The sequence below is a fragment of the Mesobacillus harenae genome, from assembly GCF_013343715.1.
In the GTDB taxonomy this organism is placed as follows: domain Bacteria; phylum Bacillota; class Bacilli; order Bacillales; family Cytobacillaceae; genus Mesobacillus_A; species Mesobacillus_A harenae.
On record NZ_JABUNR010000005.1, the window covers coordinates 115,344 to 230,686 of the forward strand.

At 40.5% G+C, this 115,343-nt stretch carries 115 protein-coding genes, 1 tRNA gene and 2 pseudogenes (1 of these 118 only partly in view); 44 read left to right on the forward strand and 74 right to left on the reverse strand.

Going from position 1 to position 115,343, the window contains the following annotated elements; genetic code table 11:
- Nucleotides 1-154 precede the first annotated feature (154 nt).
- The 4 genes from spoIIP (at nt 155) to HRJ06_RS07965 (ending at nt 2,592) form a co-directional block, all read left to right on the forward strand.
- Nucleotides 155-1,321, forward strand: a complete 1,167-nt coding sequence (spoIIP, locus tag HRJ06_RS07950) for a stage II sporulation protein P (protein WP_174731519.1) — start codon at nt 155-157, stop codon at nt 1,319-1,321.
- A gap of 261 nt (nt 1,322-1,582) precedes the next feature.
- Nucleotides 1,583-1,771: an alpha/beta-type small acid-soluble spore protein gene (locus tag HRJ06_RS07955; protein ID WP_174731522.1), complete on the forward strand. Its 189-nt coding sequence runs from the start codon at nt 1,583-1,585 to the stop codon at nt 1,769-1,771.
- Nucleotides 1,772-2,095: 324 nt separating this feature from the next.
- On the forward strand, nt 2,096-2,350 hold the full coding sequence (locus HRJ06_RS07960; protein WP_174731525.1) for a hypothetical protein: 255 nt from the start codon (nt 2,096-2,098) through the stop codon (nt 2,348-2,350).
- 65 nt (nt 2,351-2,415) lie between these two features.
- Nucleotides 2,416-2,592, forward strand: coding sequence for a hypothetical protein (locus HRJ06_RS07965; protein ID WP_174731528.1), 177 nt, complete (start codon nt 2,416-2,418; stop codon nt 2,590-2,592).
- A 41-nt stretch (nt 2,593-2,633) separates the two neighbouring features.
- Here the strand turns inward: HRJ06_RS07965 and HRJ06_RS07970 are convergent, their stop codons facing one another.
- From HRJ06_RS07970 to HRJ06_RS08025, 12 genes are all read right to left on the reverse strand, one after another.
- The gene (locus tag HRJ06_RS07970; RefSeq protein ID WP_174731531.1) at nt 2,634-4,388 is read right to left on the reverse strand and encodes a sensor histidine kinase; all 1,755 of its coding nucleotides are present in this window, start codon (nt 4,386-4,388) and stop codon (nt 2,634-2,636) included.
- Nucleotides 4,375-4,845, reverse strand: a complete 471-nt coding sequence (locus HRJ06_RS07975) for a GAF domain-containing protein (protein WP_174731535.1) — start codon at nt 4,843-4,845, stop codon at nt 4,375-4,377. Before HRJ06_RS07975 ends, HRJ06_RS07970 begins: the two co-directional genes overlap by 14 nt.
- Before the next feature lie 15 nt (nt 4,846-4,860).
- Entirely contained in the window at nt 4,861-5,514 is a 654-nt protein-coding gene (locus HRJ06_RS07980; protein ID WP_174731537.1) for a response regulator, read from the reverse strand.
- A gap of 239 nt (nt 5,515-5,753) precedes the next feature.
- A complete protein-coding gene (locus HRJ06_RS07985) occupies nt 5,754-6,401 on the reverse strand; it encodes a sensor histidine kinase (protein ID WP_174731539.1) in 648 nt (215 codons plus the stop codon).
- 507 nt (nt 6,402-6,908) lie between these two features.
- Nucleotides 6,909-8,216: an MFS transporter gene (locus HRJ06_RS07990; protein ID WP_174731541.1), complete on the reverse strand. Its 1,308-nt coding sequence runs from the start codon at nt 8,214-8,216 to the stop codon at nt 6,909-6,911.
- On the reverse strand, nt 8,209-8,496 hold the full coding sequence (locus HRJ06_RS07995) for a hypothetical protein (RefSeq protein ID WP_338421065.1): 288 nt from the start codon (nt 8,494-8,496) through the stop codon (nt 8,209-8,211). Before HRJ06_RS07995 ends, HRJ06_RS07990 begins: the two co-directional genes overlap by 8 nt.
- Complete coding sequence (locus HRJ06_RS08000) at nt 8,477-8,794, reverse strand: hypothetical protein (protein ID WP_174731543.1); 318 nt, start codon at nt 8,792-8,794, stop codon at nt 8,477-8,479. The genes HRJ06_RS07995 and HRJ06_RS08000 overlap by 20 nt, the downstream gene beginning before the upstream one ends.
- Nucleotides 8,787-8,978: a hypothetical protein gene (locus HRJ06_RS08005; protein ID WP_174731545.1), complete on the reverse strand. Its 192-nt coding sequence runs from the start codon at nt 8,976-8,978 to the stop codon at nt 8,787-8,789. The genes HRJ06_RS08000 and HRJ06_RS08005 overlap by 8 nt, the downstream gene beginning before the upstream one ends.
- Complete coding sequence (locus HRJ06_RS08010) at nt 8,968-9,492, reverse strand: Rieske (2Fe-2S) protein (protein WP_174731548.1); 525 nt, start codon at nt 9,490-9,492, stop codon at nt 8,968-8,970. The genes HRJ06_RS08005 and HRJ06_RS08010 overlap by 11 nt, the downstream gene beginning before the upstream one ends.
- Before the next feature lie 11 nt (nt 9,493-9,503).
- Complete coding sequence (locus HRJ06_RS08015) at nt 9,504-10,067, reverse strand: 4Fe-4S dicluster domain-containing protein (protein ID WP_174731551.1); 564 nt, start codon at nt 10,065-10,067, stop codon at nt 9,504-9,506.
- The gene (locus tag HRJ06_RS08020) at nt 10,068-12,236 is read right to left on the reverse strand and encodes a molybdopterin oxidoreductase family protein (RefSeq protein WP_174731554.1); all 2,169 of its coding nucleotides are present in this window, start codon (nt 12,234-12,236) and stop codon (nt 10,068-10,070) included.
- Complete coding sequence (locus HRJ06_RS08025; protein ID WP_174731556.1) at nt 12,223-13,311, reverse strand: hypothetical protein; 1,089 nt, start codon at nt 13,309-13,311, stop codon at nt 12,223-12,225. Before HRJ06_RS08025 ends, HRJ06_RS08020 begins: the two co-directional genes overlap by 14 nt.
- A 565-nt stretch (nt 13,312-13,876) precedes the next feature.
- On the opposite strand from HRJ06_RS08025, the gene HRJ06_RS08030 reads away from it, so the two are divergent.
- The 3 genes from HRJ06_RS08030 to HRJ06_RS08040 all read left to right on the forward strand — a co-directional run bounded on the left by HRJ06_RS08030 (nt 13,877) and on the right by HRJ06_RS08040 (nt 15,884).
- On the forward strand, nt 13,877-14,791 hold the full coding sequence (locus HRJ06_RS08030) for a hypothetical protein (RefSeq protein ID WP_174731559.1): 915 nt from the start codon (nt 13,877-13,879) through the stop codon (nt 14,789-14,791).
- A complete protein-coding gene (locus HRJ06_RS08035) occupies nt 14,791-15,384 on the forward strand; it encodes a hypothetical protein (protein WP_174731562.1) in 594 nt (197 codons plus the stop codon). The genes HRJ06_RS08030 and HRJ06_RS08035 overlap by 1 nt, the downstream gene beginning before the upstream one ends.
- Nucleotides 15,385-15,686: 302 nt before the next feature.
- The gene (locus tag HRJ06_RS08040; RefSeq protein ID WP_174731565.1) at nt 15,687-15,884 is read left to right on the forward strand and encodes a CsbD family protein; all 198 of its coding nucleotides are present in this window, start codon (nt 15,687-15,689) and stop codon (nt 15,882-15,884) included.
- A 57-nt stretch (nt 15,885-15,941) separates the two neighbouring features.
- On the opposite strand, the gene HRJ06_RS08045 is transcribed toward HRJ06_RS08040, so the two are convergent.
- The 8 genes from HRJ06_RS08045 to HRJ06_RS08080 all read right to left on the reverse strand — a co-directional run bounded on the left by HRJ06_RS08045 (nt 15,942) and on the right by HRJ06_RS08080 (nt 22,839).
- The gene (locus HRJ06_RS08045; RefSeq protein WP_174731568.1) at nt 15,942-16,913 is read right to left on the reverse strand and encodes a nuclease-related domain-containing protein; all 972 of its coding nucleotides are present in this window, start codon (nt 16,911-16,913) and stop codon (nt 15,942-15,944) included.
- A 257-nt stretch (nt 16,914-17,170) separates the two neighbouring features.
- A complete protein-coding gene (locus tag HRJ06_RS08050; protein WP_174731579.1) occupies nt 17,171-18,196 on the reverse strand; it encodes an ion channel in 1,026 nt (341 codons plus the stop codon).
- 6 nt (nt 18,197-18,202) lie between these two features.
- A complete protein-coding gene (locus tag HRJ06_RS08055; protein WP_174731583.1) occupies nt 18,203-19,432 on the reverse strand; it encodes a glutathionylspermidine synthase family protein in 1,230 nt (409 codons plus the stop codon).
- Nucleotides 19,432-19,890 carry an RNA helicase gene (locus HRJ06_RS08060; protein WP_174731586.1) on the reverse strand — a complete coding sequence of 153 codons (459 nt, stop codon included), beginning with the start codon at nt 19,888-19,890 and terminating at the stop codon, nt 19,432-19,434. Before HRJ06_RS08060 ends, HRJ06_RS08055 begins: the two co-directional genes overlap by 1 nt.
- A gap of 10 nt (nt 19,891-19,900) precedes the next feature.
- On the reverse strand, nt 19,901-20,299 hold the full coding sequence (locus tag HRJ06_RS08065) for a DUF350 domain-containing protein (RefSeq protein WP_174731589.1): 399 nt from the start codon (nt 20,297-20,299) through the stop codon (nt 19,901-19,903).
- A 19-nt stretch (nt 20,300-20,318) separates the two neighbouring features.
- Entirely contained in the window at nt 20,319-20,687 is a 369-nt protein-coding gene (locus HRJ06_RS08070; RefSeq protein ID WP_174731592.1) for an aminotransferase yhxA, read from the reverse strand.
- A gap of 70 nt (nt 20,688-20,757) precedes the next feature.
- Nucleotides 20,758-21,150: a VOC family protein gene (locus HRJ06_RS08075; RefSeq protein ID WP_197969899.1), complete on the reverse strand. Its 393-nt coding sequence runs from the start codon at nt 21,148-21,150 to the stop codon at nt 20,758-20,760.
- A 270-nt stretch (nt 21,151-21,420) separates the two neighbouring features.
- A complete protein-coding gene (locus HRJ06_RS08080) occupies nt 21,421-22,839 on the reverse strand; it encodes a glycoside hydrolase family 18 protein (protein WP_174731598.1) in 1,419 nt (472 codons plus the stop codon).
- A gap of 156 nt (nt 22,840-22,995) precedes the next feature.
- Between HRJ06_RS08080 and HRJ06_RS08085 the strand changes: the two genes are divergently transcribed.
- Both HRJ06_RS08085 and lepB read left to right on the forward strand, forming a co-directional pair.
- The gene (locus HRJ06_RS08085; RefSeq protein ID WP_197969885.1) at nt 22,996-23,745 is read left to right on the forward strand and encodes a hypothetical protein; all 750 of its coding nucleotides are present in this window, start codon (nt 22,996-22,998) and stop codon (nt 23,743-23,745) included.
- A gap of 655 nt (nt 23,746-24,400) precedes the next feature.
- A complete protein-coding gene (gene lepB / locus HRJ06_RS08090) occupies nt 24,401-24,937 on the forward strand; it encodes a signal peptidase I (protein WP_174731601.1) in 537 nt (178 codons plus the stop codon).
- Between the two features lie 291 nt (nt 24,938-25,228).
- Here the strand turns inward: lepB and hmpA are convergent, their stop codons facing one another.
- Nucleotides 25,229-26,443, reverse strand: coding sequence for an NO-inducible flavohemoprotein (gene hmpA / locus HRJ06_RS08095; protein WP_174731604.1), 1,215 nt, complete (start codon nt 26,441-26,443; stop codon nt 25,229-25,231).
- A gap of 500 nt (nt 26,444-26,943) precedes the next feature.
- On the opposite strand from hmpA, the gene HRJ06_RS08100 reads away from it, so the two are divergent.
- Nucleotides 26,944-28,224, forward strand: a complete 1,281-nt coding sequence (locus HRJ06_RS08100; protein WP_174731606.1) for an ATP-binding protein — start codon at nt 26,944-26,946, stop codon at nt 28,222-28,224.
- Between the two features lie 248 nt (nt 28,225-28,472).
- Here HRJ06_RS08100 and HRJ06_RS08105 read toward each other — a convergent pair whose 3' ends face one another.
- The 4 genes and pseudogenes from HRJ06_RS08105 to HRJ06_RS08120 form a co-directional block, all read right to left on the reverse strand.
- Nucleotides 28,473-28,742 carry a hypothetical protein gene (locus tag HRJ06_RS08105; RefSeq protein WP_174731609.1) on the reverse strand — a complete coding sequence of 90 codons (270 nt, stop codon included), beginning with the start codon at nt 28,740-28,742 and terminating at the stop codon, nt 28,473-28,475.
- 149 nt (nt 28,743-28,891) lie between these two features.
- Nucleotides 28,892-29,317 (reverse strand): annotated as a pseudogene (locus tag HRJ06_RS08110) (AhpC/TSA family protein); the annotation flags it as partial.
- A gap of 206 nt (nt 29,318-29,523) precedes the next feature.
- Complete coding sequence (locus HRJ06_RS08115; protein WP_174731615.1) at nt 29,524-31,071, reverse strand: acyl-CoA carboxylase subunit beta; 1,548 nt, start codon at nt 31,069-31,071, stop codon at nt 29,524-29,526.
- A gap of 93 nt (nt 31,072-31,164) precedes the next feature.
- Nucleotides 31,165-32,163 (reverse strand): NAD(P)H-dependent flavin oxidoreductase, encoded by a 999-nt coding sequence (locus HRJ06_RS08120; protein ID WP_174731618.1) that lies wholly within the window; start codon nt 32,161-32,163, stop codon nt 31,165-31,167.
- Nucleotides 32,164-32,344: 181 nt separating this feature from the next.
- Between HRJ06_RS08120 and HRJ06_RS08125 the strand changes: the two genes are divergently transcribed.
- The 4 genes from HRJ06_RS08125 (at nt 32,345) to HRJ06_RS08140 (ending at nt 34,183) form a co-directional block, all read left to right on the forward strand.
- Entirely contained in the window at nt 32,345-32,647 is a 303-nt protein-coding gene (locus tag HRJ06_RS08125) for a hypothetical protein (RefSeq protein WP_174731622.1), read from the forward strand.
- 54 nt (nt 32,648-32,701) lie between these two features.
- Nucleotides 32,702-32,866 (forward strand): hypothetical protein, encoded by a 165-nt coding sequence (locus tag HRJ06_RS08130; protein WP_174731625.1) that lies wholly within the window; start codon nt 32,702-32,704, stop codon nt 32,864-32,866.
- Nucleotides 32,867-33,321: 455 nt separating this feature from the next.
- On the forward strand, nt 33,322-33,744 hold the full coding sequence (locus HRJ06_RS08135; RefSeq protein WP_174731628.1) for a DUF1801 domain-containing protein: 423 nt from the start codon (nt 33,322-33,324) through the stop codon (nt 33,742-33,744).
- Nucleotides 33,745-33,886: 142 nt separating this feature from the next.
- Nucleotides 33,887-34,183 (forward strand): hypothetical protein, encoded by a 297-nt coding sequence (locus tag HRJ06_RS08140; protein ID WP_174731630.1) that lies wholly within the window; start codon nt 33,887-33,889, stop codon nt 34,181-34,183.
- Between the two features lie 435 nt (nt 34,184-34,618).
- Here HRJ06_RS08140 and HRJ06_RS08145 read toward each other — a convergent pair whose 3' ends face one another.
- Nucleotides 34,619-35,440 (reverse strand): EcsC family protein, encoded by an 822-nt coding sequence (locus HRJ06_RS08145; RefSeq protein WP_174731633.1) that lies wholly within the window; start codon nt 35,438-35,440, stop codon nt 34,619-34,621.
- 293 nt (nt 35,441-35,733) lie between these two features.
- Complete coding sequence (gene wrbA, locus HRJ06_RS08150) at nt 35,734-36,345, reverse strand: NAD(P)H:quinone oxidoreductase (RefSeq protein ID WP_174731636.1); 612 nt, start codon at nt 36,343-36,345, stop codon at nt 35,734-35,736.
- Between the two features lie 254 nt (nt 36,346-36,599).
- Between wrbA and HRJ06_RS08155 the strand changes: the two genes are divergently transcribed.
- A complete protein-coding gene (locus tag HRJ06_RS08155; protein ID WP_174731639.1) occupies nt 36,600-37,133 on the forward strand; it encodes a YceI family protein in 534 nt (177 codons plus the stop codon).
- Nucleotides 37,134-37,188: 55 nt separating this feature from the next.
- Here the strand turns inward: HRJ06_RS08155 and HRJ06_RS08160 are convergent, their stop codons facing one another.
- Nucleotides 37,189-37,368 carry a hypothetical protein gene (locus HRJ06_RS08160; RefSeq protein ID WP_174731644.1) on the reverse strand — a complete coding sequence of 60 codons (180 nt, stop codon included), beginning with the start codon at nt 37,366-37,368 and terminating at the stop codon, nt 37,189-37,191.
- A gap of 400 nt (nt 37,369-37,768) precedes the next feature.
- On the opposite strand from HRJ06_RS08160, the gene HRJ06_RS08165 reads away from it, so the two are divergent.
- Nucleotides 37,769-39,850 carry a transglycosylase domain-containing protein gene (locus HRJ06_RS08165; protein ID WP_174731647.1) on the forward strand — a complete coding sequence of 694 codons (2,082 nt, stop codon included), beginning with the start codon at nt 37,769-37,771 and terminating at the stop codon, nt 39,848-39,850.
- A 163-nt stretch (nt 39,851-40,013) separates the two neighbouring features.
- On the opposite strand, the gene HRJ06_RS08170 is transcribed toward HRJ06_RS08165, so the two are convergent.
- The 3 genes from HRJ06_RS08170 to HRJ06_RS08180 form a co-directional block, all read right to left on the reverse strand.
- On the reverse strand, nt 40,014-40,958 hold the full coding sequence (locus tag HRJ06_RS08170) for an ABC transporter permease (RefSeq protein ID WP_174731650.1): 945 nt from the start codon (nt 40,956-40,958) through the stop codon (nt 40,014-40,016).
- Nucleotides 40,955-41,896: an ABC transporter ATP-binding protein gene (locus tag HRJ06_RS08175; RefSeq protein WP_174731653.1), complete on the reverse strand. Its 942-nt coding sequence runs from the start codon at nt 41,894-41,896 to the stop codon at nt 40,955-40,957. The genes HRJ06_RS08170 and HRJ06_RS08175 overlap by 4 nt, the downstream gene beginning before the upstream one ends.
- A gap of 166 nt (nt 41,897-42,062) precedes the next feature.
- Nucleotides 42,063-43,109 (reverse strand): sulfite oxidase, encoded by a 1,047-nt coding sequence (locus HRJ06_RS08180; protein ID WP_174731656.1) that lies wholly within the window; start codon nt 43,107-43,109, stop codon nt 42,063-42,065.
- 142 nt (nt 43,110-43,251) lie between these two features.
- On the opposite strand from HRJ06_RS08180, the gene HRJ06_RS08185 reads away from it, so the two are divergent.
- The gene (locus HRJ06_RS08185; RefSeq protein ID WP_174731659.1) at nt 43,252-43,704 is read left to right on the forward strand and encodes a small multi-drug export protein; all 453 of its coding nucleotides are present in this window, start codon (nt 43,252-43,254) and stop codon (nt 43,702-43,704) included.
- 142 nt (nt 43,705-43,846) lie between these two features.
- Here HRJ06_RS08185 and HRJ06_RS08190 read toward each other — a convergent pair whose 3' ends face one another.
- Entirely contained in the window at nt 43,847-44,116 is a 270-nt protein-coding gene (locus tag HRJ06_RS08190) for a hypothetical protein (protein ID WP_197969886.1), read from the reverse strand.
- Nucleotides 44,117-44,224: 108 nt separating this feature from the next.
- Nucleotides 44,225-44,440, reverse strand: a complete 216-nt coding sequence (locus HRJ06_RS08195; protein WP_174731662.1) for a hypothetical protein — start codon at nt 44,438-44,440, stop codon at nt 44,225-44,227.
- Between the two features lie 493 nt (nt 44,441-44,933).
- On the opposite strand from HRJ06_RS08195, the gene HRJ06_RS08200 reads away from it, so the two are divergent.
- Together HRJ06_RS08200 and HRJ06_RS08205 are read left to right on the forward strand one after the other, a co-directional pair.
- Nucleotides 44,934-45,944 carry a permease gene (locus HRJ06_RS08200; protein WP_174731665.1) on the forward strand — a complete coding sequence of 337 codons (1,011 nt, stop codon included), beginning with the start codon at nt 44,934-44,936 and terminating at the stop codon, nt 45,942-45,944.
- A gap of 11 nt (nt 45,945-45,955) precedes the next feature.
- Nucleotides 45,956-46,897, forward strand: a complete 942-nt coding sequence (locus tag HRJ06_RS08205) for a TIGR03943 family putative permease subunit (RefSeq protein ID WP_174731669.1) — start codon at nt 45,956-45,958, stop codon at nt 46,895-46,897.
- Nucleotides 46,898-46,976: 79 nt separating this feature from the next.
- On the opposite strand, the gene HRJ06_RS08210 is transcribed toward HRJ06_RS08205, so the two are convergent.
- A tRNA-Arg gene (locus HRJ06_RS08210) sits at nt 46,977-47,050 on the reverse strand.
- Nucleotides 47,051-47,184: 134 nt separating this feature from the next.
- Here HRJ06_RS08210 and HRJ06_RS08215 point away from each other — a divergent pair.
- Both HRJ06_RS08215 and HRJ06_RS08220 read left to right on the forward strand, forming a co-directional pair.
- Nucleotides 47,185-47,388 (forward strand): hypothetical protein, encoded by a 204-nt coding sequence (locus tag HRJ06_RS08215; protein ID WP_174731672.1) that lies wholly within the window; start codon nt 47,185-47,187, stop codon nt 47,386-47,388.
- Complete coding sequence (locus HRJ06_RS08220; RefSeq protein WP_174731674.1) at nt 47,389-47,583, forward strand: YwbE family protein; 195 nt, start codon at nt 47,389-47,391, stop codon at nt 47,581-47,583. It abuts the gene before it with no gap.
- 596 nt (nt 47,584-48,179) lie between these two features.
- Here the strand turns inward: HRJ06_RS08220 and HRJ06_RS08225 are convergent.
- Nucleotides 48,180-48,587: an acyl-CoA thioesterase gene (locus HRJ06_RS08225; RefSeq protein ID WP_174731677.1), complete on the reverse strand. Its 408-nt coding sequence runs from the start codon at nt 48,585-48,587 to the stop codon at nt 48,180-48,182.
- Between the two features lie 366 nt (nt 48,588-48,953).
- Here HRJ06_RS08225 and pssA point away from each other — a divergent pair, with 366 nt between their 5' ends.
- Together pssA and HRJ06_RS08235 are read left to right on the forward strand one after the other, a co-directional pair.
- A complete protein-coding gene (pssA, locus tag HRJ06_RS08230; protein WP_174731680.1) occupies nt 48,954-49,685 on the forward strand; it encodes a CDP-diacylglycerol--serine O-phosphatidyltransferase in 732 nt (243 codons plus the stop codon).
- 189 nt (nt 49,686-49,874) lie between these two features.
- Nucleotides 49,875-50,804, forward strand: a complete 930-nt coding sequence (locus HRJ06_RS08235; RefSeq protein ID WP_174731951.1) for an NAD(P)H-dependent flavin oxidoreductase — start codon at nt 49,875-49,877, stop codon at nt 50,802-50,804.
- 130 nt (nt 50,805-50,934) lie between these two features.
- Here the strand turns inward: HRJ06_RS08235 and HRJ06_RS08240 are convergent, their stop codons facing one another.
- The 4 genes from HRJ06_RS08240 to cls all read right to left on the reverse strand — a co-directional run bounded on the left by HRJ06_RS08240 (nt 50,935) and on the right by cls (nt 57,502).
- Nucleotides 50,935-52,212 (reverse strand): L-lactate MFS transporter, encoded by a 1,278-nt coding sequence (locus tag HRJ06_RS08240; protein WP_174731954.1) that lies wholly within the window; start codon nt 52,210-52,212, stop codon nt 50,935-50,937.
- A 63-nt stretch (nt 52,213-52,275) separates the two neighbouring features.
- Nucleotides 52,276-52,842, reverse strand: coding sequence for a helical membrane plugin domain-containing protein (locus HRJ06_RS08245; protein ID WP_174731683.1), 567 nt, complete (start codon nt 52,840-52,842; stop codon nt 52,276-52,278).
- Nucleotides 52,835-55,828, reverse strand: coding sequence for a formate dehydrogenase subunit alpha (gene fdhF, locus HRJ06_RS08250; RefSeq protein ID WP_422392720.1), 2,994 nt, complete (start codon nt 55,826-55,828; stop codon nt 52,835-52,837). Before fdhF ends, HRJ06_RS08245 begins: the two co-directional genes overlap by 8 nt.
- Nucleotides 55,829-55,984: 156 nt before the next feature.
- Entirely contained in the window at nt 55,985-57,502 is a 1,518-nt protein-coding gene (gene cls, locus HRJ06_RS08255) for a cardiolipin synthase (RefSeq protein ID WP_174731960.1), read from the reverse strand.
- 218 nt (nt 57,503-57,720) lie between these two features.
- On the opposite strand from cls, the gene HRJ06_RS08260 reads away from it, so the two are divergent.
- Together HRJ06_RS08260 and HRJ06_RS08265 are read left to right on the forward strand one after the other, a co-directional pair.
- Nucleotides 57,721-58,026 (forward strand): PadR family transcriptional regulator, encoded by a 306-nt coding sequence (locus HRJ06_RS08260; protein WP_174731686.1) that lies wholly within the window; start codon nt 57,721-57,723, stop codon nt 58,024-58,026.
- A gap of 38 nt (nt 58,027-58,064) precedes the next feature.
- A complete protein-coding gene (locus HRJ06_RS08265) occupies nt 58,065-59,264 on the forward strand; it encodes a chromate transporter (protein ID WP_174731689.1) in 1,200 nt (399 codons plus the stop codon).
- A 149-nt stretch (nt 59,265-59,413) separates the two neighbouring features.
- On the opposite strand, the gene HRJ06_RS08270 is transcribed toward HRJ06_RS08265, so the two are convergent.
- From HRJ06_RS08270 to HRJ06_RS08280, 3 genes are all read right to left on the reverse strand, one after another.
- Nucleotides 59,414-60,319, reverse strand: a complete 906-nt coding sequence (locus tag HRJ06_RS08270; RefSeq protein ID WP_174731692.1) for an aldo/keto reductase — start codon at nt 60,317-60,319, stop codon at nt 59,414-59,416.
- A gap of 19 nt (nt 60,320-60,338) precedes the next feature.
- Entirely contained in the window at nt 60,339-61,076 is a 738-nt protein-coding gene (locus HRJ06_RS08275) for a Cof-type HAD-IIB family hydrolase (RefSeq protein WP_174731695.1), read from the reverse strand.
- Between the two features lie 146 nt (nt 61,077-61,222).
- The gene (locus HRJ06_RS08280; protein ID WP_174731698.1) at nt 61,223-61,891 is read right to left on the reverse strand and encodes a DUF421 domain-containing protein; all 669 of its coding nucleotides are present in this window, start codon (nt 61,889-61,891) and stop codon (nt 61,223-61,225) included.
- Nucleotides 61,892-62,242: 351 nt separating this feature from the next.
- Between HRJ06_RS08280 and HRJ06_RS08285 the strand changes: the two genes are divergently transcribed.
- Nucleotides 62,243-63,751, forward strand: a complete 1,509-nt coding sequence (locus HRJ06_RS08285) for a glycine betaine uptake BCCT transporter (RefSeq protein ID WP_174731701.1) — start codon at nt 62,243-62,245, stop codon at nt 63,749-63,751.
- A 135-nt stretch (nt 63,752-63,886) separates the two neighbouring features.
- On the opposite strand, the gene HRJ06_RS08290 is transcribed toward HRJ06_RS08285, so the two are convergent.
- From HRJ06_RS08290 to HRJ06_RS08310, 5 genes are all read right to left on the reverse strand, one after another.
- Nucleotides 63,887-64,039, reverse strand: coding sequence for a hypothetical protein (locus tag HRJ06_RS08290; RefSeq protein WP_174731704.1), 153 nt, complete (start codon nt 64,037-64,039; stop codon nt 63,887-63,889).
- 138 nt (nt 64,040-64,177) lie between these two features.
- A complete protein-coding gene (locus HRJ06_RS08295) occupies nt 64,178-64,891 on the reverse strand; it encodes an ABC transporter ATP-binding protein (protein WP_174731707.1) in 714 nt (237 codons plus the stop codon).
- Nucleotides 64,891-66,528, reverse strand: a complete 1,638-nt coding sequence (locus HRJ06_RS08300) for an ABC transporter permease (protein WP_174731709.1) — start codon at nt 66,526-66,528, stop codon at nt 64,891-64,893. Before HRJ06_RS08300 ends, HRJ06_RS08295 begins: the two co-directional genes overlap by 1 nt.
- A 102-nt stretch (nt 66,529-66,630) precedes the next feature.
- Nucleotides 66,631-67,707: a Fe(3+) ABC transporter substrate-binding protein gene (locus HRJ06_RS08305; RefSeq protein WP_174731712.1), complete on the reverse strand. Its 1,077-nt coding sequence runs from the start codon at nt 67,705-67,707 to the stop codon at nt 66,631-66,633.
- A 394-nt stretch (nt 67,708-68,101) separates the two neighbouring features.
- A complete protein-coding gene (locus HRJ06_RS08310) occupies nt 68,102-68,626 on the reverse strand; it encodes an HD domain-containing protein (protein ID WP_174731715.1) in 525 nt (174 codons plus the stop codon).
- Between the two features lie 366 nt (nt 68,627-68,992).
- Here HRJ06_RS08310 and HRJ06_RS08315 point away from each other — a divergent pair, with 366 nt between their 5' ends.
- Nucleotides 68,993-69,649, forward strand: coding sequence for a potassium channel family protein (locus HRJ06_RS08315; protein WP_174731719.1), 657 nt, complete (start codon nt 68,993-68,995; stop codon nt 69,647-69,649).
- 98 nt (nt 69,650-69,747) lie between these two features.
- Here HRJ06_RS08315 and HRJ06_RS08320 read toward each other — a convergent pair whose 3' ends face one another.
- Nucleotides 69,748-70,815, reverse strand: a complete 1,068-nt coding sequence (locus HRJ06_RS08320) for an aromatic acid exporter family protein (RefSeq protein ID WP_174731722.1) — start codon at nt 70,813-70,815, stop codon at nt 69,748-69,750.
- Between the two features lie 233 nt (nt 70,816-71,048).
- Here HRJ06_RS08320 and HRJ06_RS08325 point away from each other — a divergent pair, with 233 nt between their 5' ends.
- The gene (locus tag HRJ06_RS08325) at nt 71,049-71,540 is read left to right on the forward strand and encodes a CBO0543 family protein (protein WP_174731726.1); all 492 of its coding nucleotides are present in this window, start codon (nt 71,049-71,051) and stop codon (nt 71,538-71,540) included.
- 22 nt (nt 71,541-71,562) lie between these two features.
- Here HRJ06_RS08325 and HRJ06_RS08330 read toward each other — a convergent pair whose 3' ends face one another.
- The 3 genes from HRJ06_RS08330 to HRJ06_RS08340 form a co-directional block, all read right to left on the reverse strand.
- Nucleotides 71,563-73,077: a zf-HC2 domain-containing protein gene (locus tag HRJ06_RS08330; RefSeq protein WP_174731729.1), complete on the reverse strand. Its 1,515-nt coding sequence runs from the start codon at nt 73,075-73,077 to the stop codon at nt 71,563-71,565.
- The gene (locus HRJ06_RS08335) at nt 73,077-73,562 is read right to left on the reverse strand and encodes an RNA polymerase sigma factor (RefSeq protein ID WP_174731732.1); all 486 of its coding nucleotides are present in this window, start codon (nt 73,560-73,562) and stop codon (nt 73,077-73,079) included. Before HRJ06_RS08335 ends, HRJ06_RS08330 begins: the two co-directional genes overlap by 1 nt.
- 275 nt (nt 73,563-73,837) lie before the next feature.
- Nucleotides 73,838-75,049 (reverse strand): alanyl-tRNA editing protein, encoded by a 1,212-nt coding sequence (locus HRJ06_RS08340; RefSeq protein ID WP_422392721.1) that lies wholly within the window; start codon nt 75,047-75,049, stop codon nt 73,838-73,840.
- A gap of 145 nt (nt 75,050-75,194) precedes the next feature.
- Between HRJ06_RS08340 and HRJ06_RS08345 the strand changes: the two genes are divergently transcribed.
- The 3 genes from HRJ06_RS08345 (at nt 75,195) to HRJ06_RS08355 (ending at nt 76,651) form a co-directional block, all read left to right on the forward strand.
- Complete coding sequence (locus tag HRJ06_RS08345) at nt 75,195-75,395, forward strand: hypothetical protein (protein WP_174731738.1); 201 nt, start codon at nt 75,195-75,197, stop codon at nt 75,393-75,395.
- A gap of 267 nt (nt 75,396-75,662) precedes the next feature.
- A complete protein-coding gene (locus tag HRJ06_RS08350) occupies nt 75,663-76,142 on the forward strand; it encodes a hypothetical protein (protein ID WP_174731740.1) in 480 nt (159 codons plus the stop codon).
- Nucleotides 76,139-76,651: a hypothetical protein gene (locus HRJ06_RS08355; protein ID WP_174731743.1), complete on the forward strand. Its 513-nt coding sequence runs from the start codon at nt 76,139-76,141 to the stop codon at nt 76,649-76,651. Before HRJ06_RS08350 ends, HRJ06_RS08355 begins: the two co-directional genes overlap by 4 nt.
- A 201-nt stretch (nt 76,652-76,852) precedes the next feature.
- Here the strand turns inward: HRJ06_RS08355 and HRJ06_RS08360 are convergent, their stop codons facing one another.
- Both HRJ06_RS08360 and katX read right to left on the reverse strand, forming a co-directional pair.
- On the reverse strand, nt 76,853-77,002 hold the full coding sequence (locus HRJ06_RS08360; RefSeq protein ID WP_174731747.1) for a hypothetical protein: 150 nt from the start codon (nt 77,000-77,002) through the stop codon (nt 76,853-76,855).
- 188 nt (nt 77,003-77,190) lie between these two features.
- Nucleotides 77,191-78,870, reverse strand: a complete 1,680-nt coding sequence (gene katX / locus HRJ06_RS08365) for a catalase KatX (protein WP_174731750.1) — start codon at nt 78,868-78,870, stop codon at nt 77,191-77,193.
- A gap of 249 nt (nt 78,871-79,119) precedes the next feature.
- On the opposite strand from katX, the gene HRJ06_RS08370 reads away from it, so the two are divergent.
- The gene (locus HRJ06_RS08370) at nt 79,120-81,843 is read left to right on the forward strand and encodes a penicillin acylase family protein (protein ID WP_174731754.1); all 2,724 of its coding nucleotides are present in this window, start codon (nt 79,120-79,122) and stop codon (nt 81,841-81,843) included.
- Between the two features lie 111 nt (nt 81,844-81,954).
- Here the strand turns inward: HRJ06_RS08370 and HRJ06_RS08375 are convergent, their stop codons facing one another.
- Entirely contained in the window at nt 81,955-82,548 is a 594-nt protein-coding gene (locus HRJ06_RS08375; RefSeq protein WP_174731757.1) for a CBO0543 family protein, read from the reverse strand.
- A gap of 158 nt (nt 82,549-82,706) precedes the next feature.
- On the opposite strand from HRJ06_RS08375, the gene HRJ06_RS08380 reads away from it, so the two are divergent.
- The gene (locus HRJ06_RS08380) at nt 82,707-83,177 is read left to right on the forward strand and encodes a hypothetical protein (protein WP_174731759.1); all 471 of its coding nucleotides are present in this window, start codon (nt 82,707-82,709) and stop codon (nt 83,175-83,177) included.
- Nucleotides 83,178-83,301: 124 nt separating this feature from the next.
- On the opposite strand, the gene HRJ06_RS08385 is transcribed toward HRJ06_RS08380, so the two are convergent.
- A complete protein-coding gene (locus tag HRJ06_RS08385) occupies nt 83,302-83,901 on the reverse strand; it encodes a hypothetical protein (protein WP_174731762.1) in 600 nt (199 codons plus the stop codon).
- Between the two features lie 298 nt (nt 83,902-84,199).
- Between HRJ06_RS08385 and HRJ06_RS08390 the strand changes: the two genes are divergently transcribed.
- Nucleotides 84,200-85,198: a DoxX family membrane protein gene (locus tag HRJ06_RS08390; protein ID WP_174731766.1), complete on the forward strand. Its 999-nt coding sequence runs from the start codon at nt 84,200-84,202 to the stop codon at nt 85,196-85,198.
- A gap of 255 nt (nt 85,199-85,453) precedes the next feature.
- The gene (locus HRJ06_RS08395; RefSeq protein ID WP_174731769.1) at nt 85,454-86,389 is read left to right on the forward strand and encodes a VanW family protein; all 936 of its coding nucleotides are present in this window, start codon (nt 85,454-85,456) and stop codon (nt 86,387-86,389) included.
- Nucleotides 86,390-86,415: 26 nt separating this feature from the next.
- Here the strand turns inward: HRJ06_RS08395 and HRJ06_RS08400 are convergent, their stop codons facing one another.
- The 4 genes from HRJ06_RS08400 to HRJ06_RS08415 all read right to left on the reverse strand — a co-directional run bounded on the left by HRJ06_RS08400 (nt 86,416) and on the right by HRJ06_RS08415 (nt 91,360).
- Nucleotides 86,416-87,672 (reverse strand): ATP-binding protein, encoded by a 1,257-nt coding sequence (locus HRJ06_RS08400; RefSeq protein WP_174731772.1) that lies wholly within the window; start codon nt 87,670-87,672, stop codon nt 86,416-86,418.
- Between the two features lie 804 nt (nt 87,673-88,476).
- Nucleotides 88,477-89,508 carry an STAS domain-containing protein gene (locus HRJ06_RS08405; protein WP_174731776.1) on the reverse strand — a complete coding sequence of 344 codons (1,032 nt, stop codon included), beginning with the start codon at nt 89,506-89,508 and terminating at the stop codon, nt 88,477-88,479.
- A gap of 196 nt (nt 89,509-89,704) precedes the next feature.
- Nucleotides 89,705-90,103 carry a phage holin family protein gene (locus tag HRJ06_RS08410; protein WP_174731779.1) on the reverse strand — a complete coding sequence of 133 codons (399 nt, stop codon included), beginning with the start codon at nt 90,101-90,103 and terminating at the stop codon, nt 89,705-89,707.
- Nucleotides 90,104-90,304: 201 nt separating this feature from the next.
- Entirely contained in the window at nt 90,305-91,360 is a 1,056-nt protein-coding gene (locus HRJ06_RS08415) for a DUF3900 domain-containing protein (RefSeq protein ID WP_174731782.1), read from the reverse strand.
- A gap of 141 nt (nt 91,361-91,501) precedes the next feature.
- Here HRJ06_RS08415 and HRJ06_RS08420 point away from each other — a divergent pair, with 141 nt between their 5' ends.
- A complete protein-coding gene (locus HRJ06_RS08420) occupies nt 91,502-92,122 on the forward strand; it encodes a DUF2238 domain-containing protein (RefSeq protein ID WP_174731785.1) in 621 nt (206 codons plus the stop codon).
- Nucleotides 92,123-92,452: 330 nt separating this feature from the next.
- Here the strand turns inward: HRJ06_RS08420 and HRJ06_RS08425 are convergent, their stop codons facing one another.
- The 4 genes from HRJ06_RS08425 to HRJ06_RS08440 all read right to left on the reverse strand — a co-directional run bounded on the left by HRJ06_RS08425 (nt 92,453) and on the right by HRJ06_RS08440 (nt 96,937).
- Complete coding sequence (locus tag HRJ06_RS08425) at nt 92,453-93,430, reverse strand: polysaccharide deacetylase family protein (protein WP_174731789.1); 978 nt, start codon at nt 93,428-93,430, stop codon at nt 92,453-92,455.
- A 215-nt stretch (nt 93,431-93,645) separates the two neighbouring features.
- On the reverse strand, nt 93,646-94,890 hold the full coding sequence (locus HRJ06_RS08430; RefSeq protein ID WP_174731792.1) for an MFS transporter: 1,245 nt from the start codon (nt 94,888-94,890) through the stop codon (nt 93,646-93,648).
- A gap of 200 nt (nt 94,891-95,090) precedes the next feature.
- A complete protein-coding gene (locus tag HRJ06_RS08435; RefSeq protein ID WP_174731795.1) occupies nt 95,091-96,563 on the reverse strand; it encodes a potassium/proton antiporter in 1,473 nt (490 codons plus the stop codon).
- 140 nt (nt 96,564-96,703) lie between these two features.
- Nucleotides 96,704-96,937 (reverse strand): group-specific protein, encoded by a 234-nt coding sequence (locus HRJ06_RS08440; RefSeq protein ID WP_174731798.1) that lies wholly within the window; start codon nt 96,935-96,937, stop codon nt 96,704-96,706.
- 197 nt (nt 96,938-97,134) lie between these two features.
- Here HRJ06_RS08440 and HRJ06_RS08445 point away from each other — a divergent pair, with 197 nt between their 5' ends.
- Nucleotides 97,135-97,716, forward strand: a complete 582-nt coding sequence (locus HRJ06_RS08445) for a uracil-DNA glycosylase (RefSeq protein WP_174731801.1) — start codon at nt 97,135-97,137, stop codon at nt 97,714-97,716.
- Between the two features lie 100 nt (nt 97,717-97,816).
- On the forward strand, nt 97,817-98,026 hold the full coding sequence (locus tag HRJ06_RS08450) for a hypothetical protein (protein ID WP_174731805.1): 210 nt from the start codon (nt 97,817-97,819) through the stop codon (nt 98,024-98,026).
- Between the two features lie 123 nt (nt 98,027-98,149).
- Here HRJ06_RS08450 and HRJ06_RS08455 read toward each other — a convergent pair whose 3' ends face one another.
- The 6 genes from HRJ06_RS08455 to HRJ06_RS08480 are packed head-to-tail and all read right to left on the reverse strand — an operon-like array spanning nt 98,150 to nt 102,999.
- On the reverse strand, nt 98,150-98,296 hold the full coding sequence (locus tag HRJ06_RS08455) for a hypothetical protein (RefSeq protein WP_174731201.1): 147 nt from the start codon (nt 98,294-98,296) through the stop codon (nt 98,150-98,152).
- A 33-nt stretch (nt 98,297-98,329) separates the two neighbouring features.
- Complete coding sequence (locus HRJ06_RS08460; RefSeq protein ID WP_242035164.1) at nt 98,330-99,052, reverse strand: DUF421 domain-containing protein; 723 nt, start codon at nt 99,050-99,052, stop codon at nt 98,330-98,332.
- Between the two features lie 46 nt (nt 99,053-99,098).
- Nucleotides 99,099-99,827 carry a DUF421 domain-containing protein gene (locus tag HRJ06_RS08465; protein ID WP_174731806.1) on the reverse strand — a complete coding sequence of 243 codons (729 nt, stop codon included), beginning with the start codon at nt 99,825-99,827 and terminating at the stop codon, nt 99,099-99,101.
- Nucleotides 99,828-99,872: 45 nt separating this feature from the next.
- Nucleotides 99,873-100,295: a GtrA family protein gene (locus HRJ06_RS08470; RefSeq protein ID WP_242035165.1), complete on the reverse strand. Its 423-nt coding sequence runs from the start codon at nt 100,293-100,295 to the stop codon at nt 99,873-99,875.
- Nucleotides 100,258-101,301: a glycosyltransferase family 2 protein gene (locus HRJ06_RS08475; protein ID WP_174731809.1), complete on the reverse strand. Its 1,044-nt coding sequence runs from the start codon at nt 101,299-101,301 to the stop codon at nt 100,258-100,260. Before HRJ06_RS08475 ends, HRJ06_RS08470 begins: the two co-directional genes overlap by 38 nt.
- An 18-nt stretch (nt 101,302-101,319) precedes the next feature.
- Entirely contained in the window at nt 101,320-102,999 is a 1,680-nt protein-coding gene (locus HRJ06_RS08480) for a DUF6044 family protein (protein WP_174731811.1), read from the reverse strand.
- Nucleotides 103,000-103,213: 214 nt separating this feature from the next.
- Here HRJ06_RS08480 and galU point away from each other — a divergent pair, with 214 nt between their 5' ends.
- Together galU and HRJ06_RS08490 are read left to right on the forward strand one after the other, a co-directional pair.
- Nucleotides 103,214-104,086 carry a UTP--glucose-1-phosphate uridylyltransferase GalU gene (gene galU, locus HRJ06_RS08485; protein ID WP_174731968.1) on the forward strand — a complete coding sequence of 291 codons (873 nt, stop codon included), beginning with the start codon at nt 103,214-103,216 and terminating at the stop codon, nt 104,084-104,086.
- Nucleotides 104,087-104,475: 389 nt separating this feature from the next.
- A pseudogene (locus tag HRJ06_RS08490) lies at nt 104,476-105,353 on the forward strand (transposase); the annotation flags it as partial.
- Between the two features lie 133 nt (nt 105,354-105,486).
- On the opposite strand, the gene HRJ06_RS08495 reads toward HRJ06_RS08490, so the two are convergent.
- Nucleotides 105,487-106,200 (reverse strand): hypothetical protein, encoded by a 714-nt coding sequence (locus HRJ06_RS08495; RefSeq protein WP_174731813.1) that lies wholly within the window; start codon nt 106,198-106,200, stop codon nt 105,487-105,489.
- Between the two features lie 363 nt (nt 106,201-106,563).
- Here HRJ06_RS08495 and HRJ06_RS08500 point away from each other — a divergent pair, with 363 nt between their 5' ends.
- The 3 genes from HRJ06_RS08500 (at nt 106,564) to HRJ06_RS08510 (ending at nt 109,183) form a co-directional block, all read left to right on the forward strand.
- Nucleotides 106,564-108,309 (forward strand): AAA family ATPase, encoded by a 1,746-nt coding sequence (locus tag HRJ06_RS08500; RefSeq protein WP_174731815.1) that lies wholly within the window; start codon nt 106,564-106,566, stop codon nt 108,307-108,309.
- A 134-nt stretch (nt 108,310-108,443) separates the two neighbouring features.
- A complete protein-coding gene (locus HRJ06_RS08505) occupies nt 108,444-108,791 on the forward strand; it encodes a hypothetical protein (protein WP_174731818.1) in 348 nt (115 codons plus the stop codon).
- A 101-nt stretch (nt 108,792-108,892) separates the two neighbouring features.
- Nucleotides 108,893-109,183: a hypothetical protein gene (locus HRJ06_RS08510; protein WP_174731821.1), complete on the forward strand. Its 291-nt coding sequence runs from the start codon at nt 108,893-108,895 to the stop codon at nt 109,181-109,183.
- A gap of 38 nt (nt 109,184-109,221) precedes the next feature.
- Here HRJ06_RS08510 and HRJ06_RS08515 read toward each other — a convergent pair whose 3' ends face one another.
- The 4 genes from HRJ06_RS08515 to HRJ06_RS08530 form a co-directional block, all read right to left on the reverse strand.
- A complete protein-coding gene (locus HRJ06_RS08515) occupies nt 109,222-109,752 on the reverse strand; it encodes a cupin domain-containing protein (RefSeq protein WP_174731823.1) in 531 nt (176 codons plus the stop codon).
- A 78-nt stretch (nt 109,753-109,830) separates the two neighbouring features.
- On the reverse strand, nt 109,831-111,711 hold the full coding sequence (locus tag HRJ06_RS08520; protein WP_174731824.1) for a M48 family metallopeptidase: 1,881 nt from the start codon (nt 111,709-111,711) through the stop codon (nt 109,831-109,833).
- Nucleotides 111,712-111,920: 209 nt separating this feature from the next.
- On the reverse strand, nt 111,921-113,180 hold the full coding sequence (locus HRJ06_RS08525) for an ATP-binding protein (RefSeq protein ID WP_174731833.1): 1,260 nt from the start codon (nt 113,178-113,180) through the stop codon (nt 111,921-111,923).
- 133 nt (nt 113,181-113,313) lie between these two features.
- A complete protein-coding gene (locus HRJ06_RS08530) occupies nt 113,314-114,573 on the reverse strand; it encodes a CYP152 family fatty-acid peroxygenase CypC (RefSeq protein WP_174731835.1) in 1,260 nt (419 codons plus the stop codon).
- A 408-nt stretch (nt 114,574-114,981) separates the two neighbouring features.
- Between HRJ06_RS08530 and corA the strand changes: the two genes are divergently transcribed.
- Nucleotides 114,982-115,343, forward strand: the beginning of a protein-coding gene (gene corA, locus HRJ06_RS08535; RefSeq protein ID WP_174731836.1) for a magnesium/cobalt transporter CorA. 592 nt of this gene lie beyond the right edge of the window; 362 of the gene's 954 nt are visible here — the first part of the coding sequence; the start codon lies at nt 114,982-114,984; its stop codon lies beyond the right edge, outside the window.

Below are 115,343 nucleotides of genomic sequence, written 5' to 3' on the forward strand. Positions count from 1 at the left end.
AGCTTATACAGGAATCTAGACAATTTAGTAAGATTTTTTGAATTATTTACCTGCCAGTCCTTACAGAGGACTTCTGCAAATAGGTGATTGGACAAACTCGTTCTTCTAATCTGCTTGTTTTCACATATATTTTACAGAAGAAAAAGGTAGGGTGATGAGAGTGTTTTCAATTCGAAAAATAATAAAGTCTATTGGAAAAGTTACAGCCGTTTTTACGGCACTTGGCTTAAGTATTGTTCTTTTATTCGGCACAGCCGGAGCAGTTTCTTCTGAAAGGTTTGAATCCCTCAAATTAAATGTGAATGTAGGGGAAAATGGAACGGATATGCTGCTTAGGTTCATGAGCTTTGAAAATAGTTTGCTCGCCCTCAAAGTGTACGAACATCAGCCAAATTTTTCAATTGCTGAAATGGGGCTTAAACTTGTCACAAATATACAGCTCGATGATATTCGCAGCCTCGTGCGCAATGAACTTCCCGGTTTTGCTTTATTCGATTCTGATTTCATCATTGCTGGGGACGGGGTCACGTATGCCGATATCCCATTCGAGTCTGCACCTCCGCTCGATGAATTATTGACTGAAAGAGAAATGGCTGCCGGGGAATTAGCAGAATTAAACAAAGGACTTGACTCTAAAACTCCCCCTTCTGGAAATCTATCCGAGAAAAAAATCTTTATTTACCATACTCACAGCTGGGAAACATACCTTCCATTAATTGGACTTGAGGGGGAGTCAAATGAGGAAAAAGCTGTAGATGGAAAAACGAATATAACGGTTGTCGGTGATTTGCTTGGCAAAGAATTAGAGAATAAAGGGATAGGAGTCAGTATCGACAAGACGAATGTTGGTCAGGAACTGCAAAAGAAAGGCTGGAAAACAGTAAAATCCTACTTGTTTTCACGTGGACTTGTTGAAACCGCAATGGCAGGAAATGAGCAATTGGATTATTTTATTGACCTGCACAGGGATTCTGCCAGGAAGAAGTCAACGTCAGCAACAATTAATAACGAACCTTATGCCAAACTTGTGTTTGTCATCGGTAAGGATAATAAGAATTATCAAAAAAACTTACAATTTGCCAATGAACTTCATAAGTTTTTGGAAGGAAAATACCCCGGATTAAGTAAAGGGATCTTGCAAAAGTCAGGAACGGGCGTAGATGGGGTATACAATCAGGATCTCTCTCCGAACTCGCTTGTAGTCGAAGTGGGTGGGGTAGACAATAATATGAAAGAAATTAAAAATACTGTTTCTGCTTTGGCGGACGCAATTAGTCAGCACTATTGGAAGGCTGCGGAAGTCAATGCGCAAGGTCAATGAGCTATTTTTATGGCTGATATGGACTTTCCTTACTGCTTTACTTTCCTTGTACACCTTACCTTTCAGCTTTACAATCGGTTTTTTTTTAGCCGGATTGGCCATGTGCTGTAAAACACTTATTGCTGCAAATATTCGAGATAAAGGTTGAATCACGGTCTCTTTAAGAGATTCTAAGCAACATGAATCACCCTCTTTCAATTAGGTTACCTTAATACAGAGCAATTAACTTTGCTCAAACCTTCGTGAGGAGCGTGATGTGTCATGGCAAGAAACAAGCTTTTGGTGCCTGGGTCTGAAAATGCTCTCAGTCAAATGAAAGAAGAAATCGCCAATGAGTTTGGAGTTCAGCTAGGTGCAGATACGACCGCGCGGGCAAATGGTTCTGTCGGGGGCGAGATGACAAAACGTCTGGTTGCCCTTGGAGAACAGCAGCTTAATAATCAATCTTAGAGATTGATTTTCAGAAAGAGGTCCGCAGTTGCGGGCCTCTTCTTTGATTGTTGAGAAAACTCTAAAAATTGCAGGTTGTGAATCACTGTATGCGTTGTCTTTATCCAGCTCCAGCGCCCAGCGACTCGTGTACTTCGCCCACCTCCCTATGATAAGTCGACTTGAATTACTTCCGGTTATCTCAGTAGGTGTTCCCCAGTCCAGACGTCGCTTAACGGGCCCTTGCGCTTTTGTCTGGCAAAAGATTTTTAGTGACTCAATTTTAGCCACCTTGGATAAATTTTTTAAAAGTACATATGCTATATCTGCTAGGAGGTGAAGGATATGTCAAACCAACAAAATCAACAAAATCAGCAGAACCAACAGAACCAAAACAAAGGGCCGGCCAGTCAAGTTGCCAGCAGAATACAGGAAGGCGCAGATGTTGTATTTGATGCTGCCCAAAATACTATTGCTGCAACTGAAAACGTTGCAATGAATGCAGTAGAACAAACAGGCAAAGCAATAGACAAGACAGCTCAGTCATTCACCAACGGTTCAAATCAGAATCAGAATCAAAACCAAGGGAATAACCAATAAAAAGTAATCTTAATCAATTTTTTATAAACGCCATTTCTATGGCGTTTTTCTTTTGGAGGGATATAATGAATAAAAAAAACCATGATCTAAGAACTTTCGAAGAATTAAAAAAGCAGTATGCTGAAGTGTTAGAAATTAGTTCAACCGGATATGGGCTGGAGTCTGTATTCCTGGATAAGGCTGAAGAGCAGCAAAACAAACAGAAAAGCAGCACTCCCCCGCCCAATTGCGGAGGACTATAAAAACCCGCTTGGATGTTTTGGTTGCATCCAAGCGGGTTTAATTATTGATAGGTTCTTGTCGTGTCATGCGGCCAGCTGGTAGTCGGCACTTCAAGAATAATCATTGTTCCTATTCCAGGAGAAGATTGGATGCGCAATTCACAGCCAACTGCTTTGGCCCTTTCCTCCATACTAAATAACCCTACACCACGTGTGTTTTTTGCCACGTCAAACCCTTTGCCTTTATCTTCAATGACAACAGTGACAATCTCACCTTGCTCACGAATCGTTACAGAAGCCTCGTTTACTTCTGCATACTTTCGAATATTTGTAAGGCTTTCCTGAATGATTCGATAAATGGTTATTTCTTTGTTCGTATCAAGACGCTTATGCAGCGCACAATCAAAATGTACGTCGATATTATAGTGTTCAGAATAACGGGACAAATAAGATCGAATCGCCGGAACTAAACCAAGATCGTCAATAACAGAAGGCCGGAGCTCCCAGGAAATCTCTCTTATTTCTTCAATCAGCTCAGTCGCTTCCTGCTTCATCTGTTCAAGAAGAGGATGGTCCATTTCTGCTTGAAGACGCTGAATGGTAATTAAGTGGCTGTACACGTTTTGGCCGATTCCATCGTGCAGATTTCTCGACAGCCGTTTTCGTTCTTCTTCCTGCACCTCGATCATTCGCGTCGCCATTCGTTTTAACTCTTCCTCTATCTTTTTGCGTTTTGTAATTTCATATCGAATAGCAAGATATTGATAGGGCTTTCCTTCTTCCGTTAAAAAGGGCACGATCGTTGTGTCCACCCAATAAAGGTTGCCATCCTTTGCTCTATTTCTAATTTCTCCCTTCCAAACCTTGCCGGACGAGATTGTGCCCCACATTTGTTGAAAAAACTCTCTCGAGTGATAACCTGAGTTTACAATTCGATGATCCATTCCAATTAACTCTTCTCTAGAAAATTTCGAGATTTTGCAGAACTTATCATTCACATAATGGATAACTCCACGCTGGTCTGTTATCGCTAAAATTGAAGAAGCATCAAGTGCAAACTTAAAGTCCATCAGTTCTTGAAGTGATTGCTTCAAATCGGTTACAGCTTGTTTATGTTCTGTGATTTCCTTTCTAATCGCCAGATACTGATAAGGGGCTCCATCTTCATTTAAAAAAGGAACAATCGTCGTGTCCACCCAATAGTAAGAGCCGTCTTTTGCTCTATTTTTAATATTACCGCTCCATACTTTTCCAGCAGTAATGGTGGCCCACATTAATTCAAAAAACTCTTTGCTGTGGTATCCGGAATTTACGACTCGGTGTGTCTTTCCGATTACTTCTTCAGCTTCATATTTCGATACCTCGCAAAATTTTTCATTTACATATTTAATAATCCCATTTGCATCAGTAAAGGCAACAATTGTTGATTTATCAAGAGCGAATTTTAAATCTACAAGTTCGCTCAACGGTTGAGAGAGCTCTTTACTCAGCTTTGTTCGGTCTTTCACATTATGGATTACAATTAAAAAGTACACGGCATCTTTTAAAATAAACGAATTCATCCGGATAAAGAGAGGAAAACTATTCCCTTTTCGATGCTTTCCATATTGCTGAATTAGAATGCCTTCCTCTACGGTGGATAAATCCAGTTCAGGAAACAAAGAAGTTACGTCCTTATCGACACATTCATAGCTGTTATACCCGAACCTGCTGCATGCTTTTTCGCTTAAAAAAACAATTAGCCCGCTCTGGTTAATCACAATCGTTTCTTCACTAACAGATGGATATGGAATGTTTTTTATTTCATGCCTCTCCATCTGCTTCCCCCCTGTAAAAACGATCTATCAGCTCCTGAAGTTCAGCAGCTGTCCTTGCTACTGCTTCTTTTGCTTCCTCTGTAAAGATATGCTCCTGACGATTACCCACTAAAAGTACACCCCGCTGAACCTGGTTAAACACCAGTGGAACAGCGTATGCTGACTGAAGGTTCTCAGCAAGCATAATAGGATAATCCAGAGCTTTTCCAAGTATATCATTTGGAAAGTGAACAACACTCATCGGTCGGCCCGTTGAAATCACCCGCCCGGCAATACCTTTACCGAAGCGAACGTTAATTTTTTTATATTTATCATTACGGTTTCCTGCTGCCTGATGCCAGCTTACATCTGGTGTATTTTCATTTTGAATAGCAAGCCCAGCAAAATCAGAGCCTATTTCGATCCGAAGCTTCGCGCATGCATCTGCAGCAGGCTGAAAGTTCCTCAAATTCCTCATGTATACTCACTTCCTTTACAACCCATAACCGAGCAGCCCCTTTTTAAGGGCATAGGCTACCAGCTCGGGCCTCGTTTTAAGCTGCAGTTTTTCCATAAGGTTCCCTTTATGCGTCTCGACTGTCTTCACACTAATGACCAGCTGCTCAGCAATCTCTTTATTCGCATATCCTTTGGCGACCAGCGCAAGCACCTCGCGTTCGCGGTCAGACAAAAGACTATAGGTGTCAGCACTTCCTTGTTTGATATTCCCAATATATTCCTCCATTAATCTTTTTGTTGCTGAAGGATTTAGGTAAGCACTCCCTTTAGCGACCGTTTCAATGGCCGCCAGTAATTCATCATGCGGAGCGCTTTTTAAAATACATCCAGAGGCCCCAGCCTCAATGGCACGAAATAAATATTCCTCATCATCATGCATCGTTAAAATTAAAATAGAAACTTCCGGGAGTTTTTTTTTCAATTCAGTGGTTGCCGATAATCCGTCTTTTCCGTGCGGCATGCTCAAGTCCATAATTACTACGTCCGGCTCTAGCTGAAGAGCCTTTTTTATTCCCTCATTGCCTTCTGATGCCTCCCCTACAACGTGCATATCAGGGTGATTATTTAAAAGCATTGAAAGTCCCATTCTGACTACCTCATGATCATCACAAAGCAAAATCTTGATCATTCTCCATCCCCCTTTCTAGATCTTTTATAAATTTGGCATAGAATATTTTTTTAAGTTTAATAGGTATTTTTGCTTTTTTAAAGTGATTCTGCCATTTCTAAGAATGTAATAAAAGCATTACTTTTTGGAAGCAATGCTCTTAGTGTAATAAAAGTCCCTCTATTAAAGTTGGACATATCGTTATGATAAACTAACTTTCATGTGATGGAAAGCCTTTCACGAAATGATAAAACAAACAATTATCGTAATGGCAGGGTCAGTTTAATATACGTACCTTGTTCACGCTGGGATTGAATGGTAAAAGTCCCTCCTGCAAGATGCATTCTTTCTTTCATTACTGCAAGACCTAGATTATTACGGGAATTTTCTTCATTGCTATCAAACCCGACACCTTCATCAGCAATTTCGATTGCCAGAAACGTTTCTTCCCAGCGAAAAGTAACAGTGGCACAGCTTGTATCAGCATGCTTTGCAATATTAGCTAATGCCTCTTGGAACACTCTAAAAAGAACGATATTTTCTTTCTCAGAAACCAGACGTTCTTTCCCTATTGTTATTAACTCTACCTCAATTCCAAATGTGTTTGTATACAACTTAATATAGCTTTTTGTTGCAGCAAACAGTCCAAACGCTGAAAGAGCTGGCGGGTGAAGCTCAACTGAAAGAAGTCTGACTTCCTGAATGGTTTTTGCCAGAACAGCCGTCATGTCCTTAAGGGCACTTTTCATGACTGGGTTTTCTATTCCCCCCTCGATAAATTGCAAGCCGGTAAATAAGCTATAAAGGTTTTGTCCAACCCCCTCATGCAATTCAAGCGCAATACGCTTAATCTCTTCCTCTTGAGTATGAATAATGTATGAACTTATCTCACTAACTGGCATAACCATTCCAAACCTCCCTTCTAATAGAAAAGCGCAGCCGACTGCCCAGGGGCGACAGGCATATGGCAAGCGCTGACAGAAGGCGTTTTTTGCCTTCCGAAGCGATTGACCTATGACCCCGAGCCCCTAGGAGACGGAGCTAGACAAGAAAAGCGCAGCCGACTGCCCAGAAACGAGCAAACTGGAGGCTCCGACCAAGAAGCGTTCTTTGCTTCTGCCGGAGGAGCTGAAGTTTGCCGAGTTTCTAGGAGGCGGAGCTAGACAAGAAAAGCGTAAGCGCCTTGTAAGCCCCGACCAGCTTAAGACAGGATCCGCAAGAAGGTGTGTTTCCTTCTGTAGGATCCTGGCTTAAGACCTCGAGGGGCTAGGCGCTGCAGCTAGACAAGAAAAGCGCAGCCGACTGCCCAGGGGCGACAGGCATAGGACGAGCGCTGACACCCCTATTAGATAAATATAAAAGACTTCCGGTCTCTAGCCTGGCTATTCAACCAGGCAGACCAGAAGCGTGTTCATTTATGCTGCAGTCGCTACCTTCGTTTTCTTGACTGACTTTCTTAGGTAGTAGAACCAGTTCACGACAAGTGAAACAACATAAATGGCGATAAAGAAGTAGAAAGCTGTTACTGGTGATCCTGTTGTCTCTGACGACCAGCCAAAAAGCTTTGGAATAAAGAAAGAACCGTATGCTGCAAACGCAGCTGTGAATCCTAAAACAGGTGCAGCTTCCTTAACCGGAAAGATATCAGGAATCATCTGGAACGTAGAACCTGAACCAATTCCCGCTGCGATAAACAAGATCATGAAAGTTGTCAGGAATCCGGCAAAGCTCTTCTGATTTGTAAAGTAGATAACACCGCCTGCTCCTAACGTCATAACCACTAATACCCATGAAGTTACAAGAGCACCGCCGAATTTATCTGAAATCCAGCCTCCGATTGGTCGTGCTGCAGCCGCTAGGAATGCTCCCAAGAATGCAAGTGAAATATACTCTGGGAACTGAGATCGAAGCAGTAATGGAAATGCGGCTGCATAACCAATAAATGAACCGAAAGTTGCAACATACAACAAAGTCATAATCCAAGTATGTTTACGTTTAACGATAACAAATTGATCCTTAACAGATTGTGTAGCATTTGGCAGGTTATCCATGCCAAAGTAGGCGGCAACAGTCAAAATTGCAATTGGAATTACCCAGATAAAGGCTGCGTTTTGAAGCCAGATCGTTTCCCCGTTAGAAAGCACCTGTCCTTGGCCCACCAGTGAAAATGTGCTGACAGTGATGATTAGTGGTGTAACAAACTGAACAACTGATACACCCATGTTTCCTAGTCCACCATTAATTCCAAGCGCTGTTCCTTTTTCCTTTTTGGGATAAAAGAAGCTCATATTGGCAGAGGAAGATGAGAAGTTTCCGCCGCCGAGTCCGCAAAGGCCAGCCAGCAATAACATAACGGAATAGGGAGTTTCCGGATTCTGAACAGCAAATCCAATTCCGATTGCCGGAATGGCTAGAACTCCAGTTGAAATAACCGTCCAGTTACGTCCACCAATTTTACCAACAGCAAATGTGTAGAAGAATCGCAGTGTTGCACCGACTAGACCAGGCAGGGCTGCAAGTGTAAATAATTCTGACTCTGTAAAAGAAAATCCAATATCATTTAAGCGAACGGCAACGACTGACCATATTTGCCAGACAATGAACGCCATCATTAACGATGGAACAGAGATCATTAAATTCCTGCGAGCATGCTTTTTTCCACCTGACTGCCAAAACTTTTCATCTTCTGGGTTCCAGTTTGTAATCCGTTTATTTTTACTCATGTGCACTGCACACCTTTCGAATTTCATATTTTAATTTCTGAGTTTGATCAAACGCGGTCCATTGGCTATCAGTTTGTTCTGCTGACGCGGTTAACGGAACAGCAAAGAAATAGAAGTCATCAAAGTAAATGCGAAGATGAGTACCATCAGGGCACTGCTCAATTTTTTTGATCGTTTTCTTTAGGAAAGGAGCTCGCTCGCCGCCGTCCTCATCAAGGATCCCAACTTCGACCTGGCTTTCCATGAATCGTTTCAATTGATTAATGGTTACATGCTCCACTTGACTTACATCCTCTCTTTGCAGGGTAAATGAACAGCTTGTAGCCTTGGACGTACTCCCAAAACTTTTCGCCTGCATGCTCTTCGATAAACTCTATTGTTTCTTCCTCAGAACTCCAGCTGCTCATTCCTTTAACTTCTGCAACGACGATTTCTGCGCCATCTGCAGTCTTTTCTTCGAGATACCAGTTAAGATTGACTTTGGAAAACAGCTTGCTTAACATTTGATCAATTTCTGTTTTAAATTCACCGGTTTCCGGCCTGATAAAGCAAAAGTCTAAGTAGGTTTCGTTATGCATCAGTTTTCACGCCCTTACGGTACACATATAGTGCTGCTGGGAATAACAGCAGGTTCAAACCGCAAAAAATGAGTGTGGTTACATAGTTTTCAAAGTAATATTGGTGAACCATATATTGAGTAAACACAATACTCATCATCAAAAATGCACAAAGGATCAGAACAGGTATATAACTACGCTTCATATCGTTTCACCTTTACAGCAAACACTGTGCCGTTTTCCACTTTCACCTGAATTTCAGGCAGCGGACGTCTCGGAGGCCCAGCAGTCGGCACGCCTGTATTGACATCGAATTTTCCGTGATGGCAAGGGCAAATCATTTCGCCATCTTCCTTCTCCCAAAAGACTGGGCAGCGTAAATGCGTACAAGCATTCTGGTAGGCAACATATTTAGATTCAGACAGCCTGATTAGGATTGCATCATCATGATCTCCTGGGAATTTAAAATCAACTGAATCTCCAATCGCGATTTTGCTGACATCGGTGATTTTTTTGTTTGGGTACTCTTTTTCGCCAAGTCCCATTAATTCTTTAGCTGCAACAGCTCCCCATGGCAGGGAGGATACTGCGAATACTCCAGCAGCTCCCACCAATGTCTTCATGAAACCGCGCCTGTCGAGCTTACGTTCATTGTTTCGGTCAATATTGTGTGTGTAATTATCTTGATCAAATGGGATATTGTTGTTCCTTTTTGACATGGTCATCCCTCCTAAAACAGCTTTGTGGTTCCCTGCAAAATACCAGGGAGATTAACTTTTACATTAGTTTCGCCTTCTAAATATGGCAGGCTTGTAACCCATTTTCCGTTATCAAGGTTGAATTGTTTTTGCTTAGCTTCAATTTCCGAATCAGACAGCCACTGAAGTGTATTGGATGGGCATACACTCGCACACATTGGCGGAATGCCATCCTTTGTACGATCGATACATAGGTCACACTTGTACATCAAGTTTTGTTCTTCATCAAACTTTGGAATACCGTATGGGCAAGCAATCGTACAGTTTTGGCATCCGATACATTTTTCAACTAAAGCTGATAATACTGCTCCTGTTTCATGAATTTGGATCGCCTGGGCTGGACAGCTTCTGGCACATGCCGGATTCACACAATGAAGGCACATGAGAGGCATCGTTTGCCGATTGACCAAGGGGTTGACATCATAGACGTAGTTTCGGTTCCGTTCTTCATGTCCCCCGCATTGGGTACAGGCCGCCAGACAAGAGCGGCATCCTATACAATTTTCGAGTTCTAAATATAGCCTCTTTTTTTCCATTTATTGCACCTTCTTTAGTTCGAGTTTTTCAATCTGTGCTGCACATGCTTTAAATTCAGGCATCCTCGACATTGGATCAAGCGCGGCAATTGTTAACAGATTAATAGATTGGTCATGTCCGAAGTGGTAAGGGACAAAAACCGTATCTTTACGAATCGCTTCTGTGATTTTAACTTTGTAAATCGCTTCGCCTCTAAGTGTAAACAAGCGAACTTTTTCTTCATGGCTAATGTTATATTTTTGTGCGGTTTCGGGGTGAACCTCAACATAGGCCTCCGGGCACATATCTTTTAAAAATTGAATCCGTCTCGTCTGGTTGCCTGAGAGGTAATGATAGACAACGCGGCCAGTCGTTAACCGGAGGGGAAACTTTTCACTTGGCTCCTCAGCAGGTGGACGGTATGGCAATGCACAAATCTTTGCTTTACCATCTGGGTGATAGAATTTTTTATCCAAAAACATATGTGGTGTTCCCTTGTCATTTTCGTCCTTACAAGGCCAGAATACTCCATCTTGTTTTTCGATTTTATCCCAGGTAATTCCGTAGTAATCTGCGTTGCCGCCTTTTGAAGCTAAACGGAATTCTTCACCAACGTCACTAGCTGATTTTAAATGTGAGAAGTATTTCCCTCTTCCTAAGCGTTCACATAACTCTATTTGAATTTGCCAGTCTGGTTTGGATTCACCAAGCGGCTCTTGTGCTTTATTAATTTTTATACAACGTCCTTCAAGGTTTGTAACGGTCCCTTCGTCTTCAGCCCACGTTGTTGTAGGAAGAATCACATCTGCAAATTCTGCAGACTCTGACAGATAGAAATCAGCGCATACCATGAAATCAAGGTTCTTCATTTGTTCTCTAACATAATTCAAATTTGGGGCAGACACTGCTGGGTTTGAGCATAATAAGTACAAACCGCGGATCGTCTTCTGCTCCATTAATCCGAACATTTCATAAGCGGAAACCCCTGCTTCTGGCATTTCTTCGGGTTCAATTCCCCATACCTTAGCTACTTCCTTTACGTGCTCAGGGTTTGCAATCTTCCTGTAGCCTGGCAGGGCATCTGCCTTTTGCCCGTGCTCACGCCCGCCCTGGCCATTTCCTTGACCTGTAAACGTGGCAACACCTGCTTTAGGGCGGCCAATTTTACCTGTTACTAATGCCATGTTTGTGTACCCTGAAACGTTGTCTACACCTTTAACCTGCTGTTCAATACCGCGGGCGAACATAACGATAGCATTAGGAGCTTTACCATATATTTCAGCAGCACGTATAATTTTCTCCGGAGCAACTCCAGTAAGTTCACTCGTGTATTCTGGTGTAAATAGTTTCACTAGTTCCTTTGTTTCTTCAAAGCCATTTGTATGTTTGTTAACAAATTCTTCATCGGCATAGCCATTTTGAATTAATTGATTCAAAATTCCGTTTGCTAAGGCAAGGTCTGTTCCTGGTCTTAAATCCAAATGAACATCGGCTCTTCTGGCGATTGGTGTCTCTCTAGGGTCGGCTACAATTAAGTAACCACCTCTCTCCTGAACTGCCCACACTCGAAACATTGATGTTGGATGGCACTCAGCAGTGTTGCTGCCGGCAATAAATAAACAATCTGTCTCATGAAGATCTGTCCATGGAAGTGTGGAACCCCGGTCAACTCCGAATGATCTCATAAATCCGCCGGCAGCACTTGCCATACAAAAACGTCCATTATAATCAATATAACGAGTTTGTAAGCCCACACGAGCAAACTTACCAGTCAGGTAACATTTTTCGTTGGTCATCGATACGCCGCTATAAACACTTAGTGAATCTTTCCCATAATTATTTTGAAGTTCTTGGAATTTATTCACGATCAAGTCGTACGCTTCATCCCAGCTCGCTTCCCTGAAGCCTTCTTTGGTTCCTTTTAATGAAGCATCGTCCCGAATCAATGGCTTTAGGATCCGGTCATCGTGGTTTGTCTGCTGATAAGCTGTAACACCTTTAGGGCACATTTTCCCGACCGTTACCGGCCAGTCATAACGAGGTTCTACCCCGATGATTTTGTTTGTTTTTGTATTTACTCTAAGATTCATTCCGCATTGCATCCCACAGTAGCTGCAATGAGTTTTAACTAGCTTTTCGTTTGGGTGAGTTACGTTTTCGACTTCTTTAAAAAATTTATCCCTTTGCATTCTGGTTGGCCTCCTTGACCTTTACTTCGTGTGTTGGGAATCCGGAGAATTGTGCAATCCGGTATTTCCGTCTGCATGGAAGACATAATTCAGCAAGATGGAAACCTTCCTTTGTTTCAAATTCCATATTGTTTACTCCAAGTACATTAACGACATCCTGTGATTGTTCAGTAGAAACAAATGATGTTCCGCAAACTTTACATTCTTTCTTGGACTGTTCCATATAATGCTCTCGATAGTTTCTCGCAAACACGCTGAGCGGCCGGAACGGGATATGAGCAAGCTTCCCAAAAGGAAGGTAAATGAGTGTGATGATTACGCCCCATTGATGGATCAGTGACATGGCCGGCTGGCCCCAGCCGTGCAGCACTACGTTTTGGAAGGTTAATGATAACCCTGTAATACTAATGAACAGCAGCAAGTAAAGTGGCAGGAAATCATACATGAATTTTTGTTCTGCTCTTGCCTGCATGTTTTTAAGTCTGCGGTAGAACACCATTGAAACACCTGTGATTACCATAACTGCTGAAAAGTTTAATGCGTTATAAAAGAAGAATGCTAGTATGCCATCAGCTTTTACCGTCATCAGGTTGATTCCCATAAAGACTACAGTGTAGAATCCGTTTTCCGGCATTGTGAAGTACATCCATCCAAATACGAGCGGAAAAGTTACCATACAGGAAAGGATGACACCCCACCCCATCATGATGTGCTGTGTCCAGCGGTAGATTCCACGGTTCCAGATAAAGTTATAGGTTGCCAGATGGTCAACAGAAGTTTTCGCTGTTGATTTTCTAAAAAGAAGCTTAATGCCTTTTTTTATGAAGATCTTTGTTGGCGGTCTTTCGCCCCAGGCGATGAACCGGTAGAAGAAGCCTCCGATAAAAACGATCGTTCCGACCATGTAGCCATAAAGATTTAAATCCACGTGAGTAAACTGTCTCGTTGCAATAAAGGATAAAAACACAATGACACTAACCGTTATAAACATTGATTTAGCAAATTTTGAAGCGAATGCATTACCAGATGGTTTTGAATGCGTCGCTGTTTGTTTAGTTGAAATTTCTGCTTGCATGCTTAAGTCCTCCCTTAATGTAAACCTGTTTGTTTTCTTACTCTTATTGTAAAGAGAGAGACGTTTTTTCTTTATCAGGGGAATCCCCTATCTACTCAGGGAAACTCCCCTATTTACCCCCGGTTTGTGTCGAAATTGTAACAGGAGGAGGTTGGGAAGGTTTTTATAGTATTTATGGTTTGTATATTTAAGTCGAATCGCGCATCTTCGAACTGTGGAGGTAATAACACTGGATTGAGGGACAACTTGCCTTAAGGTTTGGGATTGAGAAGTTCCTATAAGGTGAATGGGATGATTTTAAATATCTTAACTTGGACAGAGAAGTTAAGTTTGTATCTATTGAAGTCATGGTTTAAGGAGGTTGCCTTTAGCTAGGTGCAGTTTTTTAAAAGGTTTGCACCGCACTGATGAGCTTAAATCATTTGATCGGAACTTAAGAAGTGTGTGGGAATTCCAGAAAAGAAATGAGGAAGGTCAGGTCTAGGGCTTCCTAAAGTTTTAGACCTTTTATCATTGAAAATATGGTACTTTTATAGAAGGAGAATAATAGAAACAGGAGGACAGTATGAAAGAAAAATATTTATGGGCAGCGCTGATTGTCATTTTAATTAGCTGGGCTGGCAATTATACATATTTTCAATCAAAACAGCTCGATGAGCCGATCTTTTTAAAGCACTATTCCGATTCGTATTACATCAAAGATGGAGAAAGCATGCTTACGTTTTATTACCTTACCAATAAGCAAAACCCCGCAAATGTGCATTACTTGAGAATTGATGGACATGAATTCTATCCTAATAACCAAGGAATGTCTTTTCATTATGACCAGGAATTCCGCCATCACTACTTAAAATCCGTTATGATCCCATTTCCTGAACATTCCTTGCCTATTAGCGGTGATGGGACTTGGACTTTCGAATCAATGGAAGTTGGTTTTGATCAGTACCCTCCAAGAACCTATGATATTGGAAAGGTCGCATTCTATCCCCAACAGGAAGCTGAGCTGCCATTTGATTTCCGGATGAGCTCAGGAAGCTCAAGCCATCGAAGTGATACAGCATTTGTGGCTACCGAAAAAGTAACACTAGAAGCTATAAAAATTCCCTTTCCAGAAGCAGCTGATGACCTAGAAGTTAAGCTTAACTTAGATCAGGAAAAATTGAAGGAACTGGATGCCCTTCAAGACGGAAGAGATATCCCCGAATGGTACGATCAAAGTTTGCATGAGGACTGGAACAAGATCGATGGAGTGATAGCCAACGATGATTTCTTTCCTTATTCAATTGAAAAGGATGAATGGCTGAGAATGATGATTTACTTTAACCCAGAAAGGACGAGTGCCTTTGAGTTTAGTCTTAATCTACAAGGTACAACCGAAAATGGAGAGAGGTTTAACATTATGGCCCCTATTAACGACTTTCCTTCTTTAGAACAAAAGGATGTCGATGAACTAGTTGACCAGCAAGGGGGCGCATACTAATGATGAGAAACAGCTTCAGCAAACTGTTTTGGGGATTTATTTTAGTATTAATTGAGATTCATTTAATAGTCGTTGATATTTTGCCCGATCCGCTCGGCTACCTGCTGATTTTTTGGGGCGTACAGTCCGCGGCAACAGAAGATCCCGCCGGAAAAAAGGCAAAAACACTGGCACTTATCTTGATGTTCGTTTCGCTTCCAACCATCTTTATTCAGCAAAATCAAACCGCTAATGAGTTTGGACAGCTTGCACCGATTGATGGATGGGCCTTTTACATGCATGCAATTGGGCTATTAAAATTAGTTCTCGTTTTCTTTGTTTTTAAAATGATGATCAGTATCGTGAAAGAACGCGGGGAAAGCGACCTCGTTAGCCGTACCTCCACAACCCTATTGGTCTATATGATAGTGATGCTTTGCAATAGTTTTCTGCAAACCTTTACTATGAACATGGGAAGCAATATGCTGTTGGGCCTTATATTCATAATAGTCAGCTCCTCGATGATTATGGAAATCGTCTTCCTGGTTTTATTAAGGAGATTTATGAAAATTCAGGATGAACCAGATAATGAAAGCCATTCTATAGAAATATAGGAACAATAAACCCAAGCCTGGACTTGGGTTTATTTTATTTAAATTGTCCTATAGTATCTAGTATTTTTCTATAATAGGAAGCCTCATGGGCACAAACCAGTTCTTCCCAGCCTCATTGTGAATTTCCTTCGCAGGAATTTCCACTCCTTTCATTAATAGTTGATCTGCCGGACCAGATATAATAATTGTTCTCTTTTACCATTCCTACTATCAAAATTTGATGCTTTCAGGGAAAACTATCCAGTTTCTTCTCGCTTTTTACGGGTATTTATATACTATTAGACCTTAAGGAGGCTATATTCATGGCAAACGAAGAACAAACAAAAGGCAGCTTTGACCAAGTAAAAGGCGAAGCAAAGAAACAGTTTGGCAAGCTTACTGATAACGAATCAATGGAAGCAGAAGGCCGCATGGACAAAGGCGAAGGCAAACTTAAAGAGACTTATGGTAACGCTAAAGAAGACGTCTCAGATAAATTTAACGACAAGCATAGAGATTAATATAGTATGGAACGTCCGGTGTGAACTGATCCCCGGGCGTTTTTTAATTATAAAAATCTAGTAATCGATAAAAGGCGAATGATAAACTCTCCCCTTAGTTTTTCCGGAGACAGAGAAGTTCATATTTGAGAGAAAGTTGAAGATTGATTGGGGGAAATTTAGATTTAAGAAGTTTCGGATGTCCTCATTGATAGCTGTATCCTTGATTATTAAAAAATAGTCAAGAATAGCCTGTTTGTATGCCGCTTTTATATTTATTTTACATACTGGACAGTGCCATGATTGGCGCTTTCTTTTCATGGCCGTATGGCTGCAGTCAGGGCACAGGACACCTTTTATAATCTCCTCGGACTCGATGGAAAATGATTTTAAGATTTCATACTTTTCAGGTTCGTGGTTTTTTATTAGTAGTCTTTTCAGTCTTTTTATTTCTTTTTTATCAATAGGTTCTTCTTTATATATAGATTCAAACGCTTGAATCCTTTCATAAAGCTGCTCAGAATGGCAAATTCTTTTTTTTACTTCAGGATTATATGATGTCATCTTAAGAATAGCTGTTGGATTACAGTAAACAACAAGATGTTCCATCGGCTGCTTGGTTAATTGTTGGCCATCAAGCCATTGCTGATACTGGAGTTGCTGCCTCTTTACCTGAAGAATCGGATTGATCATCCTTTCCTCAGCACCTTTATAAACTCTTGTTACCTGATCAAATGTGTTATCAAACGTTATCGTGCCGGAGATGTTTTTAATTTCTAGTAGGAGAGTAAAGTTTGAGGATACGAGCAGGGTGTCAATTTGGAAGAAAAATTGGCTGCGTGCCATACGGAGTTGGTGAAAAACAAGATACTTTTTTTCATTGAGAAAGCTTAAATAATAATCAATTGATTCCTCCCCATAATATCCAGCATACCGCCGGGTCAATTCTTGTTCAATCAGCTGTCTTTTTCGATGATCAGTCGGAAGCCTCCTCAGCAATGCTTCCAAAATTAAAATTTTCAGTGGAATTTTACGTTTTTTCGCGATCAAAAACATCACTCCTTATCATTCTTGTATTAAAAATTCGATAGATCCTCTTAATTTCCTTCTCGTTCTCTTTCATAATGGGAGGTTATTGTTTATTCCTGGGAGTTTGGGAGGAATTCGAGGGAGTTTGCCCATAATTCAACGCCCATGGATGATTATTCCGGGGAGTTAGATCGTAATTCCTGATCATCAAATATTCTGAATAATAAAAACAGCCATACGCACAAAAAAAACCTGCACCCCAACTGGGATGCAGACTCTCACACTACTTTTTCATATGTTTCTTTATCGCAAATGACAAACATTTTTGTACCTTCCGGGATTTGTTCGTTATGCCTGCGGGCGATATCAAGCTGATTGCCGTCCGAGATTAAAATGGCTCCTTGCTCAAACAGTTCCATCGCGGCATCCTTATATGTGTTCCAGTGCGGTTTTTTGACAATTTCATATAGGTTTTCGCCCTCTGCTTTGCTTAGCAGCTGTTTGAACAGCCGGCTAGATCCTGGGTGGATCGCTGCCTGCGCCATCAATCTAGATACCGATTCATTTGATAAAATAAATTCGTCGACCTTTGCATATTCAAAAAGAGAAATATTTTTTTCTTTCATAATCTCTACTATTGTATATAAGCTTTTATCGTATTTTTTCGATATGTACTCAACTCTTGAAGCGATTAGAAGTGTTTTTCCATCCGCATATTCTGCATATTCGATTTTCTCATCTGTAAAAATGGACACTGAGTTTGATTCCAGTATATTGGCCATCATCAGGATGTCCTCTTCGGCCGGGTCACCGCTGATAAAATGAACGCGATCATCGTCAATCGGTGACTTGCCGGCATGGTCGATTACTACGATGTTAGCTTTTTTTCCGCTGGAGACGATCTCTTCAATTACATTACCGAGTTTTTCTTTTGAAGATCCGATTAATATATAATGCCCGTTGCCTGTATATTTCAATTTCCCTTCCTCCCTTAGTCTCCGGAAATGGCTGAAGCTTTCAAAGATTTTCCCAATGATAACCCCCATGGCGCCTATTCCAATTGTGTATAACAGAATCATCGTAAAAATCCGCCCTGCATCAGTCACTGGTGAATAATCACCATATCCAACCGTTACAACCGTTGTCATCGTCCACCATAGTGCATCAAGGAATCTTGGGAAGGTATCAGGCTCTAGTTTTTGGATAATCAAACTGCTTAACGCTAGTACCAGTAACGTCAAAACTATTACCTGCCAAAGTCTTACTTTAATGAGCTTCGAGAAAAATTGGTATAAAATCCACAATGTTCTTCACCCCTTTTTTATGCCGATGGGCAAATAATATGATAAGTTGTTCGTGATCGCGTCACCAACTCGAAAGCCTATGGCAGCATTTCTGCCGCTGATCAAAAAGCTTCCAACAAGTTGATGACCAGTTCTTTCACCCTTTTCAGTTTTAAAAGGAATCACAGGCAGCTCGATAAATTCTTGATAAATCGACATGTACTGTGTATAGGATTTTTCTTTATCCTCACTTTTCAACTGTCCGGCCTCATCGAAAATTTGAACAGTATCTCCTTCACGACCAAAGACTGGCTTCTTTACAAAAGCCAGATTATTTTTTAAAAAATGAGCAGGCTCCAAGTACGTAGGCAGGAAATGCTCCGCGATCCATTCATGCTCAATCTCGGTAAAAAATGAATTGCGTTCTTGATGCAACCCCCAAATTACCGCCATAACTGCTTTATTCTGCAGCAAAAAGGCAGATGGCGGATTAACCACGGCCAGTTTTCCATTTTCTACTAGTTCAAGAAGCCACTGACCGATTTGATTTCCGTCCTGATCTTCATCTGAAATTAAATTTTCGACCGGAAATGTCTGGCGATACAGAACATCAACCCTTCTACCCTCATTATCATATAACCCTGAACCCTGCTCAATCTGAAGCTGATCCAGCGGAATAAACCTTGACGGCAGACCGGCTATTTCCTGTAAATACAGCGCTGTATTCCGATCTTCTTCATTGTCTTTATGAGCTGTAAAAACAATATAGGGTTCCTGAGTGCCTACCTTTATGGCAGATTCGAATATACTATTTCGAACCGCCTTCGAGAGTTTTTCCGCCATTCCGCTATTTGGGTCTTCTGCATTAAACTCCTCACAAACAAACCCATTCACATGAAAAAGCTCTTTTATAAACGTTGGGGTATCGGAGTTTAGTTCGATAACCTTATATGTACCGCTGTTTTTAACAAGGTCAAGGCGTGAAATCACACTCTCTGCCTGAAGCACTTTTAGCCGAAGAAATGCCAAAGCCTCCTTCGGGTATCCCATTTCAAGTAAAGTCTCATCTGGAACACTGCGGAGCAGGCTGGCTATTTTAAAAAAGATGCGTCCGATTCGATCTGATGCCTGATGAATAACACCAGCTTCCTTCTTATCGATATAGGCGATATCAAAAAGCGCATACTCTTCCCCATATAAATCATGCCAGAAGTGATCCACTTTGCAATAAAACTGCTGCCTATCCTCAGAAAACATTATCCTCGTTCTCCAATATTTTTTACATAAATAACATACACAGCGCGGTCTTCATCAATTTCAGTTGAAGTGACCTCCATTTGGCCGAGCTCAGGAACATCGACAACATCTTTAATCAGGTAGCGAATGATATCAAAGTGAGTTTCAACGGGCCGGGATGTCAGTAACCGATAACGCTCACGCTCGCTGTATCTCCGAAATTCAAGGTGAAGGCCTTTACCGCGATAAAACTGTTCATCCACCGAGCTCTCGCTGTTCCCAACTTGCTTAAGCACCAAGATTTCCTCGTCCTCTGACATTTCGTTTGAGACGAGTTCATACTGGATCCCCTTCATTATGAAGTAGGTGCAAAGCTGGCGAGCGTATATCTCATCAGCTCCAACTTCAGGAATTTTATATTCATAAAAAGGCTCAAAATCGCCTTTGCCTGTATCAATGAAGTAGGTTAATTTATTCATACAATCACCCTTAATAGGTCAGACATTTCGCAACAATCCAGCCAACTGAAAGCGACAGGGTAAACAGCATCACGCCGACTGCCCTGTTATCTTCTTCAATTGCTTTATGGATACTGAAGCGAATTGTGACAACCTCTGCTAAAATAAAAAACACAATTTGGGAGACAATCCCAATAACCCCCCAAATGACCATATCGACAAGTGAGACAGAATACTCTGCAGCTGCGCCAAGTACGATTGCGAGTCCAAGCATTTTACCGCCAAGCGATAAAGCAGCAGTTACATTTTTTTTGCCAATAAGCTGAAATTCCTTGAGTTTTGTTGTGGTGATTTCAAACAGGAATACTCCTGCAATCAGTAAGCCTAGTGCACTAACTAAATAGGCCCCGAAATTCAAATATAAATTCATAGCCATCCCCCGTTTCTATTCAACCGCCTGTACTTTTGGAACCGCTGCCAAAGCCGGTGCTCCGTTTAATCGTTTTGTTATCACCTATTGCGCCGCCTTTAAAAGCTGCGCTGTTTTTATAAGATTGGTAATCTCGATTTTGTGCTAAAAGTCCGCTATTGCCAAAGAATCGGCCAAGGAAAAAGTAATGTCCGAAAAACCGGGAATTTTTCTCGTCGCACTTCCAGACACCTTCGTCATCATCCCACTCCCAGTCTTCGCAATCTTCATCCTCCGGTACAGGCAGGATATCTGCATCTTCTTCTGCTGATTGTGTTCCACAGGCTGCCAAGCTTAAAGCAAGAGCAGTTGAGGTTACACCCGCCATTATTTTTTTCGTTTTGCTCATCACATTTCACCCCATTCTAAATGACCTTTATTATGTACGATTTATGCTTCAAAAAGATTCATCCATTATGTTACTTTTGATAATTAAGGAGCCAGCCCACCCCATGTTTGTCCGTCACATTGGCATGAATTGCTCCCCAGAAGGTATTCTGAAGCTCAACCTCTGCCTGGCCTCCGCTTAGCAAGGCCTCGTACACGTGCCGGATTTCCGTTTCACTCTCACATTCTAGGGTGATTTTAACAAGATTCCCGTGTGTCATTGTTCCGAATAGATCAGAAAAGTGAATAACACTATCGCCTACAAGCAATTCAGCGTGGAGTACCTTGCCTTCATGGCCTTTAAACTGTTCAATATTATCTGCTAACTGGACTTTTTTGATTTCACCGCCCAAAGCATCTTTATAAAATTCCATTGCTTCACTGCAGTTTTCAATAAAAATATAAGGACTTACACTTTTCACCATCATCCCTCCTGCTTTTTATCATCCCAAAACTTCACAATCTAATCAAGTTTAGAGGAGATCAACTTCCAACTTCCTAAGCACACATTAATCGATTTGCGCAGTAGCAATCCAACTGAGATAAAGGGTATACGAAAAGAGCTGTGGTATACAATGTTGACCTTAACTCATAATGAGGGATAAGACACTAGATGCCGCATGATGTATATTTTTTTCAAATCGGAAATTCTGTATTTCTTAACGAAGAAAAAAATGCCTGGAAGACCCGGGCATTTACATCAGCTTTTTTATTGTAAAATTGTCTTCGAGCAGGACCCAGTTTTGCGGGTAGGCGAAACCCAGCACCCAGTAACTGACCCCGCGCAGATTGTAATCCTTGATTAAATCAAACTTTGCCTGGGCACTTCGAGCGTCTTCGAACCAGACTTCATGCTGCCGTCCCTGTTCATCTGTATAGTAGAAAAACGGCGAAGCCGCCACCGGGTCATATTGAATCGTTGCTCCATACTTTGTCGCCCGGGCGATTGCCTCCTGGGGACTGTATGTTTCGGCTTCTCTTCCCTGCACATGTGGAATAATCCAGTCTCTTGCATACAGCTGAAATCCCATTAGAATTTTATCGCGCGGAATTACAGTTACCGCGTAATCCAGTACCCTTTTTATTTCATTTAAAGGAGACACAGCCCGAGGTGGTCCTAGCCGGTAGCCCCACTCATAGGTCATTAAGACTATAAAATCGGCGATTCGGCCATGGGCAGGATAATCGTGTGCCTCATACAATAAGCCCTTCTGCTCTCCGCTGATCTTTGGTGCAAGGGAGGTTGAAACAAAGAAACCTGCCCGGTGCAGCGCATCAACTGATTCTTGTAAAAACTCGTTGTATAGTTCACGATCCTGCGGCAGTACATTTTCAAAATCGATGTTTAGACCCTGATATCCTTTGTTCCTTAGAACTGAAAGGATATTGGTGAGGAGCCGCGCCCTGTTTTCCGGACTAGCCAAGACAGCATGAGCAATATTTTCCCCCGCTTCTGTTGCGGTAAAATTGGTAATCGACATCATCGGCAAAGCATTTTCAGCAAGTCCTGTCTGGATAGCGTCCGTATCATCCTTCATATAATTCTGGAGAGAACCGTCTTCTTGAATCACATAAGCAAACGTCGCAATATAAGTTAAATGCTCGGCCACGTTACTAACGAGCTGGACGGCCGTTTCATCGGAGTGGTAAGTAAACGCATTTGTTTCAATAACAGGCTTCCTTCTAGGTATTGTTAATACGCGCCCTGGATACAAAACGTTAGGGTTTTGTATTTGGTTGGCCTCGACAAGAGCCGGGATCGTTACCCCGTACCGCTGTGAAATCTGCCATAGTGTTTCACCTGGCTGTATTGTATGGCTATTAGCAGGAATCTGTAAAACCATCCCTGGGTAAATCAAGGCCGGGTTTTCAATCTGGTTTAGCCTCGTTATTTCCTCAACCGAGGTTCCATAGCGCCTGGCAATCATCCACAGTGCCTCTCCGGCTTTTACGGTATGAGTCACATCTGATGTTGGAACGACAAGAGCCTGCCCGACAGCCAGCCGATTGGGATCAGGCAGTTCGTTTAGTTCACTGATTTGTGTCACACTTACGCCGTAACGGCTGGCAATTTGCCATAAAGCTTCTCCTCTTTCAACTACATGTATAATCATGGCTTCCTCCCCTATTATTCCTCTAAAACAGGGTATGAGAAAACTGGGCTTTTGGTGTTAAGGAAATTCTTTTTACTCAAAACCATCTTTAACGGTAAAATTGCATGCAGCTGGCCTTAAACGGGAAGGTATATAGTCAGGAGGTGCCAAATTAGAATGGGAATTATTATAGGAGCAAGGTTCGCAGAATTTAAAGAAAAAATTTCAAAGCTGACTCTGCCAATTCATGAAAATGAGCTTCTGTCTGAAAACTTCCTGCTTGAGGAATCAGCTGAACTGCCGTTAGATATTTATTATGCGCCTGTTGATTATTTCAATGACCACGCAAAAATCCTCATGGTCGGTATAACGCCAGGGCTCAATCAAATGAAAAAATCATATAGTGCGGTTCGAGAAAGGCTCGCCTTAGGGCTTAGCGACGAAGAGCTGCTGCATATGGCAAAAAAAGAATCAAGCTACGAAGGTACCATGCGGAAAAATCTTGTGACCATGCTCGACCAGCTTGGCCTTCCCGCTTATTTAAATATCAAAACATCCATGGAGCTTTTTAGCAGCGCTAATCATCTCGTTCATACCACAGGAGTTCTGCCTTACCCTGTTTTTTTCAATGGTAAAAATTTCAACGGTTCCCGGCCGGATATGCTGAAGAACGATCTGCTAAGACAATACATTCTGAAGCATTTTGCACCCTCCCTTCAAAGAATGGAAGAACCGCTAATCATTCCGCTTGGCATAAAAACTGCAGCTGTGCTCAATTACCTGCTTAAGAGGAATTATCTAAAGGCCACTACCATTCTTAGAGGATTTCCTCATCCTTCGGGAGGTAACGGCCACCGTCACAAGCAGTTTGCTGCCAATAAAGAGGATATGGCTGAACAAATTAAGTGTTATTTTTCTAATCATTAAAGAGTCATGGACTCTTTGGTTTGTCATCAATGATATAACTGAGTATTCTAACATATTAAAGCTATATTGTTATTTCATTACAGGTTTGTAACTTTTTTTAGTTTATAAGGTTTAGAGTTTTGTTAAGCGGGAATATAACTAGTAACAATAAATTGACAGGAGCGTGTACATAATGTTAACCACATTCATCACTTTAGGAGTTGCTTTCGCTGCTGCCGCTGGACTGAATTATGTAACTGTTGAACAAGATACTTCCATTGAAGATGATCATATGCGATAAGGCGCCCGTGAGGCGTCTTTTTTTTTAGCGGATTTCGTAAACTTTGTTGCCCTTTAACAAGCAGTCGTTGACTTCCGCTTCCGATGCTCTCTTTCCGAAGGACGGGGGTGATCCCACTGGACATTGAAGGGCTTCCTCAAATACACCCACGCACGAAGGAAGATGCGACAGCGTTTTCGATGAGTCTAGCATCTACCGTTCCAATCAACTTTTATTATCTCACATCATGCAAAAGCAACAGTCTTTTAGAAAAGAGCCTTTTTATTTCATTAAGGAAGAAATTTTTATTAGAAACCTCATTTAAAGCAACAAAGGAATTTCCATGTTCGGGTCGAAAATATAGGTAAGGGAAAAGATAGTTGGGGAGGAATAGGTGTGGCTAAAGGCACGAAAGGTGAAATCTATTCATGGGCCAAATCAATCGGTTTTGCTTTAATTATAGCGTTTATTTGCCGGCAGTTCTTCTTTACACCTGTTGCCGTGCAAGGCGAATCGATGATGCCTACCTTTGAAGATAATAATAGAGTCGTAGTCTTTAAAATAAGTGAAATAGAGCATTTGGACATGATTGTTTTTCATTCCCCCGATTCCGAAGATAACTACATTAAAAGAGTCATTGGCCTTCCAGGAGATACAATCGAAATGAAAAATGACCAGCTGTTTATTAATAAGGTTTTGGTGGATGAATATTATCTAACTGAAAATATAAAAGACGCAAAAATAAAGGGATTGGCAAGGCTTACAGAGGACTTCGGACCACTAAAACTACCTAAAAATCAATATTTTGTTATGGGAGATAACAGATTGCGAAGTAAAGACAGCAGAATTTTCGGATTCATTTCCAGAAGCTCAATCATCGGTGAGGTCAAATTCCGTTTTTACCCATTGGAGGAAATGGGACCTCCCGAATAAAGATAAGTCTAAAAGATAAATAATAAACAAATGGAACAGACCAAATCGTAAATGATTTGGTCTGTAAAAGTTCTGCTCCGGCTGTTCGAATCCCACTCTATTCGGACTCGAACCTACCATCTTCTATCTTGGCTGTCCGAATCAACCTCCTATTCGGACTCAAACCTGCCATTTTCTGCTCCTGCAGTCCGAATCGCCTTCCACTAAGACTCTACAAACGACTTAAAAGCCGACAACCACAAACAATTTCTATTTTTCCACTTAACAGAACTAACTCATTATCAATTCTTTTTAACCTTCCAACTCTCCCTTTGGACCAAAAAACTCATAATGAATGCGTTCATCTGCAACTCCTAAATTTTTAAGAGATCGGTTTATTGCCTTCATAAAGGGTACAGGGCCGCAGAAAAAGAATTCCGCCTGAGCTATATCAGTGTTTTGTTCCAGCCACTCTTCTGTCACATAACCCTCCACATCAAAGGCGTTTGCCAACCGATCTTCTTCTGTAGGAGAATCATAGAAAACAAATGACTTAAATTTTGTTTGTTCTGATAGTGCTTTTACCTCATTCTTAAGCGCATGTACTTTCCCATTAGCCGCTGCATGAATAAAGGTAACTGCCCGTTCAGGCTGGAGGGCTGCTGCTGTTTTTAGCATACTCACCATTGGAGTCAGTCCAACGCCGCCGCTAAGCAGAACAACTGGTGACTGTTTGCGCGTATCCAGTATAAAGTCGCCTGCAGGCGCACTTATATTAATGGTATCTCCTTCAGCCATTTCTTGGTGAAGGAAATTAGATACCTTCCCATCCGGAGTTTCCAATCCATCCTCACGCTTTACACTAATTCGATAATAATCTTTGTGCGAAACATCAGATAAGCTGTATTGACGGATATGGGTAAATTCCTCTCCTGCAATTTCAAGTTTCACGCTGATATATTGGCCGGGTTCGAAGCTAGCAATAGGGCCATTATCTTTCGGTCTTAGATAAAAGGACGTTATAACCTCGCTTTCGATAACCTTCTTAGAAACAATAAAGCTGCGGAAGCCATCCCAGCCGCCTGTTTGTTTTTCTGCTTGATCGTACATTTCCGCCTCTAAACTTATAAAAGCATCGGCTATTACATTGTACGCTTCTCCCCACGCTTCTATAATATCGTCTGTCGCCGCATCCTTTAGAACATCCTTAATTGCAAAAAGCAAATACTTTCCTACAATTGGATAGTGCTCAGGTTTAATTCCAAGGCTTCGATGTTTGTGGGCAATTTGCGTAACAACCGGCATAATCGCTTCTAAACTATCAATGTACTTTGCTGCTGCATATACTGTACCAGCCAAAGCTCGCTGCTGTTTGCCCTGCTTCTGGTTAGCATGGTTAAAAATGTTTAATAATTCTGGGTGATTCTGAAACATCGTTTCATAGAACCGAGTCGTAATTGCTTCTCCATGTTCTTCCAAGACGGGTACCGTTGACTTAATAATTTCTACTGTCTTCTTGTTTAACATTTTAAATACAACTCCCTTGTCTTGTTTCAACCTTCTGCTTATATGTTTTCAACATTCTCATGGTGATTATAAGGGAGCTAAACAAAAAGAGTTGTGATCTATATCACACTAAAAGTTTTTTAAGAGTATAGTCCTAGAATACAAAAGTTGATCCAAAGCAGTTTATAAGTTAATTTACCTAAAATCCTAGAAAACTGATGTTTTAAAGACTGCATACTGATCAGGACCAAACTTTTTCCATCCAGCCGAAACGCTGATAACATTTTCAACAATTGTTAATAATCTAATCATCACTTTTTTATCAAAAATAGGGTGATAATGAAAGTTCTGGCCAAGCACTAGCCGAGAACTTTTTTACTTTGCACAACTTCTATCGTTTTAAGATACTCCTTTATTAAAAAAACCCTTTAACTGGATTAATTTTCTGCTTTTTTAAAAGTCAGCCATTGAAGTAAAATGTAGCTAATAGGTTTTCATCAAATGAAAAGGACGAATAAATTATGACCAGCAACAATTATGTGATGTCTTTTAAAGAAGTCGATTCTAGTAAACTCCCTAATTTTTATGAATATGGATTCGTTATCCATAAAATCAAAGACAAATTGCAGCAAAATTTCGGATTTGACTTCCAGCAGTATTCGGATGATGAAACCTCAAATGAGATTTGGGAAATTCTTGAGGAGGATCTTGAAAACGGTAACGATAAAGTCCAGCTCGTCTCCCATATCTTCGATGTTATTGAGATTGAGACAATTTCCTCCAACCATACCGACAAGGTGATGGAGCTGATTTCCAAGCAAAGGATCCCGAATTCCATATACTTTTACCCTGATTTCCAAGTTGCTTTAGCGCGGTCTCCCATCTTTCAAAGTCATATGGATACAACTCATGATTTGATTTTTGCTAAAAACAAACAGAGCCTGGAACTATTCCTCCGCTATGTGCTACAGCGAAAGCGCGAATACATACGAAATTACGTGACGGTTTTTACCGATACAGAAGATGGAGCCGAGACTGGGAAAGAGAGGATTACGAGCTTAGTCACCCGGGAAGAAGTGTTTTTGGAAGCACACCTGAAAAAGGAGATTTACCGGTCGATTGATGAGTTTTTCTCGGAAAGCAGGGAGTTTTATAAAAAATATAACATCCCTTATAAAAGAGGGATTCTCCTTTATGGGAAACCTGGCAACGGAAAAACCACGCTAGTTAAATCCATTGCCAACAGCATTTCTGCACCGGTTGCTTACTGGCAGATTACCGAATTCACATCCAGTTATTCAATTAATGAGGTATTTTCGTCTGTTGCCAAAATGGCACCGATGGTCCTTGTTATTGAGGATATCGATTCGATGCCAGAGCATGTTCGTTCCGTTTTTTTGAACGTGCTTGATGGTGCAACATCGAAAGAAGGCATTTTCCTAATCGGGACGACAAATTATCCTGAAAAAATTGACCCCGCTCTCATAAATCGAGCCGGCCGATTTGATCGGGCCTATGAATTAAAACTGCCGGCCCAAGACTTGAGATCAAGCTATCTTTCTAAAAAAAATATCCTCCAGTTTATAGATACAGCTGATCTCGACAGAATTATCGAGGCATCTGACGGCTTTTCGTTTGCTCAGCTGAATGAATTATATACCTCAATTGCCCTACAATATCATTATGAACAAGCAGTTGACATTGATCTCATTTGCAGCGAGCTCCAGACTGCGAATCGGAAATCAAAGAAACAGACTTGGGACTCTGAACTTGAATCTCATCGAGTTGGTTTTGGAATATAACATCGGTAAATGAAAGAGTTTCCTCTAGCAAAGAGAGGAAGCTCTTTTAAATTCACTAAACCTCGGAGAAACCTAATTCTATTAGAATAGAATCTCATCATTTTTTCAGGGAATGGTCAAAACACACCGCATACTCTTGGTTGACGAAGTTTCCTGTTATAAACTACGCTCGCTTTTTTTCATTAAGATAAAGGATCAAAACAAGCAATCCAAGCATTCCAAGAATATAAGTGCCATTCCGGTTGATCCTAAAGCAGGAAATTGATAGTTGATTCATGGGCATAAACCGCTTTCAAATAGTGGTTCGTCTGGTCTTCAACCGCAGAATTCGGTGAAACTCCCTTGATTTCATAATACTTTGTGCCTTTTTTAAAGCCATTGGAGGCATTGCCGAAATATTCGCCTGTCCTTTCATTTACACCTCTTTTAACTTTACCAAAGACTTCTCCGACTTCCTTTACTTCTTCCTCCGTTACCTCATAGACGTTTCCTTTCCAGACAACGAAGGTATACGCCATACGCCCAGCTCAATGCCACTGCTGGACTCGTTCCCAAATGAACTAAGATAATCAGCAGAAGATCAGCCTTTTTCAAAGTGCACCTCCTTTTAACAGCTAATAAAGAGCACTGCTGAATTTATCAGCAGTGCTCTAGTATGCGCCTTGAATCATTTCACTTTTTCTAAAATGGTTGAGATCGAAGCATGATCCTCAGGAGAAGAATCGATATGACTCCAGATGACCTTTCCGTTTTCATCATAAATCCATGTTCCGCCCTGAATATAAATATCTTGAGATTTCATAGCCTCTTGGACAATTTGTTTCTGGCTTGGATCGGCTGGCATAAAAGCTTTTGTGCCGCCCTTTAACAGGCCAACTGCAGCCTTTAATAGGAGCTTAGGCTTTGCCATTGTAATGTGTCCCATGTTTCGATAAAGCTGGCGGCGAGGGTCCCCGTAAATTTCAAAGGGATATGGACCGAATGCATCGATAAATTTTTCGAGAAATTCCCGTTTTGACGGGGTTAGGACGATGACCTGAAACCCTGTGGCTGTAAGTTCAGGATGATGTTCACGCAACTGCGTGAGTACTTCTCGACAAACTGGTCAGCCGGGATAGCGGGCAAAGACTGCAATTGTTTTTTTATCATGAATCACATCTTTGAAAGCACGATCCTCATGAAAAGGACGCTCTAATTTAAACTCCATAATATAGCCTCCATTCAGCTGTGTACAAAACTTATACCTACATAGTATCACTTGCCATTAGAGGATACGAGCTTCAGGTTTTAACGGATGGATTATATCCCCGTCGGCCAGGTTGCCAAAAGCCGATCACTTTTCTCCCTTTTCGAGGTTAAGAGAAATTCGAGCGACTGGCAAAGGAATTTCCGGGTATCGCGCGGCTCAATGACATCATCGATCAGGTGCTTAGCAGCTGCCTTATAAGGTGAACTATCAAACGACCAGTGATTTAACAATTGCTGGCGCATTTCCTTAGGGTCTTCCGCTCGGGCCAATTCTCTGCCAAACACGACATTAATGCCAACTTCCGGTCCTGTAAAATTGATTTCCGCAGATGGCCAGGCAACCACTAAATCTCCACCCATGCCCGGACCGTTCATATTTCCATAGGCTGCACCTATGCTTTTCCGTATTACAACTGAAATTTTTGGAACAGTTGCTAATGCAAGAGCCTGGTTCCACACCATGATTTTTGTTGGCATTTTCGCCTTTTCCGCTTCACTGCTGATTCTGAATCCCGGTGTATCATGCAGGAAAATTAGTGGAATATGATAGGAATCACAAAGGCAAATAAACTCTGTAGCCTTTTGGCACTCTTGTGGTCCTGGTGCCCCAGCAAACTGGTTTGGCTGGCTGGCGATAATTCCGACCGACTGGCCATTTAGATGGGCAAATGCTGTAATCAATGCTTTACCAAACTTAGATTGCATTTCAAAGAAAATCCCGTCATCAACAATCTCTTTAATAATTTTTTTCATATCATAAACGCGATTGCTTTTAGGCGGAAGAATATTTAAAACCTCATCAACGGACCGATACGGATCATCATTGCTAAGCCTGACTGAAGGGCGTTCATTACTGTTTTGCGGCATATATGAAAAGAACGTCTTAAGCTGATCAATGCACTCATCCTCTGTGGACCCATTGTTGTCGATTTGGCCGGTATGTTTATTATGCATATCAACCCCGCCGAGTTCATCTGGAGTCAATTTTTGTCCATTCGCGAGCTCGAGCATTCTTGGACCAGCAATCGCCATGCATGTGCCTTGTAGCTGGGTAACAAAATCACTGCCAACCGCCATCCAGGTTGGCCCGCCGAAGCTGTCACCGAGGATTGCTGACATGGTAGGTACCTGCCTGTGATGAGTAAGCATTTCCCTTGGGAAAAGCTTGTCGCTGATTCCGTCAGAGCCCATTCCATCCGGCATTCTAAGTCCTCCGCCCTCATTTAGAAAAAACATAGGAAGCCCGTTTTTCACGGCAAACTCATGAATACTTCTCGACTTTCGAATGTGAACATTTCCCTCCGTTCCGGCAAAAACCGTTTTATCGCCAGCCTCAATCACTGCCGGGCGCCCATTTACCTTCCCAATTCCCGCTATCAGTCCGTCTCCGTAGCTTTTGTGCTCCTGCCCACTGACGTCGGATGTATTCAACATGCCCAGTTCCATGAATGAGCCTTGATCAGCTAGCTTTTCAATCCGTTCCCTGGCTGTAAGCAAGCCCTTTTCATGCTGTACCTTTATCTTGTCCTGTCCTCCACCTAGCAGTGCCGCTTCTTTTTTTTGTTTAAGCTCTTCCGTAAGTTCCTGTACTGTTTTCATACTTTTTCCTCCTTGGAATGTTAGCATTCTAACCGGTTAGTATAATTTCGTTAAAAGAAAAGCCTAATCCAATCGAGGATTAGACTTTAGTGTCTACTTAACTGGCAAACTAGTAAGTTTGGCAGTCTGATTATTCAAACGCGTTAAAGCTGCCTGGTATTCACTTTCGAGCTGCTTAATGATATTCGCTGCCGAATCAATCTTTTGGATTGCGCCAACTCCATGACCAGCCGACCATATATCTTTCCAGGCTTTAGCGTCTGTATCCTTCTGCATGCTGTCAAAATTAACGCTGTCTTTCTTTGCCAGACTCTCAGGATCAAGCCCAGCTTTAACGATGCTTGGCTTAAGCATATTCGCATTGACCCCTGAAAAAGCATCTGTAAGCACAATATCTTCCTGGGAAGCTTCGACAAGCATTTCACGATATTCATTATCCGCAATACTTTCAGTCGCAACAATAAAGCGTGTTCCCATGTAAGCAAGGTCTGCCCCAGCTGCCTGCGCGGCCAAAATGCTGTCTCCAGTTGAGATGGAGCCAGCCAGAATAACAATGCCATCCCAGAATTTGCGTACCGTATCTACAAACGCAAAGCTGTTAATCTCACCAGCATGGCCTCCTGCACCATTTGCCACTAAAATAAGTCCATCTACACCAGCCTCGGCTGCCTTTTTAGCGAACTTTACGCTGCTAACATCTGAAAAAACTAGCCCGCCATACTCATGAACGATATCCACGACCACTTTCGGGCTGCCGAGCGAGGTAATAACAAGCTGTGGTTTATGTTTTTTAACTAACGCTAATTCTTCCTGAAGGCGGCTGTATGAACTATGTACGACCATATTCATTGCCCAGGGGGCAACTTTCCGGTTAGGTTCGCTTGCTCTCGCAGCCTCAAGATCTTCATTAAGCTGTCCCATCCAGGCGTCAAGCACCTCTATCGGCCGAGCATTTGGAGCGGGAAAGGAGCCTATTACTCCATTCATGCAGCAGGCTTTCACAAGGTCTGGCCCAGATACTAGAAACATCGGAGCGGCAATTGCCGGCAAAGTCATTTGATTCCACCATGTATCAGGTACTTTTTTCACCATAATTTCTCTCCTTTTGGTTCCGAATTTTCAGAATTGCTTCTTATTCTTATCATACAAGTTTCTTGGTTAGTTTTCAATGTTTAAGAAACCGCTTGCAGTGTTATTTATCCTCAACCATTTTTCCCTTTTTAGTGAATAAACGTTATAATTCCCTATAGTAATATATGAAAGGATGTCGACCGTGTCTGTTAATTTTATATCATCATTTATCTATATTTTAATTGTGGGGTTCCTGTTTATATACGTCTTTAAAATTATTTATGATTTTTTATATGGAGAAAACCATGAAAAGCAAAAAAAGAAGCTGCACAAATATTTCAAAGACGAACAAATAAAATCAATTGAGATCATTGAACACCATCCGCGAAACCGAACTCTGTTTCTAATCAAGACAAACAAATATTCAAAACAAATGACATTGAAACCAGGATATAGAATCGAAAAAGGAAATAACAAAGAAACAAAAGGCTCCCGCTGGTTTTAGCGGCAAAAGCGCAAGCGCCTTGAACAGCCCCGACAAGCGCTGGAGGGCCAGAAGATGAAGTCGTTCTTTGACTTCATCAGCTGGACCGAAGCGACTCAAGGGGTTAGGCGCTGGAGCTGGATGAGAGCAAAAGCGCAAGCGCCCGTTAAGCGACGTATGGACTGGAGGACACCGACTGAGATAAAGGAAACACGAAGAGCAATAGCGATTCGATGTTGACTTATCATAGGAAGGTGACCGAAGTACACTAGTCGCTGGGCGCTGGAGCTGGATGAGAACAAAAGCGCAAGCGCCTTGAACAGCCCCGACAAACCTTAATGTGGAGCCGACTGTTTAGCTTCGACAAGCGCTGGAGGGCTTGAAGATGAAGTCGTTCTTTGACTTCAGCAGCTAGGCATCTACCTGAAATGGCTTCTTTGCAGCCTTGCGACGCGGCTTTAGCCGTGGGAGCAGGACTCCCGGGGTTGTTTCCTCTAGTGATGCATAGGCGACTCGAGGACACCGACTAAGTAAAGGAAACACGGAGAACGGAAGCGATTCGATGTTGAAAATAACATGAAATCAGAACTAGTAACGAATAAGGCAAGATCTTAGCTACAAGCAGGTACACTAGTCCTTGATGAAGAAATAAATAATAGATTTACAATAAGCTTCGGTAAGGAGTGTTTGTTTGTATGTATGAGCTAAAAACCAAACAGAACGACAGCGATGTCATTGAGTTTATAGAAAAAGTCGAAAATCCTAAAAAGCGTGAAGATGCTTATGAATTATTAGATATTTTTTCTGAAACGACTGGCTTCCAAGCAAAAATGTGGGGCGACAGTATTATCGGGTTTGGTTCCTATCATTATAAATATAAAACTGGTCACGAAGGTGACGCGCCTCTCGTCGGGTTTTCACCTCGAAAATCCAAAATCAGTTTATATTTTGCAACAGGAGACTCACAAAGAGATGCTTTATTAAAGGATTTTGGAAAACATACTTCAGGGAAAGCATGTGTATACATCAATAAAATAGCAGATATTGATATAGTCGTATTAAAGGCATTAATTCAGCAGTCTGTGACATTTTTGAATGAAACATACCCAAATCCTTAAACCAGCCTTTAGCGTGTCACTAAGCTTGGAGACACATTACCTGAGGTTCATATTTGCAGTAGAATCAAACGACTCATCCGGCGTACTTTCTTTTTAATAAGTAGAAGCGCCGCATAAAATTAAAAGGCTAGGTGGGATATAGGTGTCCAGTCAGTTAGAGGGAGCTTTTTACTTTAGTGTAATGGCATTAGCAATCCTAGTAACTATTACCTTTACCTATTTTATGTTAAAAACCACCAAAAGCTCCAACAAAGTCATTGTTTATTCTTTAATAATAAGCTTATTACTATTTATAACTGCCTGCATATGGTGGGGAATGTTTGCAAGTGATGGATTCAGTCAGGTTTTCGGATGGCTGTTCTACGGGGCTGCTTTTATTTTAGTGAACATAATAACTACTTTGTTGTCACTCAAGAAAAAAAAGGCAAGCGTTCTTTAGTAATTTTAAAAGCACCGCCTATGGCGGTGCTTAGGCTTGTCAACAATTAGTGTTTAAGAGATTTATTTTTACTTGAATGGGTATTTTTCCGGGGCCATTCGCCGAAACTCCGCGCAGCACACTCCTGGGAGTCTCGACTGAGATGAAATGTCGATCTCCCAGGTGTCGATCACCTTCATTCCGCCATTCATCTAGTACTTTTTAAACTGATAAAAAATATGCTTCCCGAGTCCTCTTTAACTAACTTGCCCTATCCAAGTTGCTAGTTTCTTTAAGGTCATAGCAGCAGCCTACACATCGCCTGCATAGGCAATTTTTTAAGAACCCATAAGTTGACCTTTTCATACCACATCCGCTTATACAAAAACACGTTCTATCGTTTCTTTGCGTCTAGCGTATATCCCTTTGCTGTCTTTGTTTGACCCTCGTTATAACTTAGGATTCAATTGCTTTAACTTCGCTTAGCTCTTTAATTCTCTCAACCACTCTGCGCTTTTGGTACAGCATCGTACCTGTTTCAGCAATATCCTCAATCATGGCACGGTTCGTAAATGCTCCAAACACAATTCCAGCGACCGGTACCATTTGAAAGAGCTTCTTCCAGCCAAAATGGTCGCGGTATGTATAAACTACCTCACGCCATCCCTGCAGCTGAGCCATAATTTCATTAGTTTTCTGCTCACCATGGTAAAAGGCTTCTAACTCTTTTAAAATCGTTTCCTTACCTGTTGTATCCGCCGAAGTAAATTGCAGACATTTTACAATAAAAACACGTTCCTGCTTATCGTTAGGATCATAGCCGTGTGCGATGGAAATTTCTTGCAATACTTTTAGAGACATACCAAGCAAAGCAGGTATATCAAGCGCTAAAGTAAAAATGCCTCCAATTCCAGTTGTTGCCCCCTGGACAGCCGCTATTTTCTTCCTGCTTCCAGCAATATCAGCGCTTACCTCCTTCATAATTCCAAGCGAAACAGTTTTGATCTCTTCGCGGCTTTGTATGGACTGCCCCGTTCGTTTTGTTAGTAGTTTATGAACCTGCTTCTCCTGTGTCAAATACTTTCCACCTGTTTGAATGAAACTGCCCAGCTCGTCCAGAAGGGATCCAATCTTTTTATGAATAAAGTTAGGAGTTAACTTGTCGAGAATCTTAAAAGGGAGCCTTCCTATGCGTTCCCAAAACCATAAACCGCTCTGATCTTTTTCCCATTTTTTGATTAACTCCAGTTCTGAGTATAATTCTTCTTTTGACTCCATCACTCTTCCCGCTTTCTATTAAATATTTTATATTCTGTCTATTAATAACTATTCCCTTCATCTTACTCTATAATCTCATTGTTAGGTTTTATAGGTTATAACTTTTTCCATGGTTTGTGTCAAGGAGATGACTGGGAGTAATGAAATTCCTCCCATATTGAAATTTTATCTCTGTGTAGAATGTCCACTTTAGTTGCTATCCTTTAAAATTTGTACTCCAGTACAGAGCTAAAATCCCAACAAAAAAAGCCTCTTTGCCATCGGCAGAGAAGCTTCTATGTTTTGAAGGAAGTTTATTGGTTTCCTTTTCTTACCCATTCAGCGACTGTTACTGTGCGCTTGGCTTGGTGTTTAACAGCGTCTTCTACATTTTCTCTCATGTTGCCATCCTGTTCAACTGTGACACTGGTTCCGTACGGATTTCCACCTGCTCCAAATATAGCCTGGTCAGTGTAGCCAGGTGCAGCAACAATTGCTCCCCAATGGTAGAAGGTTGTATAAAGGGAGAGAATGGTGGCTTCCTGGCCGCCATGCGGGTTTTGGGCGGATGTCATTGCACTGACTACCTTATTCGCAAGCTTGCCGTTGAACCATAGCCCTCCCGTTGAATCAAGGAATGCCTTCATCTGTGCTGGCATATTCCCAAAGCGAGTAGGAACGCTGAATATGATCGCATCTGCCCATTCTAAATCATCAAGACTTACTTCAGGCACATCCTTGGTTTCTTCGATGTGAGCCTTCCAACGAGGATTAGCCTCCAAAGCAGATGGAGGTGCAGTTTCTGGAACTCTTAATACATTCACCTCTGCACCTGCTGCCTTTCCACCTGCTTCCGCCCATTGTGCCAGCTTGTAATTCGTACCTGTGGAACTATAATAAATCACAGCTAATTTTATATTGGTCATACTTTTTCTCCTTTTCACTTAGTTTTTCGTTAACTTCTCTTTTAAACCCATTGTTACTATGCCAATTACCTAGAAAAATATACAATTCAAAAAAATAAATTGAATTAGGGTGAATGGTTAGGTAATTTTTCCTTTATAGTTATTTTTTTCAGTTAATTTTGGTTGACATTCTATTTTTAACAGCATATAATTTATCTTGAATTAAGTTATCTTGAATCCGAGATAAATAAACGCATTTAAGGGGAGAAAATAAAATGGCAAAGACAAAATGGACAATTGACGACACACACAGCTCAATCGAATTTTCTGTAAAACACATGATGATCGCAAACGTTAAAGGAGCTTTTAATGATTTCGAAGCTTCTGTTGAAGCTGATCCTGCTGATCTTACAACTGCTGATATTCAATTCACAGTTCAGTTAGCGAGCATTGATACCCGCAATACAGACCGTGATAACCACCTTCGTTCTGCTGATTTCTTTGACGTAGAAAACAACCCTACTATGACATTTAAATCAACAAACATTGTTAAAAAAGATGAGGGTGAATACGACGTTACCGGCGATCTAACGATCAACAATACAACTAAATCAGAAACTTTTGCAGTTACTTTTGAAGGAGAAGGGAAAGATCCTTGGGGTAATGAAAGAGCAGGATTTAGCGGTACTGGAGCCTTAAACCGCAGTGATTATGGCTTAACATGGAATGCAGCACTTGAAACAGGCGGAGTTCTTGTTGGAGATAAAGTAAAAGTAATTCTTCAATTTGAAGGAATTAAAGCTCAATAGGTTAAGAGATTTGCAGGCTGATTACTCACAACTATTTTAAAAATGAGACCCTTCCTTAAATCGAAGGGTCTCTTCGATATTTCTGAAATTTATCTTTTACTGTGTGAATGATTCTTTTTGCTCTATACTCTCTTGCCCTGGGGCCCAGCACATATCTTGCCCACAATAAGTGGATAATTTCCTCAACTAAAATGAACGCGATAAACGGTCCAACAATCCACATCCAAATCACCATCATAAGCCCCCTTTTTGGATAATTTACCCTATTCCTTATTTTACCATAGAATGTATAAATCTTTAAATTTCACTTTCTATTATAAATTAGGAGGTATTGCCTGTTTTTCACAGGATCTCACTCCATTCCCTCTCTAGATTAATCGAATAGCGCTAAAAGTAATTCCTTAAAAGTATGAAAAGATTTCCGTATCTATGAGTATGCTTTAGGCCATTTTAAACAAGGTGAAAACTATGTAATAGAGCATTCTTTAAAAATAATATATAATTTGATGATAGCTCCAAAGTTAAAGTGAAACCCACCAGCCAAAGAAAACGTATATAGTATAGATGCACCTGGGTAAAAAGATTGAATAAACAATGCGGTTCAGGAAAATAGTTTCCTCGAGCCAGGGGGTATTATGGAAAAGATAAAGCAGCAATTAATTAGGATTTGGGAAACAATTGTCCGCTTCTGGAAGAAAAAACACATTACACAAATCTTACTTTTGACAACATTGGTAATCATCCTGCTGACGATTCTCTACTTCGCGTTTTTGGCAAGCCGCGTGAATGTCCAGCAGTTAAAGGATGGGTTGAGCCAGGCAACTCTTGTATATGATAAAGATGGCAATGAAGCCACCGCTGTTGGAACAAACCGTACTAAGGGAATGAAAATGGCTGAATTGCCTGAGCATGTACCTAATGCTGTCATTGCTATTGAAGATGAACGCTTTTATAACCATAATGGATTTGATTTAAAAGGGATTTTTCGCTCCTTTTTAAATAACTTGCTTGCTGGCAGGATTACTGGCGGCGGAAGTACCATCACTCAGCAACTGACTAAAAACGCTTTGCTCTCACCGGAAAGGACTTATAAACGGAAGGCAGAGGAGTTATTTTTAGCGGTAGAAGTTGAGAAAGCTTACAAAAAAGATGAGATTTTAGAAATGTATCTGCACCAGGTTTATTTTGGCGGCGGAGCCTGGGGGATTGACCGGGCGGCAATTAAATATTTCAACAAAGATATTAAAGACGTCACGATAAGTGAGGCTGCCCTGCTTGCCGGACTTTTAAAGGCTCCATCCTCTTTAAATCCGTACAATAACTTTGAAGGTGCGATCCAGCGAAGAGATCTTGTTCTCGGCAATATGAACAAACTCGGAATGATTACCGGGGAAGAATATGAAAAAGCCAAAAACGAACAAATCAATCTTGAAGACGGCGGCGGGAGCCTGGTGAAGCGTCAGTATAAATACTATGTGGATGCAGTACTTGATGAAGCGACCTCAAAGTATGCCTTAACCCAAGAAGAAATTCTTACGAAGGGCTATCAAATATACACTGAACTAGATCCAGCTATCCAGACCAGCCTTGAAGAAGTGTATGAACGGGATTCATTGTTTCCTCGTAATAAAGGCGGGACACTTGTTCAGAGTGGGGCCGTTCTTCTCGATCCTAAAAACGGTGGTGTTCGCGGCCTTGTTGGCGGACGTGGAGAACATGTTTTCCGCGGCTTTAACCGGGCAACCCATATAAAAGCGCAGCCTGGTTCAACGATGAAGCCCCTAGCTGTCTATGCTCCCGCACTCGAGGATGGGTATCATATCACGTCAGAGCTTGTAGACGAAAAAATGTCATTTGGCAATTACGAACCAGAGAATTTCACAAAGCAATATCAAGGTGAGGTGCCAATGTATAAAGCCGTCGAAGATTCGATTAACATTCCCGCTGTTTGGCTGCTAGATCAAATAGGTCTTGAAAAAGGGATCTCATCCGTAAGAAAGTTTGGAATTCCTGTTTCTAAAGAGGATGAGAATTTAGCCCTTGCACTCGGCGGGATGCATAACGGCGTCTCACCTCTGCAAATGGCCGAAGCTTATTCTGTGTTTCCGAATGAAGGGAAAAGGCGTGACAGCCATTTTATAACAAAAATTGTTGGTCCGACCGGCGAAACTATTGCTGAACATAAACCAAAAACAACATCCGTTATTTATAGCTCTACGGCTCGTGAAATGACTTCTCTCCTATTAAACGTTGTTGAAACTGGTACAGGCCAAGCTACCAATATTGATGGTGTTCAGATCGCTGGTAAAACGGGATCGACACAGCTCCCGTATGCTGATATACAAGGCACGAAGGATCAGTGGTTTGTCGGTTATACACCGAATATAGTTGGGGCCATTTGGCTAGGTTTTGACACCACCGACCGAGAGCATTATCTGCCAAGCAGCAGCTCACAGACGGTTGTTCCGATTTTCAAAGAGATTATGGAGGGCACCCTTCAGCATATTGAGCCTGGAGAATTTGATGTGAAATCAGTGAATGAACGACTTAAGGAAAATCGTCGTCCTGATAAAATTCTTAAGGAAAAAGCGGAAGAGCTTGAAGAAAAGCTAAAGGAAGAAAGCTCAAAATGGAAAGAACGCCTGAAAAATGGATTTGAAGAATTAGAGGGTATTGGAAAGAAATTAAAAGACGAACTAAATAATATTCAAAATTAAAGCTGCTCGGGGATATTAGAAGAAATCAGAGCAAGTTTAACAGCCTTAAGAAAAGGACCAAATCCATTGTGATTTGGTCCTTTCTCAATCCTTGGTAGAAAGGCGTCTCTCATAAAAAAAACAAACCGCTAGGACTTACTCCAAGCGGCATTTGGTGTTATCTTTAAATACTTATATCTCTCTTTTCGAAAAACCCAAATGTAATAATCATGAATGCTGCATAGTAAACGCCCAATATAGCAAGTGAAAGGGGCAATGTAATATTACCAAGAATCTCATCCTGAAGAGCATACACAGTTAAGTCCAGATGGGGAAATATGAGAAACTTTGCCCAGGCAAAGCGATCAGCAAGCATAACGATAATTCCGCCAAGCGTCGATGAAAAGAATAGAACAAAAATTCCAATCCCCACTGCTAGGGCCTGACTTTTGAATAAAGTAGACAGCATGAATGATATGGTCATGATCATCAGTAAACTCGGCAGGTAAAAGATGATTTTCTGAAAGAATTGCGGTCCAGCCTCTGATACCTTTTGCCCATCAATTCCCATTTCGAATACTTTCGTATTAAAATCCCCGCTCCCAAACATAATGAGTCCGATTAAGTACCCCGCAGCAATTAGTACGGATACAAGCAAGAATGAGTACATAACTACACTTATATATTTTGACAAAAGGATTTTCCAGCGCTGATGAGGCCGGATTAGCAGCTGCTTAATCGTTCCATCCGAAAATTCAGCAGCTACATTCCCGCTGCAAACAATGACCACAAATAAGGTCACAAGTGCGCTAACACCAATAACAACTTCATTCATAAAATCCCAGTTATTTTTCGCGTTTGGATTTATATTTTCTTCAAGATAATATTCTAATTGTTCAATCCGGCTTTCAAGCCACCGTCTGTCCATTTCACTGGATTCATTAAGCTGTGTATTTAATGATGCCAGCTCTGCCTGGCTTTCTGCCTGCCAATTCTGATTATCGTCAGGTCCCATTTTTTGATAGAAAATGCCGCCAATCAGAATTGCTAAGATGATAGCTGCTAGATATACCCAGCTGGACTTTTTAGCGAACGTTTTCATCCATTCGTTCCGGATTAATGCCATCATAATGTTTGCCCCACTTTTTCTTTATTCGTCAATTCCAGGAATCTGTCTTCTAAAGTTGCTTTAACACTGCTAATTTCATATACATTTATCTCGTTCTCTACCAGCAGGCGATTCGCTTTTGCAATAGATTCCTTATCCATCTTTATCGTAATAAAATTGCCCTTAATCGCTTTTATTTCATTTACAAACTTAGCCTCCTTGAAAAGCGCAAGTGCGTTTTCTGCATTGCTCGTTTCAAACGTGACCTCTCTCTCAGCCTGCTCCTGTTCACCGATCGATTCATTCATGGTAGATATATGAATGAGCTTCCCTTGCTCGATAATCGCAAACCGGTCACACATCAACTGCATTTCTGAAAGTAGATGAGAGGAAACCAAAACCGAAACACCCTGTTCTGTAAGCTGGCGAAGGTAATCACGGAATTCCCTGATCCCTTGTGGATCAAGGCCGTTTGTCGGTTCATCCAAAATGAGAATACTAGGGTTATGTAAAAGTGCCTGTGCCACACCGAGACGCTGGCGCATTCCAAGAGAGTAAGTTTTGACCTTCTGATTGATGGCCTGTTCTAGTGCTACAAGCTCGGTTACCTGTTGAATTCTTTCAGCAGGAATCTTCTGAATGGCCATATTAGAATAATGAAGCAAGTTTTTATACCCGCTCATATATTTATAGAATTCAGGATTCTCCACTATCGCACCAATTTCACTCATTGCCTCTGTAAAAGATTCATCTAAATTATGTCCGTTAATGATAACTTCTCCGGCAGTCCGGTTAATTAACGAAACAACCATCCGAATAATCGTCGTTTTCCCTGCCCCATTTGGTCCAAGTAAACCAAAGATTTCCCCTTTTTCAATCGTAAAACTGACACCGTCAACAATTGTTTTTTTACCAATCTTCTTTGTTAACGAATGCACCTCAAGTGCATAATTTGACATCTAATTCCCCTCTTTCTTTTTTATACTAGCTTGCTGTTCGCCCATATTAATACATACGAACAAAACACGGTAAAAGTTGCAAAAACTGATTAAAAAGTTACTTTTTACTCTTTCACATTCTATTCCAAACAGAAAAGCGCAGTTATTACCTGCGCTTTTGTATTCTTTATTTTATTTTTATGTTAATTTCTGAAATCTGGTTGTACCCATACCCTTTTTTATTCCACATTGCCTTATCAGGCTGGACAAAGCCTGCAGAGTCGACTGCCCTTACTTTAATCTTATACTCACCTTCCTGTTCAGCCTTCCATTCGTGCCGCCAGGATGACCAGCTATATCGAGAGCCTTTGGTCAAGGTTGAATCAGTCCAATTTACTCCTGAATCCAAGCTGACCTGAACTTTCGTAATTTCGCCTGAACCACTCCATGCAACTCCTTTAATTTCATGGGTTCCTTTTTCAAGAATCGCCAAATTTAGGGGCTTTTGAATCGTTGAATTCACCTTAACGGCTGTAACTGGAAATGGTTTCTGATCCTTCGGGTAATAGACATAATCATCCGTTTGGAAAGGCCCTTGAAATTTTGTATCAATTACTCTGATGGTTTTTAGCCATTTAACAGATGCCATCCCGTACCAATTCGGAACAATAAGCCGCAGCGGGTACCCATGCTTGCCGGGAATTGGCATGCGGTTTAGTTCATAGGCAATGATTGTATCAGGATGCAAAGCTTTAGCCAATGGCAGGCTTCTCGCATAACGGATTGGCTGTGGGTATCCAGGGTGTTTCCCCTTATCATGGGCTTCAAATACGACTTCTTTTGCTCTTTCAGATAATCCAGTTTGCTCAAGTATCAATCTAAGAGGAACACCCCTCCATATTCCTTGGCTAATTGCACCGTCCTCCCACTGCTCACCAGCTACCTTCGGCTCAAACTTGGAGCGTTTGTTACCTGCACATTCCAAGACCGTTTCAATTGTTTGGGCTGGGAAGTTAAATAAATCCCGAATGGAAAAATGATAGGGGCGCGTCACGCTTCCAAATACTGAAAGAAAAAAATTATCATCTGATAATAAGGGGTAACGAAAATGATTTCTTCGATAAAACAGTTTTTCCGGTGTAACGGTATTACTTAGAAATTGGATCGGCGTCTCCTGGTTTTCCGGTGACAAACTCCTTGTGATCAAGTGGGGGTTGCCCTGACGAATTTGCAAGAAGTTTCCTCCTCAGTTTTTTTCACTCCTAAAAATTCCTTTTAAAGTATATGTTCTTGAACCTTGGCAATTGTCTAAACTTGATAGGAATATAATCAAACCTGTAAGATTATACCGGAAGGCTGTTGGGGGGGGAAGCATTATGAGCTGGTTTTTAGCCATATGGGAATATGTATTTGTATTTATTTTAGCGGCTATCCCATGGATAGAAATCGCAGCAGTGATTCCGTTAAGTATTATTAATGAGATGAACGCCTTCTCAGTCGGCTTGCTTGCCTTCATCGGCAATCTTTCTACAGTTTATTTGCTAGTGATTTTCTTTGAGAAATACCAAGAATGGCGCGTGCGGAAAAAAGGTAAACCGTCAAAAAAACAGGCTCGCGGCGAAAAAGTCTGGCGTAAGTACGGGCTGCCAGGCCTTGCATTTCTGGGACCTCTTGTAATTGGGTCGCATATTGCTGCCATAGTAGGATTAGCACTCGGGGCAAAAAAACGGCCGACTCTCTTATGGATGACGATTAGCCTGGCGGTATGGACGCTGGTTTTCACCCTGACATCCGTTTATGCTATTGAATTATTAGGATTTCCAAGGTAGAAATAACAAAAACGACCATTCCTAGCCAGGATGGTCATTTTTTTCTTCAAAGAAGCAATATTTAAATCCGGAATTGATAAGTTGGTAAATAGACTTTTCCCTTACACCCTATTGTTGTAGCTAAACTAATTTTCTCTACGGGTTATGTGTATATTCTCTTAACACCCTTACCAAACCAATGAATATAACCACAGTGTTCACATGTAAGTGTCTCAGCCGACCGGTTTGCAAAATCTAGGTTTAAGAAACTTAAAAAGGCTGTATTTAGCTGTGCTCGTCCGATTGAAAAGGTATCGCAGCCGCACAGCACACATTGGACCTTTATCCCGTTTGCCTCAAATTTCCCCGGTCCCATTGATTTCTTCACATTCTTTGATAATAGCTGCAAAAAGGTTTTGCTTTTTTGGGCCAAACAGTCTCCTCCTCAGTAAAAAACTATATTTGGAATACGAATAGAATGTCATTAGGTTCCGCCCATATGAAAAAGGCAATACCCGATTAATGGATACTGCCTTCTATGCTATTTCTTATGTCGACGATCGGTGTAATCTTCATGATAATGCTTGTGCATAAACTCGCGGTTTTTTGCTGAAAAGAAAAACCCGACAGCGAGTGCAAAAAAACTAAATATGAAGCCGACTGTGAAGCCAAATTGATGGTAGCCCATCACAATACTTACAATTGTCACCAGCATCAGTGTAATTAAAATATAGAAAAGAATGTTCTTAGTTCTCATTAATATAAACCTCCTGGAAAACCAGCGGATTATTTCATCCTGTTCATTTATTTTGCCTATAAGAAGCTTTTTTGTCAATACGCATTGTTTGGAAAATCTTATTTTTAGGCTTTTTTAACGATTATTGCTGGTTAAACAAGTCGTGCTGTACATTCACCGCAGAACAACGAGCAGCTTTTCTCGAAAAAACAATGTACGCAAGAAATATGAAAGCTGTTGGTTAGGTCAACTAACAACGAAATTCACACAGCCAAATAAAAGGAAAGTACTAAATTACCGATCATTTAATAGAGTTAGTATAAGGACAACTGTTTCGCAAAACGGAAATCAAAAAGTTCGTAATACGTAATAATTACGTTTTACAAACTCTCATACTTACGCTATAATTTTTTTGTTATAGGATAATGGATAAATGACTGAACCGTTTGCCACTTGCAATATATTTTACTGAATTCTAGTCAAATGGAATAAAGAACGATACGGAGGAACGCACATGGTCCGCTGGATACGATCGAACATAATTGATTTTACAGGTTTACTGATAATTGGGCTTGCTGTTTACATAGTTTCTTTTGGTTCAATTTTTCAGGAAAACAGTTCGCTTCCGCTAAAAATACCTTCTTCTTTTCTTAATTTAAACACTATTTTTTTAAGCATTCTTATAGAAGCTCTCCCTTTTGTACTTATCGGAGTTGTCATTGCTGGAATTATTCAAATATTTGTTACTGAAGAACATATAGAAAGATGGATTCCGAAAAATAAATTTTTAGCCGTTATCATGAGCTGTGTGGTGGGTGCGCTATTTCCAGCCTGTGAATGTGGTATTGTCCCGATTGTCCGCAGATTGATTGCTAAAGGAGTACCAATTTTTGCTGGAGTAGGCTTTCTCCTAACTGGGCCGCTCATTAATCCAATTGTTATTTTTTCAACTTATATGGCGTTTGGAAACGACTGGAAGATTGCCGGGTTAAGAATGGTCCTGGGCTTTTTTATCGCCATTATGATCGCTTTACTTGTTGCAGTTCTCTTTAAAGGAAACCAGCTAAAAGCATCAGTTACGAATATTTCTATACAAGATTCCGCGAGCAAAAAACCATTTCTAGACAGATTCTGGGATATGCTTAAACATTCTATCGATGAATTTTTTGACATGGGTAAGTATTTAATCATTGGAGCTTTTTTTGCTGCGGCCGTTCAAGTCTATGTCTCTTCAGGAGCCCTTCTTCAAATCAGCAGCGGTTTGATTTCTTCAACAATTGTCATGATGGCACTTGCTTATATATTATCTCTTTGTTCAGAGGCTGACGCTTTTATCGGGGCATCCTTTAAAAACCTTTTTCCGACCACTGCCATTCTTGGGTTTTTAATTTACGGGCCGATGATTGATTTAAAAAATACGTTTATGATGCTCAGCGTGTTTCGCTTTAAATTTGTAATTTCGTTGATCTTATTAATAACGGTGACTGTGCTTACTACCTTGGTGCTGTTAAATGGATTTATTTAAGGAGGGCAACTATGCAATTTCATATACAACAGGCTTTTAGAGCCGTTATATTACTCTCTTTCTCTGTTTTAATTTATAAGCTTCATTTCACAGGCGAGATAACTAAATTCATAAACCCTAAATACGAGCTTCTCAGCCAGACTGCGGCCCTCATGTTTTTAATCTTGTTTTTTATTCAAATAACGAGAGTTTGGACACTAAAACAAGCTGATTCCCAGCATGACCATAGCGATTGTCACCATGATCATGGACATTGTGATCATCATCATGACCACGGGACAAGCAAGTTTTCCGCAAGAAAATTTGTATCCTATCTGATTGTTGTTTTCCCTCTCTTTACTGGCTTCTTTTTGCCTGCCAGTGTGCTGGATGCTTCGATGGCTGAAAAGAAAGGCGGGATGCTTTTACTATCAAACAGGGAGTCTGCTGGCAAAGAAAATAAGGATGAGGACATTCTTATCGAGCAAGAGGATGATTTGGCTGGAGAATTTCCTATCGAAGATACAAACGAAGCAATTGAACCAGAAGTAATCTCAAATAGTGATTATGAAAATATGATGGCTGAACTTGAAAACGCCCCTGTGATCGAGATGAATGATACCGTTTTTTCCACATATTATGATGCAATCAGCATGGATATCGATAAGTATCAAGGGCGAAAGATTAAATTAAAAGGATTTGTCTACAAAGAGGAGGGTTTTGACCAAGATCAGCTGGTTATTTCCCGCTTCCTGATTACCCATTGTGTGGCAGATGCAAGTATTGGCGGATTTCTTTCTCAATTTAAAGAAGCAGCCGATTTATCAGTAGATACCTGGATAGAAGCTGAAGGTACATTCAGCGTTACCACTTACAATGAACAGCAATTCCCTCTTATTAAGGTGGAAAACTGGAAAGAAATTGAGGAACCCTCCGAACCATATGTTTACCCTATCAGTGTAAAAATAGAATAAAAAGTTTTTCTAAAAAAAAACAAAGCCCTTCTCTGTTTAATGAGAAGGGCTTTATCTTAGCTTGAAGCAAGCTGATTAGTGTCCCAGGCGAGATTCGAACTCACGACCTACAGCTTAGGAGGCTGTCGCTCTATCCAGCTGAGCTACTGAGACATATTTATAGTCTAAAAAACGACGACTAAATCATTATAAAACGGAATGGCTAACTTTTCAAGCATAAGCTTCAGGTTTTAATTAGAGAAGAAATCGATTATACTTATATTAGATGAAAACAGGAGGAATTAATTATGACTGAATCAAAGAATATAGAGCAAAATGAAACACCTAAAAAGAAAATGAGCCTTCAGGAAGCAATTAACCAGAAGCTTGCTAACAAAAAGAACCAGGCTGCTGCCGATCAAGCCAGCTCCAATAACACTCAGTCCATGAAAAAAATGAAAAGCCAGCAAACAAAGAAAGTCAGCAACCAGCGCAGGAAAATGGGTGTCTAAGTGAACGGCCAAAACCGAAAAGACATCACACCAGGTACAGAAGTCGATATTGTCTTGAAAGCTGACCAAAGAACCGGGAAATTGACGAGTGGGATCGTTAAAGATATTTTAACTAAATCCAGTTCTCATCCTCATGGCATTAAAGTCAGACTAACTGATGGACAAGTCGGCAGAGTTAAATCAATTCGTTCTTAATGTTGACAGTTCAGCAACCCGAGTCAGCAGGAAGACTTTCATTTTTCACTTTTCTTAAAAGCATTACAGATTCTGTAGTGCTTTTTTTATTTTTCAGGCTGTGTTAAAGGTCATTGTTGATTTTTAAGTATGTTGATTGAAGTGAAAGTCGCGAGATTCCTCGAAAATGAAAAACGCATTTTCTCGTGCGTGGGCCCTTTTCGGGGAAGTCTTTCAGTGTCCTGCGGGATCAGCGTGGCAGGCGAGACCCCTCAGGCGCATGCGCCGAGGAGGCTTGCCGCACGCCCCACGGAAAGCGAGCGGCTGCAACGCAAATCAACAGTCAAGTTTAACAGAGCTATTTAAAAAAAAGGAAACCATGTATATGCAGGCAGCACAAATTTTTCAACGTTCGTGTATTAATTTTCGGCGAAACAGATTCCATTTGTCGACAGGGGTTATAATTAAAAACCCCCGTTTACATTCTACCCGAACAAAAAGAAGTTTTTATCCAAACGCGCCGCCTAGCGTTCATGCTGGAGCACAAAAACAACAACTAGTGAAGGATAACGTAAATCGGGCTGTCGAGAATTCTCGGCAGCCTGTTTCCTCTTCGTTTAATTTATTTTTGCAGTAAGTTCCAAGTGGTTTAGGATCTTATCTTGATTTAACAGATTTCTGATTTCATCAGGCACTCTCGTCTTCACCCGCGATTGCCGGTCAATCGTAGCAAGGATAATTTCAGCTGAAGCGACAAGCTCCTGTTTATGATTCACTGCTGTTTGCTTAAGCGTCAAGCTAGTATTTCCGACCCTGGATAGCTCTGTACGAATGGTGATTCTGTCCTGGTCGAAAACTTCTTTCTTATAGTCTAAGCCTGCATGTACAACAACCGCTTCAACATTCAATAAAATGCTATAACGATACCAGTCATTTCGTGCCTGATCTAAATAGTCAAATAAGGTTACATTGCTAACATGCCCGCGGCTTGTTTGTGCTGTAACCTCAAACTGTGAATACGTCAAATGTCTCTCCTCCATTAAATTCTCCATTTTCTGACTTACTACCTTTTCGACCTTTTTCGCCGAACTCCTTGTTATTTCAAAAAATTACTACTTGAAATTAAATTCACTCCCTATCAATTATGGCAGTCCTTAAGGAAATACTTGCTAACAACGTCATTTTAGTCAAGATTGGTGAACTTATTTAATGTTTTACGCTTACCTCTCATTTTTGCGTTTCTTTAAATTCAACCTTCATCTATAATGGTTATAGTAAGCGTTATCGGGTATTATTAATAATCAATGACTTTTTACATAAGATTAAATAAGGAACTGCTGTGTGGCAGAGTTAGATACAAAAACTATAAGCGATTTGAGGTAAGGCATAATATGTTAGTTAGAAAAAGTATACCGAACTTATTTACACTTAGTAATCTTCTTTTTGGATTCTTATCAATTTTATTTGCGGCTAAGGGTGATTTTAGAAATGCATCGATCCTTATATTAATTGGAATGATGCTAGATAGTATGGATGGACGGGTAGCGAGGATGCTGAACGCTGAATCTGAACTTGGCAAGGAGCTTGATTCTCTTGCCGATGTTGTTACCTTCGGGGTCGCTCCAGCTATGCTTGTTTACTATATCACCTTTTCCCAATACGGAATGATTGGCATGGTAGTAGCCGGGCTGTTTCCTCTATTCGGAGCATTTAGGTTAGCCCGTTTTAATGTAAACGCCAGGAAATCAAACTATTATTTTACCGGTGTCCCCATAACGGCAGCTGGAGGGTTGCTAACATTAGTCACCATGCTCCACCGTTGGATTCCTGAAGTTTTGATCAGTGTTTCTTTTATGGCGCTCTGCTTTTTAATGGTCAGCAAGCTGAAAATTCCAAGTCTCAAAAATGTTCCTCTTCCTAAATACGGAACAATTATTACAATTCTGCTCGGTTATCTCATCTTTTTGATATTCCGCAGCAAATCTCAAGAAATGCCTTACTTTATTTATATTGCTGTACCTTTGTACATCGGATTCATTGGATATCAATGGCGCCGAAAGAGCAATAAGAAAAAAGCAGATAGCTTAAAGGCCAATCCGCCAAACGAAAATAAACCTAAATAGAATAGCATTTCACTGAAACCGCTTGGGATTCTATATCTCGAGCGGTTTTTTTTCGTAAATTTAAACACCAAGTTATAGAACCAGGTAACAAAAGTCACATACAAAATTATTTATTACTGTTAAACTCCATTGGAACGTTAAAAGAAATGGGGTATTAATTTGAATTTTCCACAATTAAAGATTGGACATATGATGCCGAAAGTTCCTGTTATGCAAGGAGGAATGGGAGTTGGGATTTCGCTTAGCAAGCTTTCTTCAGCTGTTGCTAATGCAGGAGGTATTGGAATAATATCAGGAACTGGTATTACGGTTGATGAATTGCGTAACCATATCAGAACTGCAAAGAGCCTTGTGAAGGATACTGGATACATTGGTGTAAACGTATTGTTTGCGATGAATGATTTTGCCGAAAAAATGAAGGCAGCCCTTGAAGAAAAGGCAGACTTTATAATTTCTGGCGCTGGTATTTCCAGAGATATGTATGCATGGGGCAAGAAGGCCGGCATACCTGTCATTTCAATCGTTTCATCCGCCAAACTTGCAAGAATTTCCGAGCGGCTCGGTGCTGCAGCTGTTGTTGTTGAGGGGTGTGAAGCTGGTGGGCATTTAGGTACAGACCGTCCTTTGTTTGATATTTTGCCAGAGGTTGTTGAAGCAGTATCAATTCCCGTTATTGCCGCGGGAGGGATCATGACCGGCTCTGATATTTCCAAGGCATTGCGTCTGGGGGCATCCGGAGTTCAAATGGGCACAAGATTTGTCGCAAGTGAAGAGTGCGATGCTCCTTTAGCCTTCAAACAAAAATACGTAGACGCTCAGAAAGAAGATACCCTTCTTGTTAAAACAACAGTCGGTTTACATGGGCGCGCGATTTCCAATAATTTCACAGATTTAATCAGCCAGCCTGGTAAACTTAAAATTGCAAAATGTCACGATTGTCTCAAAAACTGCTCCTATCGGTTTTGCACGCTCGATTCTCTCCTTTTATCCGTAGCGGGTGATGTGGAAAACGGTCTAGTTTTTGCTGGAGCCAGAGTACATGAAATTAAGAGCATTTTGCCGGTACAAACCATCATTGATAATCTTACTAATGAATATCGACAGGCTGCCTTATCTTAGATACACAGTAAGCAGCCATTCTCATTTAGTTGAGAACGGCTGCCTTTTTACTAAGACTTCAGATTGTCTCTTAGATTTATTTGCGCGCGGATCCGAGCGTATCTCTATACAACCGCCTTTATTAAATCGTTTACCGGGGCAAATCTACTACATCTGTGTTTTTATTTGCATTTCGGATGTTTCGAATATTGACTCTGATAAGCAGTGATATAGCTAGAGCTAGAGCAAAGGCTCCTGCAAAAATATACAAGGTTAATGAATAGCTATTTGTGGTCTCCCTAATCCATGAAACAAGAATAGGCCCTGCTAGGCCTGCAGCTGCCCACGCTGTAAGGATATAGCCATGGATTGCGCCAAGCTGTTTCGTTCCAAACAGGTCGCCTATATAGGCAGGTATGGAAGCAAAACCGCCCCCATAGCAGGTGAGAATCAAAAAGATTAATATTTGAAATACCCAGGCGTTTGATGTATTTGGCAGCATCAGAAATGCCGCTAGCTGAATAATAAAAAAGGCGGTATATACGTTAGGCCTGCCAATATAGTCGGAGATAGATGCCCAGCCTATTCTTCCTAAACCATTAAAAAGTCCCATAATCCCAACCATTGTTGCCGCTGCTGCTGCCGTTAAACCTGCTATATCCTGCGCCATTGGGGACGCAACAGAAATGATGGCAATCCCGCAGGTTACATTAATAAATAACATGGCCCATAACGCCCAGAATCGAATGGTTTTGACAGCTTCATTGGCCGTAAGCTGTGACAGATCTCCCTGTCCAGTCTCTTGCTCAGCTGTTTCCTCCTTCATTCCTTCAGGGAGCCATCCTTTTGGAGGCGGAGCTAGATATAAAGCAGATAAAATCATCACAACAAAATAAACACTTCCAAGCAAATAAAAGGTATTAGCAATACCCATTTCCCTGATTAAAGAAGCGATAATCGGGCTTGCAATCAAAGAAGCAAAACCAAACCCCATGATTGCCAGGCCTGTCGCAAGGCCTCTGCGGTCAGGGAACCATTTTACAAGCGAGGAAACGGGAGTGATATATCCGATTCCAAGCCCCATTCCACCAAGTGCTCCATAAAAGAAATACAATAGATACAAAGATCCGATATTTACGGCAAAACCCGCACCAATCAATCCTGCCCCAAAGCAAATTGCTGCGATGATCCCTGACTTTCTTGGCCCATGACTCTCGACAAAATGCCCCATGAATGCGGCCGATAGTCCGAGAAACAAAATTGCAATACTAAAGGTAAGCGATATGCTGCTTAACCCCCAGCCATGCTGTTCCCTCAATGGATTGGTAAAGACACTCCATGAATATACAGAACCGATTGAAATGTGGATACCCACTGCACTAGCTGCAATTAGCCAGCGGTTTTTTGTTTTTGCTACTGTTGTACTAATATCAATCTCCTCCTGAGTCGATTTATTAAGAGATTCCTACTTGGAAAAATGCCGGCCCTCGATTTATTTATCATTGCTGGGAGAGCCATTTACCGTATTTGATTCCCTTTTATGAAGATCCTGATCCTCAGGAAGCTGTGTATTCCTCTCCATTCCGCTTGTATCCTCACCCATGCCTTTTAAAAAGGTCATCAAGAGGGTAATCGCGCTGTTTATCTCAGGATCTTTTAAAGACTTAACCAAGTCAAAGTAGCCTGTTTTTTCTTCAGTCTCGTTACTTTCCGCAACTCTTGCAATACCAGAATTAATTTTCAAGAGCATTGGCTCCAACTGCTTAACATTAATGGTTCCAAGCGTCCCCACCATGAGAAGCAGGTTCTTAAGTGTATTCGTCGTTTCTGGCTTATCTGCTGCTTTAACAAGAACGTTTAATACTTTATCTCCCTGCCCAAAAAGTCCATTTAAAAGAGATAGAATTCCTCGGTCATGCATGTGATTGACGACGGTAATCAGCTCGAGGATTGACTCCTTATTTTCAATAAGAGCCGTTTCGACCTCCTCTAAATCCTTTTTCCGCTTATCCTCGGGACTTAATTCAAATCGTTGAATTTTGTTAATCGCTTTAGCCATGCTGATTCCGCTCCTTTTTAACTATATCCCCCGGGAAAATATAATCTTTTCTCGCCCACTTCTTTTCAACCTGTATGCCAATTTGCGGCTGAGGATTCCCATAACGGTGATTAATTTTAGGAAGAGGGTTTGTACCTTCTTCTTTTAAAATCTCAAGCTTGGCTCTGGTTTCCTTATATGCTGGTGTATCTGTATCTTTGTCAGCATAACTGCTTGTTAGGAGGTTAATTGCTGCTTCCCCCGTGTCATTCATTGGCAGGTATACCTCTTTGCCTTTTACTCTATCAGTAATATGGCATTTCACCTTCACATTTCCATATGGTGATGACAGACGGACAAGTGTCCCGTCATTTAACCCGCGTTCAGCGGCAAGATCAGGAGAAACTTCTAAAAAGACCTCCGGTGTTTTTTCACTGATACCGGCAGATTTATAGGTCATATTTCCTTCATGGAAGTGCTCAAGCAGCCTCCCATTATTGACATGAATATCATACTCTACCGGGAATTCAAGCGGCGGTGTCCAATCCACAGGGTAAAGTCTTGCTTTGCCGTCCGGGAATGGGAAGCCATCGGTATAAAGAAGCGGGCTGTCTGTTCCGTCTGCTGCTACCGGCCATTGCAGGCTCTTGTAACCTTCCAATCTCTCATACGTAACTCCTGAATAAAGTGGCATCAGCTTTGCTGCTTCTTCCATAACCTCGCTAGGATGTGTGTAATTCCAGCCCGCTCCCAGGCGATTGGCGATGTCGATTATAATTTGCCAGTCTGGCTTGGATTCTCCCAGCGGCTCAAGTGCTTTGTACAAGCGCTGAATCCTTCTTTCTGTATTGGTGAAGGTACCATCTTTTTCAAGGCTCGGACTTGCAGGAAGGACTACATTAGCAAATTGTGCAGTTCTTGAGAGGAAAATGTCCTGAACGACGAAGAAGTCTAATTTCTCAAATGCAGCCTGCACATAGTTAATATTTGAATCTACTAGACCCATGTCCTCTCCTTTTAAATACATTGCCTTTAACTTACCTTCATGGATTCCTTCAACCATCTCATGATTGTTCAAGCCTGGAACCTCAGGCAATGTTACTCCCCACGCGTTTTCAAACTTTTTCCGAGACTCAGGATCGGTAACAGTTTGATAGCCTGGAAGATTATCAGGGCTGCTTCCAAAATCACCGGCGCCTTGGACATTGTTATGCCCGCGCAGTGGATAGGCTCCTGCGCCAGGCTTGGTGTAATTTCCGGTTACTAGCAGAAGATTGGAAATAGCTGTGCTTGTATCACTGCCGCCGAGATGCTGAGTAACCCCCATTGCCCAAAGAGCAGATACTGTTTTGGATTCATGAATCATTTCAGCTATTTGAATTAAGTTCTCTCTTGAAATGCCTGTTGTTTTTACAGCATATTCAATTGTGAACTTCTCAAGATTTTTAATAAAATCCTCTAAGCCATTAACGTTTTCTTTTAAAAATTGCTCGTCTGCCCAGCCTTGGTCAATGATGTATTTCGTTACTGCTGAGAGCCATACCATGTCTGTTCCAGCACGAGGACGCACAAAAAGGTCGGATCGCTCGGCCATTTCGTGTTCACGAAGGTCTGCGACGATAACCTTTTGCCCATTCAGCTTTTGGGAACGCTTAACCCGTGTAGATAAGACTGGATGCGATTCAGAAGTGTTAGAGCCAATGATAAGAACGAGCTCAGCCTTCTGAATATCCTCGATCGAACCTGCATCTCCACCGTAGCCAACTGTCCGGAATAATCCAACAGTAGCAGGAGTCTGGCAGTATCTTGAGCAGTTATCGATATTATTTGTCCCAATGACTGACCTTGCCAGCTTCTGCATTAAATAAGATTCTTCATTAGTAGTTTTTGAGGAGCTGATAAAGCTAAGAGCATCTGCTCCATGATCCTTTTTAATTTCAGTGAATTTTTGGGCAATTAAGCTTAATGCTTCCTCCCATTCTGCTTCCCGGAATGAATCTCCTTCTCGGATTAATGGCTTTGTCAGGCGCTCTTCACTATTAACAAAGTCCCAGCCGAATTTTCCTTTCACACAGGTCGAGATGCCATTTGCCGGTGCTTCGGCATGCGGCTCAATTTTTAGAATTTCACGGTCCTTCGTCCACACATCAAAGCTGCATCCCACCCCACAATATGTACAAACGGTTTTCGTTTTTTCAATTTTCTCATCGCGCATAGCTGCTTCCATATCGGATATCGCTAATATGGACCCGTATCCGGTTTCAACATTTTTCGTCATTTCGATCATCGGACGGAGTGTATTTTTAGCTATGCCCGTTAAAAACCCTGCTTCACCTTCCATCCCTTTTTCCATCATAGCGTTACACGGGCAGACCGTTGAACAATGGCCGCATGATACACACGACGATTCATTGATCGGCACGTCCTTGTCCCAAATAACTCTTGGCTCCTGACGCTCCCAATCTATTGTCAATGTTTCCGTTACCTGGACATCCTGGCAGGCTTCCACACACCGACCGCATAAAATGCACTGATCGGGATCATAGCGGTAAAATGGGTTTGAGTCATCGACCTCATAGGGCTTCTGGTCAAACGGTATCCTTTGGTGGTTGATCTTCATCGCCTTTACAGTATTATGTACTTCACAGCCACCATTGTTATAATCACACACGGTACAATAAAGCTCATGATTATATAAAATTTTATCCATCGCGATGGTTTGCGCTTCTTTAACATCTGAAGTTGCTGTATCAATTACATCGCCTTCCTTAACACGAGTTGAACAGGACCTCACCAACTCTCCGTTGACCGAAACGATGCAAGTATCACAGGTTTCAATCGCCCCCAAGCTCGGATGGTAACAAACCTGTGGTATTTCAATGGAACTATCCGATAACAATTCCAGAACGGTCTGATTTGGTTTGGCTATTACATTAACGCCATTGATGTTAATATTCTGTGACTCTGACAAAACAATCCACCCCTTCTCAAAAAATTCAGATTTCATTTTTTACTACCCCTGTGTTAGAAACTTAAACGTTTAGCAAGCATTATCTTTAAATCTTCCTTTAAAATCCCGGTAAAAAAATACAACTCACTTGTTAGTTTTGTCTAACAAGTGAGTTGCATTTTAAATGGTGCACTTAATTATTTTTTCTTCAGCTCACAGCACACCTGAAAACAAACGGGCAAATGACTCTTTGGATCGATCTATAAAACCTCGTTTATAGTATTTGACCGGCCTAATCTTCTCACTGTCGTTCATATCTGTTTCATAATGAGCGACCAAGTCCCTAATTGAAGAGGTACCCAATAAAAATACATTTACCTCAAAATTCAGGTGGAAGCTGCGCATATCGATGTTAGCTGTTCCTATTGAAGCCATATTTCCATCAACAATAATGACCTTTTGATGCAAAAATCCTTTTTTATAAGAATAAATTTCAACTCCGTTCCGAAGAAGCTCTGGAAAATATGATTTACTGGCATACTGAGTCAAAAAGCTGTCGTTAACCTCTGGAAACATAATTTTCACATCCAGCCCTTTAGCAGCCGCTACCTTCAGCGCTTTCCTAATGGCTTCATCTGGCACAAAATACGGGGTAGCAATCCAAATAGACCTTTCAGCTGAAGCAATCAACGCATAATAATAATCCCCCATAATCCCCTGCTGTGTATCCGGACCGCTGACTACAACTTGTACAGCTCCGTCAAGCTCCAAATCTTCCTCTTCAAGTTCCGGTTTAACTGCTGCGTGGTTTTCAAGAACCTTATCACCGCTTACGTATTCCCAATCGAGCAAGAACACAGTATGAAGCGTATAAACAGCTTCTCCTCTTAGAATCATATGAGTATCACGCCAGTACCCTAACTTGTCATCCTCTCCTAAATATTCATCCCCTATATTCAAGCCACCAACAAAGCCGACTTCCCCATCGATAATCATTATTTTACGGTGGTTACGAAAGTTTAGCTTTTGGTTAAAAAAACCATATTTTAAAGGTGAAAATGGGTGAACTTTAATTCCTGACGCGTGCATTCTCTCTAAAAGTTTTTCGGAGAAGTGAATGCTCCCCGCTGCATCATAAATAAACAAAACCTCTACTCCAGCCTGCGCTTTTTCTATTAATATCTCAATAATTTCCCGTCCGATCCGATCCGTGCGAAAAACATAGTATTCTAAATGGATGAATTTTGTGGCGTTTCTCAGTTTCTGTTTTATCTCCGAAAACGTTTGATCTCCATCTTTTAAAATCACGGTTCTTGATGCTGTACTAACAGGCGTGGAAGAAGCATTCTTAGCAAACTGCAAGAAGGTTTGCTGGTTTTCCTGTAAAAAGGTTAAATCTGGTTCCCTTTCCTCCCGCATCAGCCGTTCCCATATATTTTTATCCTTTTGCCTTTTGCTTCGGAATAAATACCCCTTTAAATAAAGCTGTCCCGAATATAAATAAAAGAAATAACCCGCTATCGGGAAAAACACTAGGGAAAACATCCATAAAATGGTGTGGTTAGCCGATCTGTTTTCTAAAACTAGAGAATAGATTGTAACAAAAATAATTCCGCTGTATACACCTAGCAGAATGAACTTCCAAAGATCTGGAATACTCGTAAATAAGATGTAATATGTACAAATGATTAAAACAATTAAAAAGATAAACTCTATTCTTCTTTTGAACAATCCTATCAACCTCAGCCTTCTAGTTCCTCTTTGTAGATATCATTATGTTTATCTACCCTTTTTTCTATTCGAGAAAAACCTTTTGCGGCTAAGCAGGTTAATATTCATAAGAATTCTGTGAAATACTATTACAAATGCGCAAGAAATGTGTTAATATACTGATATCGGATTTCGATATCGATATCCGATATCAATTTATTTTCGCCAGGGGGGACTGCATGGAAGAAAAAGTGCTGCGGAAATTGTTTCTGGGCTTTATACAAATTCATATTTTGCATCATGCTCTTGAACAGCCTATTTACGGAGTTTGGATGCTAGAAGAACTTAAAGAGCACGGCTACAACATCAGTTCGGGTACATTATATCCGATTCTTCATTCAATGGAAACCGATGGTCTTCTGACAAGAGAAGACCGGAATGTTGAGGGAAAAATAAGAAAGTATTATACGGCCACCGAAAAAGGCAGCGTGATTCTTGTTGAAGCAAGAAAGAAAGCATACGAACTCTTTAAAGAAATTAAATAATGAAAAGGAAACATTCATGATGAATGAGGAGGTTTAGAATGGCAGAGACTCAAAATAAAAATCCAAATGAAAATAAATCCCTTTTAGAATTGCTTATTGTTTCGACAAGACTTGGCCTAACATCATTTGGCGGTCCTGTTGCCCATCTAGGTTATTTTCATGAGGAATATGTCCGAAGAAGAAATTGGATGGACGAAAAAAGCTACGCTGACTTAGTTGCGCTTTGCCAGTTTCTCCCCGGGCCGGCCTCAAGCCAGGTCGGAATCGGCATTGGAGTGATGCGTGCGGGCTTGCTGGGAGGCATCATTGCCTTTATTGGCTTTACCCTCCCTTCTGTTATTGCCTTAATCTTATTTGCTCTTTTACTGCAAGGGATGGATATTGGCAGTGCAGGCTGGATCCACGGTCTTAAAATTGTTGCCGTGGCGGTTGTCGCCCATGCAATCATTGGCATGGCGCAAAAACTGACCCCAGATTTGCAAAGAAAAGCTATTGCTCTTTGCGCATTGATTATTGTCCTTCTATGGCAGACAGCCTTTACCCAAGTTGGAGTTATTCTGCTTGCTGCCTTTGCTGGTTTTCTTCTTTATAAAAACCAGGCAGAGGATGAAGCTGCTAATTATAGATTCCCAATCTCAAAGAAATTTGCCAGCATCTGCCTGATTGTCTTTTTCGGTTTGCTGATTGGCCTGCCGATATTAAGAGAAGCGACAGCACTCAATTGGATAGCCATGTTTGACAGCTTCTATCGTTCAGGCTCACTTGTTTTTGGCGGGGGGCACGTTGTCTTACCATTGCTGGAACGGGAGTTTGTGCCTACTGGGTGGATGAGTGAAGAAGCCTTTTTGGCTGGCTATGGTGCTACCCAAGCTGTTCCAGGTCCGCTATTTACTTTTGCTGCCTATTTAGGTGCTGTTATAAGTGGCTGGCAAGGAGGGCTAATTGCTACAATTGCTATTTTCCTTCCTGCTTTCCTGTTAATTTTAGGAACGCTGCCATTTTGGGATACACTGCGAAGCAACCCTAACATTAAAGGAGCTTTAATGGGCGTAAACGCAGCAGTTGTAGGAATCTTAATTGCAGCCTTTTATCATCCGATTTGGACTAGTTCGATATTGGCTCCAATCGATTTTGCTTTTGCAGCTGTTTTGTTTAGTATGCTAGTCTACTGGAAACTGCCGCCTTGGGTGGTTGTTTTAACAGGTGCACTTGGCGGTGCCGTATTATCGTTCGTCTAATTAAGAAATGCTTAAGCTAGTGAAAAATCATCTAGGCTCTGGAGCTAGACAGTAGTATATGCCGATAATTTCATAGTATGTGTATTTTTAAAAGACCTCCTTCAAACAGCTTTGAAGGAGGTCTTTTATGTGCAAAGAAAGTTATTAAATTAGTTTACAGCGCCGATCTGAATTGCCTTTTCAAGAAGTGTTCTGTCTATAGACCGTTCAAGCAGCTTCATATTCTCTTTAAAATTGGCCGTTGATTTTGTACCGATTAGCACCGAATGGATCCCAGAGTTTTCGTACAAAAACTGGAGCGCGAGGGATGTTAACATACTCCCATCACCATCAACGAGTTCTAGCAGCTCTTTTACTTTCTCAGGTTTCGAAATTTTTTCTTGGGAAGCCTTAGTTACTTTTGAAGTAAGGAGACCTCGTCCGAGCCCAGTGCGAATTAGGACTCCGATTCCCTTTTGTTCACAAAGGCTAATATTTTGCCGATTTTCTTGATTTAATAAGTGGTATTCCATTTGCATCACATCGAAATCACCTGATTCAATACATTCTGTCGCGAGCGGGCCATCTATTGAAGCCCCAAGAAACCGGATCTTTCCTTCTTTTTGTGCATTTTTCATTGCCTCAACAGTTTCACCGTCCCGGATTACCTTTTCCGGATCGGGGCCAAAATGAATTTGCATCAAATCCACAGAATCAGTTTTTAACAATAGCAAGCTTCGATCAATTGATTCTTTTATCGCTTTATAAGAAAAGTCGTAATATGTAGACGGCTCGTCATTATGTTCTCCGCATTTGGTGGCTAAAATATATTCATTTCTCCGGTCTGAAATGAATTTGCCAATCCGCTCTTCACTTCGGTGGTAGGCACTCGCTGTATCCACTAGGTTTATCCCCAAATCTAAAACTTCATGAAGGGTCCTTCCTGCGTCTTCCTCTTCCGGTCTGGTCCTATTCTGGCTAATTCCCCAATCCCTGCCGATTGATAGTGAGCCAAACCCGAAAAAAGTTACTTCACTATTCATGCTTTTAATATTTCGTTTTTCTAATGCTTTCATTTACTTCATCCCTTTTTCTTTAGAGTATCCAGTGCTCGATGGCCTTTGCTACGCCGTCCTCGTTGTTTGAGGCTGTTTCCCAATCAGCCGCCTCTTTAACTATCTGCTGGGCATTTCCCATCGCTATGCCAAGTCCAGCTTCCTTAATCATAGCTAAATCATTCAAACTGTCCCCGATCGCCATCACGTTTTCCATACCAATTCCAAGCAAGCTACAAACCTTTTCAAGCCCTCTTGCTTTATTTACGCCCATGGCATTTACTTCGATATTAAGCGGGCTTGAATTGCTGATCTCAAACATTTTTTTCGCTAAAAGTTCTTGCATGATCGTCTCACGGACATGATCATCCTCTACAGTGAAGCCAAATTTGAGCCATTCCGAAGCTAAAATGTCTTCAGGCATTTCCCCGTAATATACACGTTTGGTTCCAGTTGCCCAGAATTTCGTGTTATGAGTCTGTGATAATTCCCACATCCATTTAACCTGGTCTGAGCCCACTTTATTTTGTTCAATCAGGTTCCCCTGAGGATCCCATATTTCACTGCCATTTACAGTTATTAAATATGTATCTAGCTCCATAGATTTAGCATGTTCCCGGCAGGTAGCCACAAACCGGCCTGTACTCAAGACAACAGAAACTCCCTTTGCCTCAGCTTCTTTTATCGCCCTTCGGTTGGCCTCACTAATCTTTCCATCAGAATTTAAAGTCGTCCCGTCTAAATCCAGGGCAACTAATTTGATTTCTTTATTTTTCATAAATTCTCAGTCCATTTCAATAAAAATTTGTCATTACTTATCTTAGCAAATTACAGGAACATCAGCTATTTTAAGGATTCAAGGACCAATAGGCACCAGATCCTGGTGCCTTAGCAGATTCTTAGTAATATTTTTTGCTTATGATTCTACTGAAGCCGCTTTGGAGGGTTACCCTCATGCTCTGAGTTTTCTACTTCTCCAAATAAAGGATACTTATTTTGAGCCTGGCTAGATTGACTGTTGTTCGCCATATCTAAGGGGATTGGGGGCTGTACAAATCCAGCAGGAAAGGGCAGCCTAGTTTCCATATACACTCTGAGCCGTGAAAGCTCGTCCATTACTTTGTTAAGATCTCCTTGTGTTACAGGTTGTTTATCTTTTTTTAATACATACCCTAACTGACCATTTGGCTCGAGCGTAGCATATTCAACGTCCGCGATCTTTGCAACACTTTTCTGACGGAGCTGCATTTCCAATTGATCAACTGTCATTCTGAGTTTTAGCAAGGTTTTATCATTTAATGTCCCATTTGATATAAGCACTTTTGACCTTCCAGTAATGAGTTTTTCCATAAAATCAAACTTTACTTGAGCTAGCTCCAAAAGAAATAAGGATGCCACTAATGACAGGCCAACAGCAAGGGTCGCCCAAACATTTCTCCCTGTTATTGGCTGTACCAGCAATGAACCGATTCCAATCATAATAACAGTTTGGGCCAGCGTCATTTGAGAAATTGACTTTCGGCCAGCGATTCTCAGCAAAAACGTCCCTCCAAGAACAATAAGTCCAGCTTTCCATAATAAGCTATAGTCCATATAAATCCCTTCCTCTCTTTTAAATTATTATGTGAAAATCCTGGTTAAACGATGTATAAACATTTTTTCACAGACCAACAGAAAGCGCCTCTTTCTTAGACATCCTTATGAAAGTGCTGTATACTTTTAAACTGTGTCAAAAAAAGTGACCTGATCGCCCTAATCATATTACCTGTCATTAACAACAAATTTTCCAAACCAAGGTTCATTTATCTTTTTCTATTTATGAGTATTTATCAGACTTTGTAGAGATAATAGTTAAATAAATTGGCCCATAAAGGGAGTTTAAATTGATTCGGCTATTTTTTAACCTCATAAAGAAAAGAAATTTTATTGAATAGGAGTTTTTTTATGAAAAATGCTACACCTGTTTTTTACATATCGGCTGCAATTCTTGCCGTCCTAGTCCTATTTGGAATTTTCTTACCTGAACAGCTTGAGAGTCTTACCGCTAACATTCAAGGCTTTCTTTCGAATGCTTTTGGTTGGTATTATCTTATTCTTGTTACTATTTTCGTTCTAGTTTGTCTTTACTTGCTGATAAGTCCAGTTGGAAGAATCAAACTTGGGAAGCCAGATGATAAACCAGAGTTTTCACGCCCAACATGGCTTGCTATGCTTTTCAGTGCCGGAATGGGTATCGGGCTCGTTTTTTACGGATCAGCCGAACCAATCAGCCATTATGCCGTCAGCTCTCCAACAGGAGAAACTGGATCAGAACAAGCAATTAGAGATGCACTTCGATTTACGTTTTTCCATTGGGGCATTCATGCGTGGGCCATATATGGTATAGTCGCTTTAGTTCTTGCCTATTTTACTTTCAGGCATGGTGAACGAGGATTAATCAGCCAAACTTTAAAACCGATTATTGGGAAGCACGCCAACGGACCTATAGGTAAAGTCATTGACATCATCGCTGTCCTAGCCACTGTTGTTGGGGTCGCTACGACACTTGGTTTTGGAGCCATGCAAATTAATGGTGGTTTGTCGTATTTATTTAATGTTCCCACTAATATTACTGTTCAATTTATTATTGTTGTTATTGTAACAATCCTATTTATGATTTCAGCTTTAACTGGATTAAGCAAAGGGATCAAAATTTTAAGTAACGTAAATATGCTCTTGGCTGTCCTTTTGTTTGGGCTAATGTTTATTCTAGGCCCAACCTTGCTGATTTTGAATTTATTTACGGACACTGTCGGCACGTATTTGCAAAGCCTTGCACGAATGAGCTTTCGGATTGCTCCTTTAAATGAAGAGAATCGGTCTTGGATTCAAGGCTGGACAATTTTCTATTGGGCGTGGTGGATAGCCTGGTCACCGTTTGTAGGGATCTTTATAGCACGGGTTTCAAGAGGACGCAGTATTAGGGAATTTGTATTCAGCGTTCTTCTTGTCCCATCCGTAATTGGTTTTTTATGGTTCTCTACATTTGGCGGTACTGCGATCATGCTTGAGCATAATGGCCTAGCAAATATATCTTCACTGGCGCTTGAAGAATCATTGTTTGGGGTTTTTTCAAATTATCCGCTTGGGATGCTAATGTCCATTATTGCAATGACATTAATTGGAACCTTCTTTATCACATCGGCCGATTCAGGTACGTATGTCCTAGGGATGATGACAACGAATGGTTCACAAAACCCAGCTAATGTCGTCAAGATTACATGGGGTATCCTGCTGGCAGCAACCGCACTTGTACTGCTCTACACAGGTGGACTCCAGGCTCTGCAAAATACGATGATCGTGGCTGCACTGCCGTTTTCGTTCATCATGGCATTAATGACCATTAGTTTAATCAAATCTCTTCATAAGGAAGCCAAACTGCTTGGACTCACTGGCCCTTCTAAACATAAATAAGAGTTCGTTGGCAAAGGAACCCCTCATTATCTTAAGCAAAAAACATAAAAGGACAACCGCTCTCTTACTAGGCGGTTGTCCTTTTCGTTGATATAAAAAAAGTGCACCTCGCGATGGAGGTACACCCTTCAATAGCTAAAGCTCTTGTTCCGGCTCAATCGCCTTTCCAATCAGCTGTATATCCTTATATATTTCTTGCCTTAGTTCTGAATCGTGACAATTCTCATACTCCTCAAATAAGCGGCCAAGCTCTTTAATAAAGATGAGATATTCGTAGCTGTCTGCCATATTATGACCTTCTTTATTAAAAATATGTTAGTAGTTTTTTACCCTTATCCAACCAGGTTAAACAATTAATAACAATCTTTCCGATCTGGCCGCTTTTATAATCCCAAGGACATCATGTAAAAAAAGGACAAAGCAAGTTTAATTAGATATAAATCGAACGTCATTAAAATTAGTGTTGATAACCTCTTCAGGCTTTCCAACTTTAGTGACACATCCTTCCCGCATCGAAACAACACGGTCGGCCAAAGCTAAAGCATCCTTTTGGTCATGTGTAACAAAAATGGATGTGATTCCGGTCCGCTTCAAAATATCACGAAGCTCGTCACGTATTTTTTGTTGAATATTAGCGTCCAAATTACTGAAAGGCTCATCAAACATAATCAGTGAAGGGTTAGGTGCCAAGGCTCTGGCTAGTGCAACCCTCTGCTGCTGACCTCCGCTAAGCTCATATGGGAACCGCTTCTCGTAACCACTTAGGCCAACCAATTCAAGAAGATCATTAAGGCGATTGAGTTTCTCGTTACGGCTCATCTTTCTCAATCCGAATTTAATATTATCAGCAACCGTCATATGCGGGAAAAGTGCATAATCTTGAAAAACCATTCCAATTCCTCGGTTCTCAGGCTTTTCAAACCTGTTATGATTGGCCATCACTTTTCCATTAATCACAATAGAACCGCTGCTCGGAACCTCTAGACCGGCAATTAACCGGAGGATTGTACTTTTTCCACATCCGCTTGAGCCAAGGATAGAGATAATCTCCCCTTGATGTACTGACAGACAAAACCCTTTGATTGTATGCTCTTTCGCATTTTGATATTTAAAATCTAGATCTTTAATTTCAATATACATCAGCTTGGCTCCTTTTCTAGAATTTTATGAAAAAGAAAGATGGACAATCCGCTAATCATAATAATAAATAAGGACGGAATGGATGCCTCTTGGATCATTTCATCACTCGCATATTGAAATGCTTTAGTTGCAAGTGTATAAAAGTTAAATGGCTGCAGAATTAAGGTTAATGGCAGTTCTTTTAGAATATCCACAAATACCAGTATAAATCCGCCAGCTACGGCCCCTTTTATCATTTTTAAATCGACCTTGAAAAATGATTGGGTCACAGACATCCCAAGAGTTCTCGAAGCTTCCGTAAACGACTGGCCTACTTTGTCAAAGCCTGACTCTATTGAATTATAACCGATTGCCAAGAACCGAATCACATAGGCGAAAATCAGCATACTGATACTTAAGCTCAATATGAGTGTCGGCTGGAGCCCGATTGCTTCATAAACGGGAAACAGCTTTCGGTCAAGACCAATGAATATGGTAATAACACCGATTGCTATAACTGCACCAGGCATCGAATAGCCCAGAATCGTGACCTTAGAGGCTGCTTTGGCAATCCTGCCATTCGATAGTCTAGTATAATTTCCAATGATCAAGGCTGCCACCACGATGAGTATAGCTGCAATCAAGGCAACAAATACGGAATTCCATACTAACTGATAAAACTCTTCTGTAAAAATAATATCATAGGTCATAAAGGCCCAAAGTGCCAGCTGGGCCAAGGGGATAAGGAAAGCAAACGAGAACACGATAAAAAAATAAGCGGACATCCCAAACCCTTTTATCCCTGTCAATTTTAATTTTTGAATCGGCCTAACCTTTGACGTTGAAAAGCTATATTTTCTTCGTCCTCGAAAAAGCTTCTCGAGCACAAGTATTACAATGACAATGCTCATTAAAATTCCAGCAAGCCTAACCGCAGAGCCGTGATCCCCCATTCCAAACCATGCCTGGAAGATAGCCGTGCTAAAAGTCTGAATTCCGAAATATTTAACTACACCGTAATCATTGAGAACTTCGAGAATGACAAGACTGACACCTCCGATTATAGCCGTGCGCGAAATCGGAATAATGACTCTGTAGAAGATTTCAAAAGAGTTGCTGCCAAGCAATCGGGCGTTTTCAACGAGTGATGCTGCCTGCTTTTCTAAAAAGCTCTTTGTAATAATATAAACATAGGGAAACAAGAACATCGTGAAAATGAAAATGGCGCCTGGCATTGTCATAATATCAAAATACTTTTGCTCAACGCTTATGTCAAACGAGTTTCTCAACTCTGACTGAATGACCCCAGTATAGTTTAAAATTCCGTGATATGTATAGGCGCCTATGTAAGGAGGAATCGAAAGCGGGAGAACCATTCCCCACTTAAAGAAATTTTTAAGAGGAAACTCAAAGGCAGAAACAAACCATGCCAGGCTGACGCCTATTAATATAGTAAAAAGTGCAGTAAAAAAAACAAGGGTTAATGAATTAATGACATAGCTTTTTAATAGATATTCTTTTATATGGTACCAATTTTCGTTTGGTTCAGTAAAAAGCTGGGCAAACACTGAAAGATTAGGCAAAAGAATGAGCAGAACAAAAACAAATGTAAGGATCGCCCAGCTGTTGAATTGCCATTTAATATTTCGAATCCACATTCCCGACTACACACCCTTTTCACCTAGCAACTATTGAACTCTGCCTGAATTATACGACATAAGAGGCCGTCATGTGAATGAATCGGCCTCTTAATTATATAATTACTTCCAGCCAACTTCATTAAAGAGTTTAACTGCATCAGCATTTCTTTCACCAAGAATATTCAAGTGAATGTCCTGAGCCTTGAATTCACCCCATGATTTAAGGAGCTCAGATGATTCTACGTCTGGGTTTGCAGGGTACTCGTTGTTTCCTTCTGCAAATAATTTTTGAGCTTCCTCACTTGAAAGAAATTCCATAAATTTCACAGCATTTTCTTTGTTTTTAGCGTGCTTTGTTACACCAATGCCACTAATGTTAACATGAGTTCCATTTGTGTCTTGGTTCGGGAAGAATACGCCAACCTGTTCAGCAAGCTTTACTTCTTCTGGATTTGTCGAATTCGCCAAACGTCCTACATAATAAGTGTTCATGACAGCTAGGTCGCCTTCGCCTGCTACAACTGCTTTAAGCTGATCCGTATCGCCGCCCTTTGGATCTCTTGCCATATTAGCAACAATTCCTTCAGCCCATTCTTTTGCTGCTTCTTCTCCGTTAAGCTCCATGAATGATGCTAACAATGACTGATTATACACATTTTCTGATGAACGGATGAGCACTTTGCCCTTCCATTTTTCATCTGTTAAATCTTCATATGTGGACAGCTGCTCTGGATTTACACGGTCTTTAGCATATACAATCACGCGGGCACGCTTTGTCATTGCATACCATTGATTGTCCTTATCACGCAGATTCTCAGGAATATTTTGATCTAAAGTTTCACTTTCAACTGATTGCAATAAATCTTTTTCTTTTGCCCAATGAAGTCTGCCTGCATCCGCAGCAAAGAATAAGTCACCCTCTGTTGCATCTCCTTCTCTAGAAAGACGCTCAATAAGTTCATCTTCTTCCCCTTTAATAACGTTAACTTTAATTCCAGTCTCCTCCGTAAATGCTTTGTACAGCTGGTCATCCGTATCATAATGACGGCCAGTATAAAGATTTACTTCTCCGGTTTCAGGTTTTTCAGCTGGTTTACTAGTTTCATTGGCATTTTGCGTTTCATTGCCTGAACATGCAGCCAGCATAAAGGCTGTTGTCATAACCATAATCCCTTTTTTCAAAAAGCTTTTTTTCATAAGTATACTCTCCCCTATTTCCTATGTGATTTTTTATTCCATACTTGAGAATGCTTCTCATTATCATTATACTGATAATAATTATCAAGTCAATACAAAATAAGTTATTTTTATTAAAATGTGTCAATATAGTGAAAAGTCAGGCTTTACCACCTATTAAAACATAACACCCGAGTTCGTTTCACTTTCCCAAAACAGTACTGAGCCTGGTATATGAATCATAAAACTCTTATACCGTTTTTGAGTAAATAAAAACAGCTCCTCCTCTACAGGAAGAACTGCCCGAATTTCTATTGTTTAGATAATAATTGGGTATGCGTCGATAGCTCACCTTTATATCGTAGTTTTTATGGACTTTTTACTTAAATTGCTTTTATTGTTTATTAACTCTATATCAAGCGGAGTCATTTTCGAGCTCTTTATCAATCCAGCCATCAAGCCGGATTATGCTTGCTCTTGCTTTAGCTTTATCTATTTTCCGGTAATGATGAAGGCCTCCTTCTTCTTCATCTTTTTCATCTGCTCCTTTAACAATTTGCTGTAAGGGTGTTCGAACAATATCATTCGTAGGCAAAAAAGAATCGGTGTGAAACAATATGGCTAACGAGATTTCCTTTGCTCTTACAGGGTTTTCTCCAAGCCGAATCAGAAGCTTATGCGCTCTTTCCGCGCCTTTTATCGCGTGAATATCGTTTTTACGATATAGTTCATAATCCCAGTTGCCGTTCCGGTACCATGTATAGTGTCCCATATCGTGGAGCAGTCCTGCCTTGGCAGCAACATCTACATCAATTCCTTGCTCCTTAGCGAGATGGAAGGCATGATAGGCCACTGCAATAGCATGAGCGATCCCTGAGCGCCTTAAATACTTTTGTGCAATATGATGTTCAAAGATATCTAGCAATGTAACGTCCCTCATCCAACATCCCCTTTTCTAATTAGCTGTTTTATTATTACTCCCCTTATACCACCTGAGTACTAGTAAAAACTCCTTTATGAAGCCTGCATGATGGAGGTAATACAATATTGTTTAAATTATTCTACACGCTATAGTTCCATTTTGACAATCTTTTCTTTTCAATAAAAACCCTTTGAATTAAACTCCTTCTTTATTATCCCCAACAAGGTCATCTCCTTCACACCTTAATAGCATGGTTAATGTTACGAGTGTGCTCTAATTTTTTCAAATAGCATAGCAGAAGGCTGTTTTTGAATCTTATTCATCATGCAAGGGAAATATACAAGTATAAACGGTAGCCAATAAACACCTATTTGGAGGAAAGCAATGAAAAAACAGTTTGCAGTTATTGGCCTGGGCAGATTTGGCGGCAGTCTTGTAGAAGAATTTCATGAATTAGGAGCAGAGGTTCTTGCCATCGACAAGAGTCAGGATAAGGTCGACAAATTCGGGGCGATTGCTACCCATGCTGTTCAGGCAAACGCTATTAATGAAAATGTGTTAAAGCAGCTAGGCATCCGAAACATCGATCATGCCATTGTATCATTCGGTGAGGATGTTGAAGCAAGTGTACTTACTACTCTTTTACTAAAAGAACTTGGAATAAAACAGGTGTGGGTGAAAGCGTCTAATGAGTATCACCATAGGGTACTCGAAAAAATTGGTGCCGACCGAGTTATCCATCCGGAAAGGGATATGGCCAAGCGAATTGCCCATCATGTCATTTCGGAAAAACTGATTGACTATATTGAGTTATGCGGTAATCATAGTATTGTTGAAGTTGCCGTTTCTCCTAAAATAAGAAATAAAACACTGCTCGATTTAAATGTATGGGAGAAATACGGCTGCAATATCATTGGTATCCAGAGGGGCGAGGATATCATTCTTTCTCCACAGGCAAACCAGCAGGTAAATGAACAAGATATATTAATCTTAATAGGGCATAACAAGGATCTTCAGCGGTTCGAGGATTACGGGGTTTAAATATCTTGGTTGAGCGCATGTCCATCTATTAAAACAAGCCGGCCCATGAGACCGGCTCGTTTCGCGCTGATTACTCAGAAGTCTTTTGTAGTAATCAACTACTTCCTTCTAAGGCGAAATCTGCTTTTTTTCACTTCAAGATGACTGTGTTTTTGAAAGTTTTCGATAATATTACTCAATCGCTGCAGCTGAAATGCATATTGGAAGATCGCTGAGCCCACAACAACTAACCGTAATTTTTCCGATTCGTTTTTCTGATATTTAGGCAGAATCTGCTGAAGAAACAGGCTTGTTTCTTCAATAATCGTTTCTTCCTTGTTGAGCTCTCCCGCTTTAACTTTCCCCTCATATTTCAATAATAATTGCTCATGGGCCTTGATAAGGTGCTCAATTTGAGCATCAAAAACTCTATCTTCTCTATCTGTCGGATGGCTTTGAAAATAATGTTCGTCAATAATTTCAAGCAGCTCTTCACCAAGCTGTAGAGACTTTAACATTTGTTTATATACAATGATCTCTCGTGCATTGACAGGTTTTACTTTAGAAATTTTTTCACGCTCTTCATCAAAAATTTTGTATAGCTCTTCCAGCTTTTTTATATCGCCCTTCAATCTTTTCCAGTCTTTCTGAAAAGAGGATTCAGTTAATTCATTTGATATAGCTGTTCGTAATAATAATGATAAGTTCTGAAAGACCTCTTCCATCTTATCCATATAATTGGTTTTGTAATTGGGTGGAAGAACGATGATGTTTACTAAGAGGGCAGACCCCATCCCAATTAAAATCGTTGAGAATCGGTTAAGGGCAAAGAGCCAATCGTCTTGGCCTGGTGCGCTCATAATAGCTAATACTGTTACAAGTGTTAATGAAATCGTGCTCTCCATTTTTAGTTTGAGACTTATCATAATCACGATGATGATAACCATGCCGATCGTAAAAGGGTTATGGCCAAAAAAGTACAGGCCAACAAGTGCAATCATTGCACCTAGTATATTCGTTTGTAGCTGGTCCGTTGTATTTTTCCACGAACGGTAAATGGACGGCTGAATCGTAAAGATTGCTGCTACACCCGCAAAAACAGCCGGTTCTAATCCTAAATAAGAACATATATATAATGCCAATGTTACAGCAAGCCCTGTCTTTAATACTCTTGGACCGAGCGTCACATTAAATCACCTCTATTAACATTCATACCCTATCTGTACGTAATTAGCAAACACTTACCTCTATCCTTTTAAAACGCCTCCAGTTATTCAAAGAATGTAAGGCATAGTCTTGCAGCAGCCCCATAAAAGACAGGTTGATTTCCTTTTGTGATACAAATAGATTTGAAATATTCATTTTTGCTCCTTATTTGGATAAACTACTGATTATAACCAAGTAAGGGAGGCTTTATAAAATGAAAAATAGGTTCGAATTGAACTTTTTAAGAGTCCTGTTAGTTTTCGGTATTCTCGCCTTCTTTAATCTTATGAAAAAGCCGCCAATCAAGGATTGGCTGATTGTCTTTTTTCTTAAAAGCTACATTGCGACATTTTTTGATACGATATTTGTAAAAAAAGGGTATATAGAGTATCCGGTTAATTTATTCAAAGGCTTTAATATTAGTGTTATTTTCAGCTATCTCATTTTTCCTATCACCTGTGTTTATTTTAATGTTGTCACAAAAAAAGCCAGTGTAATGGATATCATTTTTAAAAGCTTCTTGTTTAGTGTTCCGATGACAATTGCTGAAACATGGCTGGAACGAACTACCCAATTAATATCCTACAAGAAATCCTGGAACTGGATTCACAGCCTGGTATCCATTACCTCCACATTTTTGCTCGTCCGCTTTGCTATGGAATTAATTCGTCAAAAAGCCGCCCACCAGGCTAAGCGTTCTGTATAGCTAAGAAAATAAACAGCAGTAATCAGTTCAATCGAACGTATGGAATGTCAATTAAACCAGTTGTAGAGTTGATATACACAGTTTCAGTTTCTTCGCCATTCTCACTTTTTAAAATATGGACTGGTGCATATGTGCCACTATACATAGACCAAATGATTCCTAAGCCTTCGTAAGTAACTGAAACGCCTTCATTCTCAGGATTGAACTTTTTAAGCGCCATTTGCTTGTCAACACTGATCTCCTCCGTCTGCACCCGAACAAAGGCCGACGAAAAAAATAGCGGTGAGTGAAAACTAAAAAGTTCTCCTGTTCTTGCATCAATATGGATCAAATATTTTGCTTCGTATGGCAAATGCAATTCCTTGTTGCCTGAGACTGGGATAAAGCTGTAGCTGTATACTTGAAGATCAACATTACTGGAAACATTGTAATTCATGCCTTCTAATACCAGATTCACATTCACATTCACATTCCCATACATTCCTTCCAGAAAACTTATAGCTTTAATCCTTGCCTCTGTTTGTTCGATCAGCGTCCCCTCGGTAAGCCTGTGTGAAATAAGAGACCCTTTAATGATCTGTCCGGTAAAACCGTCAATCTTTCCGCTAAATTCTTTGTTGCTATCTTTGATGCTGTATTGGTAGACGCCAATAGCCTCATTTAAAGGACTCGTTTCCTGAAGATCCACTTCACCATTTTTAATATTAAAGGCTTCTTGAAGAACAACAGTTAATTCTTCCTTACCCTTTAGCCGAACATCCTCCGGCAGCTTGTGAAACCGATTGTAATAGAAGGAGAGGTTATTGATTTTCTCAAATAATCCGGACAGTCTTTCTGTATCAGAGAATACAAAATAGGAGCTATATCCATGATGAAATTCTTCATATTCTTCGCTTACAAATTTATGGTAATCAGCAAAATAAGCTTTTAGTCGGTCAAACGCTGCCTCATCCTGTTCGTTCCAGTCATTTTGAACATGTCGGAGATGGAGAATTTGCAGCATATCCACTAGCTCACCTTGGTTTAAATATAGCCAATAATCACTATTTTTTAATTGATGCCGTTCTAAAAAATTAAGATTTTCTTCATATGGTCGTGTTCCCTCCACGATTGAAAATAAACGCTCCGTTAAAAATTCGGTTTTTTCTACTTGGTCCGTTTTAACTTCATTAGAAGCCTGAGAAAAGAATTCGCTTAAAAGATATAAGCTGTGGTATGCGTTTGCGATGTGATCACGGCTACCCATATAATCCTTTACTGCTGAGACGATGATAACAGTTAACAGAAGAATGGCAATAAACGTCATCCGCTTTAACCGAAAGCGAAGCCTGATTTTATCATCCAGTTGTTTGGGCAGTGACTCTGTTACTGTCTTACCTGTAAGCAGTTCATTAAAGCCAGTTTCATTAGAAAAAACAGTATAGCAATCTGTACATTCCAATAGATGAGAATCAACCGCCTCTTTCACCTCAGGGCTTAATTCTCCCTCCTCATAAAGCGGATAAATGTCCCTTACAACCTGACATTCTAATTTCATTACTGGCTCCCCTCACTTTCGTCCAGATACAGCATTTTAAATTTCTTTTTTGCCCGATGAAGGCCAACTTTTACTTTCCCTTCAGTCAGCCCTAGAATACCAGCAATTTCAAGATAACTAAACCCATGTTCACGGAGCAAAATCAAGTTGGTTTCCTTTTCGGTCAGCTGCTTGAAAACCGACTTAATGATCAGCTTTTTGTCCGAGTCTATCGGACTGCTAAAATAATCGGTTTCATCAAGTCCAGAAAGCTCCATTTGACTAGACATTTTCTTGGCACTGTTAAGGTATGTATTGCGTGCGATTCGGTAAAGCCAGCTTTTGATACTGGACTCTCCTCTGAAAGTACTAAAGGATTTAAATGCCTTTAAAAACGTATCATGCGTCAACTCTTCAGCATGGTGGGGGTTGCTGCATAAGAAGTACAGATAGTTATAGATGGGCTTTTTATAGGTTTCATACATCTCCTCTAGCGGATCCGCCATGCTGTTCTCCCCTCTCAATTATAAAGACCATTCAAAAACTATTAAGTTACATTTTTTTTAAAATTTTTATTTGCTCCTGCATCCCGTTAGAATAGATTTAAGAAAAAAAGAATGAAAGCGGAACCATTATAGCAAGGAAGCGAATTACACAGTCACAGGGCTCTGGAGGAGAAAAACTCTTTAATAACTGCATTTTTGGTCAACCTAAAAACTGCATTCGATTGTTAGGTTGAGCCTAACAATCAAATGCAGTTCACCTGGCGTTTTTTCTTCTTCTATTTTAATTCCTTCTGTAATCGTTCCAGAAGCTGTTCTCCACTTATGACAGCTTCTCCTCCCCCTTGAGCAAACATATCTGAACCACCACCGCGGCCATTTATTTCCGGAAGAACTGCTGCTGCAATCTTTTTCATGCTCCCATTCGCAGTCTTCCCTCGCGCGCATACCATTTGCAGTCCATTTTCGTTTTCAGCTGTAATAAAGACGATCAAATTATCCTCTTCAGCTGTTATGATTCGCGCCAGCCTTTGCATATCTTGGACCGGGCGGTTTTTATAAGACTTGAATACTGCTCCGTTGCAGTTATCTTTGATTAATTCTCTAGCTTCGAAGCTAAGAAGTTGGTCTTTCGCTACTTCAGCCGCTTTTTCCATTTCTTTATTTTTATTCAGCAAGCGCTCTGCCGCCGCAGCCAGAGTAGCTTCCGGTGAGTTTAACAACTCCGTTAGTTTTGATATAGCTTGGTGTTTTTGATGAAGCTGCCTCAAAACCCTTTTACCGCAAACAAACTCAAGACGAACTTTATTCCGCTGTTTCTCCAGACCTAAAATTTTAATTGCAGAAACTTCGCCGGTCGAGTCAGGATGTGTGCCGCCGCAGCCATTATAGTCAAACCCTGGAATGATGACCAATCGAATATCCTCCGTTACAGATGGCTGCTTTCTCATCGGATATTGGGACAGTTCTTCTGAGGACACCCACTTCGTTTCAATTGGAAGATTGGCTAAGATGATTGTATTCGCCTTCTCTTCTGCAGCCAACACTTGTTCTTCTGTAATATCAGCATCAAGATCTATAGTCACCGTCTCTTTGCCAAGATGAAAACCCACTGTAGAGATGTTAAATAACTCTTCAAAAGCAGCTGATAAAATATGCTGCCCTGTATGCTGCTGCATATGGTCGAATCGCCGCTCCCAGTTAATTTCACCTTGAATTTCATTCTTAGTATTAGGCAGCGGGTCTTGTATGAAATGGCGAATCTCCCCATCTATTTCTTCCACATTTATTACCTGAACCCCATTGAGGGTACCTGTATCATGCGGCTGGCCGCCTCCAGCAGGATAAAATGCTGTTTCTTCTAAAAGAACATAATGATGGCCTGATTCGTCCGAATTTTGTTGTAAGACCCTTGTTGAAAAGGTAGTTATGTATGCGTCTTTATAAAAAAGTTTATGATGCAATTTGGCCCTCTCCCGCTCGTTTTTTATTTGCCTTTGTTTTAAAATAAACAACTACCCTCTAGAGGTCAAGCGTATGGCTGCTCTAAATCCAGCTGACAAGAGTGCTGATCGGCATTCTTAGACATTGTTAACCAGTCATTGGTATACTAAAGAAAAAGCTTAGGGGGTTATAATGATGAATGGACCTGAACCAATTTTCCCAATGTTCTTCGGACTTTTCGGGCTAGTCTATATCTTGTTTATTCTTTTTGTTGCGATCCTTTCCATCGTACTCATTTTTAAATTGATGACATTTATGAAAAAGAAAACAGAAAATGACGAACGGCTAATCCGTGCAGTTGAAAGGCTCACTGAAAAGCCTACGGACATTTAAACTTGTGGCTTCCCCTTTTGGGAGGCTTTTTTTAATCTCAGAACTTATATCGATGTCTTTTTAGGCGAACCTTATGGAAACGAATATTTTAAAAAGTCTTGATATAGGGCTTGTTTCCTTTGACTCTTTAAACCTCAAAAGTACGTATGAATATTAGTCTCAAGCTCACACTAAGTAAAATGTAAATGAATAATTATCAACCGGAGAAAATCTTTGAATTTTAAAGAATACTCTATAAAGTAAATCATTCTAATGGAGGATGATTTTGTGGCCTTTTATTTAGCAGTTAAAATTTTTATAAGTATTTTACTGTTGGGAACACTACTTTTCTTAAAAAAGAAAATATATCCTATCGAATTAATTGGGAGTTATTTGATAAGTGCATCGCTTTTTGAAATTCTCTACAATATTATCTCGGTCAATTCAGCTATTCTAAAGACAAGTTCTGCGAAATTGGGACTGCCCCTTATTCAGCTTGATCGGCTCGTTGTCTACCCTATCTTAACAATTTGGCTACTATATTTTCTTAGAAGACAAAATATAAAATATTTACAAAAATACTTTATTGCACTTCTATGGTCTAGCATGGTTGTAGCAATTGTATTTCTAAATCAGCATTTTGAAGTAGCAGAATCCCAAGGATGGTATGCCTTCATTGGATATGTCGAGGCGTTTGTAATGTTTGTTTCCTTTATGGGTCTATCTTACATATTTCATTCGATTTGGGTGAAGGAAGCGAGGCAATGATGCTTTTACTGCCAAAAAAATTTGACGAAAATGAAATTTTTATACTGATTATCGGTTTCTTTTTGACTTTACTTGTTCTGATTCTGCCAAGAAAATTCTCTCTAACCGAAACTGTGTTGATTTTTTTGTTTAATTTTTATCTTGCCGCAGTAGTCGATCATATTATTGCTGGCCCGCCCTTAAATTTGTATGACATCATGGATGATCCAAAGTTTGAAATCATGGATCTGTTTATGTATTTGTTTGTCTATACTAGCTCCGGTTATCTTTTTATTTATGGCTATACCTATTTCAGCAGACCATGGTATAAGAGTACTGCTTATGTTTTAGCAGTCGCACTTTTTACTGTTGGTCTTGAATGGATAGCCCATAATTTTCTAGTATTTAAATACTTCGAGTGGAGTATTTATTTCTCTATGATTGCCTATGTGATTCTCTTTACAGTAAATATATATTTTTTTAAACTTGTCCGCCATCTATTAAGAAATGCTCATGTTCCCGGTCAGTGATGTTAAGAATGGAGCCAGTGGAAGCATCAGATTTCGACTTATCGCAGACAAGCGGCTAAGTACACTAGTCGCTTGGCAAGAGATGGAGAACGACGCCCTTTCGATTATTGGTATTTTAATATCCCTATAAAAATATAGGGAGTTAAGCATCAAGGCCTAACTCCCATTTCAGGTGATGGTGGTGTGTGATTTTTTAAAATATTACTTACGCAGATTTTCCTGATCCTTTAGACGGTTCTGCTGATCAGGCATGTGCTGCTGGTCTTTCATACTATTTCTATTCCGCTTCTCTTCTTCCATATTTCCCCGTTTAAATTCAATTAAGCTTTCATTTTGATTGTTTTTCGCCATGCAGTTCCCTCCCTTCGGATGTCTTATCCATTGATTTCCCTATCTCAGAAGGACAAAAACATATAAAGCCTAATTTTTAAATGAGTATTTTTTTATATTTATAAAAATTCCAGTCGCAAATAACTATTGAATAGTGAGTAATCATTAGACCATTTAATAGAGGAGATGCGGGCACATCTCCTCAATACTTAATATGGATCTGATGGGTGCCCCATTTTTTCAGCCTGTTGGACCGCTTCTTCTGTTTCTGTTGCACCAATCGGACCTTGCTGCTCGCCAACCGAATCAACCTTGGCGTTTTTGAGACCTTCTTCGACTCGTTTTCCATAATCCTGATCGCATTTGTAGAAATTCTCGATCATTTGATCTTGTATTTCCTTGCGGCAAGGCTTTAGCGTATTGACTAAGTTATTGACAAGCTCGTCTCGCTCCCAGTCACTAAACCGTCTATAGGTTTCGCCTGCTTGTCCGAAATTATTTTCACGGTCGATTTTTTCTCGTTTTACTTCCCCTTCTACATAAGGAGTATGATCTTTTCCATCTTTTGAGGCTTCTTTCAGTCCGCCCATGACTGTAGGCTCGTAATTGACATGAGGATTCTGTCCTTCGCCCCTGTCGACCCGATAGAGCATTTGCCCGCCTTCCTGGTTAGTGGCAACATGTTTCTTTGGGGCGTTAATTGGGAGCTGCAGATAGTTTGCTCCCACCCTGTACCTTTGTGTATCCGAGTACGAAAAAGTACGTCCTTGAAGCAGCTTGTCATCTGAGAAATCAAGCCCGTCAACAAGTACTCCTGTCCCAAAAGCAACCTGCTCAACTTCAGCAAAATAATTTTCAGGATTTTTATTTAGGACCATTCGGCCTATGGGAACCCAAGGAGTCTCATCTTTATACCAAAGTTTCGTCGGATCAAGTGGATCATAGTCCAGTTCAGAATGCTCATCATCGCTCATAACTTGGGCATACAGCTCCCACTCTGGGTACTCGCCCCTTTCGATTGCCTCGTATAAGTCCTGAGTCGCGTGATTAAAATTCTTACCTTGGATTTCGTCCGCTTCTTTTTGGGTAAGATTCTTTATTCCCTGCTTTGGCTCAAAGTGATATTTAACCAGAACTGCTTTTCCTTCATTATTTACCCAGCGGTATGCATGAACACCCGAACCTTGCATTTGACGGTAATTTGCTGGTATTCCCCATGGAGAAAACAGGAATGTGATCATATGAGTCGCTTCAGGAGACTGTGATATGAAATCAAAAATTCGTTCGCCGTCCTGAATATTAGTGACAGGATCAGGTTTAAAAGCATGTACCAGATCTGGAAATTTAAGGGGATCGCGAATAAAGAATATTTTAAGATTGTTCCCTACTAAATCCCAGTTTCCATCTTCTGTATAAAATTTTACTGCAAACCCCCTTGGATCACGTAAAGTTTCTGGTGATTGTGCTCCATGGGTAACGGTTGAAAATCGGATAAATACTGGAGTCTGTTTCCCTTTTTCCTGAAAAAGTTTAGCCCTAGTATATTTCGAAATCAGCTCATCTCCATATGTACCATACGCTTCAAAATATCCATGGGCACCAGCGCCTCTGGCATGGACAACCCTTTCCGGTATTCTCTCCCTGTCAAAATGACTAATTTTCTCGAGAAAGTCATAATTTTCTAAAGTGGTTGGACCTCTGTTACCGACTGTCCGAACGTTTTGGTTATCCGTAACCGGATGGCCCTGCCGGTTCGTCATCGTATTTTCGGTTTCATTTTTCCCAGAGGTTTTGTTTCTCAATGATTCCTCTGAACCGCTGACATTCGTTCCATCAAACTCTTTTGTCAAGATGTCACCCTCCTTTGTTTCCCATGGGAATATTTTCATCTTCTAAAATGTTCCCCACTTCCAAAAAATTATTCAGTAACAATAAAAAATAAATAGTTATTTTCCACTAAGTTCTACTAATTCTTTGAACCTAGTTTTTAATTTTACTCAATGAGAAAGTCTACGTCTTTGTATGTAAATCTCATCCTTCATCAAAAAAATTATGTCGAACCTATTGAAATAAAACAAAAAAGAGTTTATATTTTCTGAATATTATAACACTTTAAAAGATTTCAAGGAGGGAAACTTTTGATCAATTCAATTCTTAAGAATCGGTGGCACCATTCATTTATTCTCGTGGCAGCCATGATGTTGCTAATCGTCCAAACAGGCTTTTCCTTTTCGACGTTTTCTTTGAAGGAAGACGGTAATTATCAAAAAAACCGGGATGCCGGAGGATTCCTAAATATTGTTCCTCCTGGTCAGGATGGGGTTGTGAATGCAGCAGAGGCATCCCTCTACCAGTTAACTAAAGCTTTTCCGAGGCATTTTAATGATCAGACAGAAATGTATGAAAAACTTGTTTATGAAGCGCCCATTAAAGATGAAAATCTTATGAATTATTTCAAAGATGCTTCATTTGGTGTTAAGGCAGACGAAATTGGCCGGAAGTATTCACCTATTAGCGGTGTCACTATTTTCCGGGATAAAGAGTTTGGAGTCCCTCACATTTATGGAACGACAAGGCAAAATACAATGTTTGCTGTAGGCTATGCAACAGCGGAAGACCGTTTGTTTTTAATGGATCTATTAAGGCATCTCGGCCGGGCACGAGTTAGTGAGTTTCTAGGTGCAAGTGAAGCAAATAAAAAAATGGACCGTGAACAGCTGGCTGTGGCCCCTTATACTGAGGAGGAGCTAACGAAGCAATATCTTGAATTGTGTGAACTGGGTGAGGATGGAGCTCAGGTCTGTGAAGATGTTAAAGCCTATAGTAAAGGAGTAAATGCTTACATATCAAAAGCCTTACTAAATCCTTCACTCTTGCCAGCAGAATATCCAGGCTTGCAGGTCTTGCCGCAAAAATGGAAGCCTGAAGATACAGTTGCGATTGCAAGTGTAGTTGGCGGCATTTTTGGTAAAGGAGGCGGGAATGAAGTGGCCAGCGGTCGTTTCCTTTCCCAGCTTCAAAAAAAATATGGGAATGAAGAAGGCAAAAACATCTGGAGTGACTTTAGAAGTGCTAATGACAAGGAAGCTCCTGTTACAACGACTACCTCATTTCCATATAACAATCATGACCAAATCGACCCTGACTCTACTGCTCTTTTAGATCTTGAGACAGCTGACCAAACAATCAAGGATACAAGTTTTTCGCGAGAGATAAACCTTGATGGTCCCTTTGGTGAAATTAAGTTTACTAACCCGCTTGGAATGAGCAATGCCTTGCTTGTCGGCGGGAAGCAAACTAAATCGGGCAAACCTATTGCCGTCTTTGGACCACAGACAGGATATTTCACGCCACAGTTGCTTGTTGAAATGGATATTCATGGACCTGGGATTGACGCCAGAGGAGTAGCGTTCGCAGGCACCAATATGTATGTCCAGCTGGGCCGTGGTAACGATTATGCTTGGTCGGCTACCTCGGCTAGCTCTGATAATGTTGATGAATGGGTCCTAAAGCTTTGTGAGCCAGACGGAAAGCAGCCAACAATGGATTCCGCACATTACCTATATAAAAGTAAATGTACACCTATGGAAGTATACGAGCATACCCAAATAGCTAAACCAACACTTGCAGGCATCCCTGAGCCTTCCATAAAGAATATAATATATAAAAACGAAGTTCAGCGGTCCGTTTATGGTCCAATTGTAGGAAGAGGAACCGTGAATGGAAAGCCTGTTGCTATTTCCGAACAGCGTTCCACGTATGGCAAAGAATTCAACAGTGCTATAGGATTTATGAGAGTTAACGACCCTGATTTTATGTCTAATGGGACTGAGTCCTTTCGGAAAGCCTTTGAAAAGGTGGATTATACCTTCAATTGGTTTTATGTTGACCAAAAGGATATCGCCTACCAGCATAGCGGATTGCTTCCAATCAGGAACCCTAAAACTGATCCTGACTTGCCAACATGGGGGGACGGAAATTATGATTGGACAGGTGATTTTTTGAAGAGTGATAGCCACCCTTTTGATGTGAATCCGAAATCAGGATATCTCCTTAGCTGGAACAATAAGACGGCTCCTGATTTCCGTGCGAATGATGCGAATTTTAATTATGGGTCCATCTTTAGGTCCGATTTTTTAGAAAAACGAATTAAGCAAAAGCTTAATACTAGAGATTTGTTAACCAGAGCAGATGTGGTTAACATCACTGCTGATGCATCTACAGTTGACCTTAAAGGCCAGGAGGTATACCCTCTGGTACTAAAGCTTATGGATACACAAGCCCCTGCTGGAGCCGATCAAGAAAAGCTGAAAAAAATGAAAGATCTCTTGGCCGAATGGGTAAAAGATGGAGGACATCGCCGAGACCGATATCCTGTTGATGGTGTATACGACCATGCCGTCGCAATTGCAATTGGCGATGAGTTTTTCAAAATGCTTAAACATGAAATGTTTGGAGGAGTATTGAAGGACACTGACCTGCCAAATATTATCGAAGATTCTCCGCAATTGGGCCAAGGATCAGCCTATATGAACGGTTATTATACTTATTTCCACAAAAATATCCGTCAGCTGTTAAACGAAAAGGTGATTTCACCTTGGCATAGAACTTATTGTTATGGGCCTAACAAAAAAAATGGAAGGCAAAACCTTGACTCTTGTAAAAGCTTAGTTTGGACGGCCTTAAGCAAAGCGGCTGATCATCTTGAAGATGAATATGGCTCTGCCAGAGTTGATGACTGGGTCTATGATTCTAAACGGGACGAAATCATTCAATCTGGAGTGGGGCTATTATCTGCACCAAATATGCAATGGATGAATCGTCCAACTTTCCAGCAAGTAGTTGAGGTAGGCGAAAAATAACTAAAAGAAGAACCGCCATACAATTTATGACGGTTCTTTTTAAACTTGTTTTATAGGATAAGATTCCTTTCCCCGCTCTATTATTAGTAATACCCATACACCGATCTGGAGTTACCTGCTTAGCAGCCTACCAAGGTACACCCCAGCTAGAAAAATAGTTGTAAGCATGACCACATGCAAGATAATCCATGCCCATTGTCCATAGCGAAAGCTTGAACTATTTATAGGTGTCCGCGACGAAGCAGGTACAATTTTCCCTCCTATTCCTTCAAAGAATAATAAGTAAATCCACCAGGCTGTGTAGGAATCCCATAAATCCCAGCTGATTTTGAAGTCTATAATTTGAACAGGACGATGCAAAACTGTTGTTTCTAGTGTAATTGCAATGTGAACTAGTACAGCATAAAATGGAATCTTCCAGATCCATTTTTCAGGACTATACTTTACCCCCAGTAAAGATAAAAACGGGATGACCGTTAGCATCTCTATAATTGGTATAGGCAGAACCTCTGTCAATTTAGCTTTAAAGGAATAAAAGTCCAAAGTCACAAACAAGTAACAAACGGATGCAGCAGAAGCACTGCTTAAGAGATATAGAACCCCATACCACTTCCAGTTGCTTTTTAGTATCATGACAATACCAGTCAACCCAGCCGTAACGGCAATCAATTCCACTATATGTTCCGGTTTTAATATACCTGGCATGATTTGCAGCTCCAAAGTTCAGAATATTAATAGTATCACCGAAACAATAAAATTGATAAGCATCTTTTCAAATCCATATTTTTTTCGCCTGGCTTTGGTTTAAGTAGATTCAAATGATATAATAGACCGAACTAAAATTACACTATTCTGGAGGCATTATGCTTACATTTGATCAAAAGCTTGCAATTATCGAATCTTTCCCCGAGCTGGAAAGAAAGAACGTATCTCTCGGCCGCGTTAATTTTCATTATGAAGAGAGTACAACTGATAAAAAAAATGTTGTTTATCACCTGCATCAAAATGGCAATGGTTTTGTTTATGGCGAACACCTTAGCGATTATGAAGCAGACCAAAGAGGAATGGTAAATATCAGAGATTTCTCAGAAGATGAGCTGCGTGAAATCATCAGAGCCTCTATTGATTCTCTGAAACCTCATGAAGGCAGTGGGACGGCTGCTACCGAAGGTTTGGATGAGGAGTTTTGGATAAATAAAGAGGGACATACCCTTATTGTGGTTAATGAAGATGATATGTGGAATGTATATGCAGGACTTAACCTTGATGGGACCTTCCCTTCTTACAATGAAGCTAGCCAATACCTAGATGAAGAAGGCTTTAGAAAAAAATAAAAAAATTGTTAAGCAAAAGAAGACTGATCACCCTTTTTGGGTAATCAGTCTTCTTTTTAAACCTGAAAAAAAACGGAACTTCACTCAGTTATTATCTTGAAACGCAAATTGTTAACCTTAAGGGTTAGGACTCTTGTGTAGACTGCTGGTCTTCACCAACAACGAGTGTCACATATTCAACATTTTCTTCATCTTTATTAATAATAACTGCAAAAACGCCTGGTTCACCCTCTCCAAACTGCTCTTCACTCATCGTTTCTGAAAGCGTTTCGCTTTTATACTGGATGATTTCACTGCTGCCATCTTGTTCTTGTATCCCTTTTTCTACCTGCTCAGCATCTTCGGGAATTCGTTCCTCGATAAAGGACATAATCTCATCCTCAGTTGGGCGTTCCTCACCAAAAGCTGCAAGCTGCAATTCAACATTTACGGCACGATGATTATCAAAGGTTACAATTACTCCATTATCATTATAGCGGGCAACTTCATTGTTTCCTTCATTCTCACCGTACTGCTGATCAATCGCTTCTCTTGTATCTCCAAGTCCACCTTCAGCCGTAATTTGCTTATTTTCCTGAGGTGCCTCTTCATACTCAGCCAGATTTTCTTCTTCGGACGGATTAAAGTCCTGATCCTCAGTTGTATCACTTGCGTCATCGTCTAAGCAGCCGCCTAAAATTAACCCAGCAGCAAGTAATAGTGATATAGGTGATAAAAGTTTCATGAATATTCCCTCCCTTAGCTTTCCTACTACCCATTATCATCCATAATGGATATTTAAAAATGGAATACAAAGTCTTGTTAGATATATAAAATATACCCGACTAAAAGCTTGTTAATCGGGAAATCTAATAATTGGAATGAAAACTAGCAAATTGTTATTCAAATTCCTAAGGCTTTTCATTCCTGAAGCTATGTGAGATGTTTTGAAATTTGTCATATCTACAATGTGTGTTGCCTTAACAAAGTAGTATAGTTAGTTACTATGGAAATGTAGTTTTCTACGAAAGAGGGCTGAACAGATGCGTAAATCTTTTTTTTCATTGCTAATATTAGGTGCTATCCTTGTCTCACCCTTACTGACACAAGCTCATGTAAAATGGTTTACTGAACTTGAACCACAAAAAGAGACAATTGAAGCGATCCTCTCACCAACATTTATTATAATAGCCCTTTTCATTGCTTTCGTGTTATCAGTCCTGCCACAGGTTTTGCCGAAAGTCATGGAATATAAATATGCTAAACAAATTGATTCAAAGCTGGATGGCTTTCGGATGTATTCAAGAGCCATTTTAAAATATGGAACTGCGATAGCGCTCATAGTTCAGATTCTAAATGGTACTCTGTTTGCTCCAGAACTCCCGGCAACATCAAATCTTATTATTTTTGCAGCTTGGGCTGCGATTATTTTATTGGTTATCCCGATTGCTCTGGCCCCAAAACTGGCTGCGATAATTCTCTTAGGCCTGTTTGGTATTGCTACAGCAGAACACGGGATTTTCTACATGCTGGATTACAGCTTTTACTTGGCCATTATTGGGGTCTTGTTATTAGAGAACACCAAATGGTCTGAGTGGAGCTTTCCTTTTCTTTACTTAGGAACTGGCTTGTCCCTTTGCTGGGTAGCGGTTGAAAAGTGGGTTTATCCTGCAATGAGCATTGATATTATCCAGAATCATGGTGTTCCGACCTTTGGGTTTGATGCGGCGCTATTTGTTATTTTGTCAGCCTTTATTGAATTCGTAGTTGGTTACTTACTAGTAGTTGGGATTTTAAATCGACTTTTAGCCTTTGTTTTAACAGGCATTTTCTTTATGACCACCCTGCTGTTTGGCTGGGTCGAGGTGGTTGGACACCTAATGATTCACTTCCTTCTCATCATTTTTATCATAGAGGGTGTCTCCTTCTATAACCCGCCTATTAAAATTCACAAATCGAAAGTCGATCAAATGATTTTTGTATTTCTTAATTTCATCTTTGTTCTATCAACATTCATACTCATCTATTACCGCTTTGCGTAATCAAAGAATTAAGTCTTTGCTTTTGCTATCAAACGGGTAATCAATCCAAGAAGAAGGATAAAGAAACGCTCAGAGATATTTGGCTCAGAGCGTTTCTTTTCGTGTTAATTTACCCTTGTTAGTGAGTATCGATTTCCCTAAATTCAAACGGGTCGATGATTGACAATTTCTATTCGTCTAAAATCAAATTTTCCGCATCCAACTTCCTAACATGAAATGCCTCTAAATTACCAATACTATAACGGGAGGTAGTATATGGTGAAATTGATTTTCCTATTATCATTAATTGTCCAGCAGTCCGGGCAGCCTGATCACTTAACAATATACTCAGAAGAACAACTTATTGCAGAGGTCAGCCGCGTCGAATTTATGGAGCCGCTGCTCCCAGACACACCATTGATTGATTTAGAAAAGGTAGATTTTCTTATGAAAGATATTGAGCAACAGGTTTACCAGCAACCAATTGATGCCAGAATTGACATTAACGGAAACATTATACCTGAGGAGCCTGGATACTCGTTGAATAAACAAGCATTTCAGAATCTTTTCTATTCCTATTTTTACAGCAATAAAGCCGCCTCAGTTAATGTTCCCAGACAGGTTTTGCACCCAAGAGTTGATAGTGAGCTTCTTTCTCAAGTTCGTACTAAGCTTTTAGGCCAATATGTAACTTTTTTTAATTCACAGAATAAAGAACGTTCACAAAATATATCCCTGTCGGCTGAAGCGATCAATAACTACGTGGTTTTTCCGGGTGAAACTTTTTCGTTCAATAAGGTTGTTGGAAAGAGAACTGCTGAAAGAGGATACTTACCTGCCCCTGTTATCGTTAAAGGTGAATTAACGGAAGGGATCGGAGGCGGGATTTGCCAGGTAAGTTCGACGCTTTATAATGCTGTTGACCGGTCTGGCGTTCAAATAGTTGAACGTTATTCCCACAGCAAACGGGTCCCGTATGTACCACCTGGACGAGATGCAACGGTCAGCTGGTATGGCCCTGATTTCACCTTTAAAAACAGCTATAATCAGCCTATTCTTATCCAAGCTAGAAAGCTGGGCGGAAAACTTGCTATCTTTATATATTCTTCAGAGGATGTAAATTATCAGCCCAGGAAAATCCCAAGTGCCTCTAGAACCCTTCCAGAGGAGGTTGAGAGCGGATCCAATATTAAACAGCCTAAACAGCAATAGTTAAACTAACTATTGCTGTCATCCTTTTAATTCGCTTCAGGAAAATCCAGCACAGGTTTTAAATAGGTCTGGGTGATTGTAGGAAGAATCACCTCTACTGTTGTTCCAATATTCCTTTCACTAGAGATTTTCAACTCACCGTTGTGGCTCTCAACGATTTTAAAACTTATCATTAACCCCAAGCCTGTCCCTTTCTCTTTTGTCGTATAAAACGGCTCTCCAAGTGATGCCATCCGTTCCTCAGGTATACCTGCACCATTATCGATAAACTTAACAGACAGCTTATCCCGGTTTAATTTAGAAACAGTAACTCTTATAATACCTCCTGCAGGCATAGCTTCAATCGAATTCTTCAGGATATTTAAGAATACCTGCTTCATTTGAGTCTCCTCGCAGGATATCGCCGGGAGGTCATTGCTGACTTCAATTTCTATTTGAACGTTATTTAAAAGTGATTGACTATTGATCAGAGTGATGACGTCCTTAACTAAACTTTCAACCTGATGCTCCTTAAAAACAACAGATGATGGTTTAGCAAGCACAAGGAACTCACCGACGATATTATTGATTCGTTCCAGCTCAGAAAGAACAAGATCATAATATTCCTGTTGATCACTATTTGTACGAAAAAGCTGAATAAACCCTTTAATTGAGGTAAGCGGGTTTCTTATCTCATGGGCAATGCCAGCAGCCATTTGCCCTAGAAGTGCCAGTTTCTCAGATTTTTGCAATAATCTCTCAGTTTCTGCTTTTCGTTCTGTAATATCTTTGCCAATTGTTAAAACTGCTTCTTTTCCTTCGTAAACAATATACAAGGAAGAGACCTCACAAAATATTGTACTCCCATCGAGTTTGCTTACCTTATGCTCTATATTAACGAGAGGTTTTTTTTCTTTGTAGACTTGTTTAATTCGCTCTTTCGCACGTTCACGGTAGTCAGCAAAAAGGAGATCATAGACATCCTTACCAACTAACTCTTCGTGCTTTTGCGCGCCAAACAATTCAATAGCGGCAGCATTAGCAAAAAGAATTTTGTTACCGTGGTGAATTAAGACGGCTTCTGGAAGCGAATTGATTAGCTGCCTATAACTTTCTTCGCTGGCTTTCCGCTCTTTCCCATAAAACATTGCCTTATCATACTGCCATCCAACAAACCAGGCAATTAAGGTTGCGATCGTGAAATCCAGCAGCTCTTTATCTAGGGGATCATCAAAAAACACTACTTGATATAATGTGAAGAGTACCGATATGCTAATAAGAAAAATTTGTCCTTTAATTTTCATGGCAGCTCCTCATTTGTTCTTTGTTAAAACAATATTACCATAGATTGGTATATTGGAGGCTGCTTACCATAATTTTTTTCCTATTTGAAAAAAGTTTTAAAATTAGGTTCACGAAAACTATTTTAAGGGCTTGGCTAATTCCTTTGTGAATTGAAATATATATAAAATAACAGCTTTAGTTAGGAATATTGCTAGGAACTGCAACCGATTTAGTTTGATAAGAGATGCGATCCCCAACTTCTTCAAAAAAAACAAACCCGGAAAAACAAATAGAGAATCCACTACTGTATTCAGTGCCATATACTTAAAGAATCTTCCATATGTCCAATTTAATATCCACATACTTCCAATGTAGAAAGGGCCCCAAATCAAGGGCGTCTCACCCATTAACCTTGGATGAAAACTTTCATAAAATCGCCACCAGGATCTTTTTTCCGCAAGATAACTTTCAGCTCTCACAAACAGGCAAATAAATAAGGCAGCAGGCCAAAATCTTCTCCATATTTTTTTATTAATAAATGGAACAGAAAACCATGGTAAAACTAACAGACCTGTTAACAGGAACTTACTGAATTTCATTAAAACGCACCTCCTCTTTATAAGGATGCGCATTTTTAATATATGTATGAGAACAAAAAAAATAAAAGCGGAAGCGATACGATGTTAACTTATCATAAGGAGGTAGCCGAAGTACACGAGTCGCTGGGCGCTGGAATTAACAATTCTTATACGAAAAAAGATCATTCGTAAAACCGGTGCCCTTAGATCAGAAACGGTTCATACGAATGACCCTTATATTTAATATTAGTAGACTTTGCGGCCCTTTTGAGCCAATGCGTAATAGATTCCGTGCTGCAATGTATTAAAACAATTAAATTTGGAGAGCTTGAAATTCGTCTCCGTAATTTTCACCCCAAGCTCCGGAGAGATCCCTACTAATATTGTTTCCGTCCCAATTAAAGCAGCAGCCGACGCTAATTTATTTAATACTTCTACAGTAAATTGGCCAATTGATTTTGTTAGTCCTGTTAGGTCGAGTACCAGGTAATCAGCTTTATGCTTAGGCAGGTTAGAAAGTGTTCTTTCCACCAATTCTTCTGATCGAAATTCATCATATTTACCAAGCAAAGGTACCACAACAATACCTTCCAATACCGGGATGACTGGGGATGAAATTTCTTTTACTAGGTTTCTGAGCTCTTCTGTACGAGCCTCAACCAGTGTTTCGAGTTCTTTTATTCTAAGTGATTCTTCCCGCCTTGCGAATGAATGAATATTTTTTTCAACTGTAATTGTGGACGGAAAGAACTCATATATACAAAAGTCATCGCCAGCTAACTGGTCCTTCTTCTTTTCAAACCATAGGCTTGTTTCATAGATGGCTGAAAAAAGACCCGCATAATGACCGGCAAGAAAATTGCCAGTTTGTTGTTTTCCCTGTTCCTTATTAATCTTATATTCCCAGCTGTCCCGTATGTGAACGCGGGCTTTTTTTTCTACGGGGCAAATTTCATCAATCTCTATTTTACCCCATCCTGCTGCTGCGTATATTTCAGGTATCATGGAGGAAATTTCAGCTGATTCGATATTAAGAGATTTAATATACTCTCCTACTACTTTCCCTTGCCGAAAACCTGACGTTTCAAGGACCACGTTCGTGGCATCTTTCCCTGAAACCTCTTCCACTGTATCGAAAAATGTCTTCATCGCAGAAGTTATCCAAAAAAGAACGGCATCTGCTCCTTGATAGCTAAAAACACCTTTAGCTAAATCCCATTTAAATTCAAACCCTGCAACATTAAGTTCAGGTGTTTCTTCTCTACCTCCGACTGGCATATAGATGCCCCCCTTAAACAAAGTACTATATTGTCTAATAGTACCTCAATCTAAAGGTTAGATTCAAACAAAACCATTTACTCACTTGCTAAAAAGGTCTAGTGTAGTTGTTCAAAGCTATAGGAACTTCTAAACTGGACTTTTGTTAAGTTTGTTAAGCTGTATCGTTACTCTTACATAGATGCATTAGAATCGCTTATTCCTCTTTATTGCGCTTATTTTTTAGGGACTCTACAAATCCTTTTAATATTTTTGGTATAGGCAAGCCCACCCTGCCTGCATTTTCAATGATCGAGATAATTTCATTTATTATATAAAAATAAATAACGGCATCACGGAAATAATTATTGCCTCCTGTAATGATATCAATCCCCTGAGCGACAGCTACCAAGGCTAAAATAATAATTTTCTTCCCTATCCCTTTAAAACCAACCCTGCTGCATAACTTCCCTCTATATGCCGCAGCAATCAGCCCTGTTACATAATCAATAACGATAAATACAACCAGAACTTGTAATAATGCAGGCCATCCTCCAAACAAAGGACTTACAATGGAAAAACCCGAAGCAATAATAAGTTTAATGGTATCTTCCACAAGGGATCTCCTCCTTTTGAGCAAAATTACTCTTCGCTCTATACATTATTCAAAGGCTTGAGATTTTGTTTGTACATGTCCCTAGAAAACTTACAGCTTCATTTGTTTTTCTATAGAAAAAAAGCCACAGAGCTGCTAAAGAGCTTTGTGGCTTTGCTATTATTACTTTGTAGAGTTTAGGCAACACTATAGAAGTGATGGTTACCTGCCAATTTTTTTTAATACCTCTTCAAGAGGTTCTGGCTTTAAAAATTCCACCGGAGATACGCCTTTCTCAAATGTAAACGAATCTCCTTCAATTAAAATTACATATTTCCCATGCACTTTTGCTATGTGTACGGTCTCGCCAAAATCAGAAAGCATCGCCTTGACATCAACATGATCGAGTTTTAGCTTCATAACCGTTTCTGGCTCATGTTCTACAATTGGTGCTGACACCTCTACCACTTGTTCAGGCGTCCATTTTTCTTGAAGCTCCCTTACTGGCGTGTTTGACCATGCCTCAATGTATTGTTCTTCTTTAACACGTTCCGGACTTTCCTCTTGATAGGTTTCTGCAATATGCTGCTGGGCAATTTCCATAACCTGTGTTTTGACTATCTCGGGCATCGATTGATGGTATTCGACAAACTTTAGGAAGTCTTCAAAATACCGGGCATGTGATGATTGATTAATTTTGAGCTCATGCTCTTCCACCATTCCCTCTTCAGGCATGTACGGGTATTGAATTGACTTCATATTCTTTGTAGTTATCGCCATTTCAACGTTCCTGATTAAAGTTGACTCATCAGATATTGAAGCAACCTTTGGTTCGAAGTCGCACTTCATGACAAAGACAAACGGCTCATCAAAGTACTTCCGCATTTTTGCTGAAGCAACCAGAAATACACCGCCGCGAACTGCACTTGTGTCGACATATGAAATCGCGAATTTTTCTGTCTCTGTCTGGAAAGATTCCTTTGATTCTGCGTGCCGGACCCGGTTAAACAGATTATAGTTAGGGTTCGATGTCAGGTCATGTCCTTCTTCAGCAATAAAATAGCCAATTTTAGTAGGTGCCTCTTCCGTCTTAGGATGGCGGCTCACCTTCCGCTTCACTATTTTAACTAATTCACCGTCAAGAAAGTCCTTTAATTGGCTGTTATCGTATTCAGATTCATCTAGGGTTTGAAAGTGCTTGTAACGCTTATCCGCATTTTCGCCTTTCCCTTCGACATGTATTACGTAAAAAGACAAATAATTTATTTGAAAGTCCATTTTTTCACCTAATTCTCATTTTATTACCTTCATCAGTATAGTGAACTCCAGAAACTTCGTCAATAAGATGCCATTGCATGGAAACTTCGATTTCTTTTCATACTGTTAGAGAAGTGATTACCCAAGGAGGCTAGTATTAATTTGAATAAAAACTCAACTAAAACCCATTTAATCTTATTTTCCTTAGCATTAGCTGTCCTGATATGGTCAGCCATAAATACGTCAGGTTACCGGATTTGGTTATTAGAATCAGCTCCCGGGATCATTTTGCTTTTGATTACCTTTATAACATATAAGAGATTCCGCTTCACGACCCTTTCATACGGAATCATCGTTTTGTCGGCAATCATTATGTTTATTGGTGCAAAATACACTTATTCAGAGGTACCCCTTTTTAATTGGTTAAAAGATACCTATGATTTTATCGACAGAAATCATTATGACCGCTTTGGCCATTTTCTTAAAGGCTTGTTTGCTATCGTAATTCGCGAAATTATCATCCGACAAACCTCGGTGAAAAAAGGGCCTTGGCTGTACTCAATTACGATAAGTTTTGTCCTGTCTATTGCTGCTCTTTACGAAATCATCGAATGGCTTGTTTCGAAATTAACGAACGATGGCGAGGCTGCAAAAGATTTCCTGGGCACCCAGGGGGATATTTGGGACACGCACTGGGATATGTTTCTTGCTCTGCTTGGAACACTAGTTGCGCTGCTTCTTTTATCTAGGCTTCATGATAGGCTACTAAAGAAGCACCATTGATTTTTTAAGGGAAGTTGAAGCTGCATTTGCAGGGTTTCTTAAAGCAAAAAAATTAAAAGCAATGGTAGGTTAAGAACCATTGCTTTTAAGGTTTGTTGGGCTGTTTACTAAGGAACACTGCTAAGAAAATAATCCTCTCAGGAACAAGCTGGTTTTTTTGCTTGTTCCTAAGGCGCTTTAGCTTTTGTTCATCATCCAGCTCCAGCGACCAGCGACTCGTGTCCTTCGCCCACCTCCCTATAATAAGTCAACATCGAATCGCTTCGGCTCTTCGTGTTTCCTTTATCTCAGTCAGTGTGCTCCAGTCCTGTCGTGCGCTTTTGTTCTCGATTAGCTTAATGGGTAATCTTCAAGCCTTACAAATGTAAAGCCGCGCCTTTTTAACTCTGGAATCGCAAGCTTTATTCCTTCGGCTGTTTCACCATCAGGCTTATTCATATGTAGCAAAACAATTGCTCCAGGTTTTGCATTTAAGAGTGCATCTCTTACCTGTACTGCTGAAAAAGTTGCTCCAGCATCCCCAAGAACATTAAAGTTAACCGGCTGCTCGCCGATTTCATTTATTACACTGACCCCTACCTCATCGTAAAACGCAGTGCCTGATCTGAAAAACTTTGGCGTTCTTCCGGTTAGCTTTTCTATTTTTCTGTGATTTAAAAGGATCTCGTCAGTCATTTGAGCTACATTTTCTGTACCTTTTATTCCCCAAGCAGATCTTCCATTCATAGATAACGGCCTGTGCGCATTCCCATGATTTTCGATCTCGAACAGGGGAATCCTGTTCAATGCCCAAAACGTCCAATAATTTGCATCAATCCATCTGCTGTTTATAAACAGGGTTGCCGGTACATTTTGCTGCCTTAAAAAATAGATCAATTCGGAATCATAACCGCTTCCATTTGGACCTCCACATGCATCAAGCGTTAATGCAATTACTTTTTGATCCGTATTCAGGCGTGTTTTGACCCCTGGTATAAATTCCCCCCATTGCTTTGGAACTTGATATTTATTATATAAGTATGTTCTTAGCTCATCATCTGAATCTGGAGCTGTTTGCTGGGTCGAATATTGATTTAATTCCTCCTGATTCCTGTTTGGATCAGTTGGTGCCTGTTCATCCGGGGGGTTAATTTCCTGCTGAGGCTCCACTCCTAGATCAGGTTCTTGCGTTTGTCCCTCACTCTGCTGTTCGGAATTTTCCAGATTTTCACTATCTTCCTGCCCCCCATTCGAACCTTCTTCTTTGTCCATTCCGTTGCATCCAATTAAAAAGAAAAAACAAGACAATATAATTACACACTGCTTCATAGAACACCTCCATACCTTTATTCTTTTGTATAGTAGATGTCGTATGCCATGAAATTTCTGGTTAATTAAGAGGGCTCATGTGGTTATTGTGGAAATATGGATTAAACCGGAAAAATATTCCGAAGCCACCCTGGCTACGATGGCTTTTGATAAGATGATCTTAATTATGGGGATTTAAAAAACCAGAACCCTTCGCAAGTACTGGTTTCGGTGTTCTATATAGCTGCTCTGCTTCCGGTTTTAGATTTCATTTTTTTTAGATAGAGAAAAAATAGCAAAAATACAATTCCACTTGAGGCCCTTAAGAGTGAAGCTGTAGTCATTGCTGTTTCAATAGAAGAACGCTCTAACAGAAAAACGCCAAGCTGCGGAGCTGCAAAGCCCACAATCGCTAGAAGGATATTGTATTGGGATATGAAGCTGCCGCGGCCATCTTCCTTAGTTACCTCTAGCAGCTGATTAAACAACAGCAGCACCGTACCAGAAACAAACAATCCTGAGGACAGGTTAACTAGAGTCAAATAAATCATATTGGTCGATAAAATAGTGAGAAATGGGGCTGTAGCCATCCCGACTGCACAAAAGGCAAGCATTCTGGAGTTACTGTATTTATCACTCATTTTCGCCCACCACTTGTAGCTGATAATTTGCCCTATTTGATTTGCGACCGTGAACAAGCTAATCCAAAACCCAGTAGCGTATGCGTATTTAATTTGGTAAATACTGAACAGCGGCCAAGCCAGCTGCCAAGCAAAATTAAAGAAAAGACCGCAAATAAGAAAGTAGACAAATGGTTTGTGCTTATATACTCCCCATCCTAATGTAATCCGTTTTTCCGTTTTGCGCGGTTCTTTTTTCCATTCTATATGTTTATTTAAATAGTAAACTTCGATTAGTCCAAACAAAAAAGCCAGTAAAAACAAAGTTTGATATGGCAAAGGATCACTTTTATTAAAAAACTGCAGAAGAAGTCCAATCAATAAAGTTGTCAGCATTCCCGCAATGGTCAGAAGCCTGTTTCTTTCACTAAAAAACCCACTTCGGCGATTGTCGGGGATAAGATCTCCAATTAGTGATTGCCAGCTTAAGTTAGCAAAAGAACCTGGCAGATTCATTAGTCCAATTAATAAAACAAATACCCAGGCCTGATACTGGGAAGGTAAATACAATACGCCGAACATCCCAATCAAGAATATCCTTGTAAAAAGGATCGATTGCAGGGTGAATTTTTTCTTTTCATCTAGCCTGCTCATGATAACTGAGCCGATGATCATGGCAAACATTCCAATAATTTGGGGAAGGGAACTAATCAGTCCAATTTGGTAGTTAGTTGCACCAAGGACGCTAATGGCAAACAAGGCGAAATAATTATTGCTCATATTCAATACCATTGTACTTGCAATACCATTCTTAATGCTATTTGTTTCATTTAATAGATTGATTTCTGACCGGGTCTGCATTCTGCCACTTCTTTCGGTGTTATAAATTTCTTTAGCTTCACGAAATTTCCATCTAATTTTATACCTTCCTTTCCCCTTAGGCAATCCTTTTTTCTTGACACTTTTAGGGTGGTGCCTGTCACCATCCAGAAATTTGGATGGTGACAAGCACCAAAAAAAATACGAAGTTCTGATCCAGACTTTGGATCACACTTCGCATCTTAGTTGGCGTTTTCTGACTCTGGCAAGAGATTTTTTTCCCTGATAAATGCTTTGACCTCTTCTCGGCTCGTTTTTGGAACTAGAATGTATAGAGTATCTAATGCTCTTATGGTTGTATCACCTAACGGGGTTATGAGTTTTTCTCCCCGTATTACTGCGGTTATTAAAGTTTTCTCAGCAAGATCCAGATCTTTTATCTGTTGTCCATCAATTTTTGTTCCTTCTTCAATCTGAATCTCCATCATTTCATTATTGGTCTTTCCGATAGAAATTAACTCAAGGCTGTGGGCGCTCTCCACCTTTTTTTCACCGTTTAGGCCCAGCAGTCTTGCAAGCGGGGAAATTGTTGCACCCTGTATAAGTGCAGAAGTTAAAACAACAAAGAATACGGCATTAAAAATGAGCTGGCTATTCTCAATTCCTGCCACCATAGGATAAGTGGCCAGAACGATAGGAACGGCTCCTTTTAAACCGGCCCACGAGATGAACAGCTTCTCTTTAGTTGTAAACTTTCCAACAGCAAGACTAAGAAACACCCCAACCGGCCTAGCTACAATGATCAACAGCAAGGAGAGCAAGATTCCTTCCCAAATAACATCAATCAACTCATTTGCAAAAACCAGCCACCCTAGAAAGATAAACATAACAATCTGCATCATCCAGGCAAATCCTTCATTAAAGCGGATGATCGAATGGCGGTATGTTAAATCGTGATTACCAACAAAAACGGCCATGATATAAACGGCAAGGAGCCCGCTGGCATTAAATAGAGTTGCGATTGAATAGGTTAAGATGGCAAGGGCAATCGATAAAACCGGATAGAGCCCTGATGAATCCAAATCTATCCGGTTTATTACCCAGACAGACAGTTTCCCAAGGAGAAGGCCGGCAAGCAGGCCAAACCCCATTTGCCAGAAAAAGTCTAAAACTAAGCTGGCTGGATTCAAGCTTGGCATTTGGATTAACTGCAAAAAGGCAACCGTTAAAAAAATCGCCATCGGATCGTTCGTACCTGATTCGGCTTCAAGGGTCGAGGAGAGGCGAGCTTTTATATTTTGGTTCCCGATTACTGCAAAAACAGCCGCTGCATCAGTAGAGCCAACAATAGCACCGAATAGGAAACCTTCTAGCCAGCTCACTCCTAGTACGTATTTTGCAGCGACCCCGACTAGAATCGTTGTAGCCAGAACACCCAAGGTCGCGAGCGAAAGAGCTGGCTTGTAAACACCTTTAATATCTTTCCACTTCGTCTGCAAGCCCCCTTCAAAAAGGATGGTAATGAGCGCAAGTGTTCCGATTAACTGTGTTAACTCAGCATTATCATAATAAATATAATTGCTTAAGATCATTCCAACAGCTATAAAGAAAACGAGTGAGGGCAATCCTAATCTTGACGAAAATTTTGCGGTAAGTACTCCTGTAACCAGTAAAAAGGCCAGCAGAAAAATCGTGTTATCAACCTGTTCACCCACTTCTCTCCCCCCCCTTCTTTTTTTATAGGTATAACTATTATATAAAACCTTTTAAGAATTTAACAATGTGAAGCTCTATACAAACCAAAAAGGGTGACAGGCACCATCCAAAAAATGGATGGTGCCTGTCACCCTTAAAGTTAGACGTTGTTTAACACCATATATAGGCGGTTGTTTCGTTCGACTTGGTCATCTTTGGAAGCGAGGTCGTATTTTTTTAATAGGTGGAAGACATCGTTTAATATATCTTGTGTGTGTTCCTTTGCAAAAAACTGTTCGAATAGCGGCCTCATTTCCTGAGGCAAGTGCTCAGCCTGGGATTCATACTTTTGCTTAACATCATCATGGCTATGGTCGAGCTTACATTCACTCATGCTTTTTCCTCCTCTGCTTTTACGCTTCCTGTTTATTTTACCAAATTTTACGATCTTCATTTATTGATACCCTTTGTTTTCCCAAAAAACACTTTTGAATTTTAAAAGATTCCTGTTAATAGTTTTCTTCTTAAAGTGGAATGATGAGGCTGTCAGGATCTTTTCAAAAAACTAACTCATGAAAGGCGGCTACTAATATGACCGACTTTTGTCCAGCCGTTTGGCCTGAAGATCTAGTTCCAAAGCAGATAGCCGGCTGCAGAGATTGTGGCCTTTACAAGCATAATTCTCGAATGATCTGGGGAGAAGGTAATCCAAGAGCAAGCGTAATGATAATTCTTGATAATCCTGGTGACAGGGAAGACCGGAAAACAGGCAGCCCATTCGTCTGCGGAACAAGACAGACATTGCAATTTGCCGCTAAGGAGTCAGGATTTAAGCCAGAAGACTTGTACACTACTTATATTCTTAAATATAAGCCAACACGCTCTTACCCTAAAGAAGAAACACGCAGTATCTGTATTCAGCATCTTTACAGCCAGATAACAGAAATGGCCCCCAAACTTATTATTTGTCTTGGGAATATAGCAGTCCAATCCTATTTTAATGATCCTAATGCTTCAGTAAAAGAGCTGCGGGGCAGATGGCATACTATCAATGGTATCCCTGTTTTAACAGGCTATCATCCTTTGGCAATTAGAAGGCGGCCCAATCTGATGACTTCCTTCCTAGAGGATTGGGCGCAACTGAGCGACCGTTTTCATGGAAAATGCCCATAAATATAAGGTAGAACTCGTAAGCATGGTTGTTTCAGCATAATTACCGGTTAATTACAAAACCTACATAGGAATGCAAACGATACCAACAAGGAGGTTAATAATGGATAACAAAAAACAAAATACCACGAATGAAGATATCAACGTTGAGCTAGGCGGAATGGGCCTTTATGGGACCACTTCAAATATGCCGATTGCAGGTTATGAAGCCACAGGCGATATCGAAAATGCAGGTCAGCTTGATAAATTTAAAAAAGATCAAGGCCACGAAGGTGCTGTTGCATCTTTGAAGGGTTCCCACCAAAGAGGCTAAGCATACTGAGAAGAGCTCCCATTACAGGGAGCTTCTTTTCATCATCTGCAAAACCAGAATTAGGTTGCTACATGTATCTAAGTCCCAGGACTTCACTAAACAGATTGCTTCCACTTTGTCCTTTTATTCACTTTGCTGTGTAATATTAAAGAACTCAGCCTCCTCTTCCCGTTCCGAATTTTCTTTGTTTTCTTCCTGCCTTCCCATTTTCCCATCTGATTCATAACTTAACCTAAAGGCTTGCTCATCCTTTTTTTCGTTTTTATCCAACGTCTGTACCCCCTTTCGCATCTGTATTGTCATCTAATGAAAAATTGGCGGTGGTTCTTTTTCTCTACTGCCTTTAAGGGTTAGATTTAAATCCCCATCGGAATTAATGCCTGCGTAAAACACATCAGTTTCGGTGTTAACTTTGTTGGACGCCAATTGATCTCTGACCCATTCAGAATCTTTGTTAAGTTTGTCCAGCGTACTTTTCTGAATGACACCGTCCAAAATTAGGGGAATCTCAAAGTTCGGCTTTTTCAATGGAATGTTCAAATCACCGCCTTTTACTTGTTGCTCTGCCGGTGTTAAGCTCACCGAAAGTTTACCGCTGGCTTCGACAATGGCAATCTCGACATCTTTTAACCGGAAGATGTCTTTCTCACGAAGCATTTGCAAGATATTGTCTATTGAGTAATTTATCTTCTTCATATTATTAGTTAAAAACTCTCCCTGATAGAGGACAACAGTTGGCTCAAAGGTCAATAGCCGCCCTATTTTGCGGTTTTTCAATTTAAGATAAGTGATACCCTTTTGCAATACGGCTAGAGCTATTACTGCAACAAATGTATGGATATGATTTATTGTCGGGTCTGCGATATCAGCGCCCACTACTGTCCCAAGAACAAGGATGACTAGTAAATCAAATACAGGGAGCTCACCGATTGAACGTTTGCCCATAAACAAGCCAATGAATAACATAAAGGGCAGAATCGTCACAATGCGCCCGATCACTCTTACACTATCTATAAGTAGCTCCAATTTCCATCCTCCCTCCTATGCAACCCTGTACGGGATTTTTGGCTTTTCAATGAAAGATCGGAGGCACATCTGGTTTAATCCGTCCTTTAATGGTGAGGTTTAAATCCCCCTTTAAATTTACTCCCGCGTAGAAAATATCTGATTCATCGGTTATTTGTTTATCCTTATCTTTCAGCTGTTTAACCAGCCATTCTTTGTCCTTTTTTAATTTTTTCAAGGCCTCATTTTGGATTTGTCCGTCTAAAATCACCGGTATTTCAAATTCGGCTTCCTTACCCGTAATGTTCATATCAGAGAGTCTTACTGGTTGTTTATCAGGCCTTAAATTCACAGACAATCTTCCATTCGCTTCAACAATCGCAACCTCGACATCTGCCGCCTGAAACACCTCTTTTTCCCGAAGCATTTGCAATACATTATCGATAGAATAGTTAACGCTTTTCATGTTCTCCGTTAAGAATTCTCCCTTATAAAGTACGATTGTAGGTTCAAACGTAAGCAACCGTCCAATTTTTCTGTTTTTAAGTTTAAGATAAACAACCAGTTTCTGAAGGAAAGCAATCGCAATCATAGCAACAACAGTATGAATATGATTTATTTTCGGATCTGCAATATCTGCACCTACGACTGCACCGAGTACGAGGATAACTAGGAAGTCAAAGACAGGCAATTCCCCTATAGACCGTTTTCCCATATACAATCCCAGGAACAATAAAAAAGGTAAAATGGTAACAATTCTTCCGATCACTTTTACACTGTCTATGAGTATGTCCATTTCTCTCCTCCATGTCAGCCTGGATTACTTGTAACTCGTAAAATATCACCTAAATACAAAATACTTCTGCCCTAAATAGTTTGCTGCTGTATAAAGACAGGTACCCAATAGCATTGCCAGCTCTTCTGCTGAAATAATCTCAAAACCGACAATGCCGCTAGCCCAGAACGCTAATTCCCTGCTTAAAGAATAAGAGCTAAAATAACTAATGATAATTACTGCTATAAAACGAGGCAGGCCCCGCTGCATATTCACTTCACTTTGAAAGGTAAAATTTCTGTTTAAAAAATAACTGACCGTTGCGCCAGCAGTATTGCCCGTAAAGGTGGAAATCCAATAAGAAGCTCCTGCACCGTTTAATAAAAAAAACATGATTGACAGTCCCGTCAGAGTATTTAGGATCCCAACTAAGAGAAATCGAACGATTGAGTTAGTTCGTTTCAGATAAGCTTCCAACATTTCTGCCATTGACCCGCTGTTCCCCTTCCTCTGAATTTTGATTCAAAATTTGGCGCCTCATTGGTAGATTGAAGGTATCTATCTCTATACTAAATTTGGGACGCCGTTTCGATTCCTTATAGATTTTCCCGATATACTCCCCGATTAGTCCGATTGCAATCAGCTGCAGGCCGCCAATCAGCCAAATTGATGTGATCAGAGAAGTCCAGCCTGTCTGAGTAGTACCGAAAAACTTTAAAGATAAAAAATACCCGCCAAACAAAAGGCTTACGAAAAAAGAAAAGAAGCCAATAAACAGAACAAACCGGATCGGCGTGACAGAAAAGGAAGTTATTCCGTCAAAAGCAAATGCAAGCATTTTTTTTAGGGGATACTTAGTTTGGCCAGCAAGCCTTTCCTGCCGCTCATAACTCACTGAAGTTGATTTGTAACCCAGCAAGGGGACAATTCCTCGTAAAAATAAATTCGCTTCTTCAAACCTTTCGAGTTCATCCAAAGCTCGTTTGCTCATAAGTCTGTAATCAGCATGGTTATACACAATATTTACGCCCATTTTGTCCATTAGCTTATAAAAGCCTTGGGCTGTGCTCCGTTTAAACCATGTATCCGTCTCACGCTTGCTTCTTACACCGTACACAATTTCAAATCCTGCCCGAAACCGAACAATAAAATCTCTAATCACACCTGGATCATCTTGCAGGTCAGCATCAATCGACACTACACAGTCTGACGCTTCTTTTGCCGTTAATAAGCCTGCTAGCAGCGCATTTTGATGGCCAACATTCCTGGACAGCTTTAGACCTTTTATATGTGGATTCTTTAAGCTTTCTCTGTAAATCACCGGCCAGGTCATATCCCGGCTACCATCATCGACAAACAGGAGCTTGCTGTTTCCTGAAATCAGTTCTTCGTCCAGCAGTTCCTTCAGCAGGCAATCCAGCCTGGCAATTGTTTCTGGCAGGACTTCTTCTTCGTTATAACACGGAACAACAATCGTTAAAATTGGGTTATTCATTCTGTTTCCTCCATGATGTTATAGTGCTTTATACAAATAAATTTTCCATGCTGATTCATTTGACTCGAACACCTTTTCTAAAGAAAGCTTATTGTCCGCAGCATTATCAATAGGAATGGACGAAAATATATGCGTACCTCCCATTTCTTTAAATGCCTCGATGTTAAGCTCTAAATTCTTTAAGGTTTTCTTTGAGTTCTTTTTAAACATATAATGCTTTCCGAGTTCATCAGTGAAAATATAGCAGCGACCGCCCCATTCATCAAAGTACGTCCTGATTCTCTTATTCTTTGCCAGTTCTTTTTCAATTATTTTCCGAAATTGATATTTATAGGTTAAAGGATAGAAATTATTATAGGTGTCGAGCGTATAAAAGCCGTTATACTGTGCGATTGCAGGGTGAATCCCAATACTCACTACCCTGTATTCCTCCTGTGGTTTCCCTATAAAGGTTTTCACTTCTGAGAATTGCTCTTCAGCATAAAACTCCTTAAATGTGGGTTTATTTTGAAAAAGAATCTCCTCGTTAAAAAACAGCATGACAACGACCTGGGCAATAGCCAAGTAAGGTACTGCTTTTTTCCAGATACCTCCCCTTAACCAAAATATTTTCAGGCCAAGCGCAAACAAAACATAAATAACGAGCGGCCGCAAAAAATGATAACGGGCAAAGTTAAACGTATCTAGAAAATGAAAGCGTTCGGTAAGGGGGAGCCACCCTTTAAAGAACCAAAAGGCATACCATGCAGACAGCGCGATATTTAGCCAAAAGAGAAAAACAAACACTTTCTCTTGTTTCCAAAGCTGTTTTTTAATAACAATATAAAATGCAAAAAGCGTGACCGGTAAAATAACGAATGTATGCATAGTCGCGACATGGTGATGACCGAGCACATAATTTTTAAAGGTAAGCCTAACTGAATGCCAAAAGGTAAGCCGAGCATGAAAATACTCGTCCCGGCTATTTGGTTCATGATCAAATAAAAAGGAATAGAAAAGCCGATATTCCACTATCATGAAAATGATCGTCATATAAGCAATTGAGAAAAGGAATGGTAAATTCCAATCTTTTTTCCTAATTAAATCAACTAGCCAAAAAATGCCCATCGCACTCAAAAAAAAGAAGAACCCGAGTACAATGCTTGCATATAAAGGGAGCAAAGTAAGAACGAGATAATTCACCCATGATCTTTCTCCATTTCGGATGTTCAGGAAAGCCCATAGCGCAAGCGGCATTCCAAGTGTACTCAGCATTCCGGAAGGCCAAAAAGGAGTCATTGCAAACGCAAGGCTAACAGCAATTCGAAATAAGGCCCAGTCAGGTTGAGGAGTAAAGTGTTTTTTTAACAGCAAAAACATTCCTAAGAATGCAACCACTCTTGTAATGGTTTGGCTAAGTGCATAAGCAATCATCGTCGGAAAAAGCGCGTACAGCCAGACAATAAGGCTGAGTTCGGTTCCGAATGCGTTTCTTTGGAGCTCACCATTAATAATCTGCGGGATCCTTGCATCAACAGCACCCGTCATGGCACCGCTGTTCGCCAGTACCTCGTACCAGGCAAGGTTGGAATCCAAGTTATCATGCACCCGAATATGAGCATTTTCCCCTAAAACAAACAGCGGAGCTACAAACAAACCTAAAACAATCAGAGCAAAAACAAGGAGTCTTTGCTCTTTTTTATTTTCTATCGAAAACACATCCAACACCTCATTAATAAAACAAAGAGCAACAATACTAAGAAAAACAGCACACTTTTAATAGCAGCCAGTTTTAAGGTTTGCAGATTTACTGAAATCTATTCCTAGTTTGTAAAAATCCCCCTGCTGGCTAATTTTTGATATAAATCAACCTGGGAAAGACATATATATATAAGCAATAGATGGAATTGTTGAAGAAAGGGGGCAGACTGTCCTGATAAAAAAAGCCGTTATCCCTGCTGCCGGGCTTGGAACAAGGTTCCTGCCAGCCACAAAGGCGCAGCCAAAAGAAATGCTTCCTATCGTCGATAAGCCAACCATTCAGTATATTATTGAAGAAGCTGTCCAGTCTGGGATTGAAGATATTATTATTGTTACAGGACGGAACAAGCGCGCAATTGAAGATCATTTTGATAAATCTATTGAGCTTGAACTGCTGCTACAACGAACTGGGAAACAAGAAATGTATAAAATCGTAAATGACATCTCAACAATGGTAGATATTCACTATGTAAGGCAAAAAGAACCCCTTGGTCTCGGCCATGCTGTACTTTGTGCAAAGAAGTTTATCGGCCATGAACCCTTTGCGGTTTTGCTTGGTGATGATATTGTTGACAGTGAGGTCCCAGCCTTACAACAGATGATTCAAAAGTATAATCAGGTACAGGCCGCTATTCTCGGCTGCCATGAAGTGCCTGCAGCCGATGTTACCAAATACGGGATTGTCCAATATGATCAATGTGTAAATGAACTTTATAATGTTAACCGGCTCGTGGAAAAGCCCTCGGTTAAGTCAGCTCCGTCAACCCAGGCAATCATTGGCCGATACATCCTCCCTCCGGAGGTATTTGATTTGCTGGAAGGAGTAGCACCGGATAAAAAGGGAGAAATCCAACTAACCGATGCGCTGGACCAAATCCTTCAATACCAGTCAGTCTATTCCTATATTATTAAGGGGAACCGCTATGATGTCGGAGATAAGTTCGGCTTCTTAAAGGCATCAATCGAGTTTGCTCTAAAGCGTCCAGAACTAAAGGATCAGCTACAACTGTATCTGAATCAGCTTGTCAAAAATTTAAGAAACTGAAGTCAGGTTAAAAGATTGCTTCCTACTCTTAACCTAAAGTTCGAAAAAGGACACTGCCAATTAAGGCAGTGTCCCAGACTGTAGACAAACTCGATGGAAATACAGCTTGTCTACAGTCATTTTTTGTTTGGTGGAAAAATGGGGGCTGTTGATTTCCGTTCCAGGCGCTTCGCTTTCCGCGGGGCTGGCGGTGAGCCTCCTCGCCGTTGGCGTCTGCGGGGTCTCACCTGTCCAGCTGATCCCGCAGGACTTTGATTGGGCATCCTCGAATTTGCCCACGCACGAAGGAAATGCGATAGCATTTTCGAGGAGTCTACGCGCCTTTCCACTCCAATCAACAGGACTTCTAAATTTAACGTGGAGGTAAACATAAGTCTATTTTAAAATAGATTCAATATACCTTTGGCATCCGTTCCAGGCGCCAGACCATTGCCAAAGTAGAGACGAACATGGCTACCGCTGGTTTTTGGGTTATGGATTCCATGATAAAGTGCCCCACTTCTCTACCTTCGGGAAGAATTACGAACGCCTTTTTAAAGACACCGATTGGTTTGAACAGATCTTCTATCGAATTCTTAAGACCGCAGCTGATAAGAAGCTTATTAGTGCTGAACATGTCTTTATGATTTGTCCTGGGTACAATCGTGACACCTGGTAACACACATGATAGATTGATCCTTGAGCCGCTGGTAGAACAAGTGATAGAGAAAGTCGGAAAGCTTAATGCCGTTGCGGCCGACGCAGCCTAAAAACCTCCAGCCATTACGAAGTTTTTGTTAGAAAATGAAATGACTCCGACTTTGCCTTATACCCAACCAAGAACGAAGGACGGATTTTCCGTAAATATGACTATGTATACAACGAATTCTATGACTGTTATTTGTGTCCTGCCGGTGAGGTCCTAAAGTATTCGACCACGACTAAAGAGGGGTATCGATAAATCCCCCAAACAAATCTGCGCAACCTGCCCGTTTTTAGCGCAATGTACAGAAGGAAGGACCCTCAAAAGGTGGTAACTCGACATAGCTGACAGGAGTATGTGGAAGAAGCAGACCACTTGAGTCACAAACCAGAAGTAAAAGAAATCTATGCGAAGCGTAAGGAAACCATTGAGCGTGTATTCACAGATGCAAAAGAAAAGCATGGCATGCGTTGGACAACCCTAAGGGGACTTAAAAAATTGTCGATGAAGGCGATGCTTACTTTCACTGCCCTGAACCTGAAGAAGATAGCCAACTGGACTTGGAGAAGTCCAGTAATGGCCTAAAAGTAAAGCGAAGAGAGTCTATTTTCCTTGAAAAATCAGATAAAATCCAAAAAGGGGTCCGGAATGAGACCATTCCGAACCCCTTTTGTCGACAAACTGGGACACTGCCAATTAAGGCAGTGTCCTTTTGAGTTTATTGGAAATCAAAATCATCGTATCCTGTTAGGGAATCCATGTGGCTGGCAACCATAGCAATGATCGTGCTTGCCTCTTCCTTTGTAAAAATAAAGTTTGATTCATCTTTTATAAGCTCATCATCTTCGGTCCAGATACGGTTTACACGGCGTAGGACACCGTCGCCTGTCTCATCGATAACACCGAATTGATATGTTACTTCAACCTCATCTTCCTGCATGAAAGCTGTAACTTCAGGTGTTTGCCACTCAACATCAATTTCCTCGAGGACATCCCCTGTATGGTCTGTTGTTTCTGCTACATAATATTCCTCTTCGTCGTCCTCCACGTCACCATCATCGTCGAATTCAAATGTGTCATCATCATCAACGTCGACCTCTACATAAATCTCATCATCGTCTCCATTCATAAAATCATGGAAATTTTCATGAACAGCATCCACAATGTCCTCAATATCAGGAAGGATTGTTCTAGACGGCTGATCCAGATCTATATCGTAAGTTTCCATATAAAATTCCTCATTATGCGGGTCAAACAAAAGCGTACTAAAGTATTCTCTGTCATCATCTTCGGTTTCAACAAAGAATTCAATACGTGGATGTTTCGCGCTGCGGTCTATGGACATAAGCCCAACCTGATCGTATTTATCACAAATTGATTCCAAATGATCCTGAAGCTCTACAGTCACACGGTCAAACCATTCTAAAGTCATTACATCCCTTCCTTTCAAGGTTATCGATTATATTGTTTCCAGATAGGTTAATCTTGTTCATGGCAGATTAAACCAACTTTGCTTGACTACTATATACACTCTCTTATAAAGCGATGTATATAGGCAGATTTACCTTCTTCTAAATCCAAACTATTTGTTTTTGTGTCAACTTATTGACACAATTGCCCACAAAGACAGAAACGTCACTCTACTTGGGAGCCGCATCATACCTGACTTTTATACATTCTATTTTTAAACCTTATAAGATTTCATTAAATTACCATATATCTTATTACTATAGACCTATTTATAATAGGATTTAGTATTCTATAATGAAAGTATCTTCCTAAGGAGTTGAATTATTTGAAATCGATTTCTAAAAAAATGTCGAAGATTCTACCACTGCTTGCAGTGCTACTTATAGTCGCCGCTGCGACAACCATATATTTTGCAAAAAATTCAAATGATGCCTTAACCATTCCTTTCTCAAGCATGGCTGATAAGATAGAAAGCTTGAATAATTCTCCTGTTTCTCTAAACGAAAGCTATGACGGTACTCTAACTTTGACAACTAACGAGGGTGTGTTCGTGTCACATGTACCACCTAATAGCCAAGTTGTCGATAAGCTTGTTGAAACAAATAATGTTTCCTATTCTTACTCGAGCAGCAGCAAAAATGCCACCTGGGTTATGGGTGGAATCGTAATTCTGCTGATTGCTGCTGGAGTCATGATCCAACGGAAAGCTAAGGGCGGAATTGGCCTTAACAAAATGAAAAACGGGCTTTCTAAAGCAAAACCGCTTCCAAATATCACACTCGATGATGTCGGTGGATTGCAGGATGAAATGAAAGAAGAAATCATGCAGACACTTTCAATTTTAAAAGAACCTGAGCGGGCAGCTAAGTTAGGTATTAAGCCTCCTAAAGGCGTGCTTTTATATGGACCTCCAGGAACAGGTAAAACGCTGCTGGCCCAAGCAATCGCTCGTGAATTAAATGCTTCTTTTTACTCGACAAGCGGGTCTGCATTTAATGAAATGTTTATCGGTGTCGGTGCATCACGCGTTAGAGACTTATTCCAAAATGCCCGGAAATCCGAAGGGCCAGCTGTTGTATTTATTGATGAAGTTGACGCGCTTGCCGGTAAGCGGAAGCCTCATGGCGGTGAAGAAGGTGAAAAAACGTTAACAGAATTGCTTGTACAGCTTGACGGCGGACACCCTAATGACGGCATTCTGTTTATTGCAGCTACAAACCGGAAGGATATGCTTGATGATGCCTTCCTTCGCCCCGGCCGTCTTGATTTTTCTTTTAATATTCCTCTTCCTGATAAAAGCGGACGAAGAGAAATTATTGAAATTCATACGAAAGGGAAGATGCTTGAGCATACTGTCCTTTCTTCGCTTGATGATCTAGCTGAAAGCACATCCGGCTTCTCCGGTGCTGAGTTGAACTCCTTGTTTGAAACAGCAAGCAGGCGAGCCGTCCGAAATGGCCAGGAGACAATTACCAGAGCGGATCTTGATTATGCGTTAGACCGTACCATTCTCGGAAGCACATCTCGTGCCCTCCAGGATTATGATACGAAGCGAAGAGTTGCTATCCATGAAGCCGGCCATGCTTTAGTCTCAGCGGTTACTAAGCCAGGCTCAGTTAGAAAAGCAACGATCATACCGCGGGGACAGGCACTAGGTTATGTTGCCCCAATCCCTAAGGAAATGCATCTATCAACAGCCAGCGAGTTGCTGGATCAGATTGCGATGATTTTGGCAGGCGGTGTTGCTGAACGCTTTATTCTCGGAGAACACAGCATCGGTGTCAGCGGCGATGTTCAGCAGGCCAAACATATGATTGAGCGTATGGTTGATACCGGCCTCTTGCAGGATGGATTCACGCTAACGTTTAGCAAGCAAGACCGAGATGTAAAAATGCAGCAGCTATTTGGCGAAGCTTTAGAGAAAGCTGAGCTTATAATCAAATCTAACCACCTTCAATTTGACCAATTGGTTCAGTCCCTTCTTGATAAAGAGACACTCGAGGGTACAGAAATTGAAGAAATTGTAACAAATAAAGTGTTCGCTGAAGTGGAAGAGCTAGCTCTGGCGTAACAATAAGCTAATAAAAAGGATGCATGCCTCTTGGCGTGCATCCTTTTTTATGTGAAAAACCAAAAGAGCCTTCATAAAAGACAACCTGTATCATACATTTAAATGACAATGTTGTTATGAAAGGATTGATCGTGATGTCTCATAAAAATAATATAAAACCCGCCTTCTTCTTAATTCTTCTGTTAGGATTTACTGCTTATCTTGAATCCCCCTATTCTTTTATTCATAGTGACTATGCGCTATTTAGCAGCGTACCAACGGCCTCAGTACCCGAATATCAGATGCCTTCCTCTAACGGCCCTGAGCTGGAATGGATTAAAGAAAAGGAAGAAATCGTTAATGGATATATGGTTGAGACGTATCGCGAATTCGAAATCAGTAAAGACGCCAGTGGGATGATTACTAAGAAAGAGCCAACTAATAACTATGATTATATCCGTTATAAAGTAGACAGCCCATCCAAGAAATCGGATGTTCAGTAAAGGAATCCGCTACCTGAAAATTAAAAGCTTTCTTTCTGAATAATGACCCTTTAACTGGTGAGACTACGTTATGGAACAACCTAAAGAAATGAGGGAACATTATGAAAGAAGTACTGGAGCATGCCAAGGAATTGCTGGAAGCTTCCTTTGACCACCCGAATGACGGCAGCATAGACCAGTGCATCGCGGAGCTTGCACGTGCCAAAGAGTCAGCTGGATATAAAGGCACCATGATTTCAGACGTTATTAATTCCTTAGAAAATGCCAGGAATGCCAGTGTGCAGCTTGAGAACGCCGGTGATATTTCTGCAACCAATGCTTATGCAGAGGCACATCGAGCGTTGGAACAGGCCATTAATTCATATACCAATTTTAATAATGATCCTTTTTAAGCAGGCGCCTTTATGCCTGTTTTTCTAATTCTCAAGACCTATCCTTTTTCCTTTGGAAGATTTTCATAAGCCAATTTTAAAATGATTTCTTTATGTACGGGATACTTTTTAAGAAGTTCTTTTTGTGTAAATAGTTCAAAATCTTGAAAATCAAAACCAGGTGAAACCATGCACCCGACTAGAGAAAAGGAGTCAGTTTTATCAACAGTTGAACCGAAGATAGAATTCTTTGGGACAACAAGCTGCGGTACTTCCCCATTTTCAAGATCTAACCCTAGTTTGGCCTGTTTGTATTTTCCTTGCTCATCAATTATATGAACCGTAAGAGGGCTCCCTGCATGGAAGTACCAGAGTTCATCTGATTTAAGACGGTGGAAATGGGATTGGTCATCTGATTTTAATAAGAAATATATGCTGGTGTACAGCAATCTTCGCCCCGAAAAGCCAATTGTTAATTCACTGTCAGTTACCTGTTCTTTTGACCTGAAGGTACTCCGGTAGAAACCACCTTCAGGATGGGCCGTAAGATCAAGATTTTTAATCCAATAATCAGGATTGCTAGATTTCATACAACATCTCCTCAGTTCATCTGTTTAATCAAATTGGTTTCTTATCTTTTTAAAAATAGACCCATAAAGGGTCCATTATTAGGAAGCTTGCACCGTTTTAATAACACTGAAGATTACCGAGCCATTAACTTTTCTAATATTCTTCGCTAAATCATCTTTTCCATTCAAAATGATGATGCTAGTATTTTCAAGCGCATAGAGCTCATTTACATACTTTTCAATAAGCAGCTCTTCAAATTCTTCCTGATCGGGCCCCTTCAGCATCTGCACCTTTAAAGCCAGAAGATATTGTTTTCTATCAGGGATTGAAGTAATCACTTTTCTAACAAGATAGGCTCTAATAATTTCAGGATGGCTCGTGATTTGCTCAACACCTTTAATTATTTCCGATTCAGGCTTGTCATGAGGAATAAATAGATCGTTATGATGGATAAAATCACATTCCTCATCTGCCTGCTCAACAATATCTGCCCATTCCTCAAGTTCCGCTCTGGCTGCTTCGAAGGCTGCTGTCTGCTCAGTACTATAATAATAGTCGCATAATAGCTCCAGTCCGGGAAGCTTGCATTCCCAATCTGCCTCGATTGCCAGTTGAATTAATTGAACACCCTCTTCTGCAGTTGTTTTTTGCTGCACGTAAATTTCACCTAAGGCAAGATAGGCTGCTGCTGATTGATCATTGGCTGGGAAAGTGTCGATAATCTGCCGGTAAACAAGAGAAGCGGCCTCCATTCCAGCAAATTCCTGAGTCAGTCCAGCCTTTTCAAGCATTCCATCAAGATCGTCTACCGTTTTATCGGCAATCTCCTCGTATCTTTGTTTGGATGCGTTATACTCCTGTATCTGTTCTTTCCAATGTTCTTCATTAAATACTACCCATAATTCATTAAAATGCTGAAGGATTGCATCAGAATTTGCAAAGAAATAGTCAACAGCGGAATCTTTACCCTTTGTAAACGCTGGGTTCATCCCTATTGCTTTCAATCGATCGCTCAGACATGGATGAGTATCAGTAACATAGCTTTCTGCTTCAAGCTCGGAATTTAAGTAACTTTCCGCTTGTAGTTTTTCAATCCCAAGAATTTTCTCTCTAAAATTAGTGTACGGTTTCGGAACACTATCGGTTTTCGCACAATCTTCAAAAAGCTGATTATAATAATCGTTATAATAATAAGGTGCAGCTACAGAAATCGTGCAAAGTGTATCTCGGACTGTTTCTGCTGTTGTAACCCTGGCTGCGGCACGGTCAGCTTTATACTCCTCCTGGCGAGCCATAACAAACGTATAGGCATCAAAACGAGGATAATACCATTGAAAAAATCTTCGAAACAGAAAAGTTCCAAATTGTTCATTTCTCTCTAAGGAATCCATCAAACGGCCCCATGTCCGGCGGACACGATAGATTTTCGCTCCCATTGCAGTATCAGAATAAGATATATGTGCAAGCTCATGTGCTAGTACTGAGGTAAACTGCTCGCGTGAAAGGGCCGTTAATAACGGCATCCCAATCATTAATATATTTTGTTTTTTTCCAATTAGCCCGTATTTGGGGATTTGGGTAACTGCTGCATTAAACTCACTATTAAGAACAATTGCATGAATTTCTGGTGTCTTAAGCTGAAGGCTAATTTGTTTAATCTTCTTCTCCAGTTCTGGAGCCTCACCATGCTGTAAATAATATCCTTCTGGTCTTTCAATCTTAACAATTAAGGCTTTTACAATAAAAAAAGACAAAGTACCCGTTATCAGCAAAACTTTAATATTTCCAAAAGTAAATTCACCGTCAGCAAACATCGCGACGGATATCCCCAGTAAAAATAACAATAATCCAAGAAAGAATAATACATATCCATATCCTAACCCTGTAAATAGTAAAACCTTAAAACGATAAAGATTCGGCTTTTCCCCTGCCTTTGTCTCCAGCTTCTTTACCAGATTTTCAAATTCTGCATTTGTCATTCCTTTTTCCCTCACTCTTTGTAAAGTTCTGTTAATATTATCTAGTTATTGGGTATATCTGACAAGCTATTATTTTTAGTAAAATAAGCCAATCTGTATAAAATATTTCAGAACTCAAATAGACCTGTGTTAGCAGGTCTTTACAATGGCACATAAAGTATTAAGACCCGATCCATTCATAAAAAGGTCTTGTTGCATTTATCTCGTAATTATTTTGTTTTTAACGGAAAGAAAATATTAAATACTGTACCTTTACTCTGGGCACTTGTTACCTTTAATGAGCCGCCCATTTCTTTAATGACCTTTAAAACAACCATAAGTCCTAGGCCAGTTCCTTTTTCCTTTGTTGAATAAAACGGAAGCCCTAAATTATCGATTTGGTATTGAGGCATTCCCTCCCCGTCATCCGCAATCTTTACAAGAACACGATCCTCATCGGACAAAATCCATATTTCGATTAAGCCGCTGCCGCTGGTTGCTTCAATCGCATTTTTTATGAGATTAATAAACATTTGCTGAAGTCTTTGAGGCTGACCTTCAATAAAGACCTTATTATGATCATGTAAAATTACTTCAGTGTTGTTTAAAGCTGCGTATGAAGAAAGAGTATTGATTGATTTGCTGATCACAGCAGATAAGTCTACATCCTTTGTTTTAATGGAAGAACTCTCTTTACCCATTGATAAATAATCTCCAATGATAGAGTTGGCTCTGTCCACTTCTTCAAGGCTGACTTTCAAAAAGGATTTCTCGTCGTTCGTTAAATTTTCCGATGACTGAAGAAGCTGAATAAAGCCGCGAATACTTGTCATCGGATTTCTGATTTCATGAGCCACACTTGCCGCAAGCTGACCAACCACATTGAAAGTTTCAGCTCTCTGAAGCTCTTTTAAAAGGGATCTCCTTTCCAGATGTGTTTCCAGTAAATAGACTGACAGCCAAATAATAATCGCATTCTCTAGTATAAAACACAGGTATGTAGCGGCACTTAGCAAAGTTACTTTTTCGTTTAGAATTATGGAACCAATAATTGGAATGGAAGCTGAGGCCACAATTAACAGAACCGTTGAAAAAACAAGTTTATTCTTTAAGGATAACCGTGGGTATTTTTTGACTGCTCCCCATAAAGCAAAGGACCAAAATATGATAACAATTAGGGCCGGAACCATCCCCGGACCGCCAATAAAAATTCTAACTATACAGAAAAACAGTGTGACACATATGCCGACAAAATGACCTCCATATATAAAGGCCATATACCAAGGAACCATCCTTAGGTCTAGGAAAACACCCGGCGAAACCTTAATGCTTACCATAAAAAATAAAACCATAATCATCATGCACAAAAGCGCTAAGATAGCTCTTTCCCTGTTGGCACTTCTCTCGTTTTTATCAAGGGCCATATATAAAACAAGCGGAAATAAAACCATTAAACCCTGCAGTAAAATTCTATCTAGCTGTAATTCCACTTAACAAACCCCTCTGCTAAAATATACTCTAATAATTCGCTGAATCAGTTAAAAATACCTTTTTCTTGCCACAAAAAGACAAGAAAGGTGACAGGCACCATCCAGAAAACTGGATGGTGCCTGTCACCTTAGCTTATTTTGACCTTATATTTGTCATGATAAAACCGCTTGCTGGCAGGGATGGCATTCTTTCCATGCTATAGCTCAAATCTTGATTTTGGACTAAATCATAGGAAATGTGGCTGGTAAGGAAGTTGAGGCTTACCTTCATGACTTCTATTGTAATCCCTTCACCTGGACAGCGATGGCCTTTTGCAGGGTCGCCGCCTCCTTGCGGGATTAAATCGAATAAACTGCCATTCCAGTTTTTGAACCTCTCTGGCTGAAATTCATTAGGATTTTCCCAAAGCCTAGGATCATGATTGGTCCCGTACATATCTAGTAATACCAAGGTTCCTTCTGTAAACTTGCACTTATTCCAGATGAAATCCTTACGGGCACGTGCACCAAGGAATGGTCCAAACGGGTAAAATCTGCGGACCTCTTGAATAAACCTATCCAGATAACCCTCTCCACTATCCTGAAGCTTCCTTTTACATTCAGGGTGCTCTTCTAACGCTAAGGCACTAAAGGTAATAAAAGTTGCGATGGCTACGATTGGCCTTAACACATTGATTAATTCGATTGCCGCCATAGTCGGGTCCAAGAGGCTACCCTGTTCATCACGATGTATTGCCATCTCGTGCAGGGCACTACCTTTCTCAGCCATCAGCTTTCCTTCCCGAACGGCTTCTATTACGCCGAAGATCCACTTTTCTGCGCGGGAACGGGCTATACGGCCCTGCCAATGACGTGGACCCACCGCTCCAAATGCATCGACCATTGCCCCGAAGTCTTTAGCTCTTGCTGTCACCTCTTCTTCTTTCAATGGCACCCCTGCCCATTGGCAAGCAGCTCTGCATAATATTTTTTGTGATTCCTCAAAAAGAACAACTTCATTCATGCTTTCCCAATTGCTTAGACTTGATTGGAACTGTTCCCTGGATATTGCCGAAAGCCTTTCTACGTGTGGAGGAGTCATGAGTGACATAAACAATAGCTTACGATGTTTATGCGCGCTACCGTCCATCGTCTGGATGGCATTCTCTCCAAATAATGTTTTTTGGATCCGTTTTGGCGCTGCGCCTTTTCTCTGAAAGCGATCTTCATCATAAAACACTTTTGCAGCTTCTTCCCCTACCATACATATGACTTTCTGTCCCATTAACCGAGTCTGAAAGATTTCTGAATCATATTTCCTCGTTCGGTTCTGAATAAAGTTGTAGCCTTCCTTTAAAAGCGAAAGACTGCTGTCTAATGTTTTCTCCTGGGGAACTTGTCCGCTTGCAGCCATTTTTCCGACTCCTTCTTTTATAATAATAATGGGGTTTGACTTCTATATCTTCATTTCTAACTCTTGTGCACTATCGATTCAAAAATATATTCAAGTATGATGTAGCTAAAAAACAAGGTAGCCTTCAACCTTCCTTTCGTATACCCTCCTGTTTTTTTCCATAAACTTCCCCTATTTCGCTTACTTTATACAAATACTTTATTACAAGACTATCGTTCATGTTGCTGGGTAATAGCAGGAGATTCTTTTACTAATTTGTTTTTACATACCGCTATTTGGGAATAAAATCAGAGAGTGCAAGAGTAAAGCCATGTATAAAGTTTGTCCAATAACTGAGGCTAAGAAGGAATCAATGAATATGTAACTGAACTTAAATTACTTTCGCAGTAAACAATTAGAGGTGTCTTAATGATAAATATAATTGGGGTCACTAGCGATGATCAGCTTAAAACCAACCTTCCAATAAGTAGTCTAGATTTATCAAATTATAAATGGTACTGGGTTGATTTTGATGAACCAACTGATGAGGAAATAAAACATCTATCCGAAACATTTCATTTTCACCCGCTTGCAATAGAAGACTGTGTGCAGAGACTTCAGCGTCCAAAATTGGACTACTACGACGACCATACGTTTTTTGTAACACATATAGTGAGAGAGGCGAAAAAAGATATTTCAAAAGAAGAATTGAACTTTTTTATCGGAAGAAATTATATTGTTACATTTCATCGCCAATCGGCCATGGAGGTTTCCCAGGTTTGGGAAAAGCT

What these genes read in the sequence shown, in the direction of transcription:
- HRJ06_RS08160 (WP_174731644.1), bottom strand. Translation starts at nt 37,368, where the DNA reads ATGGTGATTTGGATGTGGATTGTTGGACCGTTTATCGCGTTCATTTTA.
- HRJ06_RS08395 (WP_174731769.1), top strand. Translation starts at nt 85,454, where the DNA reads ATGGTGAAATTGATTTTCCTATTATCATTAATTGTCCAGCAGTCCGGG.
- HRJ06_RS08080 (WP_174731598.1), bottom strand. Translation starts at nt 22,839, where the DNA reads ATGATTATACATGTAGTTGAAAGAGGAGAAGCTTTATGGCAAATTGCC.
- HRJ06_RS08330 (WP_174731729.1), bottom strand. Translation starts at nt 73,077, where the DNA reads ATGAAATTAGAATGTCAGGTTGTAAGGGACATTTATCCGCTTTATGAG.
- HRJ06_RS07970 (WP_174731531.1), bottom strand. Translation starts at nt 4,388, where the DNA reads ATGGAGAGGCATGAAATAAAAAACATTCCATATCCATCTGTTAGTGAA.
- HRJ06_RS08440 (WP_174731798.1), bottom strand. Translation starts at nt 96,937, where the DNA reads ATGAGTGAATGTAAGCTCGACCATAGCCATGATGATGTTAAGCAAAAG.
- HRJ06_RS08520 (WP_174731824.1), bottom strand. Translation starts at nt 111,711, where the DNA reads ATGACAAATGCAGAATTTGAAAATCTGGTAAAGAAGCTGGAGACAAAG.
- HRJ06_RS08450 (WP_174731805.1), top strand. Translation starts at nt 97,817, where the DNA reads ATGGATAACAAAAAACAAAATACCACGAATGAAGATATCAACGTTGAG.
- spoIIP (WP_174731519.1), top strand. Translation starts at nt 155, where the DNA reads ATGAGAGTGTTTTCAATTCGAAAAATAATAAAGTCTATTGGAAAAGTT.
- HRJ06_RS08155 (WP_174731639.1), top strand. Translation starts at nt 36,600, where the DNA reads ATGGCAAAGACAAAATGGACAATTGACGACACACACAGCTCAATCGAA.
- HRJ06_RS08430 (WP_174731792.1), bottom strand. Translation starts at nt 94,890, where the DNA reads ATGCAGACCCGGTCAGAAATCAATCTATTAAATGAAACAAATAGCATT.
- HRJ06_RS08020 (WP_174731554.1), bottom strand. Translation starts at nt 12,236, where the DNA reads ATGCAAAGGGATAAATTTTTTAAAGAAGTCGAAAACGTAACTCACCCA.
- HRJ06_RS07990 (WP_174731541.1), bottom strand. Translation starts at nt 8,216, where the DNA reads ATGAGTAAAAATAAACGGATTACAAACTGGAACCCAGAAGATGAAAAG.
- HRJ06_RS08010 (WP_174731548.1), bottom strand. Translation starts at nt 9,492, where the DNA reads ATGTCAAAAAGGAACAACAATATCCCATTTGATCAAGATAATTACACA.
- HRJ06_RS08070 (WP_174731592.1), bottom strand. Translation starts at nt 20,687, where the DNA reads ATGAGCAAAACGAAAAAAATAATGGCGGGTGTAACCTCAACTGCTCTT.
- HRJ06_RS07955 (WP_174731522.1), top strand. Translation starts at nt 1,583, where the DNA reads ATGGCAAGAAACAAGCTTTTGGTGCCTGGGTCTGAAAATGCTCTCAGT.
- HRJ06_RS08195 (WP_174731662.1), bottom strand. Translation starts at nt 44,440, where the DNA reads ATGAGAACTAAGAACATTCTTTTCTATATTTTAATTACACTGATGCTG.
- HRJ06_RS08380 (WP_174731759.1), top strand. Translation starts at nt 82,707, where the DNA reads ATGCTTACATTTGATCAAAAGCTTGCAATTATCGAATCTTTCCCCGAG.
- pssA (WP_174731680.1), top strand. Translation starts at nt 48,954, where the DNA reads ATGTTAGTTAGAAAAAGTATACCGAACTTATTTACACTTAGTAATCTT.
- HRJ06_RS08390 (WP_174731766.1), top strand. Translation starts at nt 84,200, where the DNA reads ATGCGTAAATCTTTTTTTTCATTGCTAATATTAGGTGCTATCCTTGTC.
- HRJ06_RS07965 (WP_174731528.1), top strand. Translation starts at nt 2,416, where the DNA reads ATGAATAAAAAAAACCATGATCTAAGAACTTTCGAAGAATTAAAAAAG.
- HRJ06_RS08145 (WP_174731633.1), bottom strand. Translation starts at nt 35,440, where the DNA reads ATGGAGTCAAAAGAAGAATTATACTCAGAACTGGAGTTAATCAAAAAA.
- HRJ06_RS08025 (WP_174731556.1), bottom strand. Translation starts at nt 13,311, where the DNA reads ATGCAAGCAGAAATTTCAACTAAACAAACAGCGACGCATTCAAAACCA.
- HRJ06_RS07985 (WP_174731539.1), bottom strand. Translation starts at nt 6,401, where the DNA reads ATGGTTATGCCAGTTAGTGAGATAAGTTCATACATTATTCATACTCAA.
- HRJ06_RS08060 (WP_174731586.1), bottom strand. Translation starts at nt 19,890, where the DNA reads ATGAATAAATTAACCTACTTCATTGATACAGGCAAAGGCGATTTTGAG.
- HRJ06_RS08035 (WP_174731562.1), top strand. Translation starts at nt 14,791, where the DNA reads ATGATGAGAAACAGCTTCAGCAAACTGTTTTGGGGATTTATTTTAGTA.
- HRJ06_RS08075 (WP_197969899.1), bottom strand. Translation starts at nt 21,150, where the DNA reads ATGGTGAAAAGTGTAAGTCCTTATATTTTTATTGAAAACTGCAGTGAA.
- HRJ06_RS08260 (WP_174731686.1), top strand. Translation starts at nt 57,721, where the DNA reads ATGGAAGAAAAAGTGCTGCGGAAATTGTTTCTGGGCTTTATACAAATT.
- HRJ06_RS08055 (WP_174731583.1), bottom strand. Translation starts at nt 19,432, where the DNA reads ATGTTTTCTGAGGATAGGCAGCAGTTTTATTGCAAAGTGGATCACTTC.
- HRJ06_RS08005 (WP_174731545.1), bottom strand. Translation starts at nt 8,978, where the DNA reads ATGAAGCGTAGTTATATACCTGTTCTGATCCTTTGTGCATTTTTGATG.
- HRJ06_RS08205 (WP_174731669.1), top strand. Translation starts at nt 45,956, where the DNA reads ATGCAATTTCATATACAACAGGCTTTTAGAGCCGTTATATTACTCTCT.
- HRJ06_RS08200 (WP_174731665.1), top strand. Translation starts at nt 44,934, where the DNA reads ATGGTCCGCTGGATACGATCGAACATAATTGATTTTACAGGTTTACTG.
- HRJ06_RS08135 (WP_174731628.1), top strand. Translation starts at nt 33,322, where the DNA reads ATGTATGAGCTAAAAACCAAACAGAACGACAGCGATGTCATTGAGTTT.
- HRJ06_RS08235 (WP_174731951.1), top strand. Translation starts at nt 49,875, where the DNA reads ATGATGCCGAAAGTTCCTGTTATGCAAGGAGGAATGGGAGTTGGGATT.
- katX (WP_174731750.1), bottom strand. Translation starts at nt 78,870, where the DNA reads ATGAAAATATTCCCATGGGAAACAAAGGAGGGTGACATCTTGACAAAA.
- HRJ06_RS08285 (WP_174731701.1), top strand. Translation starts at nt 62,243, where the DNA reads ATGAAAAATGCTACACCTGTTTTTTACATATCGGCTGCAATTCTTGCC.
- hmpA (WP_174731604.1), bottom strand. Translation starts at nt 26,443, where the DNA reads ATGTTAAACAAGAAGACAGTAGAAATTATTAAGTCAACGGTACCCGTC.
- HRJ06_RS08385 (WP_174731762.1), bottom strand. Translation starts at nt 83,901, where the DNA reads ATGAAACTTTTATCACCTATATCACTATTACTTGCTGCTGGGTTAATT.
- wrbA (WP_174731636.1), bottom strand. Translation starts at nt 36,345, where the DNA reads ATGACCAATATAAAATTAGCTGTGATTTATTATAGTTCCACAGGTACG.
- HRJ06_RS08355 (WP_174731743.1), top strand. Translation starts at nt 76,139, where the DNA reads ATGATGCTTTTACTGCCAAAAAAATTTGACGAAAATGAAATTTTTATA.
- HRJ06_RS08325 (WP_174731726.1), top strand. Translation starts at nt 71,049, where the DNA reads ATGAAAAATAGGTTCGAATTGAACTTTTTAAGAGTCCTGTTAGTTTTC.
- HRJ06_RS08105 (WP_174731609.1), bottom strand. Translation starts at nt 28,742, where the DNA reads ATGGCGTATACCTTCGTTGTCTGGAAAGGAAACGTCTATGAGGTAACG.
- HRJ06_RS08185 (WP_174731659.1), top strand. Translation starts at nt 43,252, where the DNA reads ATGAGCTGGTTTTTAGCCATATGGGAATATGTATTTGTATTTATTTTA.
- HRJ06_RS08245 (WP_174731683.1), bottom strand. Translation starts at nt 52,842, where the DNA reads ATGGCTAAAGCGATTAACAAAATTCAACGATTTGAATTAAGTCCCGAG.
- HRJ06_RS08030 (WP_174731559.1), top strand. Translation starts at nt 13,877, where the DNA reads ATGAAAGAAAAATATTTATGGGCAGCGCTGATTGTCATTTTAATTAGC.
- HRJ06_RS08000 (WP_174731543.1), bottom strand. Translation starts at nt 8,794, where the DNA reads ATGCATAACGAAACCTACTTAGACTTTTGCTTTATCAGGCCGGAAACC.
- HRJ06_RS08415 (WP_174731782.1), bottom strand. Translation starts at nt 91,360, where the DNA reads ATGGACTTTCAAATAAATTATTTGTCTTTTTACGTAATACATGTCGAA.
- HRJ06_RS08165 (WP_174731647.1), top strand. Translation starts at nt 37,769, where the DNA reads ATGGAAAAGATAAAGCAGCAATTAATTAGGATTTGGGAAACAATTGTC.
- HRJ06_RS08175 (WP_174731653.1), bottom strand. Translation starts at nt 41,896, where the DNA reads ATGTCAAATTATGCACTTGAGGTGCATTCGTTAACAAAGAAGATTGGT.
- HRJ06_RS08085 (WP_197969885.1), top strand. Translation starts at nt 22,996, where the DNA reads ATGGGAATTATTATAGGAGCAAGGTTCGCAGAATTTAAAGAAAAAATT.
- HRJ06_RS08315 (WP_174731719.1), top strand. Translation starts at nt 68,993, where the DNA reads ATGAAAAAACAGTTTGCAGTTATTGGCCTGGGCAGATTTGGCGGCAGT.
- HRJ06_RS08445 (WP_174731801.1), top strand. Translation starts at nt 97,135, where the DNA reads ATGACCGACTTTTGTCCAGCCGTTTGGCCTGAAGATCTAGTTCCAAAG.
- HRJ06_RS07960 (WP_174731525.1), top strand. Translation starts at nt 2,096, where the DNA reads ATGTCAAACCAACAAAATCAACAAAATCAGCAGAACCAACAGAACCAA.
- HRJ06_RS08170 (WP_174731650.1), bottom strand. Translation starts at nt 40,958, where the DNA reads ATGATGGCATTAATCCGGAACGAATGGATGAAAACGTTCGCTAAAAAG.
- HRJ06_RS08300 (WP_174731709.1), bottom strand. Translation starts at nt 66,528, where the DNA reads ATGTGGATTCGAAATATTAAATGGCAATTCAACAGCTGGGCGATCCTT.
- HRJ06_RS08100 (WP_174731606.1), top strand. Translation starts at nt 26,944, where the DNA reads ATGACCAGCAACAATTATGTGATGTCTTTTAAAGAAGTCGATTCTAGT.
- HRJ06_RS08130 (WP_174731625.1), top strand. Translation starts at nt 32,702, where the DNA reads ATGAAGTCGTTCTTTGACTTCATCAGCTGGACCGAAGCGACTCAAGGG.
- HRJ06_RS08040 (WP_174731565.1), top strand. Translation starts at nt 15,687, where the DNA reads ATGGCAAACGAAGAACAAACAAAAGGCAGCTTTGACCAAGTAAAAGGC.
- HRJ06_RS08120 (WP_174731618.1), bottom strand. Translation starts at nt 32,163, where the DNA reads ATGGTGAAAAAAGTACCTGATACATGGTGGAATCAAATGACTTTGCCG.
- HRJ06_RS08530 (WP_174731835.1), bottom strand. Translation starts at nt 114,573, where the DNA reads ATGGCTGCAAGCGGACAAGTTCCCCAGGAGAAAACATTAGACAGCAGT.
- HRJ06_RS08405 (WP_174731776.1), bottom strand. Translation starts at nt 89,508, where the DNA reads ATGCCAGTCGGAGGTAGAGAAGAAACACCTGAACTTAATGTTGCAGGG.
- HRJ06_RS08065 (WP_174731589.1), bottom strand. Translation starts at nt 20,299, where the DNA reads ATGAATTTATATTTGAATTTCGGGGCCTATTTAGTTAGTGCACTAGGC.
- HRJ06_RS08015 (WP_174731551.1), bottom strand. Translation starts at nt 10,067, where the DNA reads ATGGAAAAAAAGAGGCTATATTTAGAACTCGAAAATTGTATAGGATGC.
- HRJ06_RS08270 (WP_174731692.1), bottom strand. Translation starts at nt 60,319, where the DNA reads ATGAAAGCATTAGAAAAACGAAATATTAAAAGCATGAATAGTGAAGTA.
- HRJ06_RS07980 (WP_174731537.1), bottom strand. Translation starts at nt 5,514, where the DNA reads ATGATCAAGATTTTGCTTTGTGATGATCATGAGGTAGTCAGAATGGGA.
- HRJ06_RS08360 (WP_174731747.1), bottom strand. Translation starts at nt 77,002, where the DNA reads ATGGCGAAAAACAATCAAAATGAAAGCTTAATTGAATTTAAACGGGGA.
- HRJ06_RS08115 (WP_174731615.1), bottom strand. Translation starts at nt 31,071, where the DNA reads ATGAAAACAGTACAGGAACTTACGGAAGAGCTTAAACAAAAAAAAGAA.
- HRJ06_RS08425 (WP_174731789.1), bottom strand. Translation starts at nt 93,430, where the DNA reads ATGAAGCAGTGTGTAATTATATTGTCTTGTTTTTTCTTTTTAATTGGA.
- HRJ06_RS08400 (WP_174731772.1), bottom strand. Translation starts at nt 87,672, where the DNA reads ATGAAAATTAAAGGACAAATTTTTCTTATTAGCATATCGGTACTCTTC.
- HRJ06_RS08505 (WP_174731818.1), top strand. Translation starts at nt 108,444, where the DNA reads ATGTCTCATAAAAATAATATAAAACCCGCCTTCTTCTTAATTCTTCTG.
- HRJ06_RS08515 (WP_174731823.1), bottom strand. Translation starts at nt 109,752, where the DNA reads ATGAAATCTAGCAATCCTGATTATTGGATTAAAAATCTTGATCTTACG.
- HRJ06_RS08295 (WP_174731707.1), bottom strand. Translation starts at nt 64,891, where the DNA reads ATGTATATTGAAATTAAAGATCTAGATTTTAAATATCAAAATGCGAAA.
- HRJ06_RS08290 (WP_174731704.1), bottom strand. Translation starts at nt 64,039, where the DNA reads ATGGCAGACAGCTACGAATATCTCATCTTTATTAAAGAGCTTGGCCGC.
- HRJ06_RS08470 (WP_242035165.1), bottom strand. Translation starts at nt 100,295, where the DNA reads ATGGCAGAAATGTTGGAAGCTTATCTGAAACGAACTAACTCAATCGTT.
- HRJ06_RS08280 (WP_174731698.1), bottom strand. Translation starts at nt 61,891, where the DNA reads ATGGACTATAGCTTATTATGGAAAGCTGGACTTATTGTTCTTGGAGGG.
- HRJ06_RS07975 (WP_174731535.1), bottom strand. Translation starts at nt 4,845, where the DNA reads ATGAGGAATTTGAGGAACTTTCAGCCTGCTGCAGATGCATGCGCGAAG.
- HRJ06_RS08465 (WP_174731806.1), bottom strand. Translation starts at nt 99,827, where the DNA reads ATGGACATACTCATAGACAGTGTAAAAGTGATCGGAAGAATTGTTACC.
- HRJ06_RS08345 (WP_174731738.1), top strand. Translation starts at nt 75,195, where the DNA reads ATGATGAATGGACCTGAACCAATTTTCCCAATGTTCTTCGGACTTTTC.
- HRJ06_RS08265 (WP_174731689.1), top strand. Translation starts at nt 58,065, where the DNA reads ATGGCAGAGACTCAAAATAAAAATCCAAATGAAAATAAATCCCTTTTA.
- HRJ06_RS08335 (WP_174731732.1), bottom strand. Translation starts at nt 73,562, where the DNA reads ATGGCGGATCCGCTAGAGGAGATGTATGAAACCTATAAAAAGCCCATC.
- HRJ06_RS08310 (WP_174731715.1), bottom strand. Translation starts at nt 68,626, where the DNA reads ATGAGGGACGTTACATTGCTAGATATCTTTGAACATCATATTGCACAA.
- HRJ06_RS08475 (WP_174731809.1), bottom strand. Translation starts at nt 101,301, where the DNA reads ATGAATAACCCAATTTTAACGATTGTTGTTCCGTGTTATAACGAAGAA.
- HRJ06_RS08495 (WP_174731813.1), bottom strand. Translation starts at nt 106,200, where the DNA reads ATGACTTTAGAATGGTTTGACCGTGTGACTGTAGAGCTTCAGGATCAT.
- HRJ06_RS08375 (WP_174731757.1), bottom strand. Translation starts at nt 82,548, where the DNA reads ATGCCAGGTATATTAAAACCGGAACATATAGTGGAATTGATTGCCGTT.
- HRJ06_RS08215 (WP_174731672.1), top strand. Translation starts at nt 47,185, where the DNA reads ATGACTGAATCAAAGAATATAGAGCAAAATGAAACACCTAAAAAGAAA.
- HRJ06_RS08305 (WP_174731712.1), bottom strand. Translation starts at nt 67,707, where the DNA reads ATGAAAAAAAGCTTTTTGAAAAAAGGGATTATGGTTATGACAACAGCC.
- HRJ06_RS08510 (WP_174731821.1), top strand. Translation starts at nt 108,893, where the DNA reads ATGAAAGAAGTACTGGAGCATGCCAAGGAATTGCTGGAAGCTTCCTTT.
- HRJ06_RS08275 (WP_174731695.1), bottom strand. Translation starts at nt 61,076, where the DNA reads ATGAAAAATAAAGAAATCAAATTAGTTGCCCTGGATTTAGACGGGACG.
- fdhF (WP_422392720.1), bottom strand. Translation starts at nt 55,828, where the DNA reads ATGAAATCTGAATTTTTTGAGAAGGGGTGGATTGTTTTGTCAGAGTCA.